This is a genomic window from Peribacillus sp. NPDC094092 (assembly GCF_050279365.1).
Taxonomy (GTDB): Bacteria; Bacillota; Bacilli; order Bacillales; family DSM-1321; genus Peribacillus.
Map to the genome: position 1 here is coordinate 57672 of NZ_JBNNUC010000006.1, position 115343 is coordinate 173014.

General features: G+C 40.0%; 105 protein-coding genes, 2 pseudogenes, 1 riboswitch and 1 other annotated feature. Of the genes and pseudogenes, 34 read left to right on the forward strand and 73 right to left on the reverse strand.

Annotated elements, in window-relative coordinates:
• Positions 1–90: 90 nt before the first annotated feature.
• The gene (brnQ, locus tag ACQKNS_RS22740; protein ID WP_427645725.1) at positions 91–1434 is read left to right on the forward strand and encodes a branched-chain amino acid transport system II carrier protein; all 1344 of its coding nucleotides are present in this window, start codon (positions 91–93) and stop codon (positions 1432–1434) included.
• A gap of 142 nt (positions 1435–1576) precedes the next feature.
• Here the strand turns inward: brnQ (ACQKNS_RS22740) and bla are convergent, their stop codons facing one another.
• On the reverse strand, positions 1577–2509 hold the full coding sequence (gene bla / locus ACQKNS_RS22745; protein WP_427645532.1) for a class A beta-lactamase: 933 nt from the start codon (positions 2507–2509) through the stop codon (positions 1577–1579).
• A gap of 313 nt (positions 2510–2822) precedes the next feature.
• Here bla and ACQKNS_RS22750 point away from each other — a divergent pair, with 313 nt between their 5' ends.
• Together ACQKNS_RS22750 and blaI are read left to right on the forward strand one after the other, a co-directional pair.
• Positions 2823–4634, forward strand: coding sequence for a BlaR1 family beta-lactam sensor/signal transducer (locus ACQKNS_RS22750; protein ID WP_427645533.1), 1812 nt, complete (start codon positions 2823–2825; stop codon positions 4632–4634).
• Positions 4615–4995 (forward strand): penicillinase repressor BlaI, encoded by a 381-nt coding sequence (blaI, locus tag ACQKNS_RS22755; RefSeq protein WP_427645534.1) that lies wholly within the window; start codon positions 4615–4617, stop codon positions 4993–4995. Before ACQKNS_RS22750 ends, blaI begins: the two co-directional genes overlap by 20 nt.
• On the opposite strand, the gene ACQKNS_RS22760 is transcribed toward blaI, so the two are convergent.
• The 3 genes and pseudogenes from ACQKNS_RS22760 to ACQKNS_RS22770 all read right to left on the reverse strand — a co-directional run.
• Positions 4972–5244, reverse strand: coding sequence for a YesK family protein (locus tag ACQKNS_RS22760; RefSeq protein ID WP_427645726.1), 273 nt, complete (start codon positions 5242–5244; stop codon positions 4972–4974). The genes blaI and ACQKNS_RS22760 overlap by 24 nt on opposite strands.
• Before the next feature lie 191 nt (positions 5245–5435).
• A complete protein-coding gene (locus tag ACQKNS_RS22765) occupies positions 5436–6272 on the reverse strand; it encodes an alpha/beta fold hydrolase (protein ID WP_427645535.1) in 837 nt (278 codons plus the stop codon).
• Positions 6273–6420: 148 nt separating this feature from the next.
• A pseudogene (locus ACQKNS_RS22770) lies at positions 6421–6522 on the reverse strand (NADPH-dependent FMN reductase); the annotation flags it as partial.
• 468 nt (positions 6523–6990) lie between these two features.
• Between ACQKNS_RS22770 and ACQKNS_RS22775 the strand changes: the two are divergent.
• Together ACQKNS_RS22775 and yyaC are read left to right on the forward strand one after the other, a co-directional pair.
• A complete protein-coding gene (locus ACQKNS_RS22775; RefSeq protein WP_427645536.1) occupies positions 6991–7149 on the forward strand; it encodes a hypothetical protein in 159 nt (52 codons plus the stop codon).
• A 190-nt stretch (positions 7150–7339) separates the two neighbouring features.
• Complete coding sequence (yyaC, locus tag ACQKNS_RS22780; RefSeq protein WP_427645537.1) at positions 7340–7873, forward strand: spore protease YyaC; 534 nt, start codon at positions 7340–7342, stop codon at positions 7871–7873.
• 89 nt (positions 7874–7962) lie between these two features.
• On the opposite strand, the gene ACQKNS_RS22785 is transcribed toward yyaC, so the two are convergent.
• Together ACQKNS_RS22785 and ACQKNS_RS22790 are read right to left on the reverse strand one after the other, a co-directional pair.
• Entirely contained in the window at positions 7963–9273 is a 1311-nt protein-coding gene (locus ACQKNS_RS22785) for a CitMHS family transporter (protein WP_427645727.1), read from the reverse strand.
• A gap of 248 nt (positions 9274–9521) precedes the next feature.
• The gene (locus ACQKNS_RS22790) at positions 9522–10385 is read right to left on the reverse strand and encodes a LysR family transcriptional regulator (protein ID WP_427645538.1); all 864 of its coding nucleotides are present in this window, start codon (positions 10383–10385) and stop codon (positions 9522–9524) included.
• Positions 10386–10532: 147 nt separating this feature from the next.
• On the opposite strand from ACQKNS_RS22790, the gene ACQKNS_RS22795 reads away from it, so the two are divergent.
• Together ACQKNS_RS22795 and ACQKNS_RS22800 are read left to right on the forward strand one after the other, a co-directional pair.
• Positions 10533–11660: a 2-methylaconitate cis-trans isomerase PrpF family protein gene (locus tag ACQKNS_RS22795; RefSeq protein ID WP_427645539.1), complete on the forward strand. Its 1128-nt coding sequence runs from the start codon at positions 10533–10535 to the stop codon at positions 11658–11660.
• A 58-nt stretch (positions 11661–11718) separates the two neighbouring features.
• Entirely contained in the window at positions 11719–11865 is a 147-nt protein-coding gene (locus tag ACQKNS_RS22800) for a hypothetical protein (RefSeq protein WP_427645540.1), read from the forward strand.
• Positions 11866–12196: 331 nt separating this feature from the next.
• Here ACQKNS_RS22800 and tcuA read toward each other — a convergent pair whose 3' ends face one another.
• On the reverse strand, positions 12197–13708 hold the full coding sequence (tcuA, locus tag ACQKNS_RS22805; RefSeq protein WP_427645541.1) for an FAD-dependent tricarballylate dehydrogenase TcuA: 1512 nt from the start codon (positions 13706–13708) through the stop codon (positions 12197–12199).
• A 263-nt stretch (positions 13709–13971) separates the two neighbouring features.
• Here tcuA and ACQKNS_RS22810 point away from each other — a divergent pair, with 263 nt between their 5' ends.
• The 4 genes from ACQKNS_RS22810 to ACQKNS_RS22825 all read left to right on the forward strand — a co-directional run bounded on the left by ACQKNS_RS22810 (position 13972) and on the right by ACQKNS_RS22825 (position 19411).
• The gene (locus ACQKNS_RS22810; protein WP_427645542.1) at positions 13972–14853 is read left to right on the forward strand and encodes a LysR family transcriptional regulator; all 882 of its coding nucleotides are present in this window, start codon (positions 13972–13974) and stop codon (positions 14851–14853) included.
• Between the two features lie 26 nt (positions 14854–14879).
• A complete protein-coding gene (locus tag ACQKNS_RS22815; protein ID WP_427645543.1) occupies positions 14880–16007 on the forward strand; it encodes an AbrB family transcriptional regulator in 1128 nt (375 codons plus the stop codon).
• A gap of 340 nt (positions 16008–16347) precedes the next feature.
• Positions 16348–17670 (forward strand): CitMHS family transporter, encoded by a 1323-nt coding sequence (locus ACQKNS_RS22820; protein ID WP_427645545.1) that lies wholly within the window; start codon positions 16348–16350, stop codon positions 17668–17670.
• A gap of 523 nt (positions 17671–18193) precedes the next feature.
• Entirely contained in the window at positions 18194–19411 is a 1218-nt protein-coding gene (locus tag ACQKNS_RS22825) for a Ger(x)C family spore germination protein (RefSeq protein ID WP_427645546.1), read from the forward strand.
• A gap of 312 nt (positions 19412–19723) precedes the next feature.
• Here the strand turns inward: ACQKNS_RS22825 and ACQKNS_RS22830 are convergent, their stop codons facing one another.
• The 6 genes from ACQKNS_RS22830 to ACQKNS_RS22855 all read right to left on the reverse strand — a co-directional run bounded on the left by ACQKNS_RS22830 (position 19724) and on the right by ACQKNS_RS22855 (position 26264).
• Positions 19724–20929, reverse strand: a complete 1206-nt coding sequence (locus tag ACQKNS_RS22830; protein ID WP_427645547.1) for an MFS transporter — start codon at positions 20927–20929, stop codon at positions 19724–19726.
• A gap of 551 nt (positions 20930–21480) precedes the next feature.
• Positions 21481–22038 (reverse strand): DinB family protein, encoded by a 558-nt coding sequence (locus ACQKNS_RS22835; RefSeq protein WP_427645548.1) that lies wholly within the window; start codon positions 22036–22038, stop codon positions 21481–21483.
• A 260-nt stretch (positions 22039–22298) separates the two neighbouring features.
• On the reverse strand, positions 22299–22985 hold the full coding sequence (locus ACQKNS_RS22840) for a hypothetical protein (RefSeq protein WP_427645549.1): 687 nt from the start codon (positions 22983–22985) through the stop codon (positions 22299–22301).
• 37 nt (positions 22986–23022) lie between these two features.
• Positions 23023–23883: a transporter substrate-binding domain-containing protein gene (locus ACQKNS_RS22845; RefSeq protein WP_427645550.1), complete on the reverse strand. Its 861-nt coding sequence runs from the start codon at positions 23881–23883 to the stop codon at positions 23023–23025.
• A 154-nt stretch (positions 23884–24037) separates the two neighbouring features.
• Entirely contained in the window at positions 24038–24871 is an 834-nt protein-coding gene (locus tag ACQKNS_RS22850; RefSeq protein ID WP_427645551.1) for an SAM-dependent methyltransferase, read from the reverse strand.
• A gap of 301 nt (positions 24872–25172) precedes the next feature.
• Complete coding sequence (locus tag ACQKNS_RS22855; RefSeq protein WP_427645552.1) at positions 25173–26264, reverse strand: GerAB/ArcD/ProY family transporter; 1092 nt, start codon at positions 26262–26264, stop codon at positions 25173–25175.
• A 381-nt stretch (positions 26265–26645) separates the two neighbouring features.
• Here ACQKNS_RS22855 and ACQKNS_RS22860 point away from each other — a divergent pair, with 381 nt between their 5' ends.
• Positions 26646–27008, forward strand: coding sequence for a hypothetical protein (locus ACQKNS_RS22860; protein ID WP_427645554.1), 363 nt, complete (start codon positions 26646–26648; stop codon positions 27006–27008).
• A gap of 143 nt (positions 27009–27151) precedes the next feature.
• Here ACQKNS_RS22860 and ACQKNS_RS22865 read toward each other — a convergent pair whose 3' ends face one another.
• Entirely contained in the window at positions 27152–27325 is a 174-nt protein-coding gene (locus ACQKNS_RS22865; protein ID WP_427645555.1) for a hypothetical protein, read from the reverse strand.
• 146 nt (positions 27326–27471) lie between these two features.
• On the reverse strand, positions 27472–27912 hold the full coding sequence (locus tag ACQKNS_RS22870) for a cell wall hydrolase (protein ID WP_427645556.1): 441 nt from the start codon (positions 27910–27912) through the stop codon (positions 27472–27474).
• A gap of 412 nt (positions 27913–28324) precedes the next feature.
• Here ACQKNS_RS22870 and ACQKNS_RS22875 point away from each other — a divergent pair, with 412 nt between their 5' ends.
• Positions 28325–29506, forward strand: a complete 1182-nt coding sequence (locus ACQKNS_RS22875) for a YhgE/Pip domain-containing protein (protein ID WP_427645557.1) — start codon at positions 28325–28327, stop codon at positions 29504–29506.
• Positions 29507–29552: 46 nt separating this feature from the next.
• Positions 29553–30083, forward strand: coding sequence for a PadR family transcriptional regulator (locus ACQKNS_RS22880; RefSeq protein ID WP_427645558.1), 531 nt, complete (start codon positions 29553–29555; stop codon positions 30081–30083).
• Between the two features lie 589 nt (positions 30084–30672).
• Here the strand turns inward: ACQKNS_RS22880 and ACQKNS_RS22885 are convergent.
• The 6 genes from ACQKNS_RS22885 to ACQKNS_RS22910 all read right to left on the reverse strand — a co-directional run bounded on the left by ACQKNS_RS22885 (position 30673) and on the right by ACQKNS_RS22910 (position 38203).
• Positions 30673–31251, reverse strand: coding sequence for a TetR/AcrR family transcriptional regulator (locus ACQKNS_RS22885; RefSeq protein WP_427645559.1), 579 nt, complete (start codon positions 31249–31251; stop codon positions 30673–30675).
• 102 nt (positions 31252–31353) lie between these two features.
• Positions 31354–32997 (reverse strand): amidohydrolase, encoded by a 1644-nt coding sequence (locus tag ACQKNS_RS22890; RefSeq protein WP_427645561.1) that lies wholly within the window; start codon positions 32995–32997, stop codon positions 31354–31356.
• 43 nt (positions 32998–33040) lie between these two features.
• Entirely contained in the window at positions 33041–34408 is a 1368-nt protein-coding gene (locus tag ACQKNS_RS22895) for an APC family permease (RefSeq protein ID WP_427645562.1), read from the reverse strand.
• 55 nt (positions 34409–34463) lie between these two features.
• A complete protein-coding gene (gene speB / locus ACQKNS_RS22900; RefSeq protein WP_427645564.1) occupies positions 34464–35405 on the reverse strand; it encodes an agmatinase in 942 nt (313 codons plus the stop codon).
• Positions 35406–35897: 492 nt separating this feature from the next.
• On the reverse strand, positions 35898–36998 hold the full coding sequence (locus tag ACQKNS_RS22905) for a GerAB/ArcD/ProY family transporter (protein ID WP_427645566.1): 1101 nt from the start codon (positions 36996–36998) through the stop codon (positions 35898–35900).
• A 311-nt stretch (positions 36999–37309) separates the two neighbouring features.
• The gene (locus ACQKNS_RS22910) at positions 37310–38203 is read right to left on the reverse strand and encodes a DMT family transporter (RefSeq protein ID WP_427645568.1); all 894 of its coding nucleotides are present in this window, start codon (positions 38201–38203) and stop codon (positions 37310–37312) included.
• A 924-nt stretch (positions 38204–39127) separates the two neighbouring features.
• Here ACQKNS_RS22910 and brnQ (ACQKNS_RS22915) point away from each other — a divergent pair.
• Positions 39128–40468: a branched-chain amino acid transport system II carrier protein gene (brnQ, locus tag ACQKNS_RS22915; RefSeq protein ID WP_427645570.1), complete on the forward strand. Its 1341-nt coding sequence runs from the start codon at positions 39128–39130 to the stop codon at positions 40466–40468.
• Positions 40469–40599: 131 nt separating this feature from the next.
• Here the strand turns inward: brnQ (ACQKNS_RS22915) and ACQKNS_RS22920 are convergent, their stop codons facing one another.
• From ACQKNS_RS22920 to ACQKNS_RS22950, 7 genes are all read right to left on the reverse strand, one after another.
• Positions 40600–41121, reverse strand: coding sequence for a DinB family protein (locus tag ACQKNS_RS22920; protein WP_427645572.1), 522 nt, complete (start codon positions 41119–41121; stop codon positions 40600–40602).
• Between the two features lie 164 nt (positions 41122–41285).
• A complete protein-coding gene (locus ACQKNS_RS22925; RefSeq protein WP_427645574.1) occupies positions 41286–41432 on the reverse strand; it encodes a hypothetical protein in 147 nt (48 codons plus the stop codon).
• 292 nt (positions 41433–41724) lie between these two features.
• The gene (gene sdaAA / locus ACQKNS_RS22930; protein ID WP_427645576.1) at positions 41725–42600 is read right to left on the reverse strand and encodes an L-serine ammonia-lyase, iron-sulfur-dependent, subunit alpha; all 876 of its coding nucleotides are present in this window, start codon (positions 42598–42600) and stop codon (positions 41725–41727) included.
• Between the two features lie 40 nt (positions 42601–42640).
• Positions 42641–43303, reverse strand: a complete 663-nt coding sequence (gene sdaAB, locus ACQKNS_RS22935) for an L-serine ammonia-lyase, iron-sulfur-dependent subunit beta (RefSeq protein ID WP_427645578.1) — start codon at positions 43301–43303, stop codon at positions 42641–42643.
• Positions 43304–43605: 302 nt separating this feature from the next.
• Complete coding sequence (locus ACQKNS_RS22940) at positions 43606–47937, reverse strand: endonuclease (protein WP_427645580.1); 4332 nt, start codon at positions 47935–47937, stop codon at positions 43606–43608.
• Between the two features lie 53 nt (positions 47938–47990).
• A complete protein-coding gene (locus ACQKNS_RS22945; RefSeq protein ID WP_427645582.1) occupies positions 47991–50801 on the reverse strand; it encodes a bifunctional metallophosphatase/5'-nucleotidase in 2811 nt (936 codons plus the stop codon).
• 901 nt (positions 50802–51702) lie between these two features.
• Positions 51703–52257: a helix-turn-helix domain-containing protein gene (locus ACQKNS_RS22950; protein WP_076370242.1), complete on the reverse strand. Its 555-nt coding sequence runs from the start codon at positions 52255–52257 to the stop codon at positions 51703–51705.
• 103 nt (positions 52258–52360) lie between these two features.
• On the opposite strand from ACQKNS_RS22950, the gene ACQKNS_RS22955 reads away from it, so the two are divergent.
• On the forward strand, positions 52361–52945 hold the full coding sequence (locus tag ACQKNS_RS22955; RefSeq protein ID WP_427645583.1) for a LysE family transporter: 585 nt from the start codon (positions 52361–52363) through the stop codon (positions 52943–52945).
• Positions 52946–53005: 60 nt separating this feature from the next.
• On the opposite strand, the gene ACQKNS_RS22960 is transcribed toward ACQKNS_RS22955, so the two are convergent.
• The 3 genes from ACQKNS_RS22960 to ACQKNS_RS22970 form a co-directional block, all read right to left on the reverse strand.
• A complete protein-coding gene (locus ACQKNS_RS22960; protein WP_427645584.1) occupies positions 53006–53467 on the reverse strand; it encodes a PhzF family phenazine biosynthesis protein in 462 nt (153 codons plus the stop codon).
• Positions 53415–53792: a PhzF family phenazine biosynthesis protein gene (locus tag ACQKNS_RS22965; RefSeq protein WP_427645585.1), complete on the reverse strand. Its 378-nt coding sequence runs from the start codon at positions 53790–53792 to the stop codon at positions 53415–53417. The genes ACQKNS_RS22960 and ACQKNS_RS22965 overlap by 53 nt, the downstream gene beginning before the upstream one ends.
• A gap of 268 nt (positions 53793–54060) precedes the next feature.
• On the reverse strand, positions 54061–55473 hold the full coding sequence (locus tag ACQKNS_RS22970) for a LysM peptidoglycan-binding domain-containing protein (protein ID WP_427645728.1): 1413 nt from the start codon (positions 55471–55473) through the stop codon (positions 54061–54063).
• Between the two features lie 931 nt (positions 55474–56404).
• On the opposite strand from ACQKNS_RS22970, the gene ACQKNS_RS22975 reads away from it, so the two are divergent.
• Complete coding sequence (locus ACQKNS_RS22975) at positions 56405–57154, forward strand: sulfite exporter TauE/SafE family protein (RefSeq protein WP_427645587.1); 750 nt, start codon at positions 56405–56407, stop codon at positions 57152–57154.
• An 81-nt stretch (positions 57155–57235) separates the two neighbouring features.
• Here the strand turns inward: ACQKNS_RS22975 and ACQKNS_RS22980 are convergent, their stop codons facing one another.
• A complete protein-coding gene (locus tag ACQKNS_RS22980; RefSeq protein ID WP_427645588.1) occupies positions 57236–58840 on the reverse strand; it encodes an ABC transporter permease in 1605 nt (534 codons plus the stop codon).
• Positions 58840–59757: an ATP-binding cassette domain-containing protein gene (locus tag ACQKNS_RS22985; protein WP_427645590.1), complete on the reverse strand. Its 918-nt coding sequence runs from the start codon at positions 59755–59757 to the stop codon at positions 58840–58842. The genes ACQKNS_RS22980 and ACQKNS_RS22985 overlap by 1 nt, the downstream gene beginning before the upstream one ends.
• Positions 59758–59923: 166 nt before the next feature.
• Here ACQKNS_RS22985 and ACQKNS_RS22990 point away from each other — a divergent pair, with 166 nt between their 5' ends.
• Positions 59924–60511: a TetR/AcrR family transcriptional regulator gene (locus ACQKNS_RS22990; protein ID WP_427645592.1), complete on the forward strand. Its 588-nt coding sequence runs from the start codon at positions 59924–59926 to the stop codon at positions 60509–60511.
• A 62-nt stretch (positions 60512–60573) separates the two neighbouring features.
• On the opposite strand, the gene ACQKNS_RS22995 is transcribed toward ACQKNS_RS22990, so the two are convergent.
• The 5 genes from ACQKNS_RS22995 to ACQKNS_RS23015 form a co-directional block, all read right to left on the reverse strand.
• Positions 60574–61272 (reverse strand): GntR family transcriptional regulator, encoded by a 699-nt coding sequence (locus ACQKNS_RS22995; protein ID WP_427645594.1) that lies wholly within the window; start codon positions 61270–61272, stop codon positions 60574–60576.
• An 885-nt stretch (positions 61273–62157) separates the two neighbouring features.
• Positions 62158–63624: an aminoacyl-histidine dipeptidase gene (locus ACQKNS_RS23000; protein ID WP_427645596.1), complete on the reverse strand. Its 1467-nt coding sequence runs from the start codon at positions 63622–63624 to the stop codon at positions 62158–62160.
• 41 nt (positions 63625–63665) lie between these two features.
• Positions 63666–64274, reverse strand: a complete 609-nt coding sequence (locus tag ACQKNS_RS23005; protein ID WP_427645598.1) for a VanZ family protein — start codon at positions 64272–64274, stop codon at positions 63666–63668.
• A gap of 186 nt (positions 64275–64460) precedes the next feature.
• Complete coding sequence (locus ACQKNS_RS23010; RefSeq protein ID WP_427645600.1) at positions 64461–65477, reverse strand: ABC transporter permease; 1017 nt, start codon at positions 65475–65477, stop codon at positions 64461–64463.
• Complete coding sequence (locus tag ACQKNS_RS23015) at positions 65474–66199, reverse strand: ABC transporter ATP-binding protein (RefSeq protein ID WP_427645602.1); 726 nt, start codon at positions 66197–66199, stop codon at positions 65474–65476. Before ACQKNS_RS23015 ends, ACQKNS_RS23010 begins: the two co-directional genes overlap by 4 nt.
• Before the next feature lie 118 nt (positions 66200–66317).
• Between ACQKNS_RS23015 and ACQKNS_RS23020 the strand changes: the two genes are divergently transcribed.
• The gene (locus tag ACQKNS_RS23020) at positions 66318–66917 is read left to right on the forward strand and encodes a TetR/AcrR family transcriptional regulator C-terminal domain-containing protein (RefSeq protein WP_427645604.1); all 600 of its coding nucleotides are present in this window, start codon (positions 66318–66320) and stop codon (positions 66915–66917) included.
• A gap of 180 nt (positions 66918–67097) precedes the next feature.
• Here ACQKNS_RS23020 and ACQKNS_RS23025 read toward each other — a convergent pair whose 3' ends face one another.
• Positions 67098–67289 carry a hypothetical protein gene (locus tag ACQKNS_RS23025; RefSeq protein ID WP_076370632.1) on the reverse strand — a complete coding sequence of 64 codons (192 nt, stop codon included), beginning with the start codon at positions 67287–67289 and terminating at the stop codon, positions 67098–67100.
• Positions 67290–67619: 330 nt separating this feature from the next.
• Positions 67620–67762: riboswitch (cyclic di-AMP (ydaO/yuaA leader) on the forward strand.
• 174 nt (positions 67763–67936) lie between these two features.
• Between ACQKNS_RS23025 and ACQKNS_RS23030 the strand changes: the two genes are divergently transcribed.
• On the forward strand, positions 67937–69268 hold the full coding sequence (locus ACQKNS_RS23030) for a TrkH family potassium uptake protein (protein WP_427645606.1): 1332 nt from the start codon (positions 67937–67939) through the stop codon (positions 69266–69268).
• Positions 69269–69291: 23 nt separating this feature from the next.
• Positions 69292–69948 carry a potassium channel family protein gene (locus ACQKNS_RS23035; protein ID WP_427645608.1) on the forward strand — a complete coding sequence of 219 codons (657 nt, stop codon included), beginning with the start codon at positions 69292–69294 and terminating at the stop codon, positions 69946–69948.
• A gap of 141 nt (positions 69949–70089) precedes the next feature.
• Here the strand turns inward: ACQKNS_RS23035 and ACQKNS_RS23040 are convergent, their stop codons facing one another.
• The 3 genes from ACQKNS_RS23040 to ACQKNS_RS23050 form a co-directional block, all read right to left on the reverse strand.
• A complete protein-coding gene (locus ACQKNS_RS23040) occupies positions 70090–70923 on the reverse strand; it encodes an STAS domain-containing protein (RefSeq protein ID WP_427645609.1) in 834 nt (277 codons plus the stop codon).
• Between the two features lie 385 nt (positions 70924–71308).
• Positions 71309–72013 (reverse strand): class I SAM-dependent methyltransferase, encoded by a 705-nt coding sequence (locus tag ACQKNS_RS23045; RefSeq protein ID WP_427645611.1) that lies wholly within the window; start codon positions 72011–72013, stop codon positions 71309–71311.
• Between the two features lie 63 nt (positions 72014–72076).
• Entirely contained in the window at positions 72077–72697 is a 621-nt protein-coding gene (locus tag ACQKNS_RS23050) for a class I SAM-dependent methyltransferase (protein WP_427645612.1), read from the reverse strand.
• Between the two features lie 244 nt (positions 72698–72941).
• Here ACQKNS_RS23050 and ACQKNS_RS23055 point away from each other — a divergent pair, with 244 nt between their 5' ends.
• From ACQKNS_RS23055 to ACQKNS_RS23065, 3 genes are read left to right on the forward strand one after another with little or no spacing between them, the layout of a single operon-like run.
• Entirely contained in the window at positions 72942–73220 is a 279-nt protein-coding gene (locus ACQKNS_RS23055; protein WP_427645729.1) for a PadR family transcriptional regulator, read from the forward strand.
• Positions 73221–73236: 16 nt separating this feature from the next.
• Complete coding sequence (locus ACQKNS_RS23060; protein ID WP_427645614.1) at positions 73237–73803, forward strand: pentapeptide repeat-containing protein; 567 nt, start codon at positions 73237–73239, stop codon at positions 73801–73803.
• The gene (locus ACQKNS_RS23065) at positions 73752–73958 is read left to right on the forward strand and encodes a pentapeptide repeat-containing protein (RefSeq protein ID WP_427645730.1); all 207 of its coding nucleotides are present in this window, start codon (positions 73752–73754) and stop codon (positions 73956–73958) included. Before ACQKNS_RS23060 ends, ACQKNS_RS23065 begins: the two co-directional genes overlap by 52 nt.
• A 147-nt stretch (positions 73959–74105) precedes the next feature.
• Here the strand turns inward: ACQKNS_RS23065 and ACQKNS_RS23070 are convergent, their stop codons facing one another.
• On the reverse strand, positions 74106–74996 hold the full coding sequence (locus ACQKNS_RS23070) for a PhzF family phenazine biosynthesis protein (protein WP_427645616.1): 891 nt from the start codon (positions 74994–74996) through the stop codon (positions 74106–74108).
• A 148-nt stretch (positions 74997–75144) separates the two neighbouring features.
• Positions 75145–75372, forward strand: a binding site (T-box leader).
• 64 nt (positions 75373–75436) lie between these two features.
• Between ACQKNS_RS23070 and ACQKNS_RS23075 the strand changes: the two genes are divergently transcribed.
• Positions 75437–76261, forward strand: coding sequence for a hypothetical protein (locus ACQKNS_RS23075; RefSeq protein ID WP_427645731.1), 825 nt, complete (start codon positions 75437–75439; stop codon positions 76259–76261).
• A gap of 122 nt (positions 76262–76383) precedes the next feature.
• On the opposite strand, the gene galE is transcribed toward ACQKNS_RS23075, so the two are convergent.
• The 6 genes from galE to ACQKNS_RS23105 all read right to left on the reverse strand — a co-directional run bounded on the left by galE (position 76384) and on the right by ACQKNS_RS23105 (position 85015).
• Complete coding sequence (galE, locus tag ACQKNS_RS23080; RefSeq protein WP_427645617.1) at positions 76384–77355, reverse strand: UDP-glucose 4-epimerase GalE; 972 nt, start codon at positions 77353–77355, stop codon at positions 76384–76386.
• Between the two features lie 104 nt (positions 77356–77459).
• Complete coding sequence (locus tag ACQKNS_RS23085) at positions 77460–81062, reverse strand: CDP-glycerol glycerophosphotransferase family protein (protein WP_427645619.1); 3603 nt, start codon at positions 81060–81062, stop codon at positions 77460–77462.
• A 156-nt stretch (positions 81063–81218) separates the two neighbouring features.
• Positions 81219–82106: a UTP--glucose-1-phosphate uridylyltransferase GalU gene (gene galU, locus ACQKNS_RS23090; RefSeq protein ID WP_427645620.1), complete on the reverse strand. Its 888-nt coding sequence runs from the start codon at positions 82104–82106 to the stop codon at positions 81219–81221.
• Positions 82107–82497: 391 nt separating this feature from the next.
• Positions 82498–83139 (reverse strand): NAD(P)-dependent oxidoreductase, encoded by a 642-nt coding sequence (locus ACQKNS_RS23095; RefSeq protein WP_427645621.1) that lies wholly within the window; start codon positions 83137–83139, stop codon positions 82498–82500.
• Positions 83140–83912: 773 nt separating this feature from the next.
• On the reverse strand, positions 83913–84323 hold the full coding sequence (locus ACQKNS_RS23100; protein WP_427645622.1) for a disulfide oxidoreductase: 411 nt from the start codon (positions 84321–84323) through the stop codon (positions 83913–83915).
• Between the two features lie 2 nt (positions 84324–84325).
• Complete coding sequence (locus ACQKNS_RS23105; protein WP_427645623.1) at positions 84326–85015, reverse strand: DsbA family protein; 690 nt, start codon at positions 85013–85015, stop codon at positions 84326–84328.
• Positions 85016–85329: 314 nt separating this feature from the next.
• Between ACQKNS_RS23105 and ACQKNS_RS23110 the strand changes: the two genes are divergently transcribed.
• The gene (locus ACQKNS_RS23110; RefSeq protein ID WP_260285165.1) at positions 85330–85764 is read left to right on the forward strand and encodes an Rrf2 family transcriptional regulator; all 435 of its coding nucleotides are present in this window, start codon (positions 85330–85332) and stop codon (positions 85762–85764) included.
• Positions 85765–85799: 35 nt separating this feature from the next.
• Here the strand turns inward: ACQKNS_RS23110 and ACQKNS_RS23115 are convergent, their stop codons facing one another.
• On the reverse strand, positions 85800–88889 hold the full coding sequence (locus ACQKNS_RS23115) for an SH3 domain-containing protein (RefSeq protein ID WP_427645624.1): 3090 nt from the start codon (positions 88887–88889) through the stop codon (positions 85800–85802).
• A gap of 588 nt (positions 88890–89477) precedes the next feature.
• Between ACQKNS_RS23115 and ACQKNS_RS23120 the strand changes: the two genes are divergently transcribed.
• The 4 genes from ACQKNS_RS23120 to ACQKNS_RS23135 all read left to right on the forward strand — a co-directional run bounded on the left by ACQKNS_RS23120 (position 89478) and on the right by ACQKNS_RS23135 (position 91490).
• Positions 89478–90083: a protein kinase family protein gene (locus ACQKNS_RS23120; RefSeq protein ID WP_427645625.1), complete on the forward strand. Its 606-nt coding sequence runs from the start codon at positions 89478–89480 to the stop codon at positions 90081–90083.
• 34 nt (positions 90084–90117) lie between these two features.
• A complete protein-coding gene (locus tag ACQKNS_RS23125; protein ID WP_427645626.1) occupies positions 90118–90561 on the forward strand; it encodes a DUF6376 family protein in 444 nt (147 codons plus the stop codon).
• A gap of 125 nt (positions 90562–90686) precedes the next feature.
• A complete protein-coding gene (locus ACQKNS_RS23130) occupies positions 90687–91115 on the forward strand; it encodes an SRPBCC family protein (protein ID WP_427645627.1) in 429 nt (142 codons plus the stop codon).
• Entirely contained in the window at positions 91116–91490 is a 375-nt protein-coding gene (locus tag ACQKNS_RS23135; protein ID WP_427645628.1) for an ArsR/SmtB family transcription factor, read from the forward strand.
• 42 nt (positions 91491–91532) lie between these two features.
• On the opposite strand, the gene ACQKNS_RS23140 is transcribed toward ACQKNS_RS23135, so the two are convergent.
• From ACQKNS_RS23140 to ACQKNS_RS23180, 9 genes and pseudogenes are all read right to left on the reverse strand, one after another.
• Complete coding sequence (locus tag ACQKNS_RS23140; RefSeq protein WP_427645732.1) at positions 91533–94382, reverse strand: YhgE/Pip family protein; 2850 nt, start codon at positions 94380–94382, stop codon at positions 91533–91535.
• A 2-nt stretch (positions 94383–94384) separates the two neighbouring features.
• Positions 94385–94891: an RrF2 family transcriptional regulator gene (locus ACQKNS_RS23145; RefSeq protein ID WP_076370178.1), complete on the reverse strand. Its 507-nt coding sequence runs from the start codon at positions 94889–94891 to the stop codon at positions 94385–94387.
• Positions 94892–95065: 174 nt separating this feature from the next.
• Positions 95066–95380, reverse strand: a complete 315-nt coding sequence (locus ACQKNS_RS23150) for a thioredoxin family protein (RefSeq protein WP_427645629.1) — start codon at positions 95378–95380, stop codon at positions 95066–95068.
• 180 nt (positions 95381–95560) lie between these two features.
• Positions 95561–96418, reverse strand: coding sequence for an alpha/beta fold hydrolase (locus ACQKNS_RS23155; protein ID WP_427645630.1), 858 nt, complete (start codon positions 96416–96418; stop codon positions 95561–95563).
• A 36-nt stretch (positions 96419–96454) separates the two neighbouring features.
• Positions 96455–97930, reverse strand: a complete 1476-nt coding sequence (locus ACQKNS_RS23160; protein ID WP_427645631.1) for a sodium:solute symporter family protein — start codon at positions 97928–97930, stop codon at positions 96455–96457.
• Entirely contained in the window at positions 97927–98127 is a 201-nt protein-coding gene (locus ACQKNS_RS23165; RefSeq protein ID WP_063595989.1) for a DUF3311 domain-containing protein, read from the reverse strand. Before ACQKNS_RS23165 ends, ACQKNS_RS23160 begins: the two co-directional genes overlap by 4 nt.
• Positions 98128–98732: 605 nt before the next feature.
• Positions 98733–98849, reverse strand: a pseudogene (locus ACQKNS_RS23170) (VOC family protein); the annotation flags it as partial.
• 105 nt (positions 98850–98954) lie between these two features.
• Positions 98955–99641, reverse strand: coding sequence for a VOC family protein (locus tag ACQKNS_RS23175; RefSeq protein WP_427645632.1), 687 nt, complete (start codon positions 99639–99641; stop codon positions 98955–98957).
• A gap of 143 nt (positions 99642–99784) precedes the next feature.
• The gene (locus tag ACQKNS_RS23180) at positions 99785–100432 is read right to left on the reverse strand and encodes a pentapeptide repeat-containing protein (protein WP_427645633.1); all 648 of its coding nucleotides are present in this window, start codon (positions 100430–100432) and stop codon (positions 99785–99787) included.
• A 499-nt stretch (positions 100433–100931) separates the two neighbouring features.
• Here ACQKNS_RS23180 and ACQKNS_RS23185 point away from each other — a divergent pair, with 499 nt between their 5' ends.
• From ACQKNS_RS23185 to ACQKNS_RS23195, 3 genes are all read left to right on the forward strand, one after another.
• Positions 100932–101582 (forward strand): DUF6944 family repetitive protein, encoded by a 651-nt coding sequence (locus ACQKNS_RS23185; protein WP_427645634.1) that lies wholly within the window; start codon positions 100932–100934, stop codon positions 101580–101582.
• 581 nt (positions 101583–102163) lie between these two features.
• Positions 102164–102592 (forward strand): MarR family winged helix-turn-helix transcriptional regulator, encoded by a 429-nt coding sequence (locus tag ACQKNS_RS23190; RefSeq protein ID WP_427645635.1) that lies wholly within the window; start codon positions 102164–102166, stop codon positions 102590–102592.
• Positions 102593–102604: 12 nt separating this feature from the next.
• Positions 102605–103804, forward strand: coding sequence for an MFS transporter (locus ACQKNS_RS23195; protein WP_427645636.1), 1200 nt, complete (start codon positions 102605–102607; stop codon positions 103802–103804).
• A 56-nt stretch (positions 103805–103860) separates the two neighbouring features.
• On the opposite strand, the gene ACQKNS_RS23200 is transcribed toward ACQKNS_RS23195, so the two are convergent.
• The 11 genes from ACQKNS_RS23200 to modA all read right to left on the reverse strand — a co-directional run bounded on the left by ACQKNS_RS23200 (position 103861) and on the right by modA (position 111428).
• The gene (locus ACQKNS_RS23200) at positions 103861–105069 is read right to left on the reverse strand and encodes a hypothetical protein (RefSeq protein ID WP_427645637.1); all 1209 of its coding nucleotides are present in this window, start codon (positions 105067–105069) and stop codon (positions 103861–103863) included.
• Positions 105070–105096: 27 nt separating this feature from the next.
• Entirely contained in the window at positions 105097–105927 is an 831-nt protein-coding gene (locus ACQKNS_RS23205; protein ID WP_427645638.1) for a hypothetical protein, read from the reverse strand.
• Positions 105924–106610: an ABC transporter ATP-binding protein gene (locus ACQKNS_RS23210; RefSeq protein WP_427645639.1), complete on the reverse strand. Its 687-nt coding sequence runs from the start codon at positions 106608–106610 to the stop codon at positions 105924–105926. The genes ACQKNS_RS23205 and ACQKNS_RS23210 overlap by 4 nt, the downstream gene beginning before the upstream one ends.
• Complete coding sequence (locus tag ACQKNS_RS23215; RefSeq protein ID WP_076370154.1) at positions 106607–106987, reverse strand: GntR family transcriptional regulator; 381 nt, start codon at positions 106985–106987, stop codon at positions 106607–106609. Before ACQKNS_RS23215 ends, ACQKNS_RS23210 begins: the two co-directional genes overlap by 4 nt.
• 184 nt (positions 106988–107171) lie before the next feature.
• Positions 107172–107927: an AAA family ATPase gene (locus tag ACQKNS_RS23220; RefSeq protein ID WP_427645640.1), complete on the reverse strand. Its 756-nt coding sequence runs from the start codon at positions 107925–107927 to the stop codon at positions 107172–107174.
• A gap of 128 nt (positions 107928–108055) precedes the next feature.
• Positions 108056–108322, reverse strand: a complete 267-nt coding sequence (locus ACQKNS_RS23225) for a YdbC family protein (protein ID WP_427645641.1) — start codon at positions 108320–108322, stop codon at positions 108056–108058.
• Positions 108303–108842 (reverse strand): GrpB family protein, encoded by a 540-nt coding sequence (locus ACQKNS_RS23230; RefSeq protein WP_427645642.1) that lies wholly within the window; start codon positions 108840–108842, stop codon positions 108303–108305. Before ACQKNS_RS23230 ends, ACQKNS_RS23225 begins: the two co-directional genes overlap by 20 nt.
• Complete coding sequence (locus ACQKNS_RS23235; RefSeq protein ID WP_427645643.1) at positions 108814–109383, reverse strand: GrpB family protein; 570 nt, start codon at positions 109381–109383, stop codon at positions 108814–108816. The genes ACQKNS_RS23230 and ACQKNS_RS23235 overlap by 29 nt, the downstream gene beginning before the upstream one ends.
• A gap of 40 nt (positions 109384–109423) precedes the next feature.
• Positions 109424–109924, reverse strand: coding sequence for a hypothetical protein (locus tag ACQKNS_RS23240; RefSeq protein ID WP_427645644.1), 501 nt, complete (start codon positions 109922–109924; stop codon positions 109424–109426).
• The gene (locus ACQKNS_RS23245; protein WP_427645645.1) at positions 109921–110292 is read right to left on the reverse strand and encodes a hypothetical protein; all 372 of its coding nucleotides are present in this window, start codon (positions 110290–110292) and stop codon (positions 109921–109923) included. Before ACQKNS_RS23245 ends, ACQKNS_RS23240 begins: the two co-directional genes overlap by 4 nt.
• A gap of 332 nt (positions 110293–110624) precedes the next feature.
• Entirely contained in the window at positions 110625–111428 is an 804-nt protein-coding gene (gene modA / locus ACQKNS_RS23250) for a molybdate ABC transporter substrate-binding protein (RefSeq protein ID WP_427645646.1), read from the reverse strand.
• 148 nt (positions 111429–111576) lie between these two features.
• Between modA and ACQKNS_RS23255 the strand changes: the two genes are divergently transcribed.
• Positions 111577–112503 carry a substrate-binding domain-containing protein gene (locus ACQKNS_RS23255; RefSeq protein WP_427645647.1) on the forward strand — a complete coding sequence of 309 codons (927 nt, stop codon included), beginning with the start codon at positions 111577–111579 and terminating at the stop codon, positions 112501–112503.
• Between the two features lie 178 nt (positions 112504–112681).
• Here the strand turns inward: ACQKNS_RS23255 and ACQKNS_RS23260 are convergent, their stop codons facing one another.
• From ACQKNS_RS23260 to ACQKNS_RS23270, 3 genes are all read right to left on the reverse strand, one after another.
• Positions 112682–113848: an MGDG synthase family glycosyltransferase gene (locus tag ACQKNS_RS23260; RefSeq protein WP_427645648.1), complete on the reverse strand. Its 1167-nt coding sequence runs from the start codon at positions 113846–113848 to the stop codon at positions 112682–112684.
• Between the two features lie 128 nt (positions 113849–113976).
• On the reverse strand, positions 113977–114576 hold the full coding sequence (locus ACQKNS_RS23265) for a DedA family protein (protein ID WP_427645649.1): 600 nt from the start codon (positions 114574–114576) through the stop codon (positions 113977–113979).
• A 17-nt stretch (positions 114577–114593) separates the two neighbouring features.
• The gene (locus ACQKNS_RS23270; RefSeq protein ID WP_427645733.1) at positions 114594–115292 is read right to left on the reverse strand and encodes a polysaccharide deacetylase family protein; all 699 of its coding nucleotides are present in this window, start codon (positions 115290–115292) and stop codon (positions 114594–114596) included.
• Between the last annotated feature and the right edge of the window lie 51 nt (positions 115293–115343).

Here is a 115343-nt window from a genome sequence, read left to right on the forward strand (position 1 = left end):
GTCATAATACAAATTAATGTATTAAATTTACGATCATTTTTTTTGAAAATTATTTCTTTTTGGAAAAGTAAAAGTCATGGAGGTTTTAATTTGGCTACTAGAGTACCATTTTCATTTATATTGGTTATTGGTTTAATGTTATTTGCACTATTTTTTGGGGCAGGAAATTTAATTTTCCCACCAATGCTTGGTCAATCAGCAGGCATGAATATCTGGCCAGCAAATGCAGGGTTTTTAATAACAGGAGTTGGCTTACCGTTACTTGGTGTGTTAGCACTCGGTTTTTCAGGGAAAGATGATTTACAGTCGTTGGCTAACCGGGTACATCCTTTATTTGGTATTGTATTCACAACCATCCTTTATCTCGCCATTGGTCCTTTATTTGCTTTGCCTAGATCAGGAAACGTTTCTTTTGAAATCGGTGTAAAACCTTTTTTGTCCGACAATTCAGGTCCTGTACCTTTACTTATTTTCACCATCATCTTTTTTAGCATTACGTGCCTTTTTTCGATCAATCCCGCGAAAGTTGTCGGAATTGTCGGGAAAATATTAACACCAATCAAGATTACGTTCATTGGTATCCTAGTTGTAGTTGCTTTTAATCATCCAATCGGGGATTTTCAAGCGCCCATTAAGAATTATTCAGTTCAACCATTTTTTAATGGGTTTAGAGAAGGCTATTTAACAATGGATACGCTTGCATCTTTTGTTTTTGGCATCATCATCATTAATGCCATTAAAGAAAAAGGTGCTAAAACCAAAAAACAAATTATGGTTGTTTGTGCAAAAGCAACTGGAATTGCTGCCTTTTTCCTGGCAACCATGTATTCAGCTCTTTCTTATATGGGTGCTTCAAGTGTAGAAAAACTTGGACACCTGGAGAATGGAGGCACTATCTTGGCAAAAGTCTCGGATTATTATTTTGGAGCTTATGGCGGGATATTATTAGGATTAATGATTACAGTAGCTTGTTTAACAACAAGTGTCGGACTTGTTACATCTTGTTCTTCATTCTTCCATAAATTGTTTCCAAAGGTACCTTACAAAACGATTGCTATTAGTCTATCTATTTTTAGTGCAATAGTTGCCAATATTGGCCTAACACAGTTAATTGCTGTTTCCATCCCTCTCTTAACGGCTATTTATCCATTAGCCATTGTATTAATTTTCTTGACATTCTTTCATTCTTTTTTTAAAGGGAAAACTGAAGTGTATCAAGGAAGCTTACTTTTAACCTTTATAATTAGTTTATTTGATGGATTAAATCGAGCCGGTATCCACTTTTCTTCCATTAATAATTTTTTTAATGAAATCCTTCCTATGTACGATGTCGGACTAGGCTGGATTATTCCAGCAATTGTTGGAGGATTTATAGGGTTTAGCAGTAGCATACTACGAGGGAAATTCGGTCTTAATCCCCCAACTAGCAGTTAAGAAACTATTAAAAAAGGTCAACCAGTGATTTTTTACGGGTTGACCTTTTTTAATTGAATGTCGAGTCCTGGAGCCCTTTTAGCCCACCTGGTCCCTCTTAAAAACAGGCTGCTTAACGTCACTTTTTTAGTACAATCATTTTCTATTTATTTTTGTTTTTAAGGGCCTTCATTACTTCTTTTGTTGCCTCAGCAATAAGCTCGTCATTATAATCAGCATCTTTTTTATCACGGCTTGAAAGTACAGCAAGAACAATTGGGTCCCCTTTTGATGGCCAAATGATCGCTATGTCATTTCGCGTACCATATGATCCTGCTCCTGTCTTATCAGCCACTGCCCAACCTTTCGGCACTCCAGCACGAATTAACGCATCTCCAGTAGTATTTCTCTTCATCCAATCTATTAAAAGTTCTCGTTTCTCGGTTGGAAGTGCATCTCCCAATGTAAAGGCCTGAAGACTAGTGGCAAGTGCTCTTGGAGTACTCGTATCATGAGTTTCACCAGGATTAACTTCATTTAAATCTGGCTCAAATCGCTCCGGGTTGGTAACATTATCCCCGATTTCCTCCAGTGCCTTTTTAAATCCAGCCGGTCCCCCAAGCTGTTTAAGGATAAGGTTTCCAGCAGTATTGTCACTGTATCGAAGAGAAGCATCAGAAAGCTCCTTAAGAGTCATCCCCGTATCAACATGCTTTTCTGTAATCGGATTATAATTAACAAGATCCTCACGTGTATAGGTAATTCTTTGATTGAGTTCATCTAGTGATTTCTGTTGTAAAAGTGCTCCTACAGCTAGAGCCTTATGAGTAGATGTATAAGCAAAACGCTCATCAGGATGATAGGTGACTGTTTGGTTTGTACCAGTATCCAACGCAAAGACACCAAGTTTAGCATCAAATTTTTCTTCAAGTTTGGCAAAATCATGATTTTTGGCAGTTTCTTGTTTTTTAGGTTTAGTTAATTCAGCATTAACATTATTGTTTGAACAACCTAAAAGCGTTGCACATGAAAGAAATAGAACAGGCACAATTTTTCTGATTGCGGAAGTACTAAAAATGTTGCTCAATGATTTCATTTACATTCAACCTCTTTCTTAAAATATTTATTATGTATTCTCCTTGGATGGCAGCCGGATCTTTACCTCTAGCACCCTATCTTTTGTTCATGATGTAAACCTCCTGATTATTTGATTAGACTCTTATGTACGAGTTGAAAAAACCAAGGAGTTTTTACAGATTACATTTGTAGTCTTATTACATCTGTAGTACAGTATTACATATGTAATCAAAGAAAGTCAATTTTTTATTTTTTCACCCTCAAGCCACTATAAATTTGCTATATACCTGTTTTTTAAAATTTAAAAGTCAAGAGAGGTGGTATTGAAGGACATGTTTTTAACTCATTTTATAATCGGTCTATTGGTGTCTTCATTTTCCGTTGCTGTTATTCTACTTATACGAAAATGGTTTGGAGGGCAATTAACAGCAAAATGGCACTATCATTTGTGGATGTTTCTTTTTATGGCTTTAGCACTTCCATTCATTCCTACTGATTTATATGATTTTAGTACCCTCTTTAACGGTGGGGATCCCTATCAGACTAATGCACCCAGCTCTAATATGAAAATGACTGGAACTGATATGACACAAAGCCTGCAACTAATACAAGACTTTTCTGTATCGGTCAATCGGCCCGACCTGTCCTTATTCAATATTGGAGTGATGGGTTTATGGATATCAGGGATGCTTTTATTTACCTTTACTATGGTTCGTGGATGGCTCACACTTAGAAGGATAAGGAATCATTCTTCTCCGTTTTCCAATCAAGAAGTTCTCGAGCTTTTCGAAGAATGCAAAAAAAGACTACAGATCAAAAAATCAATAAAGATTGTCATTTCGAAAAAAGTCCAATCTCCAATGATATTCGGACTTTTTCAAACATATATCGTCTTACCTTCCCAGCATGAAAACTGGCTTAGCTTGAAAAATTACGAGTATATCTTTCTTCATGAACTGAGTCACTATAAAAACAAAGATTTGCTGACAAATTACGTGATATTGTTCTATCAAATCATTTATTGGTTTAATCCTCTTGTCTGGCTTGCTTTTAGAGAAATGAGATTGGATCGGGAAATCGCATGTGATACATCTGTTTTACAGTTACTAGATGATCATTCATTTAGAGAATATGGAAATACAATCATTAATTTTTTGGATCTTTCAAAACGGTCAAGTACGCTACAGACCGTGACACATTTAAATGGTTCGAAACTTCAAATCAAAAAACGAATTGAACGAATTTCTGCCTATAAACATTCCACAAAGAAATCATTAAGAAAAAGCGTCTTTATTTATGTGCTGGCCAGTATGGTTTTGACAATCCAATTACCTTTCGTTTCCGCATTTGCGACGGAAAACGACCGATACTATTTTAAAAATGATGGAGTGGTTTTTGAGGATTTACATCCATTCTTTAAAGGGTATGAAGGAAGCTTTGTTTTATATGATCATGACGCACAGCAATATCGCATTTATAATGAAGAGAAAAGTACGTTGCGGGTATCGCCTGATTCCACATATAAAATCTATAGTTCCTTATTTGCACTGGAATCAAATGTGATATCACCCGAAGAATCCACCCTTTCCTGGGATGGGACGGAGCAACCCTATGACGCTTGGAATATGGATCAGGATGTCTCATCCGCTTTACAAAATTCCGTAAACTGGTATTTTCAAGAATTGGATCACAGAACAGGATTTGAAACAATACAATCCAATCTACAAGCGATAAACTATGGAAATACTGATGTATCTGGGGGATTGGGAGAATTCTGGCTCGAATCCTCATTGAAAATTTCTCCAGTCGAGCAAGTCCAATTGCTGCAAGCCTTTTATTACAATCAATTGGGATATAAGGAAAGGCATATCCAAGCTGTGAAGGAAGCCCTGATCTTAGAAAAGAATGAGGAAGCGCGTCTATCAGGAAAAACAGGTACAGGAACAGTGAATGGAAAAAACATCAATGGTTGGTTCATCGGGTATGTAGAGACGAAGGCCAATACTTATTTCTTTGCTACCAATATCCAAAATGAAGATGATTCATCTGGAAGCAAGGCCGGAGAAATTACTTTATCAATTTTAAAAGATTTAGGAATCTATAAAGAAGATGGTGGGGAGAAAAATGGAGAAAAACATTCCTAGCATATCAGAATCAGAATGGGAAATCATGAACGTGCTTTGGGATAAAGCCCCTCAAACAGCAAATGACATCATAGTTTCCTTACAAGAGAGTACCCATTGGAAGCCGAAAACCATACGCACTCTTCTCGATCGATTGGTTCAAAAAGATGTAGTGGGTGTCAATAAAACTCAAAGAGTTTACACCTTTTACCCGCTCTATACACAGGAAGAGTGCCAGCGTGCCGAGACCGAATCATTTCTCAAACGTATCTATGGAGGTACCCTGAAATCCATGCTTGTCCAATTCATTCAGGAAGATTCCCTATCTGATGATGATATCAATGAACTACGCTTTATTTTAAATAAAAAACCTAAAAAGTAATACTATCAAAAAAGCGATTTGGCATTTTTCCAAATCGCTTTTTTCGACCGAAATAGCTCCCAATGCTAAATAAACAAAACCAAATATGGAAACAGCCATACCTTCAAAACCTCCTACAACTAAAAGGCCAGATATAAAATTAATCATGCCTAAAAAGATGAAAATAAGTGACAAGCAATGGCTATTCTTTTTTTGTTCTTTGTAAGGGCTATTCCAAAAGTAACTAGAAGAATAAAGGTTATCAAGCAGCTAGTATAAAAAGAGAATATAATGTCCATTACATCACCTCTTTAGAAATAAAATTAGGTTATTTAAATACCAATATTATTGATATTTATGACACAGTACGAAGACGCCAACCTGCCCGTGAGTTCATTAAGCAAAAAGGCTGCCAAATGGCAGCCTTCGATCAGTTTGCAGCAATTTAAGGTCATTTGTAATCAGCCCTTTAAAAATGCTAGCAGTGCTTCATTAAATTCTTTGGCATGTGTTGCATTGAAGCCATGTGGACCACCCTTTATTAAAGTTACCTTAGAACCAGGAATTGCTTCATGTGTCAGCTTCCCACTATATTCATATGGAACAATTGCATCAGAATCACTATGAAGAACAAGGGTAGGTATATTGAACTTGGCTAAATCCCCTCTGAAATCCGTTTTGCTGAAAGCAGAAATACATTCTAGTGTCCCTTTAGGCGATGCGCCCGCTGCAATATCCCTATTGTAAAGTCGGAATGGTTCACTGACTAAGTCAGTTCGATCTCCAGCAGCAAAAAAACCTTTCGTAAACTCATCAAGAAATGCTAGGCGATCCTTTTTCACTCCATTTTCTAACCCTTGTATGGCTGCATCATCAAATGCTCCCTCAGGATGTTCTGCTGACTTGTAAAGAAATGGTGGTACAGCACCTGCAAATACAGCCTTCTCTACTCTATCTGTTCCATAAGTTCCGATATAGCGGGCAACTTCTCCACCCCCCATTGAAAATCCGACCAGTGTCACACTTTGGATATCCAAATGCTCTAGTAACAGATGTAAATCAGTAGCGAATGTATCATAATCGTAACCGTTCCATGGTTGAGAAGATTTCCCGAACCCTCGACGGTCATAAGTTATGACTCTGTATCCAGCCTCAACGAGAGCAGGAACTTGATATTCCCAAGATCGACCACTTAATGGCCAACCGTGAATTAATACTACCGGCTTCCCTGTACCATGGTCCTCATAATATAGTTCAATCGGTGTTTGATTTTCGGTTCCTACGTTAATTTTCCCCATTTTTCTACCTCCAAAAAATATTCCGATATATATCCCATACTCCAATAATACGGATGAATTCCGCAGCCTATTTATTCACGTTTTTTGTCGCAGACTCCAAGCATGAAATCCTATTGTTCCGATGATTCATTTCCTTTTTGTAACAATGAAATTGAGCGGAATCATCCATGACTGTCAATGATTCAGCAATGATACGATTATAAGAATTATTGCATAAACTGCCACAAATAAGGCCAATGGTTTTGGTCATATCCCCTCCTTGTTTGTAATACCTATTCATGATACTATACTTTATCAAGCGTGGGAATAGATTCCAATAATGGAATAATAAGATTAAACGAAGATAAGGTTACATTTCGAAAAGCCTTGAATTCAATAGAGTCCAAGGCTTTTTGTGTATGGGTTCCTTTAATATAATGTCTGGATGAAAAGAATTGAATAAAAGGATAGACAACTAAAGTAAGACAAAGGGTTGCAAATCAAGATATATCCCTTACGTCTTTTTGAACTTTACATTCAAATCCCCAAGAAGCAGTATGTTAGTCAGGACCACAACCATTCCTATAACACCTCTTCATCCTGGATAGTTCCAGGGTGAAGTCATTCCTTGTTGAACTATCCTGCCCCATTAGTATTAAAATCCGCTCAAATCTCGGGATATACTGAGTGCCATTTGTGAATAATAAGAGTGTTAAACAATGGATTAAGGAGGACTTGCATGCTACAGGATCACCAAGCTAAAAAGAATTCGGGTTCAATTATGAAACCAGGATTTTCAGGAACTGATGCACAAAAAGTAAAACAGGAAATTCAAAAAGATGTAAGCGAAGGACAAGGTGCAATGACCTCCCGAGAAGCAGGATCAATGCGGGATTAAAAAACCACTCTGAGTGGTTTTTTATTTTTTCTGCTTTAGATTTCAGAGTGTTGCATACTAATGATTAAAACAGAAAACTATCATTCTCGACATATGCTTATATTTACATGCATGATATCTTTTTTGTTCGTATAATAGAATAAAGGGAATTAAAAGAGTTTAATTTACAAGAAGAGGAGCAATTTGTTCTGTGGAACCAAAAGGCGAAGAAATAAACAGCTTAGCATTAAAAGTCAGAGAGATTATTCAATCTTCAGGATGTCAAAATGAAGATGTAATTTTTCTGTGCATTGGTTCAGACCGATCAGTTGGGGATTCATTAGGCCCTTTAGTCGGGACAATGCTTAAAGAGCTTACGGTGCCCTATCGTGTTTACGGTACTTTGGAAAATCCCGTTCATGCATTTAATTTAAAAGACACGTTGAAAGAAATAAAAAAACAATTCAAAAAGCCTCTTATTTTTAGTGTGGATGCTTGCTTAGGGGATCAAAACCAGGTTGGTTATGTTTTCTTGAAGGAAGGGCCGCTTGTCCCAGGGAAAGCTTTAAAAAAAGTATTGCCGGAAGTGGGAGATTATCATATTACAGGAATGGTCAATTATATAGATCCGCTGCCAACGATGCAATTTTTAAATGATACTCGTCTATACACGGTTATGAACCTTGCGAAAACAATCGTAACAATAATTACTCAAGCTGCCGGCGAGGATCCTGGTACTTACTAAAAGAATGGGCAGTGCCAAAACCACTATCAATAATTGGTTCTGGCACTGCCCTATTTCATTTAAATCCGAAGAATTCATTAGATAATATTTTAAACAATAGCCCCTGTCAAGATAGCAACAATGATTAGGACTAATGAACATATTAGAGCCCATTTAAATGCATACCGCTGCAGTTCCCCGATATCTCTCTTTACCATCCCTACTAATAATAGAGTCGAAGCCACGAGTGGACTTAAGAAATGTACTGGCTGTCCCAGTACGGAAGCCCTGGCAATTTCTAAAGGGCTCACACCATAAGCTGCTCCTGCTTCGGCAAGAATTGGCAAAACGCCAAAGTAATAAGCATCATTGGATAAAACGAACGTAAATGGCATGCTGGTGAGCGCAACGACCATCGGAAAAAAAGAGCCTAAAGAATCCGGAATGATGGCCACTAATGAATTTGCAATGGCGTCGACCATTTTCGTACCGGAAAAAATCCCTGTGAAAATACCTGCCGCAAATACTAAAGTCACAACCGTTATGGCGTTTCCTACATGTGACACGATTCGCTCTTTTTGCTGTTCTAGATTAGGATAATTAATGACGGAAGCAAGCACAAAACCGATTAGAAACAATACCGGTACCGGTACTAAGCCCATTACGAGCACGATCATGACTGTGAGCGTTAACAAAAGATTGACCCATATTAATTTAGGGCGCTTTAAATCGTATTGTATGGCGGAAGCTACCGCTGCTTCAGCATAAGCTCCTTTCATTTCAGGTGCAGCTTTGATATGAACAACACCTAGCCTTTTACGCTCTTTTTTCCCAAGTACATAAGCGGTAAAAAGAATGGCTGCTATTCCTGCGAATAGTGTTGGGATAATCGGGACAAAGAATTCATTCGCATCCAGACCTAAGGATGCTATTGCTCTTGTTGCAGGTCCTCCCCAAGGAGTCATACCACTCATGATACTGACAGCCAGCATAGAAATGGTTGCCAGTATCAGTGGATTCATGCCCAGACGTAAGTAAAGCGGCAGCATAGCGGAAATCGTAATCATATGTGTTGTGGTACCATCTCCATCTAAGGCAACGGTCATTGCAATTACTGCTGTTCCTATCGCTATTTTAACCGGATCCCCTTTTACGATTTTTAACATAGTTTTAATAAGTGGATCAAATAATCCAGCGTCAATCAGTACTCCGAAAAACAAAATAGCAAACAGTAGCAAAGCTGCTGAAGGTGCGACAACCTTTATCCCTTCGAGCATCATATCTCCGAGCTCTGGACCAAATCCGCCAATCAATGCAAATAAAATTGGAATGACTACAAGGGAAGCAACAGGTGATAACCATTTTGACATGATTAAATAAGTAAAAACGACAATCATAGAAATTCCAAGTAACGTAAGAATATGTATCTCCTCCTTCGAAAGAAACCGCTTACAAAACGGATAAGTAGTTTGAATAATCGAAAAATATTATATAATACTTTTAGTTACCCTGCTGCTAAGTTTTCTACTTTTAGAATAGTTCATATCATTAAATAAGTGAAATACATATTTTTTGAGCTTTTATGAAAAAAAAACTTATAATCCAGCTAATTTATAAAGACATCTAAAAGGCACAATGAAATTCTCAATAATTTCATTGTGCTTTTATGCTAAAGGTTGGAGTTTTTATTCAAAAAATCAATAAAGTTTTTTACAGCAGAGAGTTTTAATGAGTCCTGGTTAAACATTAACCATGTATTTCTTAATACAGGCTCCCCATTTTTGTAGGATAACCCGTATGTATGCAAGTTATCTGAAGGCTGCAGGCATATTTCCGGCAAAATAGAAACACCAAGATCGTTTTTTACCATTTCTTTGCATGTCTCCTGCCTATCTGTTTCCATAGTTACAAATGGTGGCTCCGGGAATCTATCATGCCACCAGCCATTTATTAAGTTTTTTAAAGAACTGTCTGTTTTATAATTTATGAATGGAAGTTGTGGCAAATCATCTAAGTCTACCTCTTTTTTAGAGATTAAACAAAGCCTTTCTTTATGCAGGAGCGATTTGATTCCATACCATTCATAGTTGCCACGCAGAATGCCTAATTGAACAGTAGAGGAATTTAGGAGATTCATGATTTCTGTACTCCAGCCTGTATTCACATTAAATTGTACATGAGGATATTTGGTCGAAAACTTTTTCAATATTTCTGGTAGTTTATATTGGGCAAAGTTGCTGGAAACACCAATCCTTAACGTTCCCCTTACCTCATTTTTCATATTCAGCATATAATCCTTCGTTTTTTGCAACTTTTTCACCATTTCTTCCGCGTAACCTGCTAAATGTATCCCTTCGGAAGTAAACTCAATTCCTCCTTTTATTTTGAAAAATAGGTCCGTCCCAAACTCTTTTTCTAAATTTTTAAGCCGATACGTCAACGCGGGCTGCGATATATATAAACGCTCTGCGGCACGGCTAATGTTTTTTTCTTCATATAATATCCTTATTGCAATCCAATCTTTTTCGTCCACCTAACCATCTCCCCCTTTTTGATTATAAGTTTTATTATTGTTTTTATTAAAAAAATATGTATTTTACTTATGAATTAACTTATCATACTATATTTTCAAAGGAATCGGTAGTGCTATAAATATTGGTTAAGAAAAGGTGGTTATACAATGAAAGTACCAGTAGTTGTAATGCGCGGCGGGACAAGTAAAGGCGTTTTCCTAAATTTTGAACATATGCCTTCGAATCGCTCACATTGGGAAGGATTCTTACTTGACGTGATGGGGAGCCCGGATCGGAGACAGATTGATGGCATTGGTGGAGCGAATTCATTGACAAGTAAAGCAGCGATTATCAAAAAATCGGATTCACCCGAATTCGATGTAGAATATACTTTTGCACAGATCAGCATTGATAATCAAATGGTTGATTTTAAAGGGAATTGTGGAAATATTTCATCTGCTGTAGGACCTTACGCAATTGAGCAAGGCTTAGTCCCTGCTCAAGAACCTGTTACAACGGTGAGAATTTTTAACGTGAATACACAAAAATTGATTATTGCAGAAGTAGAGGTTGAAAATGGACATGTAAAATCAGAAGGGAACTGCTCAATTCCAGGCGTTCCTGGTAAAGGATCACCCATTTATCTTTCATTTACCCGTGCAGAAGGAGCAGTTACAGGAAAACTTTTTCCGACAGGAAATCCGATTGACATGATTAAATCCAAGGATCGGCTGATTCAAGTTTCGATTATTGATGTTGCCAATCCACTCGTTTTTGTAAGGGCACAAGATATTGGTCTCAGCGGAAGCGAATTACCCACTGATTATTCACCGGAAAAATTAAGTGAACTTGAGGAAATCCGCTCAATTGCAGCCGAAATGTGTCAATTTTCCTCAAGGAAATCAGCAACTGTCAAATCTCCTGCTGTGCCTAAATTGACCCTAATTGCTCCTCCCATGGATTACGTCGATCTAAGCGGATCGGAAAGGAAAGCGTCAGAAATGGATTTGATGATCCGAATGATGTCGATGCAAAAGCCCCATCAAGCGCTTGCTATTACAGGAGCCATCTGTGCAACTGCAGGAGCTTACTTACAGGAAACGATTTTATCTGAGATGGTGAACATTAAACACGAAATTTTTCGATTAGCCCACCCGGCGGGGATAATGGAAACAAAGGTTGATTTCCTTGCAGGACACATACGCGCTATTAAAGTAGTACGCACAGCAAGAATCATTTTAGAGGGATACGTGTACACCAAAAATAATTACGAGCTTTCCTATCAATTAGCTTGATTTGAATTCATTTGCCATTTACAGCAAAAAAATTCATTAGTTAGGAGGGGCTTTTCAAATGTGGGTCATCACTGTCTTTTTAAAAGAGAATATTAAAATATTTGAATTTGACACAGAAAAAGAAGCAAAAGAACTATTCAAAAATATTAAAGGCAATAAAATCCTTTCTGAAATTATTTATTTCAATGATCCTTGTTTTGTGTAAGTGAGTTTTCAATAGAACCCAGACTCCACTGTATTGCCCTTCAACTTTGAAAACGGGTAACACTTGATAACTCAGCACTTACTTCATGCGTGATCCTTTCTAAGCAGATGCTAAAAGGGATACAATCGCAACATCTAAAAAGCTGCTATGGATAATACATTTCTACGTTTGACCTTTATATGATGAGTTTTAATCAAGGGATTAACAACTTTACTTTTGAAGTGCCAAACAGCCAAGAACTTTTTTAAGCCTTGGCTGTTTTTCATTCTTCTGTTTCATGTATTGCTTTTTTGGACACATTCTTATCTAATTAACTATTCTAGGAAAAGACTCAGTGATTATTGATAGTTTCCTCTTTTTCTAGCGCATAGTGGGCTGCGGATGAACCAGCTAATTTTCCAAAGACTGCTCCAGACATTAAACCGGATCCGCCAGGATAGTTTTCATAAAAAATCCCCCCAACCATTTCACCAGCAGCAAAGAGACCTTTTATCGGTTGTTCTTCTTTGTCTAATACATGACCCGATGCATCTACATGTAAACCACCGAACGAGAAGGTGATTCCGCACGTTACAGGGAAAGCATAAAATGGACCCTGCTCAATTCGAAGTGCCCAGTTGGATTTAGGAGGGGTAATTCCTTTCGTTCCTTTGCCATCTTTCTCTGCGGGTCTATATTCGCCATCTTGTACGGCACTGTTATACTCTTCGATCGTTTTAAGAAATTGTGTTTGATTGACCGGCAGTAAACTAGCCAACTCTCCAAGCGTATTTGCTTTATAAATAGTAGCTTCTTCAAGATCATATTCTTTACGCAGCATTGGTCGTACCTGTGCATCATAAATTTGATATGCCACATGTCCAGGCTGTTTTAATATCTCACGGCCGTATTTGGCATAGGTGTAATTTCGCAAATCTGCTCCTTCATCAACAAACCGTTTCCCTTCATTATTAAGCATGACGCTGTACGGATAAGAATGCTTTTTAAAAATATCTCCCGGCTTCGTGAAGTCCCCTACTTTTGGCGCATTATAATCTGTCCCAATAGAATGACATCCAGACCACTGCCCAAATTTTTGAGCCCCCACTGCCATAGCCATGGAAATGCCGTCCCCTGTGTTGAACTCGGTTCCGCGAACAATAGCCGCTTCCCATTCTTCACCAATATTTTCACTTCTCATTTTCTTATTGGCTTCAAAGCCGCCACAAGCTAAAATCACGCTTGAAGTCTGAACTGTTACCCTTGTATGTTCCATCTCAACAACCACACCGGTTATTCTATTATTCTCCGATACAAGCTCCACGGCACGGGAATCATACCAAATGTCGATGCCAATTTCTTCTGTCCGCGCGAAAAGCTGTCTCATTAAGCCGACGCCTTTATCTTCTGTTTTGATAGGCAGTCCGCCCCAGAAATGACGCTTGCTATCTTGTACGAAGGATTGATTTTCATAATTTAATTCGAATTTAATTCCATGTTTACGCATCCAAACAATTGTTTCATACGATTGTGAAACCAACTGCTTGGCTAATTCAGGATTACTTTGTCCACCTGTTACTCGCATTAAATCATTGTAATAATCGGATTCCGTGTATTCAGGCATTACAATTAGCTCGTATTCTTCATCTGTTAATTCTGGTATTATATTTCTGATTGCATCTAAATTATTGTATGCAACACGAATGGCCCCATCCGTGAAGAAAGAGTTCCCTCCACGCTTTTCCACTGGTCCCCGTTCTAACACAAGAACTCTAGCGCCGCCCTCTTTTGCTGAGATTGCGGCACATAAAGCTGCGTTCCCTGCCCCTACTACAACTACATCATACTTTTGTGTATTTGGCATTTTTACCCCTCCTGTTAAGTAATGATAACTCTTGTAAAAATAATAAGTGAAAAACAAAAATAAAAAAAATATTGTTTTTTTATTCATTGACATAAAAATAGTTTATGAATAAATCCTAAAAATCTTATTGAGATTGTTGATTAACATAAAAAAAGATAGATTTTTTTCATGGATTAGTTGTATTATTCTTTTAGAAATCAAATAAATTATCGTTATTTATATTTATCCATAATTTTTTTTTATGGTTAAAGGAGGAAAATTTTATGGATGAAAAAGACTGGCTTATATTAATTACACTTTATGAAGAAAGAAATATAACAAAGGCAGCACAACGACTATTTATTTCACAGCCAGCTTTATCCTATCGTATAAAACAGCTGGAAAAAGAATTCAAAACTAATTTAATCTCTAGAGGGAAAAGAGGAGTTGAGTTTACAGTTGAAGGGGAATACCTTGTTCAATATTCAAAAAATATGCTCAAAGAATTAGAAGCTGCAAAAGAACATATTTTAAATTTGGATAAAAAAGTAAAAGGCACTTTACGATTGGGTGTATCTGGCTTATTCGCCCGATATAAACTACCGGCATTATTAAAAGAATTTCTAGCACTATATCCAGATATTGAAATTAGTATGAAAACTGGATGGAGTTCTGAAATCCATCAAATGCTCCAAAAAGAAGAGGCACACCTCGGAATAGTTAGAGGACCTTACAAATGGCAGGAAAATAAAGTGTTATTTCAAGAAGAAAGGATCTGTATTGCCTCCAGTAAAAAAATTGAATTAAATGAACTTCCTTTTCTTCCTAGAGTGAATTATCAGACAGACCAATCGTTAAGAACTACTATTGAAAACTGGTGGCAGGAAACATTTACGTTACCACCTAAGATTTCAATGGAGGTAGATCGGATTGAAACATGTAAAGAACTGGTTCTTAATGGTTTAGGATATGCTATTTTACCGGAAATCTGTATTAAGAATGATGAACCACTTTATACTTTCCCTATTGTCTTAAACGATAATAGCTATTTACTTAGAGAAACTTGGATTTTTTATCGGGATGTTACGATGGAATTGGCTCAAGTTAAAGCATTTATTGATTTTCTTAATGATTCTAAACAAAGGAAACAAGACGAAACGAAATAAAATGAATACAAAGGAAGAGAATTAATATGAAAAAGTGGGAGTTAAATAAAGCAAGCAAGACAATCCAATTTTCAGTTGCAATTGTAACTGCTTTTATTGGAGGCGGCCTTTTTTCTCTTATGAGGTTGCCCATCCCTTGGCTTTTAGGTCCAATGGCAGCCCTATTAATTGCATCACGTTTCAAAAACATTAAATTGATTTGGCCCGTGTCGATAAGAAATACAGGATTGATTATTGTAGGTTACTCCATTGGCATCTCCTTTACCAAGAGCTCACTTTCTGACATGATCAGTCACCTTCCCTCAATGTTGATCCTGACAGCCCTAATTGTCCTTGTGTGTGTATGTTCGGCTTTTGTTTTATCGAAATGTTCAGGCATTGATTATCCTACCTCCTTAACAAGTAGTATTCCTGGTGGATTGTCACAAATCGTGGTTTTTGCAGAAGAAATGAAAGAGATTGATATTACGACAGTAACCTTTTTCCATGTTACAAGAGTGATAATGGTTGTTTTCTTAGTTCCCCTTTTAATTTCCAGTCCCATTTTCGCAACTAAAAATACCCATGACTATTCCGGAATAATAAAAAGCGCTATTCCAGAGTGGAATGATTTATTTCCACTTATCTTTCTGTTCGCGCTTATTTGCTTTCTCGCAGCAAGAATAGGTAAAATAATCAAATTACCAGCTCCCTACTTTTTGGGACCAGTAATCGTTTCTGCCGCAATAGGTCTTTTTGGTTTGCAGGGACCATCACTTCCACCTTCACTACTTGATATATCTCAATTTATGGTCGGCGGTTATATCGGGTTACTATTAAAGCCGGAACAACTTGATAACAAAAGGAAAACCATATTATTGGCTTTGATGAACGGGCTTATTTTGATTGGCGCAACAATGTTTTTTAGTTTTCTACTTACCCAGTATTATGATTTAGCGGCTATTACGGGCTTTTTAAGTTTAGCACCTGGTGGAATGGATCAAATGGGCATCGTTGCCCAAGAAGTCAATGCTGATGTATCTACTGTTACCAGCTATCAACTGTTTCGGATGGCTTTTATTTATATCTCAGTTCCTCCATTATTAAGATTGGTATTAAAAATAAGTTCAAGAAAAAAGGAGGGGCCCCTACTCAAGGACACTGAAAAAGTCTGATTCATAAAGAAAAGCAGGTCATCATCCACAATATTTAGATGATGACCTGCTTTTTTAATAAAAAAGTAGCATGAAATTCAAAATACCCTTCGTTATTTAATCCCTTTTCAATGGCTTTCCACCTCTCTTTTTTTAAGGATAAATTATTTTGATACCAATACAAAAAAAATTAGTATTTAACTTATTGTTATCTCTGTATTACCTTTAAAAAAGAAAAGCACATAAGCATAGTGTAAAACTATTGTTTACCAGTTAGGTTTTTCTGTGAAGTCACTAATTATTTCATAGTCATCAAGAAATCAATTGAAAGCGCATTCAAAGGTTGGGAGGGGATTTAATAATGTTTCTTACAGTTTTAGGAATTTCCATGGTTACCGTTTTTACCTATTTAATTATGTCCAAACGTTTATCACCCATTGTCGCTTTAACTCTAGTTCCGATCGTTTTTGCAGTAATTGGTGGCTTCGGAAGTAAAATTGGCACGATGATGATGGAAGGCATTAAGCTAGTCGCTCCTTCTGCTGCACTATTATTATTCGCCATATTGTTTTTTGGTATTATGATAGACACGGGCTTATTTGACCCACTTATCAAAAAGTTATTAGAGGTTGTCAAGGGAGATCCTGTCAAAATTTCGATGGGTACCACAATTCTTGCCTTACTCGTCGCCCTGGATGGAGACGGTACAACAACGTATATCATTACTGTTTCAGCTATGTATCCACTTTATAAAAGAATCGGCATGAATCCATTGGTTTTAGCCACAGTAGCCATGCTAGCTTTAAGTGTAATGAGTGGCATGACCCCATGGGGCGGACCTGCTACACGAGCAATCGCAGTATTGGGACTTGATGCAACCGAATTTTTTGTTCCACTAATTCCTACCATGATCGGCGGTGCTCTTTGGGTTATTTTCGTCGCATTTATTTTAGGAAAAAAAGAACGTAAACGACTGGGTGTAATACACATGGAAGATTTAAAAAATGAAATAGCTGCTACTGTAGAAAATGCAGCCACTGAAACATTTCCTCATATTGACATTAAACGTCCTCGCTTTTTGTGGGTTAACTTATTAATTGTGGTAGGGATTATGGTCATTCTTATTATGGGATTAGTACCTTCCCCTATTTTATTTTTGGTCGGTTTCGCTATCGCATTAATGATCAACTACCCCGATCTGGAAATGCAAAAAAGACGTATCCTAGCACATTCTGGAAACGCCTTAATTGTTGTCCTATTAGTTTTTGCGGCAGGAGTATTTGCAGGGATCTTTTCCGGCACAAAAATGGTTGATGCTATCGCTAATGGACTGGTTGCGATAATACCTGCTTCATTAGGACAGTTTTTTCCTTTCATTGTTGGCATTACAAGTATGCCATTCACTTTCGTTTTATCGAATGACGCCTATTATTTTGGAGTTCTCCCTATTCTTGCCGAAGCAGCTTCAGCTTATGGAATCAGTCCGTTAGAAATTGCTCGGGCATCTATATTGGGCCAACCCGCTCATTTAATGAGTCCACTTGTAGCATCAACCATTCTATTAGTTGGCATGGTTGATAAAGACCTTGGAGAATATCAGAAATTTGCATACAAATGGGCCATCTTAACATCGTTAATCTTAACAGTATTAGCTATAATTAGTGGCGCTATTTCTTTCATGTAAATGATAAATGTCTTTGATAACTTGTTTCGAAAAGATCTTTATCAAAATGCGAAGGCATCTAAAGTTTTATTCATTTTTCCTCTCATTATGAACTAGAATGCTATCTTGGTCTCACCATTTTTAAATAAAGATCGGTTATGTTGTTACTTCTTCAGGATAAGAAAATCCTCTTTCATTTTCTTATTGAAAGAGGATTTTTTGTAATATTAGGACAAATAAGTGACTGCCTTTTCTGTTTTGAATGGGTTTTGAAGATTACCAAAATCGTTTAATTTCACATTCAGTTCGGTTACTTCATGCATACTATTCTTCGAAACAACACATTATAAATCATGTCGATTTATTATTTTCATTCACACATGTATCCATGGTTAACCTCCGATTTTGTATATGACTGTCATGATTCCGAAAAACATCGATGACCCTTTAAAACTTGGAGATTCCGTCGGCCATGGCGCATTGTTTTTATTCGATTCACTCCAGCTAACCCCTGCTTATTATCTCATGAGTAAAAGAGGAAAGTATGAAACAATCACAAATCAATATACGGCCCCTCTTCGTTTCACTCTCCGTTCTCTTTTTCTTATCTCTTACAGGATGTTGGAGCACTCGTGAAATTGAAGAGCAAAGTTTAAGTATAGGTTTGGCATTCGATAAAAGCCAGGAGTCCAAAATTGAGAAAGAGTTAAATGAACAAAAGGAAGGCTATTATTCAAAAAAAGACCTGATTACTTCAACCTATCAATTTATCACTCCAGAAGTTGCAAGTTCAACAACGAAACAAGCCGGACCACAACAAAAGTCTTATATGAATATTTCCGAAACTGGAGATTCCGTCCATCAGATGATTCGTGAACTCTCATTAAAAGTTGAAAATCCCATAACAAGTAATCATATGAAAGTGATTGTCATAGGCGAAGATCTTGCAAAATCGTTTAAATTGGGAAATTTACTTGATCAAGTTCTTCGTGACAATGAAATTAGACCAAGCTGTCTTGTACTCATTAGTAAAGGAAAAGCAAGCGAGACACTTGAAACAAAGACAGCAGGAGAGATTCCATCGTTTCGCCTGGTTGATATTATAGAAAATGCCTATCGAACAACGAGGATTTTGCCTCCTATGCCGCAAATTAAAGTACAGAGCATGCTCCATTCAGGATCTAGTTTTCTGTTGCAAAAAGTATTATCAGTGAATGGGCAGGTCAAATTAGCAGGAGCCGCCGTGATCGATGGAAAGACCCACAAAATGACCGGTGTTTTGAATGAGGAAGAACTGGAAGGCGTAACGTGGATAACAGGCAAGGGAAAAGGCGGTGTAGTGAAAAGCTATGATAAAGTGACCGGTCAGCAGATTGTATATGAGATAGAATCCATGAAAAGCAGAATTAAACCTCGAGTTAATGGAAACAACATCTCTTTTGATGTAAACATTGAATCAGAGGGAAGGCTATCTGAGACTTGGGTGGTTCCGGGAAATACCTTTAATAGTGAATTTCTAAAAAAAGCAGAAACATCCTCTGAAAAAGAAGTGGGCCGCTTGGTGAGGAATGCAGTAGAAAAAATGCAAAAAGAATACAAAGTGGACGTTGCTGGCTTCGGAAATCAATTGAGAATTGATAATCCCGCATTATGGAAGAAGGTCAAAAAGGATTGGGACCAAACATTCAGTGAAATCCCGGTCAACTACCATGTAAAATTAACGATTAACAATTATGGAACATCAGGATCTGCAAAGGAGTGAAAACGTATCTAGAAAATAAAAATAAGATGAAATTACACGAAAAAGTAACCTTGATTGGACAATTGTCCCCCTCCAACACCTGAAGAAGGCAATATAGACACGGAGTTTTCCCCCCGTCAATTTAGGAAGTTGGACGGATTTATGGAATATATATTAAGTACGATTGAAAACAGTACGTATTAAAGCAATCTACGTCATGATTAATTTAAATTCGCAATCTAAAACATATGAAAAGGGGGTGATGCAAAGTTTTTAGGCATCGCACCCTTTAGTTCTTTATGATATTTTAACTATTGTCTTTTTAACCAGTCATTATTTTTCTTCAAAATACCCAGCCTTTGAAGGAATAAATATTGTAATGAAAAGGACAGTTGCAAGAATTGCTCCGATGAGAGAAAAAATAATACAAACAACTTGTAATGAAAACCATTCTATTGTTAACCCTAAGAGCAGTGTCAATCCAATTTGAATTATACCTTGAACCATATCTGCCATACTACCGAACCTTCCCATAATTGCTACTGGTACATTATTCTGAAAAAAGGTAGCATATCCTGCATTCGCAAATGCCATAAAGAAGCCTAAAAATACAAATGACAATGTTGCCGTTATAAAGTTAAAAGATGCATAAAACATAACATAACCCATTGATGTCAGTAACATTCCAGCACCTATAAATAACCTTAGTTGCAACTTCTTAGATACAACGGCAGCGACAGTAGCTCCTCCCAACGCACCAATACCAGTAATACTTACAATCAAGCCATAATCACCATCAGACAACACCAAGTGCTGCTTAATAAAAGTAACCTCTTGTGAATCCAGTGCAAAGCCGATTAGCATTGCACATTGAAACAATAAGTAAACGGATAGAAAGAACTTCGCCCCCTTAATAAATTCCCTGACAGCTTTCCAGTCGTTTATGAGAGTTTTCCACCGAACTGGTTCTCTTATATTATCCAAATCTTCATCAACGTCTGGAAGTAGATAGATGAAAAATGCGCAAATTATAAAAGTAATCGCATTAATTACTATGCATATTTCTGTCCCTGCATACATAATAATTACCCCTGAAATGGCTGGTCCTAATAAAAATGCACCGGAACTGGCCAAACTCATTATCGAATTAAATCGTTTTCGATTTACAGGAGGTACCAGCTTTGTTATATAAACGGATGAACTTGGACCAAAGAATGAACCGACTATATTAATCAATAAAAGGACTGTATATATCGTCCATAATGATGATATGAAAGGAATCACAAATATTAAGACACCTCTTATAATATCAATAGAAATCATTAATCTTCGTTTATTAACACGATCAATGACACTCCCAGACCACGTATTAGTGATTAATACGGCAATAGGCCTTATAATATAGAGACCCGCAACTGCTGTTGCAGAGCCAGTTAAGTTTAATATCGAAATATTAAGTGCAATTAAGTAAATCCAATTCCCTAAATATGAAACCCCTATTCCTGATATTAAAAGAATGGGATTTTTCCAACTTGTCATTTACTCACCTTTTTTCTTATAGAAATACCTTCAAATTGCATCTGAGCACATTTATAATTGGTAGAATATTACATATCACCCATGATAAATCATACCATTGGATATCAGTACAGATGCAATAAAATTTCTTATATCATTCTATATATTCAACCAATAACACCACTATTATCATTTCTTCTTCAACTATCCTGACCCGATCGTTCCATAAGAAAAAGCTGTCTTAAAGACAGCTCCGATCTTCAGCTAACGCACCCGTCAGTTCTATACGGGGTAGGTGTCAGGAAAATGCGGATTATGACGTTAAGGAAATTTCGATACTAAAAAGCCCAATTTCTCAGCATTAAAATGGAGAAATCGGGCTTTTTTCGTTACTCCATTAAAGCGCTCTTTAACGGATCAATTCTATTCGTCATTCATCAGTTTCATAATCACCCTTCGTTGTGAACTGCTTATTGGTTTAACTTGAATGGCACCCTCTCAGCTCTTTAAACTCCCTCAACTGGGGCTCCTGCTGATATTCCGACGATCATTAACTGCTTCAACAATAAAGATTACTTACTTACTTTTAAAAGAAACTGATCGATACGTTCTTTTTGCCGTAAGTGGTGCCGGAAATGCATTTCGATTAGCTGAAAATATTCTTCTGCATTTAAATATCCCATTCTCCGGTGCTGAACTTTCTGGCTGGCCGGAATGTCGGAGAGCTCTCCCTCTATCTCTTGCATTTTCTCAATGATTTGAAGCAGGCCTTCCTTTACTTCTTCTTTTCCTGTAGGATTTGGCGGTGTGAAATCCGGTGTATTTGGACCTTTTAACCTGATGGGAGGAAACGTTCCTTCTTTGAAAATCGATTCGCCTATTTCTGTTTTTTTACCATCATCGGAATTAGTGCCATTAACACATTGCTCAATGGCTTTCAAATGAAGTTGAAGGGTGCTCTTTATTAAATGATTGTACATTTGTCCTAATGACCATTCATCCTCGGAAGGCTTCCTTGTAAACTCATCTAGCGAATATTTACTTAACTCTTCAATATAGTATGTAGCCACTTGTTCGAATCGCTTCAATATCTCTTTTGTATCCAATAGATCTCCCACTTTCTTTATCATTTTCTTACTCCTTCATGTTGAGTAGTACGTCCCCATGCTAAACTAAATAACATCTTCTGACATTAACTTCGACTTACTTACAAATAATCCCTTCAATTTCATTCAAGAATATGGTCAATTGCTGAACAAAGGTCAAACAGCACTCTTCAACTAACCTGCCCCTTTAGTTCCATAAGAAAAAGCTGCCTTAAAGACAGCTCCGATCTTTAGCTAACGTACCCGTCAGTTCAATAGTAATAGCAACCTGTTGCATTCTTCTCCTAAATTTTATATTTTTTTAAAGCTTTAAATGGAGAAAGATTGACTGTTTCATCAGGTACATAACATTCTCTATCATGGTATGGCATTTCTAACGCTTCCCATTTAAAATCCTCTTCCACACATTTGATGAATAAATCATACCCTTCACCATCTGAAGGAGATAAACCCAATCTAGTCTCTTCAAATTTCAAGGCAGTATCAATCGCTTCCCTTAGTTCAATTAAAGCTGTACGATTGGCTATTAGATACGCGTTGTCATGCCACATCCGTTGTCCAAATATATGGCACATCGGCATTGGTTCATCTTCTTCATAAAAACTATCTTTATAGGCTTTGTTTAATTCAATGAGAGCATCTTCAGGTTTGCAAACGTCTAAATAAGTGTCCATTCCACTCACCCAATACCTTTGACCGCCACCCCTAAACTGCGATACAAAATCATCATATAATTCATTATTTTCCACAAACAAATATCTTCCTAACTCATCTTCTAAATCTCCAATCATATAAAAACTGTGAATTTGCTTATCATTCTTTTTATGAATGAAGTGATATAGAGTATCAGCTATTTTTTTGGTTGTAGACAATTCAAAATTATATTTCTTTGCCTTTTTTGGCTTTAATACCCCGTTTACAAACGGTGTCTCAGGAATGTAAATAGCTGTAAATAGCTTTTCATTAGACATTTTCAATCACCTCTTAAAATCTTTTTACATCTATCTTCTATTCCATCCACTTTTGGTAGAGGGCATCAAATTTTCCCTGCAGCTTCATTTCATCCATCCACATCTCCAAGTAGCTTGCATAAATGAAATCACCCCTCGGGATCATATAACCTTTTTCACTGTTTGTGAAAGGTTTGTCCGTTCGAGCCGCATACAGTTTGGGATCAGCTTTTGCATACAGCATTGCTTCTACTGTGTCAGTGATCATGACGTCATATGTACCTTCTGCTACAAGATGCGGGATATCAAGGTTGTTTTCTACAACCGTTACGTTAGCATTGCTAAGATACTGACGTACAAACTCCTCGTTTGTTCCGCCTGGATTTACGCCGATGCGTACAGAAGGCTTGTTGATATCCTCAATGGTTAGATACTTGTCTTTATCTTCCTTGCGAATCAAAGGTACCTTACCGAATGAAAGGTAACCTTGGGATACATAAGCGCTTTTTTGTCTCGCTGTATTGCGAGTCACACCGCCCACAGCGATATCGAATTTGTCCGCTTCCAGGTCTTTCATCATCGCTGGCCATGTGGTGGCGACAAATTTCACCTTCACACCAAGGTCTTTGCCGAGTTCTTTGGCAGCGTCCACGTCAAAGCCTTCATACTCATTTGTTTCCGGATTCAAATAGGTAAAAGGTTTGTAGTCGCCGGTCATTCCTACCCGAATGTATCCGCGTTCGATTATTTCATCAAGCTGGGAAGCCTCGGCTTTTTTCAAATGCCCTGGGGCCTTTTCTGATGCTGGTTCAGCCGAGACGTTTTGCGAGGAGATCAGATTGTGACCGACGTACCCTGTACCTAGCAAGGATAAGCTGATCACTCCAGCCATAAGTGTTTTTTTCCAATTTTTGAACATGTGATTTTACCTCCATTTTTTTCTATATTTCTAATTAATCTACCAATTATTAAAAATACAACAAAATAAATGAATCCCCTTCAAAAAACAAACACTTTTTATATTTCGGTTAAATTAGCGTGGCAGTTGATATGAACCACCCATGAAAAACTTATTACTTTGCACAAACAATGAAACTATTTAATGAATGCTCATTTCCATTTGAAGTGTTCATCAATTCATAATAACTGGTTATCAACGGTTGCATCATGGGAGGAGCTTTAATAAATTCTGCACGGATACTATTTGCATAACTTTTTTCCCATTGACCGTCTTGTAATGAGGTTGCATCGACTGTACATTGTTTTACCACTTCAAAATTTGCTTGCTGGAGTAGCTGGTGAATTTGAGTTTTATGAAACAAGTTTTGGATATTCCCTTCATTCTTTACGAAGTTTGAATACAATGCCAGAATGGAAACCGCACAAAAATGGGAACGTTGCGTCATGCAGGTAAAATCGAGGTCCCATTCTGCAAAACATATATGTTTTGCCAACCCACGAATTTTTTTAAAGTAATTCAATAAATCTTCCGGTTGCTTGAAGTACCATGAACAATGCGATAATACCGCCACATCAAATGGTATGGTTGATTCAAAAAAATCAAAATCCATTTCAAAATGGAAGTCAATACGTTCCCCTAATGGAGATTTCTTAATACGCTCAGTTGCTTGACCTAAAGTTAACGGCGCCCCGTAATCGGGACTAGCAATATCTATTGCGACAACACATCCGTTTTCTCCTGCTGCGTCGGCTAATGCAACGGTTGTATCCCCCTGCCCGCAGCCTATTTCTAATACACGCATTCCTTTTTGAACCCCAAATGCTCTTACTAATTCCAACCGGTGCTGCAACTGAACTTGTTGTATCAAATCATCCTCAAATAATTGATATTTCGATAAAAAAGACATTGTTTTTTCGTTTAGTTGAAATGACTTCACGTTTATCATTCACCCCACATTTATTGTGCATTGGTTCATCAACAATGAAAAAGGACCAAATAGATATCATCAAGTCCATATTAGCCAACTGCGGAAATGGTTTAGCCAAAGTTGAGATGTTCGTTATTTCCATTCAACTAACGGGTGGTTTACTAGATTGCTGAGGCGGACTCCTCAGTTCCTGTTACGATATTCTACCAATATTATACTTTAAATAGACGTTATCCAGTTATTGAACTGAACTGCCCTGTTTGCTCCATAAGAAAAAGAGCTGCCAAAGCAACTCCTGTTTACATTAGTACAATTTTGATCATAAATGGTTCCTCCGCTTTCTTATGCTTAGTACAACCAAAAGAAGAGGCAAGTATAAAACAAGGAAGGACACGCTGTATGGATTGATCAATTTATTTAATATAAATAAGGACTCGACATCGAAAAAGAATATATTGACGAGTAGTATGATCACGAATATTACCCATAAGGGATACTTTTGCTGGACGTTGAATAAGCGCTTGATTCCCCTGCTGGCAGCCCACAAAGGAATGACCATGTTGGGAATGATGACGATGGCCCACCAAGAAACAGTTATGTATTCGAACCGTTGAATAAAGGGCAATTCAATGACACTTGTCAATGAGAGTGTTGGCCAAAGGGTAAGGACCAACTGTTTCTGTGAATAAAAGACTGTCGAAACAAAATAAAGTAATAGGAGCAATAACGTAGTAGCCAAATTTCCTCCATGAGCATATTTTTGTGTGGTTTCAGCATTTTTGATGAACGGATAATACATCAACATCATTTCAAAACCAAGCATGGATAATGATGTACTTTTGGTTCCTTTCATTATTTCGCTTAACGAATGATCGAAAATAGGAAGAAAACTGGTGAAATCCGCGTATTTAAAACCATATAATGGTACAAATAAAAGCCAGTATGAAACGAATACAGTTAAAAAGGCGATACCCGTTATGGTTCGGAACCCTCCCGTAATGATGTAATAAATCAAAATCAGGAAAACCAAAGCAAATGCCCAGGAAGGTATCTCTTCAAACATCCAAACATGAATGACATTTATATAGCCGATTATGATCGTCATTCCAAGGGCGAAAAAGTACAGAATGAATAAGAAACTAAAGAAATTCCCAACCCATTTACCCCAAGCATGATTATTAGCAGAAATGATATCACCGGGAACAATACTGAAAATCTTATATATAAGCCAAATAAATATATGAACAATCAGTCCGGCTAGGAGTATGGAGATCCAGCCATCCGTCCCCGTCGCCTTAGCTAAATCTCTTTGAAAATTTAACACACCTAATCCAGTTTGCATGGAATGAAGTAAAAAAAACACATAGAATGGCGATACCTTATACTTTTCATTCACACCAGCTTGGTTCATAACGTACCCTCATTTATATCACTCGTATTTCCTATGTTAATAATCTGGCTTTAACAAGAGTAATTTATTCAAAAGGATAAACGGTAAGTACAATCCGAATAAACTAAACCCAATCTCACAAATGCTCTGGAATTCTTAGGATTTCAACAACTACAACAACGAGAAAAGGAAGGCTACCTTTCTAAAATCTTCACCCTTTTCTTCTATCTAAAAATCTTAGATGTGCTTCCGTATTTTGAAGGTCTAAAAGTTTTCAATATTTATATTAAAGAATAATAAATTGGCTTTGGCTTAATTGACGATGTTTAAAAAATGAGCCCCTAGCACAATAATATAAGCAACGTATGTCTGTCTTTATTCCACCAAAGGAGGAGGATCCATTTGAAGATCTCTTCAATATCATTCAAAGAACCTCCCGTTTCTCATGAATTTCCTCCCCTCTATGAAGATTTAGGGCTGCCCGAGGTATCTTCATTCATTCAGCAACGATTTGAATTTGCATATACCTTGGGGGAAGTGGAAAAAATCGGGCTTGGCAGCATTCGCTTCTATAAACGGCAAGGGGATTTCGAAGTGCATATATCTGATAAGCTGCCAGGAGTGGGACCAATAAAGCTTCGGAAATTAAAGGGCTTGTTATTGGAGGAAACCAAAACAGCTTTCATTGAAAATATTGAATCCGAACCAGAAGAACGGAAGGTGTACTACACCGAATTTCGTCGCCCTAGGAAAGATGCTGAATAAGTGTACTGTTCAACGAACTGGCGGCCTGTTTACGGAAGATCATTGTTCTCTTTTTGAATTTGTTCTAAAAAAAGCGTTCATAACTAACTAGCTACAGTTTTATATGAATTAAAAAAGGCTGCAGCAGCAACCTCCAAGCCGTTTTATTTATCATTATCTAAGTCTTCATCAAGGAAAGACCTTTTATCTTCTATAACTCCATACTTTTTTTCAAGAATTTGACCAATATTTGAATTGTTAATTCCCTTTCTTACTGCTTTTTCAATAACTATATAGAGAATGAATAACCCAACAACAAAAAATATAATTTCCTTCACTAAAAATCCCCCAAACAACATGTCATTATTTCCCTTTATTTTACCATTAAATCAACAATTCCTTGTGGAAGTAACCGTGTGTTGCATAAAAAAAGGAGCTGCTGATCAGCTCCTTGAAATGAAATAATAGCCCGCCACCAGACATACTAACCGATATAAACACTTTCACATGTTCCAGGTTTGGGTTCATAATAACAATGATTTTTAAATTGACCAGCAAAAGGTTGATCGTACCATGTTGGAGGGCATGGCGCATATGGATTGAAGTACCAAAGGGCATATTTCCCTGGGTGTTGTCTCCAATATTCCAAATTCTGTTTTGCTAATCTTTTTTCAGCCGTTCTCGCTCTTTGATAAAATACATTCCCTTTTTGAACAGCTTCAAAAGAATAATTTCCTCCTTGGATTTGAAAAATGACTTGTGGAATGGTTCTTAGATCTTTAAAGTCCAAACAATTTGCTTTAAGACGATTAACAATTACATTTCCAACATACAACATTCCTTGCAGTCCTTCACCTTCGGCTTCTGCTCTCATCATCCTTGCCATTAAGTCAACGTCCGAACTTCGGTAACTTACTCTTGCCATTTTTTCACCCCAAAAATATCGTATGAAAAAAAGCCTGCATTAATGCCATGGCTCATAAAATAAGAATGTTTAGCTTTTACGGCTTCCCGTTTTTAAACAAGACAAAAACTTAAGGACAGCTTAATCACAGGAAAATTGCCCCTTCGGATAGGAACGAACGGCAAGCCGTACATTTTATAGTCATTTTAGGTGGATCGGCATTGTCTCGCTGTTCTTTCAACAATTTCCCTTTTGATTCAGTTGCTCCCAACAACGAGAAGATTTTTGTTGGGAGTTTTTTTGTATACATAGAATTTTTCAATTGACTTTTTGAAAAAAATAAAATAAAATTCAAAGTACTTAATTTAAACTACTCTAATTAGAGTACTCAAAATGAAGTAATATACTTAAATCAAAAGGATGGATCCAACATATGAAATTTACTGCATTCTTAAAAACAAGAGGTGCATCAGCGGCAATCTTTATGGGGATTTTCTATGCAATTGCCATGCTCGGCATCTTCTTGCCAGGTTATACAGCCATTCCAGGAAACGTCGATAAATTACCGATCGCCATCATCAATGATGATGCAGGGGAAAATGGGGCGATGATTGCCGATCAGTTAGAAGAAAATTTACCCTTTAAAGAAATCAAGACGGATATAACGAATAAACAAGCCTTAAAAGATTTAGAGAAAAATGATTTAGCATTAGTCGTACACATCCCGAAAAACTTCTCTGCGAATATGCAAAAAGGTGAAGCGTCATCAAGCATTGACTTTACAATAAATGAGGCAGGGGCAACAGCCGTTTCTTCTACCATGAATTCTGTCGTAACTGAAATTAACAATCAGTTAAGCACACAATTCTCACAACAAACGGCCCAGGGCGTTTTGATGAACTTTAATGTACCGGAAAAGCAAGCCGCGGAATTGGCGGAAAAGATTGAGAAATCCTATGTGGGAAATGTGGTTACAATCAACGAAATACCAGATGGCATGAATAACAATATGCTGCCAATGTTCTTGACAATGGCCGGTTATGTCGGGGCGATGATCGGGGCGATGCAAATAGTGGGCGCATTTAGAGCAAGCCGCGGAAAAGCCAGTAAAACACGTTTATTCATGTATGTGCAATTGACTGCAATATTGATCGCAGTGGCTTCATCACTCATTGCTGTAGGTGTAGCCTATTTAATTGACAAGCCAAGCGGTGACCTATTCTTCGGTATAGTGGGTCAACAAATTTTAAACTATATGGTATGTTTTAATTTCACCGCGATTTTAATCTTCTTATTGGGTGAAGGCGGCATGATTTTAAACTTACCAATCTTATTAATGCAAACAATCGCAAATGGTGCCACCATCTCACGTGATATGATGCATTTACCATATGAATGGATGAGCCACATTTCCCCGATGTACTACTCGGTGCAAGCGTACTTTGCAAACCTATATGGCAGCATCAGTCCAAGTCCGTACATTTGGTCAATGGCTGCGGTTGGCATTGTTGCGATGGTCATTAACATGGCCATTGTAGCGTTTATTCAAAAACCGATGCCAGGCCAGGTTTCTGAAACAGAAGGTGAAAAGAAAGCGGCTGAAATCACAGCTTAAGTTTTGCTACAATAAGGAGATAGTACTTCTTAAAGGAGCGTAGAAAATGTCCATCCAAATTTTTATATTGAGCAAGCTGATGGAGGATAAAAACTATCCTTATAAATTAAAAAAGCAGCTTTCAGAACCCATTCCATTGGATCGCCTAGGCGGGTTAACGGAAAGTAAACTGTACTACCATTTCGAATCATTGGTAAAACAAGGTTTAGTCGAACCAGTTGAAGTGATAAAAGAAGAACATCGGCCTGATAAACAAGTATTTGCGATTACGGATAAGGGTCGCGAAGAACTTCCCAAAAAGATCTATAAATTATTTGAAAGTGCGCATGAAATCAAGGATATGATTGTTTGTTTAGCCAACATCAAATATGTGGATCGGGATAAAGTAGTAGATATATTAGAAAAAAAAGTAAAGTCCATCAAGGTTTTTTGGGAACAGCTTGGGAATTTCGAGCCAGAACCTAAAGGCAACGAGAATATTCGTGAATTTTTGGATGGCTATTTTTCGACCAGAACAGATCACACAATATATTGGTTTGAAGAGTTAATTAAAAGGATCAAGTCAAAGGAATTGTAGTTTACATTTTGCAGGCATTCCAAAACAAGATTACGTCCAGATGGCGGTACTACAACGAATGTAGAAAAATTAGCCCAATCACATAACCAAAAATAATAGATAAAGCTATGTGAAAACTTATATTCCCATAGCTTTTATTTTTCCTTAAAAAAACATGATTGGTATAAGCAAGTCAAACTGCAGACAAATTCAAATTGATTTCAGAAATCCACTCCCTTTCCGCCGACTGTCTGCCAAGCCTCCTCGACGCAAGCGTCTGTGGGGTCTCGGCTAGCCAGTTTTTTCGGCAGGAGTGTCGCAAAATTTCTTCCATCCATTAAGGATTACTGTAAAAAACCATGTAGGGTAATCTAGTACAGTTGGATTGGAACGTAAGGTACGAGACTCCTGCGGGAGAAGCGTGTCCAAGGGAGACCCCGCAGGCGCATAGGCGCCGAGGAGGCTCCCGGACCGCCCGCGGAACGCGAGTGCCTGGAGCGGAAATCAACGACACATATTTTACAACCCTTTAAAAACTGTAGACGAACTTGCTCTGTATGGGCAAGTAATGCATTCCTATTAGTTTTTAGAGTATGAATTGATGAACGTATCATCCACTTAGCCCATACCAAAAATTTTCCCATATATTCTGAATTCTAGGTTCCATTTCCTCTTTTCCATAATAAGAAAATTCCATGAAAACCCCATCAATCAAACAGAGATAGGACATGATCAAGTTCTCGATTTTCACTTGGCGTATTTCTTTTTTGTCAATTCCTTCTAAAAAGATATCATGTAAGAGTGAGGAAAATGATTGTTCAGATCTAAGGAATTTATCATTTAAAATGTGCTTCAAATGCTCCGGCGGAAAGATCATCGCTCTCTTTAAAAAAGTTGCTTTATCTTCATGGTTTTTATAATAGTTACAAGTATCAAGAAGGATGTGCTTTAACTTTTCCTCCGAAGAGAGTGTATTTATTTCTTCGACAAATTGTTCGACCTGATGTATATGCTCTTCAAGAATTTCTTCAAACAGGCACAAGAAAAGGTCATCCTTATTCTTGAAATGGTTATAGATTGAGGGTTTTTGTATACCTACCCTCTTGGCAATTTCCGATAAAGCGGTACCTTCGTATCCGTACTTAGTAAAAAGTGTCAAGGAAATGTTTTTAATTTCATTTTTTGTCATAATGAGCCCCCAAACTATCTAACGTTAGTTAATATCATTATAAACTCATTTCCTTTTTTAAACTAAACATTTGATACTCCTGTCCCCTAAAAGATAAGAGAATTAGAATATGCTGGATAAAGAAGTTTCTTCGCTTTTATACACAATTTTCCCATCGTTCATTGTAAGTTCCACTTTAGTTTCGAGCACTTCATTTTCAGGTATATCAAATAGGTTTCTGTCTAAAACCACAAGATCGGCAAGTTTTCCCGCTTCTATTGTACCTAGCTCGTGCTCTCTAAAACATCCATAGGCTGAGCCATATGTATATGCTTGCAATGCCTCTGCCAAAGTGAGCCTTTGTTCAGGATGCCATGTGCTTTTTGGATCTCCGCTGCTATCGACTCTTGTAATTGCCGTAAATATTTGGCGCATTGGATTTAATGAGATGGAGACCGGGAAATCCGTTCCTAAAGCCAAGGATGCACCTGAATTTAAAAGCGACTTCGTCAGGAAAACATTTTTTTCCCTTTCAGGACCTATTATTGAAGAATATACCGCTCTTGATGAAGCGGCCATGTGATCAGGCTGCATGGAGGCAATGACTCCTAGTTTTGAAAAACGTTCAATGTCATCCGGATCGATTACTTCAATATGCTCAATAGTATGCCTTGAATCCCTTTTTCCATTTTTACGTACAGCTTCTTCAAAAGCATCTAAAGCTAATCGAATTGCCCCATCGCCAATAGCGTGAAACCTGATTCTGAATCCAAGTTCATCTGCTTTAACAACCCGATCGATCAAAACGTCTGGATCTAGAGCTGGATGGCCACAGATATCCAATTGATCGGAGTAAGGTTTGAGGAAGTAAGCTGTATGCCCCGTGACTGTTCCATCAAGAAACTGCTTTAATCCTGAGAATCGAAGTTTCTTTGATTCATATTTATTTCTCAGTATTTGAGCCTTCTCCAAATTGCCATCCAATTCAGGAGTGATATGAAATCTGGTCGTTAATTCTCCTTGCTTGTCCAATTTCTCATAAAGGTCATAGTCCTGAATGAAGTCATCTATCGGCGCATACAAATCGTTGACAGAAGTGATTCCATATTGGGATAACAATTGTAAAAACCTTTTTAAAATCGTTTCTTTTTTATTTTTGCTTAACCGTAATGCCTCTTTTAAAACGATTTGTTGAGCATCTTCATAGAAAATCCCGGTAAGTAAACCATCTTTATCTCTTTCATACCGGCCAAAATCCGGGTCGCGTATATCCTCCGTAACACCTGCTAAATCCATGGCTTTACTGTTTACCCATGTATAATGGCCTTCAGCATGGAAAAGGACGACAGGACGATCTGGAATAACAGAGTCGAGTATTTTATAATGGGGCTCTTGTTTATCATGCCAATAACCGGCATCCCATTGCATACCTATAATCCATTCATCCTCAGAACAACCTTTAGAAAATTCCAGTACTTTTGCAGCTGCATCTTGGGCAGATCGGGCATCAAATAAATTAACACTATTTAAACTTAGTGCACTAAACATAATGTGGAGATGAAAGTCATGAAATCCTGGCATGATTAATTGATTTCCATAGTTATATACTTTTGTCGTACTTCCTATGAAAGGTTCAATCTCCGCTTTTGATCCTACACTCATGATTTTGTTACCCAATATAGCAATTGCACCAGACGTTGGCTCATGTGTAAGCCCCGTGAAAATGGCATCACTAGAAAGGACAATATCTGCTTTTTTAATAGCCATAGTCGTTACCTCTTTTCATTCAAAATAATAAAACAGCAACGGATCATTGCACTAGCTTTATATCTAACTCTTCTTTTTGCTCTTCAAAATTCAGTTCAGGAGGACGTTCCTTAAACATTTTTGTTAAGTACAATAAGTAAATGAACCCTACTGTCATCCAAGTAATTCCTAATACTAAAGAATGGATATCTAACTTTGTCATAAACAATATAGTTATCCCCATGCCCATTAAGGGAAGAAGTAAATATAAAATGATGCTTTTAGGCGATCTCTGCTTCTGTCTCACAAAATAATGGATGAGCACAGAAAGATTAACGAATGTAAAAGCAAACAAGGCTCCAAAATTAATGAAAGAAGTAGCGGTTGCAATATCCAAAAAAACAGCACTCATGGCAACACAAGCAATCATCAAGATATTGAATATGGGCGTTTGAAATTTTGGAGAAACATATCCAAAAATCCTCTTGGGCAGAACCCTATCTCTCCCCATTGCATATAAAATCCTTGCTCCGCTTCCTCCTGAAGCGATAGCAGAAGCAGTTGCGGATGTCACAACCACGGAAATAAACAAACTATTCAGTAAATTACCGCCAGTATAAATCATGATATCCACTATAGCTGTATCAGGGTTCTTAAAAGCATTAAAATTCGGGAAAATCGATTGTGCAAAATAGGTAGATGCAACAAATAATACCCCTCCAATCAATGTCGTGGCATAAATGGCCTTAGGAAGTGTTTTTTTGGGATTTTTCGTTTCTTCAGCTAATGTAGTAACCGCATCAAACCCAAGAAAACTAAAACATAGTAGCGGTACAATGGAGAGTAGATGATTAACTTTCACGTCAGGACTAAAAAAAGGATCCTTAGAAAACAACTCCCCGGTGCCTTTTCCCGCTAAAAGTCCATTTATGCAAAGCAGGATGAAAATAATGATAAAAAGAATTTGAAAGATCACCAAAAAGGCATTCACATTCGCAGCAACCTTAATCCCAAAAATATTAATGGTTGTCACTGCAATAATAAAAGAAATAATAACTGCAATGATAGGGATACCAGGGAAATAAGCATTCACCATAATCCCAAAAAGTAAAGCACTGATCATCGGACTGAAAAGATAATCCAATAAAATGACCCATCCTACCAGAAAACCAAGGTGTGAATTAATGCCTTTCTGTACAAAGGTATAAGCTGAACCGGTAGTGGGATATACCTGAACCATTTTTGCGTAACTGTATGAAGTGAATAGCATAACGATTAAAGCAATTATGTATGCCGTCGGAACCATTCCATGTGTACGATCAATAGCGATACCATATGTGCTAAAAACTGTCACAGGCGCCATAAAGGAAAGTCCAAATACAATTGCATATCTTACATTCAGTGAACGCTTAAGCTCGGGTATACCTTTCATCGCAAAGAGCTGCCTCCTTTATTAACTATTAATGGCTGTTTTTTAGGTAAAGTGATTATCCATGATCTTCTTTCGCACTTACTGCTGCAAGACTGGCAAATTCATGTACAAGTGTTGCTGCTAAAAGTGAAGTGATTTGACTTGGATCATATGAAGGCAGCACTTCAACCACATCGTATCCTACAAAGTTAAATCCAGTTAGGGAACGTATCATTTTTAGTGTTTCAAAGCTGCTAAATCCACCCGCTTCAGGCGTCCCTGTTCCCGGAGCAAAAGAAGGATCGACGAAATCAATATCAAACGTCAAGAAACATGGTGTGTTGCCAATGGTTTTTCTGATCTCTTTCAAAACATCTTCAAATCCACGATTGGCAAGTTCACCCGTTGTAATCAAACGATAACCTAAATCAGTACTTGCCTGTAAATCCCCAGAGTGGTTTAGCGTGCCTCGGATTCCTATTTGAAACACTTTATCCGACTGCAGCAAACCTTCTTCGTGTGCACGAATAAAGGGAGATCCATGCCAATATTTTTCCTCATAATATGTATCCCAAGTATCTGTATGGGAATCAAAATGAATCATGGCTACAGGGCCATATACCTTCGCCGCAGCGCGTAAACTAGCTAAAGTGACAGAATGATCTCCCCCTAATCCAATAGGTATGACTCCTTTAGACATCAATTCATGCATGGATTCCTTCATTAAATCATAACTCCGATGAATGTTATGAGGAATAACAGGGATATCGCCAATATCAATGGCATTCATTTGTTCAAAAGGATAGACCTCATGAACAGGATGATAAGGAAACAGGGTCATGGATGCCTGACGAATGGCTTGAGGAGCAAACCTGGCTCCCACCCGAAATGAAGCGGCTGTATCAAAAGGCATACCTACAATTGCCAGCTTTGCATCATGCTTTTTGGAAGGTAAACGCATAAAAGTTCCTGTTGTACAAAACTCTGGCTTTACATCTGGTGTAAGTGGATATTTCATAAGTATCATCTCCCGGTTTTAAATGAAAATCATTTCATACATACTTTAACCCACATATGGTGTAATCGCTTACAACCCATTGTTCATTCGCTTACTTTTTATTTCTAACACCCACTTTTTGCGCTTTATTAACTAACGGTAGTTAGTATTAAACCAAATATAAACATAGTTGTAAAAAAAGTCAAACTATTTTTTATTATCTATCAAATCACCTTTTAATCCTGTAAAGCCGCCCACACTGACCAGCCCCTTTAGCTCTCCATAAGAAAAGGAGCTGCAAAAGCAGCTCCCAGACTGTAGACAAACTCGAAGAAAGCAAGTTTGCCTACAGTTATTTTCTTTGAATTTGTCTAAAGTTGATTTCAGGAATCCGCTCCCGGACCGCCCGGAAAGCGCGTGCCTGGAGCGGAAATCAACGGTCGTGGTTTTATAAACCCTCATAAAATTGCGCCCTTTAATGGAATGATACCTGAACTTCTATAAGTCCAGACTTTAGTTTGGTCCATCATTTTTTTGGACCTTGGCGATTAGTAGTAATATCAATGGAAGCAGAAACCCGAATGTCAGAGCATAAAAAGGCCAGATTTCTGAAATGAATTTACTATAATGGACGATATTAGGTGTCATAATCAATGTAAAGGAAATCAAAAGGATACCAAATGGAAAAACAAGGGGACGATAATCCTGCAATTTTAGCGTTTGTGCCAGGCTTAAAACGGTCACATAAAAAAACATACTAAATCTAATAAAAATCGTGATGAACCATATTACGGCCAGTAGTGCTTCCAGCCGCGTCATGAAATCACCGATATTTATTTTCTTGGCCAACATATAGATCGGATAATTTTGTCTTGCTGTTGACTCCGCACCAAGTACAAGAATGGCTAACATGGTTATAACGATCAAAACGCTTCCAGCCAGCAATTGACCGACAAAAAGGCTTTTTCTTATTTTGTCTTGTTGACTCACGAATGGGAGAATCATCAGAATCGCTACCGGTTCAATAAACGGAAAAACAATAAATGGTATAGATCCCCGTATAACCTGCTTCAAGCCTCCCTCGCCTACTGGTTGCAGATTTTGAAATTTAATCTCAGGAAGGAGAAGAATGATTAATATGGATATAAGCAATACAACAAAGGGGAAAAATATTTCCGCGCTTCGGGCCAAAGGTTCCAAACCAAGACGTGCGGCCATGAGGACGACACTCATAAAAAGAATCATGATCACTTGAACTGGAGTATCAGGCATAATATGACTTATCATAAAATCCCCAATTTCACTCAGGTAAGTCGCTGTGGTTATAAAAAAGTAGCTAATAAATAGAAGAGAAACTGCCATTCCCAGCCACTTACCCAAAATTTTCTGGCTGTATTCCACTAATGTTGAATCAGGATACCTTTTCCTTAAAGCGTCATATAAAAAAACAACCAGTAACGGTGCTATTGTCACGCCAATGATACCCGAAACCCAACCATCTTGTTCAGCTTCAGTAGTGACGATGGAGGGTAACACTAAAATAGAATCACCAAGCGTATATAATATCACTAATATCATTAGTTGACGGCTTCCGATTTTCCCCTTCTCGAGCATTTGCATAAGTTCCTTTCACGACAAAGCGGTAAGTTATATACAAAAGGTAAAAACATAGAAATGTTTTTTCTTCTAGCTGGCGCACCGAGCCCATTTATGATTTCCATAACCATTATTGACAGAAGAAGAATATACAAACCCTGTTGATTATAAGTTTTTTTGCCAATAAGCCTCACTCGGCAGTTTGGAAAAGCAGAAATATAATGGGTTTTATAAAAACATTGCCCGATTGTTTAGGTAGAATCATACATCCTTTTTCTTTTTACTATAATAAAAGGCAGTGAGGGATTGCCCCTCACTGCCCCGTTTCTTTATTTTGTTAAAATCTTCGTGTGTCGTTTCCGAAAATTAATTGAATTACTTTCACTAATAAAAGTTGAACCTAATAGGAGAATGCCGCCTATGATTTGAACAAATGTCATTTTTTCTTGTAAGATTACAGCAGAAATCAGTATAGCCACAAAAGGATCTACATAGCTTAGCATAGCAATACTTTGTCCCTTTAACTTTAGCATGCCAGAAAAAAATAACCAAAAGCCAATACCAGTGTTAAGAACTCCTAAGAGTATTATAAAAGGAATGGAAGATCTTGATACTTCCAAGATACCAAATCCCTCAGTGAATAATATATAGGGAAAGAGCAGTAAAGCTGTTGTTCCAAGTTGAATGATTGTAATCTCCAACATGCCCATGTTTCGAATAAATTTATTTAATAACATTAAGGCTGCGTAAAATGCCGCTGCCACTAACCCGAAAAGGATTCCTAGTAGATCATCTTTACCAGAGGCGCTAATGCCATTTCCAATAATCAATAACATACCTAATATCGCTACACCAATACAAACAACTTTTTTAATTGGTAAAAGCTCCTTAAGGACAAATGGTGAGAGAACCAAGACAAACACTGGTGCAAAATAATAACCAAGTGTTGCATTAGCAAGTGTTGTATGATCGTAGGATTGATAAAGAAAAATCCAATTCCCTCCCAATGCAATCGCAGAAAGAAAAAGGGGGGAAGCATTAGCCTTCACTAATTTCCATGGAATGGATTTCTTCATGATGAAAAATACAAACACTAAAAATAGACAACCAATTGAACTGCTTAGAAAAGCTGTTTCGCTCGAAGATAAATCAATGTATTTTACAACCAAACCCATTGTACCGAAAATAATCATTGATAATATAAACTGAATTTTAGATTTCATCGTCTACTCCTTCGAATCTGCGAAACAGCTTATATATTTCGCAGATTCTTAATCTGTTTTATATATAAGCGTATATAAAGGAGTAAACGGTGGTGGTGGTGATGTCGAAACGGGCTTTGTAATGTATGGATTCATAAATGATATTGGCATAATAAGCCTCCTAATTATTCAAATGTAAGAATTATTAATAATTATACATTACACTCTTATTTTTTGAATGGGATTTGTTTAAGGTTAGATTTTCTTTTTTCTCCAAAATTAAAGCAGCTACACAGTCCAATTAAACGATGCACTTGAACTAACCTGATTTCTTGTATCCCTAGCTACCGGGCATTCAATAGCATTTCTGCCCCCTTACTCCACGAGATCTGGGATTTGATTGATCAATTTCCCTGTTTCTTTTTCCTTCAAAATATTTCAATGCCGATAGAACGATGATTGCCATTAATGCAATGTCAGATAACCAAAATAAGTCCACATTTGTGGAATACATAACCACACTTATGATTAGCCCGGATAAGAAAATTAGTAAGAACACATATTTTTTTACTTTTTAAAGAACAATCCCACTATTTTTTCAAATCCCATGATAAAACACCGCACTAAATTTCCCTGTTTGTTAAATAGAATCCCCCACTGTCACTGCACCGTGTCTTCATTCAATGTCCGCACCCTCATTTTCCGTTTACATTTCATTTGTTCAAAAATGAATTTCATGAGTATGGCCAGGCTTTGAATGTTCAAAATAAGGTAAGGGCGGATCACTGATCATCAGGGTAAATAATAAAAAACGAAAAATATATTGAAATATCAATTTTATTTAGTTATAATACGATACGGTCTTAGTTTAAGCTTGTACTTAATTTTTAGAAAATTTAATAATTTTCTAAAATAGCAAATTTTGGTTTTTTCGGAGGGTTTATTTTGTCTAATAAGGTTCCATCATCATTTATAGTTGTGATTGGTTTCATGTTATTTGCCCTTTTCTTCGGGGCAGGGAATTTAATTTTCCCGCCAATGCTTGGTCAATCAGCAGGTACGAATATCTGGTCGGCTAATGCAGGGTTTTTGGTCACAGGAGTGGGATTACCGTTACTAGGTGTGCTGGCACTCGGTTTTTCTGGAAAAGATGACTTACAATCATTAGCGAGCCGCGTCCATCCAGTCTTTGGTATTGTATTCACAACCGTTCTTTATTTAGCCATTGGTCCATTATTCGCAATGCCTAGAACAGGAAACGTTTCTTTTGAGATCGGTGTAAAACCTTTTTTACCTGAAGATTCAGGTCCATTGCCTTTACTTATTTTCACCATCATCTTTTTTACGATTTCGTGCCTTCTTTCGCTCAATCCTGCGAAAATTGTCGAAATTGTGGGGAAAGTTTTGACACCCATCAAGTTGACATTCATAGGAATCCTTGTCGTAGTGGCTTTCGTCAATCCAATTGGAGATTTTCAAGCACCTGCCGAGCACTATATGGTTCAGCCATTTTTCAATGGGTTCAGAGAAGGTTATCTAACGATGGATACTCTTGCATCTTTTGTATTTGGCATCATCATCATTAATGCCATCAAAGAAAAAGGTGCTAAAACAAAAAAACAAATAATGATCGTTTGTGGAAAAGCGACTGCGATTGCGGCCGTTATCCTTGCTACCATTTATACAGCTCTCTCTTATATGGGTGCTTCAAGCGTTGGAGAACTTGGACGCTTGGATAATGGAGGCAGTGTCTTGGCAAAAGTCTCGGATTATTACTTTGGAGCATATGGCGGGCTATTATTAGGATTAATGATCACAGTTGCTTGCATAACGACAAGCGTGGGACTCATTACATCTTGCTCGACATACTTCCATAAGCTATTTCCAAATCTGCCTTACAAAACAATTGCCATAAGTTTATCCGTATTCAGTGCAATAATTGCCAATATTGGACTAACCCAATTAATTGCCATTTCAGTACCTGTTATGACAGCCATTTATCCATTGGCGATTGTTTTGATCTTCTTAACATTTCTTCATTCCTTATTTAAAGGAAGGCCTGAAGTTTATCAAGGCAGCTTATTTTTAACATTCATCGTCAGTTTATTCGATGGATTAAGTGGAGCAGGTGTACACATATCATTCATCAATGATTTCTTCACTACAATCCTTCCTATGTATGAGGCAGGACTCGGATGGATCATCCCAGCCATTGTCGGTGGATTCATTGGGTATGCAAGCAGCGTCTTAAAGTCTAAATTCGGTCATAATCACCAAATAGACTAAATGATATAAATCAGTGCCAGGAATTTTTGACTGTAGGCAAATTCGAGGAAAAGCGAGTTTGCCTACAGTTTTTTTATTTGAATATGAAAAAAGCTGCCATTAAGGGCAGCTCCCACTATAGATTTAACTTCTCATTCATTCCTTAATTTGTTCAGCAATTGAAAAATCTGACCCCTGTGATGCGCTTCATGTTCAATCAAATGGTAAACGACCCATTCAGGTGTGACGTCATATTGTTCAAGTACCCTTGGTTTACGCCAATCCGTTAAGTCCATTGTCCGAAAGTTTGACAGAAATACTTCACGTACTTTATTGAGGCGGTAGAAATGTTCTTCTAATGTTTGTCCTGCAATGTGGCTTAGGGAGTCATCTTCAGCACGGCATCCAAATGGAAACAATGCGCGTATTTCCGAATCCCATTCCGCCACAAGGACCTCCTCGTATAACCAATCCGCCTCTATTAGCGCTATGTGGTATAACAGCGAGCCAATCGTTTGTCTTTCATCGATTTTCAAATCGAGTACATTTTGGCTGATTCCAGTCAATTCCGAAATGAGCGTACGGCGAACATCTTCTAAACACCATAACCACCGCCCAATTTCCTCTTCATATCCCGGTAATGCAGATACCAGTAATGCTCTTCTCTTCACCATGATTCTCCTCCTCTTCATGAACGTACATTCTATTTAAAGGTGTTGTTTCCTTCTTTTAAATGGAAAAATCACCTTTTAGAGCAGGACAAAAAGGGCAATCTTTTAAATCGCCCTTTTTGTCCTGCTTGTTTCGTTTATGTCATCGATATCGTAGTAGATCGAAATTAACTCCCCAAAAAGAGATTGGCTTTCATCTCCTCTGTTATACGCCTGCTTTGTAGATAATCCTGTTCCCGTTCCTGTTCAACCATCATGCGTTGCTCCAGTTTTTGAGCATATTGTGCATAGCCGATTCCATGAGCCTGAAACATCGCTTTTTCCATTGCCGACGTGTACGTTAATTCGAGAAAATTAATGAAGAATCAATCCTTCCCATAGTAAATTTCGTACTCATCTTATCATGGTTATTGATAACTCACAAAGTTGCTACGGCTCCATATTCACTGATAATTCAGATTTTTCAACTGTTGTTTCTATCTCCGTGTACATAAACGCCAAATCCCTCCATCTTCCTCTAATTTCCTTTTCCCATGTACAAAATGAGCAGGTTGAAGACAAATTAAAAGCCCCATTAACAAAAATGTTGTTAATGGGACTGAATGTTTATTTATATGAACCGAAAATTTCCTTTGCCAATCTACGCCCTGTAGGAGTCGCAGCCAGCCCGCCCTCCGCCGTTTCGCGAAGTGCAACCGGCATGGTCAATCCTATTTTATACATGGCATCGATAACTTCGTCACATGGAATGCGGCTCGTAATGCCTGCAAGTGCCATATCAGCAGCCGTTATCGCGTTGGAAGCACCCATTGCGTTACGTTTCACGCAAGGAACTTCGACCAATCCAGCCACAGGATCACAAACCAGTCCAAGCATATTTTTCAATGTGATCGCCATCGCTTCTGCGGCTTGGCTTGGTGTACCGCCAGCCATTTCAACTATCGCAGCTGCGGCCATGCCACTTGCCGATCCCACTTCCGCTTGGCAGCCACCAGCCGCTCCGGAAATGGAAGCGTTATTTGCCACCACGAAACCGAAGGCAGCGGAAGTGAAAAGAAATTCAATCATCTCCGCTCGGCTCGGGTTTAATTTTTCTTTCACGGCAAATAATGTACCGGGAACAACACCTGCCGAACCTGCAGTCGGTGTGGCACAAATCATACCCATTGCTGCGTTCACTTCGTTCGTCGCAACAGCTTTACTGACGGCATCCAACAATAAATCGCCTGCGAGCGCCTTGCCCGACTTGATATAATTTTGCAAAAGAACGGCATCTCCGCCCGTTAGGCCTGTAACGGATTGCACACCTTTCAAGCCTCTTTCCACCGCTTGTTCCATCACTATCAAATTCCTGTCCATCTTTTCAATGATCTGTTCTCTCGACAGGCCTGAGATCTCCATTTCTTGTAAAATCATGATTTCCGCGATTTTTACATTTTTACTTTCAGCAAGTTCAACCAACTCTGCTACATTTCGGAACATGTTTTTACCTCCATATCTATGCCAACACTTTCAATGATTATCATTCAACCATCCTTATGACTTGCGACACGTTTTCCAATCCTTCGATTTCCTTCATGACATCTCCCTTGATTTTCTGATCGACTTCAATCACCATGAGGGCCATCTGACCTTTTTCTTTCCGTGAAACTTCCATATGTCCAATGTTAATTTCATGATTCGCCAATACTGTCGAAACGGAAGATATGATTCCAAATACATCGTTATGCACGACTAAAATGGCCGGGTTTTCACCCGACAATTTAAGCTTGAACGTATTCAATTCCGTTATTTCTATCGTTCCGCCGCCAATCGAAATCCCGACAAGTTCCAATTCTTTATCTTCGTCGAACAGTCTGATCTTGACTGTATTAGGATGATCCATCACAGTATCCTCGATTGTAAAGGAAACTTCCATGCCTGCTTCTTCCGCTATCGTCAATGAGGCAGGGATTCGTTCATCATCCGTATCGAAATCCAATATCCCGCCTACGACAGCGACATCCGTACCGTGTCCCCTGTATGTTTTTGCAAAAGAGCCATATAAAGAAATGATGGCTTTCTTCGGTTGCTTTCCGAATAATGTCCTTGCTACTCTGCCAATTCTGGCAGCTCCTGCTGTATGTGAGCTTGAAGGTCCAATCATGACGGGACCGATTATATCGAATGCAGATCTGTATTTCATCGTGTTATGCCCCATTTCTGGCAATATATTTTTTAACCGTCTTTTAAGGGTGAATGAAGATCAAAAAGCGGCATAATTACTATATTAAAATATTTTTATCATTCCTGCAATGAAAACCCTTTCATTGCATACCCCATATTAACATATATTACATAACATACCTACCAAAAAATCTTTATTATTTAACGCGAAATCAATATTTGATTTTTCAGTATATTAAGATAATTAACATTCGATCATTAAATTTGTAGAAAAGCATGAAAAAAGCAGCCATCAGGCTGCTTTCCCTTCTATCTCCGATTTTAACTTGCCTTTTTCTCATCGTTGGATTTAGCGGCACCCCAAATTTCGGATGCCCATTCAGGATGGTCGATGAATGCATTGCGGTTATTTTGCCAGTCATGAATGACATCATTGCGATGGCTCTCGAAATTATCGACTGGATCGAGTTCATTCCATTTCAAAAGTGTCGACAGCTTTCCATGAAGCGGCTTTGGATACGTATTGACTGTATCGGATAATTCAAGGTCCAACTCGCCGTCACCTTCATATCGGACGGCCATGTAAAATAACATCCTTGCTATATCGCCTTTAACATGATCTGGCGGTTCCCATGAATCTGAATCAAACTTACATTCACATCCACTATATGTTTGACCGCCCTCGTCGAAATCAAGGTGGCCCCTTTTACCATTCACTGTTACATCAGCGGGACGAAGGTGATGAAGGTCTGTCCCCGGACCTTTGCTTGTCCCAAAGTCACCGTGGGACTTTGCCCAAACATGTTCACGATTCCATTGTCCGGTATTGCCCCCATTCGCGTTCTTCGAGATGGATTTTCCAGAGTAAAGCAAGATGACATTCTGTTTGTTCACCGGGTCTTCGTCCGTTTCTTTAAGGGCATTCCACACTTGGTCATAAGATAACATCGTATGCCCCTTAATGATCGAGTGCAGGACCGCTTTCAATTCCGTTCCCGTTTTTCCTGCCGCGGCTTCGTAATAAGCTTCAAGCGGCTTATCATCCGATACGGTCAACGTGAAACGGGCAACCGCTTCCGATTGCTGGTCCTCGGCCTTGACTGCGACAAGGTATGTTCCAGCTTCATTTGCAGGAATGGTTAATGTCTGGCCCGTGACCGTACCGATCGTGGCTGAAAAGGTAAGTTCATCTCCATCTGGATCTGAAAAGTGCTCACTCAAATCGATGGTGACCTTGGAACCAGCTTTCACTTCAAGATTTTCCAGGTTTTTCGTTACGACCGGCGCATGATTTTCTTTGGGGTCGAAAGGGGAAGCAATCGCTTCCCCTTTCGAATCGACAAACTTGATATTCGATGGGTCGACACCTTCAGTTACCGACCACTTCTGAACGTTTTCAGCGCCCCTGATTTCTTTTACATTGGCGTTATCAATGATGACTTCCTTCACCGCCATGCCTCCAAAATCGATGATTGCGCCATCCTTATCCGGTTTTATCGTCACAGCAGCATTCTTCAGCCCAAGGCCTTTGAGTACTGCATATGAACCTTTTAACCAGATACCTTCTTCGATGTTGGATGTTTCGTCAAGATCGATCAATACACTAGGTGAAGCAATCGTAAGTCTTTTTGTTTTTACGTTTGTTAAATGATACGTTTTTTCTGGAGCAGGAGTTTCAACTCCGCCTGATCCAGATAAAGAGGTTGAAATCAGTACAGGGTCATGATCGCTAGCCCTTCCATGAGCTTCCATGAAGGATGAGTTAATATGGACAATATCGACTTTTGTCGCCTCGGCCATATTATTCGATACAAGGATATGGTCCAGTACTTGTGAATTGCCTTGATATGTGTAAGAATAGCGTTTTTCGAAAGGGACTTTCTCGATCATATTGGTTAGATCCTTGCCCTTTAATGTTTTAAGCGGAGCTGAAAATTCAAAATCATTAAAGTCTCCAAGCAAGACGATATTCGCTTTGGCATCCTGTGACTTGATATCGCTGACAAACCGATTGACGATGGAGGCAATCTGAAGTCTTTGCGTTTCGCTTGAAAGGACAGGAGGCTGGTTTTTGCCGAATAAAGGCTGGTCACCGCCCTTGGAATTAAAATGATTGGCCACCACCACTACGCTCTCGCCTTTAAATTCGAATTGAGCGGCTAAAGGCTTCCTGCTTGAAGTGAAGGCAGGGTCTGTAGGCTCGATTCGGCCAGGGTTCAAGGTAAGTTTTCCATCTTTGAAGGCCACGGACTGTGTTGCCGTTCCTTTCGTTCCTTCTGTCAATTTGACACGGTCGACATTATATAAAAAGCCTACGCGGATATTCCCGCCGGGTGCCCCGCCATCAAGTTTATCTTCGGGAGCGATATCGATGTATTGATATTGCGGCCCGCCCAGCTCTTTTATTTTGTCGGTTAACTTCTTGGCACTTTGAGAGGAATCCGTTGTCCCGCTATCCGCTGCCCCATCATTATCTTGCATTTCCGTTACGCCGATGATATCGGGTTGTTTAAGATTGGTAATGATGGATGTTGCGATCGTTTCGACTTTAGAATTAGCTGTTTGAGTGGAAAAATTCTCGATATTATAGGAAGCGATCGATAGCTTATCAGCATCCTTCTCCAAGGATGTCACTTCCCGGGCTGTTCCGCCATCCTTTAACGCAGGCAGCTGGGCTTTATCCGTCACTACCCTATAATTGCTATATCCATAGCTGATGATACCCGTGACAGAGCCATCAAAGAAATCACCCGTTTTCGCTGCAAATGATTCATCATTTATATCCAAGGTAATTCTTTCAGGATTGAAATCCGTTTCCGTTATTTTGACGCCCCCAACTGCAGTCGTCGTTTCCATATTCCCTGGAATGACGACCAATTCACCATAGTCTTGGGGAGCGACCACTTTCGGGTTATATACTTGCACGAGCATTCCTTCCAGACTCTCGTAGAAATCAATGCCGTCTTCGCTCGGATTAAAATCTGTCAATCTATCATCATCGATGTTCTCTGAAGGCGGAATGACATCTTTTCCGATGATGATCGGTTCTGGCAACACTGCAGTGCCAAGCTTTTCAATCGTCGTATTGGTCAATTCAGTTGTTGGCAAATCTGTCGTTTTCATTTCAGCATATCCTTCGATATACCACTCGGCGACTTTACCTGCCACTTTGACATGATCTCCCGCTTTCAGACCATGTGCTTTGTTGTACACAAGTATTCCCTCGGAAGTCGTTAAGTCCTTATCCGGGTTGGGATCTTGCATGTAAAAGTTATTCGCATCTTTTACATAAGTGACGACACCTTCCACACCTGAGACGAGTTGAGTTTCATATGATGAAAAATGATTCATCCCCTGAATGTCACGAATCTTCACTTCAGTGGTTTTGTTAACCGTATAGGCAAATGTGAAAACCTCCGATGTCTTGTCGTTGACAGCGATTGCCTTGATGACAGTATCTTTCGTTAAAATGATCGGTTCCGTGTACAGGGCACTTGAAGACGTCGGTGCCAATCCATCAAGCGTATAATGGATTTTCGCTCCTTCCCAGCCCGATTCAAGTGATACTTTTGTATTTTCACTAACCGTACCAGGGAAAATATCCGTGTAAACGGCCGGTTTGTTCACCAGTTCGTAATCTTCCATGCCACGCGGCTTCAACTGATACGTGTCATTGAACCTCGATCCGATTCCGGTTACGGAAATGACATCCCCTACTTTAAAGTTCCTCACGAAATCTTCATAACTCGAACCGGTCCGGTTATCATGGCGAACGATAACAGATTTCCCTTCAGTATCTTCCGCCTTGAATTCGAATGTTCCGTATGTTCCCGATGCCGCCAATTCTGTTATGGTCGCTTTTTCAATGGTGACCAGCTCACCTTGTGTTTCCTCATTGACCCCAGATGCATCAATCTTTTGGATTGCTGGAAGTTCATTCCCGGAAGAAACCACTTCAAGGGATGTTGGCTGGATTTGCAATTCCTTATTATAAGCGGATACTTTTCCGATTAAAGTAACCTTATCCCCTTGCTTTACATCCGCAGGCCACGAAGAACCATAAACATACAGTCCAGCCGTTTGATCTTGGATATAAAAGCCTTTTCCTCCCCAATAACCAAGTCCCGTGGTGACCACGCCATCGACCTGCACGACATCTTCGGTATTCATGCGCGCCTCGGCAATGGAGTCCAGAACCTTCACATCAGGCTGTTCAGGAGTTGTTCCTCCATCAGTGATGATCGTGTAATCCGTTGCGGATTTCAGGCCAGGTACTGAAAAGTACTTTTCCAGCTTCCCTGTAATCGTCACCTGTGCTTTAAGTAATTCCGGATGTTCGACCAAATTCAAAGCCGTTCGGATATTTCCGGCTGGAAGCTGGACAGGCATGATTTTCTTAACATCTTTTTCATCCGGACTATCCGCAATACCTATGTTCGTACTTTCAGTAAAAGGCGATGTTTGCTGATAGCTTGTACCGCTTTTGGCTGTACCGACGATATATCCCTTCACCGTCGCCGTTCCGCTGTTATTATTAATCGCTTCCATTACCGATATTGTACCTTCCGCTTTTGCAGCGGCTGCATTTGGCAAAACCGTTGAAAGCACGATCAGCACGGCAAAGAAAAGCTTGCTTATCCCGTTCTTCTTCAAGATCTCAACCCCTCCAACTTTTTTTCACAGACAAGGAATCATTTGAATGCCGCTTAAAAAATGGTTTCGCCATTCACCGTGACACCGCTCATGCTCACGGTCTTACCGTTAAGTCCCGATAAATCCAAATTACCCTCGACTGTAACCTGTGAAAAAGTAAAGTTATCCGGAGGTGTTCCTGTTAATGTAAGATTCCCTTTAACGACTGCATTTTCCAATGAAGCAATATCCGTGATGTCCACAACTACATGACCTTCATGTGTTTTTGGGGCATCAGCCGTTCCGCCAAAGTCTTTGGCCAATACGACAGTCGGGTCCGTATTGCTTCCGGCAACATCTTTGATACGTCCTTCGATGCTTGGTTCGACAGTTTTCAGCCCGCTTACATAATCCCGTAAATTCTCCCAATCAGCGAGTCCGATATCCGTCACCCTTCCTTCTTCATAAGCCTTCTTGAAAACGGTGAATCCATCTCCGCCCTTGGCTGTAAAAGCATTGGTCGCCACGACATATTCCTTCGCCGCATCCAATTCGGAATAAGTTCCATCTTGTCCAAGGACTTCAACCTTTGTGACACGATCGCCTGCTTCCCTCGAACTGTCGTAGCTGAATTTCATTCCTGAAACATGCAGGAAGCCGCCATTTTCCTTAGGGGCCAGGCTTACACTATGCTCTAATGCTTCATTGATTTCCGCACCGGTGAGCTTCATCGTCGCCAACGTATTCCCAAACGGTAAAACGGTAAGGATTTCCCCTAAAGTGATCTCACCTTGATCGATGCCAGCACGGATGCCCCCGCCATTTTGGAAGGCAATGACCGTATCCTTATTGAATTCTTTCGCTTTACTCAGCATTCCATCCGTAATTAAATTGCCCAGTTCCGTTTCATTTTTACGAACACTCGGCTTCGTTTCATCTCCTGCATCTCGCGGTGTTTCCAAGGCTTTCACAGCTGTTGCACCAGTCTTCGTTTCCTTCAGCTCCTGAATCTTAGAGGAGTATGTTTCAAGTACTTTTGCCGCTTCGGCATCATCCTGTTTTTCAGAAAGCTTAATCAGCTTACCGGCTTGTCCGACAATCTTGCCCTGCTTATCGAATTCCACATCGATCGTGCCTAAATAGTCGCTATATTGATACCCTTGAACGATGACAGTTGGCTCTTTCGTTTTCCCTTTATCATCTTTATCGACAACGACGGGGGCGTCCAACTGCGTATGGCTATGTCCGCCCACGATCACGTCGATGCCCTTGACCTTGGCAGCCAATGTTAAATCATTGTCATATGCCGCATTGTCATCGTAACCGATATGGGATACGGCAACGATCTTATTGACTCCCATGCCTTTGAATGCCTTGACCGCTTTTTCGGCTTCTTCAAGGTAGTTTTCGAATTCTATACTTCCAGGACTTGAAATATCTTTCGTCTCTTCAGTTGTAAGCCCGAAGAACCCTACCTTTTGGCCATCCACTTCTTTTACGATCCCGTTGTATATCTTCCCTTGCTCTGGCTTACTTGAAATCAAGTCCGAGAATAGTCCCTTGAACTTATCATCTTTGGAAAAGTCCACGTTCGAGCTGACAAATGGGAACTTTGCCCCTTTAATGAAGTCAGCCAAAGCTTGATGCCCTTCGGCGCTTGATCCCAAATCAAACTCATGATTCCCGAACGTCATGACGTCATATTTCATTAAATTCATGAAGCGAAGATCGGCTTGTCCTTTGAATTCATTAAAATAGAGAGTTCCCGAGAATACGTCACCAGCATCCACCAAAAGAGCTTGCGGTTTACTCTTACGCACTTCCTTAACAGCCGTCACCCTTTTTGCCACGTTGTCCAAGTGGGCATGCGTATCATTCGTATGCATCAAGGAAAGGGTGATTGCCTTCGCAGGATTTTTCAAGGCTTCTTCTGCTGCAGCGACTTTCTTATCCGCCAATGCCATTTTCGCCAGGAATTCCTTTCGGTCCGACTCCTTGATTCCATTTAAATGAATGGCTGCTTTCGCCTTTTTAGCCGCGTTTATCTGTTCTTTCGTTTTAAGTTCCCCATTGGCAAGAGCTACATAGGCATTGACCCGTTTTGCCACTTCTTTTTTCTTTTCAGCATATACAGCATCATCATACTTGCCTTTCACTTCTTTAACATAGGCGTGTATGGCTTTACCGAGCTTGGATGTTTTGCTGACTTTTTTCAACTGCGAAGAAACGGTGTGCATCCGCTTGTCCGCGGTCTTCAAATCACCCTTCTTCACCCAGTAATCCGCTTTTTCATAGTAGTACGGAACTTTCAGGTCACCGTTCAAAGCTGTTTTGGTCGATTTAGTGAATTTATCGTATAGGAGCTTTTCGATTTTCGCACCATAAACGGTATCTTTAATATTTTTATCTGCCTTTTTCACGGCTTTATCCAGTGCCTCGTATTGGTTCCTGATATCAATTGATTTCTTGGCAACGATTGCATTCGTAAGGGTGCCAATCGATTTGCCATGTGCAGCTTTTGCTTTCTCTGCCGCTTTATATCCTTTTACATAACCTTCTGAACGAGTGATGTACTTATCATAAGCTTCGATTTCTTTATATTTGGCATCTTTTTCTTTTTTGCTTAGCATTGATTTTTTAATGGTAGAGTTGATGTCTTTTTTTGCTTGTTTTGCAGATTTGATTTGTTTTTCAACAGTGGACACCGAAGCGAGTTTAGAAGTGTAGAAATAGGTATCGAATGGTTTTTTGATGGCGGCCTTGGCCGTTTTGATTTTACTATTCAGGCTAGTGGCAGCATCAGAAGGTGCCGGTGCTACCGCTACGATCGTTGTCGCAGCCATTATGGTAGCTGATGCAATTTTTACGATTTTCTTTTTCCCCATTATAGTTAATCCCCCCATAAGTTATATACTGACATAACTTTCTGCTAACTTCCCCATGGAATTTACACACTTTTCCAAAAATTGAGTCGTGACAAATTTACTTATTATACACAAATCCACCCTACTTTTTTCCTCTAAAGATCCGTGTATCTCCTATATTACAACAAAATAATCCAATTTTAAAACAAATTTACAATACAACACGCAATATTAACAGAATATTATCATTATATTCACCCCAAAATACCCATTATCCGGTAGATGATATACATATAAAATGATTAAGTGATAAAATAGTACCATTTACCTCATGACCACTCATGGTCTTTATACCTAAATTAACCAAAAACAACAAAGAAAGAGATTTAACTCTCTCAGACTGTAGACAAATTCGAAGGAAAAGCCAGTTTGCCTACAGTTTTTTTAATGAACGTTCCAGCTGATTTCAAAAATCCGCTCCCTTTCCGCCGACTGGCTGCCAAGCCTCCTCGACTCAAGCGTCTGTGGGGTCTCGGCTAGCCAGTTTTTCGGCAGGAGTGTCGCAAATTTCTTCCATCCAATGAGGATTATAGTAAAAAAACATTAAGGATATTCTAGTCTTGTTTTAAAATCATGGTCGGGTTGAGAGCATTTTGAACCTCCTTTATTATCTAGTTTAGACAAAAGGAGTTCTATCTTTTAAAACAAATTTGATTGAAACGGAAGGCGCGAGACTCCTGCGGGAAAAGCGAGTGCCTGGAGTGGAAATCAATGTAATTTTGCACACCCTCAAAAAAAACAAAAAAAGAGCATCAGTTACGATGCCCTTGTTAAAAATCACACGTCAATGCTTGAGGAAGTGCCTTGCCGATACACAAAGTATGCCTGATTGAATAGAGGATCAACCTTACTAAACAGGCTTTTAGGTTGGATAATATAGGATCATGCTTAATCGAGTCATTGTTTCCCCTGAATTATGGTAGGCATGCGGTCTGTCAGCCTTGAATCTGATAGAATCACCATTCCTTACTGTATATTCTTCGTTATTTACACGCACAGTCAGTTCCCCTTCAAAAACAGTTATGTACTCTTCCGTTCCTTCCCTATGCGAATCGGAACTTAGGAATCCACCTTTTTCTATCTCGACTGAATATACTTCAAAGCGCTTCTCATCTTCAAAGGGGAAGTGGGGATAAACTCGATATTTGCCGTTATCTTCTGATAAAGATTGAATTTCACTTTTTAAAACGATTTTTGTATCCGGCTGCGGGCTATTTATTAATGAAGAAAATGAAATCTTCAACCCATTGGCTATTTTCCAAATGGTTGTGATCGTAGGGCTCGATCCTCCCCTTTCTATTTGTCCGATCATCGTTTTACTTACCCCGGTTAATTCTGCAACCTTTTCAAGACTTAATTTCTTACTTTCCCTGATCGCTTTTAAATTGTTAGCAATAATAAAATTTATTTCTTCCATAAAAATGCTCCTTATTTACAATATAACGTCGGCATTGTACAATAAAAAGGAAGTCGTTATAATGTCACTTTTGGTCATTATAGCATACAAAGGAGAGTCAACCATGCATTTACTATCTTTTTTGCTATTTGTTTTCGTTACAAGTTTCACTCCAGGTCCAAATAACATCATGGCAATGTTATTTGCGAACAAGTACGGGTTAAAAAAGACGATTAAATTTTGTTTCGGGGTGGGTGCCGGTTTTTTCGTAATCATGTTATTGTGCAGTTATTTTAATGTTTTACTTGAAAATTTCATACCGAAAATTGAATTCATCATGACTATCCTAGGTGCAATCTATATGCTATATCTGGCCATGAAAATCATTTCAAGTTCCAATAAAGCTAAGGACGATAATGATGACAGGAACAACAGTTTTCTAGCGGGCATGCTTTTACAATTCATAAATCCAAAAGGCATTCTTTATGGCATCACGGCAATATCGACCTTCATCCTGCCTTATCACTCTTCAAATTTCAGCTTACTATTCTTTTCATTATTTCTGGCTTTTGTCGGTTTTATGAGTACGTTCTGTTGGAGTATGTTCGGTTCGGTTTTTCAAACGTTTTTATCAAAATATAGAAGTCAGTTTAATGTGGTCATGGCTTTGTTATTAGTGTATAGTGCCATTTCGATTCTTGTACATTAAAAGGGTAACGGGTGCGATCCTTGATTAAGAAGGATTGCCCCATGACTTCCTCCCCCTGCATTAAATGTTTAAGCTCCCTTCGAATATTGTGACAGCATGGCCGGAAAGTTTAACTGTGTCTTCCATTACTTCAACCTTCAATCGTCCTCCTCTTTCCGATGCCTGATAGGCTATAAAAATACTTTTGTCCAGCTTTCTTTTCCAATATGGTCCCAGGCAACAATGGGCCGAGCCCGTTACATGATCTTCGTCAAGACCTTGGGCAGGGGAAAAGAAACGTGAAACGAAATCATATTCACCGCTATCCGATCGACTCGTTACAATGACACCACGAATCGGCAATTGGGCAATGGAATCTATATCCGGCTTTATATTCCTTACAATTTCCTCTGATTGTACTTCGACTAGATAATCCCATTTGTTTTGTCCAACATACGCAGGCACAACACTTAAAGCTTTTATCAGTAATTCAGGGACAGCAGTCTCCCGCTCGATTAATGATGGGAACTCCAATTGCACCATTCCATGAACGAATCTTGCAGTGAGAAGCCCGCTTTTCGTCTGATAGACTATCGGCCGATCCCTTTGGCACGTATCCTTTCCCCCACAAAAAGAAAGCGCTTGCCAGCGTCCCATGTCCACAAATCGGGATTTCAATGGAAGGTGTGAACCAACGCAGATGCCATTCAGCTTTATGAAGGTGAATGAACGCAGTGACCGGCATATTAATCTCTTTAGCCATTCGCTGCATCCACTCGCTGTCACTTCCCCCGGTAAGAAAACAGACAGCTGCAGGGTTTCCTTTAAAAGGTTGATCTGTAAACGTATTAATGATGGTTAATTCCATTAAATGTTCCTCCGGTAAGTAATATTCTAGTCTCCTAATTCCACAATGAGGAGCCCTTTTCCTTTTTTGAATGACCATTCCCTTGTTTATTAAAGAGTTCTCATTAAAATGAAAGCGAGGCGTCCTCGATTAAGGCCGTTTATCGACTCAGATTCCAAACGATTTTTAACGTTGTTATTAAATCGAAATCACTAAAATGGACAGCTTTATAAAAAAGCTGCCCATCACTATATCAATGATGTGATCCACCTTGCGGTAACAAAACACCCTATAGTTTCCGTACAATAAATGTATCCCCAAGCAGTTCCCAATTCTGGGGAAAAGGATAACCAAGTACCCAATAACTGAGACCCCTTGACTTGTAAATCTTCACCAGGTCGAATTTTGCTTTAGCACTGCGTGCGTCCTCAAACCAAACTTCATGTGTGCGTCCCTGATTATCTTTGTATCTATAATAAGGTGATTGGGCTGTCTCGTCATATTTTATTTCCGCATTATATTGGACGGCGCGTCTGATGGCTTCCTGCATGTCGAAAGTCTCTGCTTCCTGCCCCTCTTCATGAGGAATAAGCCAGTCCCGTGCATAAATTTGAAATCCTATGAAGATTTTATTTGTTGGTATCACCGTTACGGCATAGTCAAGGACACGCTTTATTTCATTAATGGGGGAGATTGCCTGCGGCGGCCCTTTTCGGTAACCCCATTCATATGTCATCAGCACCACGAAGTCGAGCAGCCGTCCGTGAACTGGATAATCATGTGCCTCAACCAATGCTCCCTTTTGATTGCCGCTAGTCTTTGGGGCAAGGGAGGATGACACAAAGTAGCCCTCAGGATGCAATCGATCCACTGCTCTTTGGAGAAAGCGATTATAGAACTCACGGTCCTCTGGTGCTACACTTTCAAAATCGATATTCAATCCACGATACCCTTTATCTTTCATCGTTTTTATGACGTTGGTTAATAATGTTTCCACTAAATTCAAATCCGAAAGTATCGTATGTGCAAGCTGAGTTCCCGCTTCCGTCGCGGAAAAATTCGTTATGCACATCATGGGTATGACGCCAGTCGACTGTGCCGCCCGTATCGTCGGGGTGTCATCTATGGCCTCTAAGCTGCCATCTTTCCTCATTCTATAACCAAATGGACTTACGTAAGTCAAATGGTGGGCTACTTCACGTACCTGCTCCGCACCGGCTTGCCCGTAAACGTTTGTAAAACCATTTACTTCGATGATCGGCTTTGGTTTCTGGGGAATCCTTATGATCCGTCCGATATGGATATTGGACGGATCTGTAATCCGATTCATCTGCATAATGGCCTGAACTGTCGTTCCATAACGTCTTGCTATATCATAAAGGGTATCCCGTTCCCTTACGGTATGATAGATAACCGGGATGGTTAGTCTCTGCCCTGGATAGATGGCGGAAGGATTTGTGATGCGATTCGATTGCATGATTTCCTGTACCGTAATTCCAAACTGATTTGCGATATTATTTAGAGTATCCCCTTGCTGAACCCTGTACTGAAGATAAGGTTCAGGAATCAAAAGAGCTAGGCCAATCACCAGCTTATCTGGATTTTCAAGGCCATTGATCCGAACAATCCGGTTGATACTGACACCATACTGCTGGGAAATTCCCCACAAAGAATCCCCCCTATTCACCACATGGATTTTCACATGCACTGCCCCGCTTTCCTTCAAAATATTCCCTTCATTTTATTCCCCAGATAGCCCTAATATGTTTTTTGCGTTCAACATTCCAGTATTCTTAGTTTTTTCGCTCGTATTGCGTATCATTTTTGTTTCCCAATGTGAGCCCGGATTCTTTATGTGAGAAAAACAGAGAATGATTACGGTAGAGGAAAAAAGGTAAACAAATCCCAAAGACAGGGACATTGCCTAAACCGTACATATAACGTTGACCGTGTAGAAGCTGAATACAATCTATCAGTACGACAAAAAGATGTTACATGCAAAGCTGGTGATCATTGAAGGGGAAATTGAGAGGTAGGCGTAGCAAACCATGCGAAATACAAGGGAAGACCTCAAACTTTTATCTTCCTATCTTTCATGCTTAATTTATTTTGGAATCTTAATAGACCTCTATTACAATGAGTTATTTTTACTTAAAATTAAAATAGAAGAAAAATAAATGAATAATTTTTGATTATATAATAGTTTTCAAACTGACATCATGATAACAGCCGTTTTCCTTCTTATTGTCATTGTTCAATCCGTCCAATTCGCAGGAAATTATCTATCTGCCAAACTTGATAAAAGGTGAACGCAATCATAGCCTTTCCTGGTTCGGATCCAATGAAAGGCTATGGCTTTTTCTTTAAATTAAAAGTGCTTCCCTAAAAAGCATGGCCAGTAACAAACTAAATCAACAACTCGAGATATACGCCCGCTTTCGAGCCTCATTTTCGACTCCTAAGCAATAAAAACCAAGGGTGTGTACCTCTCCATTGAAGCGCACGTCTAATACGCGGAAAAGAGCAATATATCCCTGAAATAACCTGTTTTAAAACAAGGTTCCACCAAACTAAAATCCAATTGGTATGGTATAATTAGAGAAGGTTGAATTTTCTCTTCAGGAGGTTACATAATGACGATCACCAGCATCCTATTGGTGGTAGGTGCAGTCTTTATCGGCGCCTTGATGCGGACGATGTTCGGGTTCGGTGAAGCGATTGTCAGCATGCCCCTGCTTGCCTTACTTCACATTCCGCTTAATACTTCGGTTTCCCTGATTGGGCTGGCAGGTCTTACCGTTGCCTCACTGACCGTCGTTAGCGGATGGCGTCATATCGAACGTCCGGTTTTAATCAGGCTCGCGCTTGCAACACTCATCGGCATACCAGCCGGCCTCGCTTTGCTCCATTACGCACCTTCGATGATCATTACTTCTGCACTCGGTGTTTTTTTGATGGCATATGGGGGATACTCCCTTCTTAAGCAAAAACTTTTCCAGGCTGTGGATAAACCGTTACTCACCTCGAAAGGCTGGGTATTTCCGTTCGGTTTTGCGTCTGGAGTCCTTGGCAGCGCATATAACTTTAACGGAGTGCCGGTCGTCGTCTATGGAACTTTAAGAAGATGGAGTCCGGATCGATTCCGCGGAACATTGCAAGCCCATTTTCTTATATCCGGAATCCTTGTCGTGACAGGGCATGCGCTAGGCGGACTTTGGACAGCCGATTCATTAATTCTCTACGTTTATTCCATTCCAGCCATATTACTGGCGACAGGTCTCGGTATCTTCATGAATAAGCGAATTCCTGCGAAGAAATTCGAAAGCTATTTATTCTTTATCATCATTGCGCTAGGTGCACTATTATTGCTGCCCCATGGCTGAATGCCAATAAAAGCCTGATTTCTCATTGAAACATCGAGAAATCAGGCTTTTTGCAGGATTAATAGAATCATAGTTGAACCGTCAACCCCGGATATCCCGTTTGTTATATCCGATAAAGCCAACAGCAAGTAATACCATGGCCATGATGGTAAGTATGGATCCTTTGATGAAGTCCATATCTTCAACAGGAATTTTCGGAATATGGCCAAATGGTGTTAGTTTACCCATCCAGTCCGGGAATTGAATCATTCCGCCTAAATAAACGACTAAGATTGAGTATGTCAAGTAAAGCCAAGTCAAGCCAGATAATTTCGGTGCAAAGCCAATAAACAGAACAGCGAGACCAATCATGATCCACATCGCAGGCAGGTAGACCATTGCCGCGGTATATAAAGTGCCGAAAGCAATCCCTTCATCCATCACCGAATTCCCGACTGCCCAAAGACCGATTGCAGCAAGCGTAATCATGAGAAAACCGGCCATGGCAGAGATGATAAGATAGCTGCCCATAAGCCTTGTACGTGATACAGCGCAGCTCAGTAAATGTTCAGTATGATTCTTTTTTTCTTCCCCTTTAAGCTTTAACATCGCCATTAAAGGCGGAATGGTGCAAATCATGGAGATGACTGACATCAACATCGTCAAAAATTGCTCTGTCAGCGAATAGCCTTCAACGGGCGTCAATAGTTCGGCCATCATTTCATTTTTTGCAAAAAAGGATTCCAAATCACCTAAAACGGAACCGTAAGATGCTCCCAAAATGAACATCCCTGCTGCCCACGCAATTAACCCTGTACGCTGAAGCCTAAGCGCAAGGCCAAGCGGACTTTTTAAAAACGCTGAAGCATATTTCCTGCCTGGCTTAGCCGGTATGAATCCAGCTTCCAAATCTCGGATGGCATTCAAATATAGAGCTAGGACAACCAAGGTGATTGCAGCACCGATCGTTAAAATGATTGGCCACCAATAATTATTCACATATACTTCTGAACCTAAAACCAACCCCAATGGAGAGAACCAGGAAAGGGTTTCATTGCTAACGTCCCCAATCGCCCGAATAAGATAGGAGAGAAGCAATACAGTGATGGAATAACCAATCGTACCTCGCGCACTCTCCGTAAGCTGGGCAAATAATGCCGTTATCGCCGAAAAGAAAATACCTGTTGCCCCTAAAACTGCTCCATACATAAGGGATCCTTCCAAATCCATGCTTTCAATTCCCAGAGCATACAATCCGAAACCCGTTATTATCGCGATCAATGCATTCGTTCCGAACGATACGGAAATGGTTGCAAATAAATTAGCCAACCGGCCAGCCGGCAAAGAACGGATCATTTCGATGCGGCCGTCCTCTTCATCTGCGCGTGTATGGCGCGTAACAAGTAATATACTCATTATCCCCACGGCCATAGCGGTTAAGAGTAACATTTGATGCGCCATCATCGCTCCGTTTGTATAGTCATCCAGCCCGTAGCCTTTCCCCACCATCGCTGTCATTGCAGGATTCCTCATCGTTTCTGCAATGGTTTGCCTTTCTAGCCCAGTCGGATACAGATCGGTGAATGCCATTGCAATCATAAATGAAAGGACAGATAGGGAAATGATCCAAACAGGGATCCGAATCCGATCTTGCCGTATGATGAACCTTGAGAGCCTTCCTGTATTATGATAGGACTGGTTCGCCATTATAACGCACCTCCCGCCCCATTATCAGAATTCTTCCTTTCGCCTTCATAATGGCTCATGAATAAATCCTCCAATGCAGGCGGCGCGCTTTCCAATTTCACAATTCCAAACTGGCTTATATACTTCATGACATTATCCAATTCATTTGTATCCACTTGGAAGGAAAATGCTTGATCCTTCTTCACGATATCCCGGACACCGATTACATTCCCTAAAGCAGGAATAGGTTGCTTCGTTTCGACAAGCAAGCTTGTTCTCGTTAAATGACGCAACTCATCCAATGTTCCTGTTTCAATTATTTGTCCTTGCCGAATGATGCCCACTTTATCGCATAATCTTTCCACTTCAGAAAGAATGTGACTGGAAAGTAATATGCTTTTTCCTTTATTTTTCGCATCCATCACACATTCCTGGAAAACTCTTTCCATCAATGGATCTAAACCTGATGTTGGTTCATCCAATATATAAAGGTCGGCATCAGATGAGAAAGCAGCAATCAAAGCAACCTTTTGCCGATTCCCTTTTGAATATGTCCCGCATTTCTTGGAAGGATCCAAATCGAACATTTTTATAAGTTCTTCACGTCTGCTTTTATTGTTTGCCCCGCGTAATTCAACAAATAGGTCAATAACTTCCCCGCCAGTTAAGTTCGGCCATAGGTTCACATCTCCTGGAACATACGCGATCCGCTTGTGAATTTCAACGGCATCTTTCCATGCATCCATGCCAAAAATCTTTGCTTCCCCATCCGTCGCTTTTAAAATCCCGAGCAACACACGGATCGTTGTTGATTTTCCAGCACCATTAGGACCGATGAATCCAAACACCTCACCTTTATTCACTTCAATGTTCACCCCATTTAACGCGGTAAACTTTCCAAACTTTTTCGTTAAATCCGTTGTTTTCAAAACTGACATTCCTCATCCACCTCTTCCTCATTGGCTTAAATACGAAAGAAATTATGAAATATTTTAAATGATTTAGTACATAATATACAAAATAACAATTCCTGACAATAGTTTATGAACTTATTTTATTGTTCTATTACATATTTTTAATTAAACTAAAGTTGAGGTGAAATAAATGGACGGATTTCAACGCCGCAGGGAGCAAAAAAAACTGAATATACTAGAGGCTGCCTTAGCTTTATTCATGGAGTATGGTGTCCAAAAGATTTCTATTGGGGAAATAGCCAAAAAAGCAAATGTATCTCAAGTAACGATATATAATTACTTCGAAAGTAAACATAACTTGATTCATGAGGTTTTTATTCATTATACAAATAAGGCCTTGAATGAATTTGAACAAATACTTGCCAGCAACATTGCTTTCCCTGAAAAAATAAAGCGGCTCATGTTCACGAAGAACGAAACTGCGAAACACATTCATGAAGATTTTTATCAATATTTAATGAGGGAATATACTTCCGGGGTCAATTATATGGAGAAAATATATACAGAAAAGGCCCTGCCACGCTTTATTGATCTGTTTAACCAAGGGAAGGAACAAGGGTATGTTGATCCAAATTTATCAAATGAAGCGATTTTATTTTATATAAAAGCGTTGAATGAATATATCCAACGGGAAGAGGTTTATCGAAGCATCCTGCCTTTGACTGAAGATATTATGAAGATTTTGTTTTATGGGATAGTGGGGAAAAACGAGAAATGAACCATAACAGCGGAATTAAAAAAAAACGGTGTGAATCGATAACTCCAATTCACACCACCTTTTTAAGTCAATGTTAACAGTTTGGCTGAAGTATAATTATACTTCTCGATTGATAAATCAAAAACGGCTCCCGCTTTTAAAAAGACCGTACTTTCCACTATTAAGGTCGGATCTCCTGGCTGCAAGTCCAAAAGCTTGGCATCATCATCATTTAGTTTTTCACACGAAATGATTTTATCTGCAAACCCGATATTCAACTTCAAATCCTCGACAATATATTCATAAATGGAACCATTTGCGATTTCTTTATTTATGATGGGGATGATGTCTTTATTGAAAAAGGACTCTTCTATTACAATGGGTTCACCATTTAAGTATCTAACCCGTTTGAGGTTATAGATTTTGGTGTTCACCTGGCATTTCATTTGTTTGGCCAATTTTTCATCAGCTTCTATTAATTCTAACTTCAATACTTTACTTTTCATTTCATCATTCGGAAACACTTTGGTTAAGCCATTCATATCCCTCATCGAAATGCAGCCCGGTCTGGTAAATTCCCTTAGGAATATGCCGCTTCCTTGCACTTGATAAATATAACCCTGCTCAACCAATATATTGATCGCTTTTCTAATGGTATTCCTGCTGACATCGAACCTCTTCATCAACTCTTCTTCAGTAGGCAACTTCGTATTTAATGTATATTTTCCTTCTACTATTTCTTTCTCCATTTGTTCTACGACCATTCTATACTTTACACCCATATTTCCATTTACCTTCCTCTATACATAATGATTAGAACAATACTCTAGACTGAATGATAGGTTTTCTTTACAATAGTTTATTTTATTACGATTGTAAAGAAACCTCTGTTTCTTTCAGACTATAGACAAGTTAGGAGAAAAGCCAGTTTTCATTTAACGTTTCAGTGATTTCAGAAATTCGCTACCTTTCCGCCGACTGTCTGCCAAGCCGCATCAAAGCGAGCCATGTGTGGTCCCGGTAGCCAGTTATTCGGCAGGAGTGTCGCGTATTTCTTCAATCCAATCAGGATTACAGGAAAAAAACATCAAGGATAATCTAGTCTTGTTTTTAGACAAATTCGAAGAATCGCGTTTGCCTGCAGTTTTTTTCAAGAAAACATTCCAGGATGATTTCAGAAATCCGCTCCCTTTCCGCCGACTGTCTGCCAAGCCTCCTCGGCGCGAACGCCTGTGGGGTCTCGGCTAGCCAGTTATTCGGCAGGAGTGTCGCATATTTCTTCCATCCAATCAGGATTACAGGAAAAAAACATCAAGGATAATCTAGTCTAAAACTTGGTTTGGAATAGACCAGCCTGCAGTTTTTATTAAACGTCTCAGTTGATTGGAACGTAAGGTACGAGACTCCTGCGGGAAAAGCGTGGCCAAGGGAGACCCCGCAGGCGACGCCGAGGAGGCTCCCGGACCGCCCGCGGAAAGCGAGTACCTGGAGTGGAAATCAACGATCAGATTCACTAAACCTCAAAAACATTCCAATTGATTTCCAGAAACCCGCCCCCTTTCCGCCTACTGTCTCCCCTAAAAAAAAGAGACATCCTATCGATTAACGATAGGACGTCTCCAAATCTATTGAATATCACTTTGCAGTTGCCCAGACATGCAGTTATTTTATAAATCCTTCATCCTCTTTAATGTGTAAACAAAGTATTCCCAGTTGTTCATGGTCGAAGGGATGCTTAAGTGTTCTTCAGGTGTATGTACGGAAAACATATCCGGTCCGATCGAAACAGTATCCAACCCTGGTATCTTATCGATGAATACCCCACATTCGATCCCTGCATGCACAGCGATGATTTCAATATTTTCATGATATTTTTCTTTGTAGGTCTCTTCAAATAATTTCTTGAGTTTCGAATCAGGATTATAGGGCCACTCTGGATAATCCGCGTCAACCAATAGCTCGCACCCAAGCAAGCCGGCAATCGCCTTCGCTTGCGTGACCATATGATATTTGATGCTTTTGACCGAACTCCTGATTTCACTTTCGAATACCATTTCCGCTTCATTTGTTGTAACGACCCCTAGATTCGTCGAACTTTCCACTAATCCTTCTATTCCCATGCTCATTCCTTGAACGCCATGCGGGATTACCAGTAAGGAGGTAATGGCCTTTGTCACTGTCTCTTTGGAAAAAACGTTTGAAGAAACCGTTTCGATCTTTTCAAACTTGATCGATACCTCAGGGTCGGAAGATTGCAGTTCATTTTTAAACGTATTTTCCCATTGCTGGAGCCTCTCCGTTATCTTTTGAACATCTTCTGCATGAATCAGTACTGTTGCCTCTGCTTCACGAGGAATTGCATTCCCTTTCAGGCCCCCGTTCATTTGCTGTATGCAGCAAGGGAAGTCTGTCGTTAATTCATGTAATACTCTGCCCAAAAGTTTATTGGAGTTCCCTCTTTCCTTATGGATGGACATACCGGAATGTCCGCCCTTCAACCCTTTAATCCTGATATTATAAGATACAGCATCACTACTAGAAGCCGATTCCCATACGATTGGCAAGATCTGCCGAACGCGTATTCCTCCTGCAGAGCTGACCAGCAGCTTTCCATCTTCCTCCGAATCGATATTGATCATCATTTTCCCCTTGAAGTGAGCTGGATCCACGGCAAGTGCACCGTTCATTGTCGTTTCTTCTTCAGTCGTTATGACTACTTCCAGAGAGGGGTGCGGAATATCATTTGCGTCCAATAATGCCAATGCATACGCAACAGCAATTCCATTATCCGCCCCCAGTGTTGTATCCGTCGCATACAACATGTCTCCCACAATCCTTAATTGAAGCGGATCTTTCTCGAAATCATGAAGCGTACCCTTGTTCTTTTCGCAAACCATATCCATATGCCCCTGGATAATGACGGCAGGTGCATTTTCAAATCCAATTGTGGCAGGCTTTTTGATGATGACATTCAGTGCTTCATCCTGGATCACCTCCAGGTTCCTATCCTTGGCGAAGTGAACCAGATAGTCACTGATCGCTTTTTCATTAGACGATCCTCTCGGGATTTTGGAAATTGCTGCAAAATAATGAAACACTGGATGGCTCGATAATTCTTCTAACGTGCTATACATGAAAAAAACATCCTTTCATTTAAAAATATTTGGACTGCCTCTCATCCCTTTACTTTACCAGACCGAAACACTGCCACCCTCGAGAACAATGGATACAGAACGTACCCCAGATAAACACCCATCATATTCAGGATAAGGTCATCGACATCCAAACTTCCGCGCCGAAAAACAAACTGACAGATTTCGATCCCCGAAATCGATAGTAATGGATAAAAAAATTTCCTTTTAGCGGAGGGCTCTTTCCCTTCCCTGGATAACAAATACAGCCCGAATGGAATGAACAGCCCCACATTGGCGCTAAGGTTATAAAATGACACAAGCCCGTTCATATCGTTCGATAAATATGAAAGAATCGTACTAAAAGGAATCAAATTATACGAATATACCTGCCCTTCCGGTCGAAAGAACAGCAAAACCAATAATGATAAACTGTAGCCAAACCATACTGCCTGCCACAAAAGACGAGGAATTCGGACCGTTTCACCTCGAAGTAAAAGAGCTGCAAACGAAACGAAAAAAAGAATACAAAACCAGACAACGATGATTACCAAAGGATTCAAATATAACCGGAGCTGAAGGAAAAAAGGCAAACCGCACAAAAACAATGCTTGCGACAGCAAAAGGGAAAGCATGACCGTTTTTGGAGACATATAACTCCCCCTTCTATTTCTTACCAGATCATTGCATATGCTTATATCCTAGGACAACTTTAGGAACCCGTCAATAAGCTCCAGTAACCTGTCGGGAGAAAACCAGCGAGTCGGCCTTCTTCCGGTAAAACAAAAAAGCAGGCTCCCCATGTTCCGGGAATCCTGCTTTTTTGTTTTATGATCCATTCATAGGGCACGGTACCTTTTTAAACTAATAATATTAATCGTGATAAAAACGGCCGCAAATGCAAGGAGAATGAGGAGATCCAGTAATACCTCATTGAATGTGAACCCTTTGTACATAATGCCGTTCATCGCATCCGAGGCGTAATAGAGAGGCATGATCTTGCCGATTTTTTGCAGCCATTCTGACATGCCATCCAATGGGAAAATCCCTGTAAAGAAGACTTGCGGCACGATGACCAGCGGAATGAATTGCACCATTTGGAATTCAGATGTCGCGAAACTCGATAGTAATGTACCAAGCGATAATGCAACGAGCGCCACCAGTATATTCGTCAGTAAAACAAGCCAAATGGAGCCAACAAGGACGATATCCAATACATTGACAGCATATAGGACGACAATTATGGTTTGAAAGAGAGCAAATAAGCCATATCCGATCACATAGCCCGCTACGATTTCGTATCTTTTAATCGGGGTGGCAAGCAGCCGTTCCAATGTACCACTTGTACGCTCTTTCAAAAGCGCGATCCCCGCTATTAAAAATACAAAGAAGAAAACGAAAAAGCTGACGAGCATCGGACTGAAAGTATCAAAACTCTTTGTGTCGGCATCCCCGTATACATATTGCTCCTCCATTGAAGGAGTGTTTTTTCCATTCCCTTGCAAAGCATGCATCATTTGCATTTGAACGGCCTTTGCACGTGATGGTTCGTCGTTCAATAGTGTCAGGTTTTTTTTGCCATTTTCAACATGCAGCCAGCCATCCGAATCAGTCTCAATCATTTTTTCCTGTGAGAATTCCTCAGCAGCCGTTACTTGAAAATCCGCTTGTTTCAATGCGTTGACCATGGTCTCATCACTGCCTGTCACAACGAGTTTCAACTCACTTGCTTCTGTATCGAAAATAAAATACATGAGCGTCAAAATGAGCAATGGAGCCAGGAAAAATAAAGCGAGTGTCCTTCGGTCCCTGCGCAACTGCTGGGTAATTCGTGTAACTAGAGAGGCCATTCTCATTTTAGGCCACCTCCAATCCTTAAAAAAACATCATCAAGCGTATCCGCGGCAAATTGTGTTTTTAAAGCTGCGGGGGTTCCTGCTGCGATGATTTCACCTTCACGCAGCATCGCCAGTTTATCGCATCGTTCCGCTTCATCCATCACATGCGTCGTGATGATGATCGTCTTATGATCTTCATTACTTAAACGCTCAAGTTCCTGCCAAATCGATTGTTTCAGCAAAGGGTCTATTCCCACTGTCGGTTCATCCAAAATGAGAATCGCCGGATTTTGGATGAGTGCAACCGCCAGTGACAGACGGCGTTTCATTCCCCCGGAATAATGCGCAACCCGAACATTCAAATCATTCGTCAACTGTACGATTTCAGCTGCATATTGAATCCGTTCACTTCGTTCCTTTTTCGAAAAATGGTATAGCTTCGCAAAAAATTCGAGATTTTCAGCTCCCGTCAGTTCTGTATATAAAGCATCGGCCTGTGCCATATAGCCGACATCCATTAACAGTGCTTCATTTGGCACTTCATGATCCAGAACCGTGACTTTCCCCGCATCGGGCTTAATCAATCCGACAATCATTTTAATCAAGGTCGTCTTTCCGCATCCGGATGGACCCAGCAAGCCAAAAATTCCGCTTTTTTCAATATTCAGGCTCAATGGCTGAATGACCTTTTTCTGATGAAAACCTTTGGCAATTCCTTCAATGGAAATCGCGTTTTTCAATGTACACACATCCTCCCTCTTTAATTAACACGGTGTTGAGTGTATCATCATTCTAAGGTAGGATTTGGTCTAATACAATCAACACATTTGGAAAAATGTTCAGTGAAGGAGACATTCCATGGCATCGATTCATGAGGATATGGTACAAAAGACGAAGATGCAGATACAACATCATTTCATTGCACTCGTTGAAGCAGAGGGGTTCTCACATGTATCAGTGAAGAAAATTGCAGAGCGCGCCAACATCAATCGGGGCACATTCTATTTGCATTACACAGATAAATATGAATTGATGGATCACTTACAGCAGGAATTGTTAAATGAACTTCAAACTCGCATTACTGCCATATTGCCGAAAGAGGCTTTCATGGCTCTTCATCAACAGCAGCTTTACCCGCCATTCGTAGCGATTTTTCAATTCATCAGTGAACATGCCCACGCTTTGAGGGCCATTCTAGGCGATCAGGGCGATCCTTCTTTTGCCAAAAAAATAAAGCGCGTATTCGGTGAAGTACTGTTGGAGCGTTTGATCAGCCAGCATCCAGCAGCTGAAAATGAAGCGTTCCGCATGTATATGCACGCCTTCCTGACATCGGCGATTTTAGGGGTGATACAGGAGTGGCTGGAGAATTGTGAAGAGCAAACGGCGGAAGAAATGGCGAAAATCCATTTCCAAATCTTGAACTTCATCAGCCAATTGCGCACATTCTTACAATGAACCGGATTACTCTTGGCCTCGGCTCCTATATTACCCACGGATTTCCATAGCAAAAAAACTCATTTTAAATAAATGAGTTTAAAAGCAAAACAAGATATGGATTTTTCGCTCAGCGTTCCCGGATAGAACACAGGGATTTCATAATTGAATACCGCTAATGATGTAGGGAATTTAGTTGATTTACCTTAGGGAAAACAATTTTAAAAACGGATTCTTTTTCTTATCCGTTATCCTTAACTCATCCATGATGATTTGATCCTCATGATCGGCTATCCATTTCCTTAGTGCATCTTTATCCTGGCATTGTGTTAAATATGTCTGGCCACCCTTGCCTGTAGCATTAATAACATATCTGTTGAACGTTTTCTCCATAATTGCCCGCCTTTTTAGTAAAATGTCTTGAATCTTTAAATACGAATGCAATGCTTTTTCCTTTATCATTTACAAAAGAAATATAATATATATATTACAATTTTTGATTGGCAATAGCGTGTTCTGCTTGAAAGTATTGAATAAAGTACATCGGTGCCGGCTATCATAATCGTTTAATCGAACCTATCATAATGTGCTAACTAATATTTGTCAATACGTTTTTAAAATGTAAATGAAACGTAAATTTTCAGTCTTGTTAAAGACATATTTTTTTACGATTTAGGGGTTTACAACTGCTAAATGATGGGAGTAGAATACGTTTATCAATTTAATGCATTTCGGCCTAAACTCAAGGGAATTGAGTACGGAGGACCCAATCAATTGGGGTTAATTCTGCATTGCAGAAGGGATGAGATCAGCTCTTTCGCCATCCTACCCGTCAGCTAACTTCGTCGGCTAAAGCGAAGGAGGTCTTAAGACCGCCTATTTCGGGAGTTTTTTTGCACGCTTTTTGTGGCAAAATAACTGTTCGTTGTTTTCGCTGGTCTTTTTATTATGCCTTTAAAAAGATTCTGAAAGCAGATTGATGATTAAAATACAGTACAGTTTCACACAATTATTTTATAGGTAGGGATGATCATTTGAGAATGACAAAAAATTTATTGGATCCGCCAAAAATACTTGTACTAGGCTTTGCCATCCTGATACTTATTGGGGCCTATTTATTAACCCTGCCGATTTCCACTGAAAATGGCAATGGTCTTTCTTTTCTGGATGCTTTATTCACCTCGACTTCCGCTACATGTGTAACTGGACTGGTCGTAGTGGATACAGGAACGACCTTTACCACTTTTGGTGAGTTGGTCATCTTAACACTGATTCAGGTAGGCGGTTTAGGGTTCATGTCATTTGCGACATTTTTCTTTTTCCTTTTAGGCAAAAAGATTTCTTTAAAAGGCAGGTTACTCTTGCAGGAATCCTTAAATAATCTATCCATGGCAGGTGTAGTCAGGTTAGTGAAACGGCTTTTAATTTTCACGGCCATCATTGAAGGCATGGGTGCCCTTATTCTATCGATTCGCTTTTCTTTTGACATGCCGATCGGCAAAGCAATCTATTACGGGGTTTTTCATTCCATATCGAATTTCAATAATGCGGGCTTTGATTTAATGGGGGAATTCAAGAGTTTGACCCCTTATGTATCGGACCCTTTCGTAACCCTTACGGTCGTCTTCCTCATCACGTTTGGCGGAATAGGTTTTATCGTGATGAATGAACTATACGAATACCGTGATACCCATCGTTTATCCATACATACGAAGGTTGTTCTGACGACTAGCTTGGCACTTACGATTGCCGGCGCAATTTTAATCTTTTTATTCGAGTTCGGCAATGCCAAGACATTACAGCCTTTATCTTTCATGGGTAAAATGCTGTCATCATTATTTCAATCGGTATCACCAAGGACGGCAGGCTCCAATACGCTGAATATCCCTGATTTAACTCAGCCTACATTACTGCTCATCATTTTCTTGATGTTCGTCGGAGCTTCACCCGGATCGACTGGCGGCGGGATTAAAACGACTACATTGGCAACGCTTGTCGGAACAGTTTGGTCACAGATTAAAGGAAAGGGTGATGTGGTATTATTCCGGCACCGCATCGTGAGTGAAACGATCTATAAAGCATTGTCCGTTACATTCATTGGCGTATTCATGGTTTCATTCATCTCCATCCTGCTGACCATCACTGAAAGCGGAACTGACTTCTTGATGATTTTATTTGAAGCCACTTCAGCATTCGCCACCGTGGGACTCTCAATGGGTTTGACCCCCGAATTATCACCGGTTGGCCGGATGCTCATCATTTTCACGATGTTTGCTGGCCGTGTGGGTCCTTTGACTTTGGCCTTTGCCATCGCCATGAGGCGCAAACCAGATCCGTTCCGACGTCCAAAAGGGAAAATCATGATTGGTTAAACATAAATGAAGGAGTGTAAAAGATGGGAAAACGACAATATGCCGTGATCGGTCTAGGCAGATTCGGGACCAGTGTGGCCCATAGATTATATACGGCCGGCCAAGAAGTATTGGGTATTGATGTCAACGAGGAAAGAGTCGAGAATGCGGAACTGAGCGTTACCCATGCGATCATGGCGGATACGACTGAAGAAGAGGCATTGAAATCAATCGGAATCCGTAATTTCGATTGTGTCATCGTAGCCATCGGAAATGACATGCAATCGAGCATTTTAACTACCTTGCTTTTAAAAGAACTTGGAGTCGATAAGGTCATTGCCAAAGCACTTAATAAAAATCACGGTCAGGTGCTCACTAAAGTCGGGGCCGACTGGGTCATCTATCCTGAGAGGGATATGGGGGAGCGGGTCGCGAATCAACTCCTGTCCCCTAACATGCTGAACTATATAGAACTCTCTAAAGAATACAATATCGAGGAAATTATCCTCCCCATGAGCATGAAGGGAAAAAGCCTCAGAGAGCTTGATCTACGGGCAAGATATAATATCAGCGTCATTGCCATCGTGAGTAATGGAGAAATCATCATAGCACCCTCACCGGATCAGGATATCCATGAAAATGATATACTTTTAGTGGTTGGCAATAAAGAAGATCTAGCCGTCTTTGCCAATATTGAATAATCCTACAGGTTCAGGCTCTTGCTTTATGAGGCCGGTACCCATTTTGTATGCAGCATCACTTATACATGCGAGAAGACCGCCATATGGAGGTCTTCTCGATGAAGTTTATAACGAGCATCCCATGCCCTGGATATGTATGTATTATTTTATCGTACTGATTGCTTGGGCAAGAGTGGACTTTATCGTCACTTTATCAAAAGGAAGTTGAAGCTTAACGGCAGTCATGGCTATTTCCGGCCGAAGTCCTGAAAGGATTGTTTGAATACCGATCAAATGTAAGGATTCAATCAATTGCGATAGCTGGTGAGCGGATGCACCATCAATTGCATGAACGCCCGATAGGTCAATGAAAAGCCTTGTGACATTTTTTTCAGCGCATTTTTGCAATGTGTTTTCAAGCAAGGACATGCCCCTCGCCGTGTCAATATCGCCTATCAAGGGAAGCAGCGCCATGTTATCTTTAAGGGAAATGATGGGTGTGCTCAATTCATCGATCGTTGCCTGCTGGGCTTTCATGATTTTATTGGCATATCTATGATTCGCTTCAGTAAACCTCTCCATCACTTCACTGAACACCTTAACCACTATCCGGTACCAGGAATTTATTTCACGCTGCGTATATTGATCTCCATGCAATTCCGCGAACTGGTCAATATAATCAAGGTATTGATCTTGCGTTCGAAAAAACTCCCTCAATATAAAATAGATAGGTGTATTTAAATGCTGCTCATCCTGACCGATATCTTCAATCCAATCACAAAGCCCATTAAAGAATTCCCTCTCCTCTGTCACGAAGATCTGAAAGAAACGTAAATGGAATTCATGATTTTGCTGCTTGAGCTTTTTAATCACTTTGGGATCGGATGAGCTATAGACACCCGCCTTATCGCTTTTATTCAATGTTGCGTACCAATCCTCAGTCAATTGTGCTGCCACACCCAATAAAAAGGAATATAATTCTTTATTTCTATGCATAAACTCCTCCTATTTAGTTTTTTATAAAGAGCAGTCGGTAACCCCAACGCTGAGATCAGCATTGGCAGGTTATTGAAATATCATCGATTTAAGCAACGGAGATAACTTCTTCCATACTTAGGATCTTTTGCCCCGATGCCCACGGTTCCTTCTTTCCATATACCTTCCCAGCTGTTTTTGAAACCATGCAACCACTGTTTTTCAAAAAAAAATCAGCAAGAACCTACATCTAATATTCTCGTAAATCTTCGTTCGTCCATTATTATAGTTTACCAGTTCTATATCCCATTAACAAATCCTCCCTTTTCTTCATAACAAAAAAGGACCTGCTCCCAGATCCCTTGTTTAAAACCATTGCATCACCAATTTGCCTATCTTATGAGAATTATCTTTTCATAAATAAGGCCGTCCATAAACCTTGCACCCCAAACGTTTCATCCGATTTTTCCATTTTCCTCATTTTACGTATTTCCACCACTTCAAATTCCTTGAAGATCATTCTGAGTTTTTCTTCTGTAAAACCTAATCCGCCTTTAAGGCTCCTTTGCCTATATACTTCCCAATCTGAAAGATCTGCACCACCCAATATGCCGCCTTCGACAAAACAAGTAATCGAATACAAGCCCTTAGGCCTTAGCGCCTTTTTCACCATCTCCAAATAATTGATCCTTCGATGTGGAGCAATATGGTGAAAACAACCTGAATCATACACGAAGTCATATTGCCCTTTCTCCATATCCAAATCAAATATATTCCTTTGAATGAAGTTCACGTGCACTTTCTTTTCTGCCGCTCGTTCTTTTCCCCAGTCCAGTGCTGCCTTCGAGAGATCCACCGCATCAACGGAACATCCCCTTTGAGCAAGGTAAATGGCATTTCTCCCTGGTCCGCACCCAAGCTCAAGAACCCTTCCTGGCCCAATTAACCCGCCATCAAAATATGTAACCAAATTCTCATCAGGGAAATTTTCGAAAAAGGGGACCCCCTTTTCACGGTCTTCATAAAAATCATTCCAGAATGCAGTTGGTTCACGCAATAACGAGTCCAGCATATTCAATAGATCTTCATAGGTTGTAATCGTCTCCGACACTACCATCACCTCTTCCCATTGTATCCCACTATACAATCAATATGGTCCCTCATCCACCTTCTATCAAATCCGTTTACTGATGATTATCTTCCTATACATCCCATTCAGCATGATCGGTCGATCTTCTTCAATTTTCATATTCTTATCATGTCTACTGAACAAGTCTTCAAACCGCAAGCCAATATCCGTTCCTAAAAATCTAATGATGGGCCGCAGAAGCTTTTTGGGTAGTGAAGGCACTTCATCTTTAGAAATAAACTTATCGAATAGCATGATGTTCCCCTCGCCTTTTAAAACCCTGATCATCTCCCGAAGGCATTCATTGGCATCAGGTACGACGGAAAGAATCAAACTTCCCACTATATAGTCAAACGATTCATTATCGAATTCCATATGCTGTGCATCCATCTCAATGAAATGTATCGATGTATTTTCATATTTCTCCATCGCCTTTTTTAGCATATCGGCTGACAGGTCTATCGCCGTTATCTCCAGGTCAAGGTTCATGATCAACTCCAAATCGGCCCCTGTACCTACGCCCACAAACAGAACCTTTGCATGATCATGAAAATGCATCTCTTCAAATATTCTTTTCCTGGCATCTAAAAAGTGATGTGAATTGAAGATTTTGTCATAAACCGGCGACCAAACCTTATAAATCACTTTATTCCACGAATTATTCAACACCTCAACCCCCTTACTTACCTTTTCTATAAAGCATTAAAAATCCCTTTCAAGCGGATATTATATCTGGCTAAATAATCGATTAATCCCCTGCGGCACACATGCAGACAATATAGCTGCGCAATTCATTTTAAACACATTACCTTGACTGTCATAGTACTTTAATATAAGATATACCAAAGGAGGTGAGGATTTGGTTCAACGACAACTATCCTCTGACTTGCTTCGCGGACATGTAGATACGATGATTCTAAAACTCCTGCAAAGTGGCGATAAATATGGTTATGAAATCAGCAAACTGATATATACGGATTCGGATGAGCAATATGAAATCAAGGAAGCGACGATGTATTCCAGCTTAAAACGACTGGAAAAGGACGGATGCATCATCTCTTATTGGGGAGATGCCACACAAGGCGGGAGAAGGAAATATTACAAGATCACCCCGATCGGGGAAGACACATATATCCAAAATAAAAATGACTGGGAGCTGGCCAAGCGAATACTTGAGCGCCTCTTGTAAGAAAGGAAGATGAAATGTGATTGAAAAACTGAATGCACATGTTCATAACATTTTTGCCCCGTACAAAAATGCAAAAACAGCAAAGGAATTGGAAGAAGAACTGCTGCAAAACTTACTGGAAAAATACAACGACCATAGAATGAATGGTTCCAGTGAGCAGGAAGCGTATAAGCTGACTGTGGATTCGATTGGGGAAGTATCAGAGCTCATGGAATCACTCAATCTGCAATACAATGTGCTTGAGCAGGCGATAAGCATGGACTATTCCCGGCAACGCTTATTGGATTCCGACTTCCGCTCGGTTTCGGTGCATGATGGGAAATTCAATTCCTGCGATTTAAGCCGTTCTGATTTCAGCCATTCCGACCTGACGAACAGCACATTTAAAAGCACTAACTTAAATAATTGCATCTTTGAAAACGCCAATTTAACCAGTACCTTATTTAAAAGTGCGAATTTAAAAGGAGTAACTTTCAAGAATTGCCTATATAATAAAACCCCCATTTTAAAGGCTGTAATTTATCAGGTCTTATTTTTGATAAGGAAACATTCAAACAAACCATTTTCGAGGGATCTTCATTGAAAAAGGCATCATTTCGCGATGCCACACTCATCAATGTTCAATTTCGGATGTCCGATTTAAAGAAAATCGAATTTACTGGGGCTTCGATGGATAAACTTACTTACAACTTTTTACATGGAGCCAAGGTTGATCTTAGCGGCGTGACCATCATCTAAAGGCGGGTTTGACTTTCGACAGCGATTGTAAGTATCCAACACAATCATTGGCGTGACCTATTTCTGACAATAAAAACCCTGTGCTAAGACATGGAACGTCTTAGCACAGGGTTTTTATATGCTGCCCCTCCTCCTCTGCATGAACCTTTAGACCTCCACTTCAAATTCTTTAACGTAGACAGCATTCCCGGTGATTTCAATATCGTATGTGTCATGGATCTTGGTAGCAGTGACGTGAACTTTCCCATCCTTCCCGATTTCATGCCCCTGTTCGATTAACAGGTGCACCTCTTCTTCGAGATCATCCTTTATGTATTTTGCATAATAAGCCCCCATTACACCTGAAGCCGTTCCCGTGACAGGGTCTTCAAGCGTCCCTGAAAACGGAGAGGAAAAATGCCGCGCATGCATATGGGCATCACGATCATACGTATCCAGGCAAAAGGGATGAACAGAAGCTCTTGGCATTTCCTTTAATAATTGCGGAAACAGTTTATTGTTCGCCTTCATCCTTTTGAATGAATCGCGTTCTTTTACCGGAACCAGTAAAGTCCATAATCCTGTACTTCCATATACAATAGGTAATTCATTTTCCAGATCCTCTATATCAAGGCCCAGGGAACTGGCCAAGCCATCCTTATCCCCGCTAAACGCTTCAAACTGAGGAGCGGCCTGCTTCATCGTAATGTATACCTCTTGATCCGCGGTCGTATGGATCTTGATTGGCAATATTCCCGCTCCTGTTTCAATCATCAGCTCATCTTTATCCAATAATCCCCTGGTCCTTAGTGCATGGATGGTAGCCATTGTCGCGTGACCGCAAAGATTCATTTCATGTCCTGGTGTGAAATAACGGATTCTAAGATCCGCAATATCGGACTCCATGGGAAAAGAGGTCTCATTGAACCCTACCTTCAGCGCTATATCCTGCATTTCCTTTTCCGTCAGTCCACCGGCATCTAAAACGACACCTGCCGGATTTCCTTTATTCGGTATACTACTGAACGCATCGTAATGAAAAACCCTTACCATTTTCAAATCTAACATCTCCTATTAAATGAATGGCGCTTCTCTTGAATAGTAATTCTATATCTCCATCAAAATCCCTTTTTCGTCCTATGCTCAGTGAAAAGACCATTGATTTTATTTTCTGACTATTGTAAAATTACTCAAATTCATCTAATCATAAAATTCCATGAAGGGAAGAAGTACGTTATCGTTTCTGTTCCAAAGAGAGCTGGTGCTTTGCTGAAAGCCAGTGTCCAGAATATAACCGAAAATCATCCCCGAGAAGTAAAGCCGAACCTTCAGTAAGCTTTACCGGTCCCCCCGTTATATGGGACAACATATTATTGTGCGTTTGTAAGCATTTTTTAACAAGAGTGGTACTGCGAGTTCAAATCTCGTCTCTTAATGAGACGGGATTTTTAGTTTTGATCATACTCTATGAAAATAACGGGAAAGCAGGTGCAGGAATCATGCAGACACTATTATTCGTAACAGATTTATACTATGAAGCTAAAGGGAGAAATTATTATGAGGAGGATTTGTTCCTTACCTCGGAGCTTAGAGAAGATTTTCAGCTAGTACTTTGCCATCCTGAAGACATTGAAACGTTTGAAAAGGATTTTGACCTGATCGTATTCCGAAATGCAGGACCAGTAGCGAATTTTAAAGATAAGTATCTAGCTTTCCGTAACAGAGTGGCTTCCGGTTATTTGAAAACGTACAATTCATTTGTTGGAAGAGCTGATATGAACGGAAAGGAATACTTAATTGAACTGACGAATGCTCAATTCCCTGTCATTCCGACCATCGATACACTTGAATCCTTAAATAAACTGCCTGATGTGGAAACATATATAGTCAAACCGAAGGATGGCGCGGATTCCATCGGTTTGGAATTTGCCAAGAAAGAAGAACTGGGAGATAAAATGGATTCAGAATCAAAGAACACATTGGTGCAGCCATTTATCGACTTTGAGTATGAAGTCTCTTTTTATTTTATCGATACGGAATTTCAGTATGCCCTTTATGCGCCTGACAAAAAGAAAAGATGGGAATTAAAAGAATATGTACCTACTGAAGCAGACCTGGCCTTTGCTAAACGATTTATTGAATGGAACAATCTTGATTGGGGAATCCAACGCGTTGATGCCTGCCGGAATGAACAAGGTGAACTTTTATTAGTGGAACTGGAAGATTTAAACCCCTATCTTTCCCTGTTGGAATTAACCGATGAAACACGTCAGAATTTTGTAAAAGCCTTGAAAAAATCCTTACAAAAAGCACTGGAAGCTTAGAATGAAGTTTGAAGTTCAATAACTGACTATTTAACCTTTTTTCAATTAAAAAAACTGCAGGCAAACTCGATTTTCTTCGAGCTTGCCTGCTGTCTGAAACGACTTTTAATCTATCCGGACCTTTATTTCAATTGAGATTCATGCCATTTCCACGCACTTTCAATGATTTCTTCCAAATCTATCGATGCTTTCCATCCAAGTTCTTCATATATCTTATTAGCGGAAGCAACAAGACGGGCCGGATCTCCAGGGCGACGGTCTGCATACTCGATGGTCGGTTTCACACCCGTGACTTTTTCACAAGTGTCGATTACATCCTTAACCGAAAATCCTTTTCCATTCCCAAGATTGTAGGTGGCCGTTTCCTTCTTCCCGGATAATAGGGCTTGAAGCGCGATTATATGGGCTTGAGCTAAATCCGTTACATGGATATAATCACGGATGCAAGTGCCGTCTTCTGTGTCATAGTCCGTACCAAACACGGAAATCTTCTCACGTTGACCTAATAAATGCTGTAAAATTATCGGAATCAAGTGTGTTTCCGGGTCATGGCTTTCACCGATTTCTGCCGATGCATGTGCTCCAGCCGCATTAAAGTAACGCAAGACGACATAATGAAGTCCATATGCTTTTGCGAAGTCTCCTAATATCTGCTCTACCATCAATTTCGATCGGCCATATGGATTAATCGGATTGGTTGGCTGATCCTCATCAATCATGTCAACATTCGGTATCCCGTAAGTAGCTGCCGTTGATGAAAAAATGAAATTCTTAACATCATGCTTGAGCATGGTATTCAACAATGTAAGAGTTGCACCTACATTATTTTCATAGTATTTATAAGGATCTTGGACAGACTCCCCAACCAAGCTATTTGCAGCAAAGTGCATAACAGCTTTAATCGGATACTTAAGGAATATATCATTCAAGACCGCTTCGTCGCCTAAATTCCCCTCCACCAAGATGGCCTTCGAATCGACCAGCGAACGAAAACCGGTTGAGAGATTATCCAGAATGACGACCTCTTCAGTATTCACTAACTCTTTTACAAGATGACTTCCAATATATCCTGCACCGCCAACGACCAAAATCATATAGAATTTCCCCTTTTTACTTTAAGCTTAAATGAATTCTTGCCAATTTTCTCAACCTATATATACCATTAGTGTGAGGACTAATTATAAGATCCTCCCTCATTTTATAAGCATTTATTGAAGGTTTCCATGGCCAATCCATTATATTGGGTGTAATCAAACTTCGCTAGTTTAGGTTTATCATTACTAACCATGGTAGATAAGCCCTTTTCCAGTCCATCTATGCTATTTTCGACAAGTAAACCATATTTACCGTTTTCCAAAACGGTTCGGTTAGCCACTATATCAGTAGCCATGATTTTCATTCCTAAAGTCATTGCCTCCAATAATACCATAGGCTGCCCTTCATAATGTGAAGAAAGAACGAAGCAATCACATTTTTCCATGAACGAAAATGGATTTTCAAGCTGGCCCAAAAGATGAATGGAATGATTTAAGTCCAGCTCATCAATAATTGCCTGCAAATCTTCCTTTAAAGGTCCTTGTCCTAAAATATACAGTTTACTATTTTTATGTTTTTCATGAAAGCCTGCGAATGCACGAATCAAATTATCTTGACCTTTTTCAGGTGATAATCTTCCCATATTGACAAAGGTAAAATCATTTTTATCAGGATATGGAACGAATTGATTGTTCACTTCCAATCCATGGACCTCTTGTACGCTTAACGCCTGTTTATCGATCCAGCCTATAGATATCCCGTCCAATAATAGATGGGCATAAGTGCCAAGTTGGGTAACCGCTTCTTTATCGAATTCCACGATCCTGCCATTGAAGCTTGCCCCATTTTCCAAGACCATGGCATCTTGCAGCCCATAAGGCTTATCCCAAATATTATAATCGCCTAAGTTAATTTCGGCAGTGCCGCGCACTTCCCGTTCTTTTAACAGGATTGGCTCTTCTATGACTTCGAATGCCCCCGTATTTAACCAGCCAATTTTCTTATTATCGATTTCGAAAAGGTAATAGCCGCCTTTGTTGGTTCTGTTATACTTTATGATTCTGACGATTTGTCCTTCAAAATCGATTGCCTTGCTCACTCTCTTGGCCTTGTAGTTCGGATAAGCCTTCGTCCAAATCGTATGGTCTTCCGGATTAGTTATTTTTCCGTACTTCTGATTACCCGTATTTATTTCCTTCAGCGTCCTATTCTCGATCTTATCAATGAATTTTTTATGGTTTTTATAGTTTCTGGATATTATATACTTTCTTTTCATCATGATTTGCAGCTTGTCATTTAAGCTCATGTCTTCATTGATTGTACAATGTTCCAGCATGGATAAAGCCGAATTATCTATCCAGCCTATTATTTTATCTTTTACAGATATCCTGCTGTAAATCGAATGCTGGGTTTTTGCTTCCTTATCGACTTTTACAATGACCCCCTTAAAATCATGACTGCCAGAAATCTTGTACGTGCCTTCAACCTTATACGGCAACGACCATATATAGTTCGATCGAGGTCTTACTAACCTTGCAATCTTATCCACTTCTTTTTCATAAATGATGCTGTCCGGCAACAGTTCCACGGCTTCTTCACTAATCCAGCCAATGATTTGATTGTTATGGCTGAATTTGTAAAAAATGTTCTGATCGGCATAAGCCTTTCTCGAAATCACGATTTCGGCACCTTCGAATCGTTCTCCCAGCGGAAATTGGGTCGCATTCGAAATTCCCGGAAGGGTATTCCAAACATGATTTTCCTTCACATCCCTTAATATCGCCCGAGCCTTGCAGTTTTCCGTGATCAATGCCCTTTCATCATTTTCGCTAACATCAGGTTCATTGGGCTCGATTTGAAGGATTTTATCCGGGTTGATCGAATTCATCACATAATCAAATTTATCGTAGTCTGCATACTCCAATAGATTCTTACGGTTCAATTCCATCGTTCCCTCGGAAACACTCACCAGTTTATCAAATCGATTGTACACCGAAAAAATCCCTCTTAGATTAATACGGTGAGGTCTCTTTCCATTAATGATTCGCTCACTATCAGAAAGCAAATCATTATGCATATAACAAACTTTCTTTTTTGCATCTGCCGCAAGCAGATATTTAGCCCAATAATGGCTATAACCGCTAAAATCGATCACATAGTCAAACTTCGTTTTACCGAATAAACGTGCATGCTCCCTAATATAGGCATTCTCCGGGTAAAGCTTCTTCCCTAAGAACCCTCTTTCCCCTCTGTTATGGATGAATTTATCTTTATAGACTTCCAAAATCTTATACACAGGCAAGCCAGGTTTGAATAGAAAACGCACATTCTTATTAACCTTGCCCATATTTTTCAAAACCTCGTGCGAGTGAGGAGTGGCAGTAAAACAGCTGACATCATATTTATCGTAATCAATATTATTCATTAAGTTAAGGAAAGAGGATGTAATTCCGTTATCCCTCAATCCACCTGGATAAATTAATATTTTTTCCTTTACGGAATCAAGGCCGGTAATTGTGTTCAGTTGTTTCGTAGACTTATTGAAAATATTATTGACTATTCGCTCTGTTACTTTTCCATCCTCATGATTCGTGAATTTTTCCTGCATTTTTTTATATTTATCGGAATATCTCAATTTCACATTTTTAATATCTTTTATGGCCAGTGCCAATTCTTTTGAGTTAAAAAGCATCGGTCCCGGGAGTTCGTCATTTTGGAGATATTGTCCCCTTTGCACAGCATAAACGTCCGTATCCCACGTGTAGAACAGAATGGGCTTATCCGTAACAAGATAATCAAAGAAAATGCTGGAATAGTCCGTGATAAGTAAATCGACTGCAGCAAGCAATTCATTTGTATCCACATGGTCAGGTATTAGTCGATCCTTGATTTCCGAATGCTTGGCAGCTTCTTTATATAGAAATGGATGCACCTTAATGAATAGGTTATACCGTTCACCGATTTGGCTTTGTAAATCATTTATATCTGCAATGATTTGAAGGAGATCGTTATCTACTTTGGCCAGATTCGTCCCCTTCCAAGTCGGGGCATATAAAATATTTTCCTTGGCATCGCTGATTTTCAAACCAAGAGTTCTTAGATAATCCATAAACTCCCCCGGATTCGTGTTCAGCGTCAAGTCGATCCTCGGATATCCTTCTTCTATAATTTCACCTTTATACAATCCATTTAACTTATAGCTATGTGTAAATATGTTGGTAGTATGGGCATTAGGACTCAAAATGAAATCCGCACTTAAAAAGTTCCTAACGACGTTTTGAGAGACTGAAGGGTTACCGGGTATATCAAAGCCCATATTCTTAAGGGGCGTTCCATGCCAGGTATTGATGTAAATTTGATCACTTTTAGGGATGAAGAAAGATTGAAATGTGGAGTTATTGATTAAATACTCACTTGTTGCCAACCATTTTAGATATTCCTTTGAATTACGTCGAACAAATTGAACATTCGGCATATCTTTATACTTCGCCATTACACTTGAGAGGGCACCGAAATCCTGGATGGACCAAATATGCATAAAATCTTGATAATCTTGATTTTCCAGCATATATTTAAACATCGAGTATGGACTGTCAGTCATACTGTTTCCATCACGACTCTCATATAGAATCGTGTTTTTTTGCACGCTTAATTTCTCATAATACTTTGCATATCTATTAACACGCTGATGGTTTTCCTTCATTAGGAAATTGGCGATAGGCTGTTTAAGGAAATCGACTTTTCTTTTCATTACCTTCTTATTCACTAAATAGGCATCCCCTTTTATCGATTTATATTCACCATTCAAAATTATGTTTACCGTTCATGAACCCAAAATAACAACTATGAATGATCAATAGTTGGAGATTTTTTAAAAAGACTACTCTATTAAATTAAACGTTTATGAATGGGCAGTAAAAGTTCATTTTTCCACTGCCTTGTGCAGTTCGAGGATATTTTCCATTACTTTTATGATATCGTCCCTTAAATCAGGACGTTGCAGGGCAAATTCAATGGTCGTTTTCACAAAACCATCAACAACACCGACATCAAAGCGTTTTCCTTCAAAATCGTAAGCGAAGACTTTTTGGATTTCATTCAGTTTTTGGATGGCATCCGTTAACTGGATTTCACCGCCGGCCCCTGTTTCCTGTTTGGCAAGGAAATCGAATATTTCAGGAGTCAGGATGTATCTTCCCATGATGGCTAAATTGGATGGTGCCGTTCCTTGTTTTGGTTTTTCGACGAAACGGTTCACTTCGTATCTTCTGCCTTCTTGCGTAAGCGGGTCAATGATGCCGTATCTATGTGTTTCGTTCTCATTTACCGGCTGCACTCCAATGATGGACGAACCTGTAGCATCATATTCATTGATTAATTGACGTAGGGAGGGCACATCGCTTTCCACGATATCATCGCCTAAAAGGACGGCAAAAGGTTCATCACCAATAAAATTACGTGCACACCAAACAGCATGTCCGAGGCCTCTCGGTTCCTTTTGCCTAATGTAGTGGATATTGGCTAAATGGGATGGGTATTGCACCTTCTCCAATAATTCGAATTTCTCTTTATCCCTCAAATTATTTTCTAGTTCGTAAGCATGATCAAAATGATCTTCTATCGCGCGTTTATTCTTTCCTGTGACAATGATTATATCTTCGATTCCCGCTTTCACGGCTTCTTCTATAATATATTGAATAGTTGGTTTATCGACTATTGGCAGCATTTCTTTAGGCATTGCCTTCGTTGCGGGCAAAAATCTAGTTCCCAATCCCGCTGCAGGAATAATGGCCTTTTTAACTTTTTTCATACTTTGTACTCCTTCACGTTAGGATAAATCTACAAAAAACACCATTTTTTTCTGAATCATCCTTTTCATAGTAACATAGACTCGTTTTTTGTAAATATATTAACAGAAAAAATACCCTTCTTTTGTAAATGAATCCATAATTTTAAACTTCCATCCATGCAATATCCCGCTTTCTACTTGAAAAAAATAAGGCCATTCCCCGATATTTCAGGAAAAGGCCTCATTTTTTTTTCACTATATCGCTAATAGGTCTAAAGACCTGAATAATTAGCTCTAATCATCATTTCAATCGATTTTAACAAGTCGTCTGCATCCGAATCTATTGCGACAACAGATCTGCCATTTCAACGTAAAAAAATGGACGCCACCACTAGGAGCGACGCCCACTAAATTATTCAGCTTCAGCAACAACGGTGAAGCGTTGATTGATATGCTTTGGAATTTCAATCTCATCAAGTACTGCAAGGGCGAAATCGGCATAACTTACATAGCTTTCACCCTTTGAGTTTACAAGTAGGTTGTCTTTACCCAATGTATAACTGCCCGTTCTATTTCCTTGCGGATCAAAGAACGCGGAAGGACTGATGAACGTCCATTGTATGCCAGTGGCATTTTGTAGATCGCCAAGGTTCTTGGATTGATTATAGGCTGTTGCAAAGTACTCTTTCGGGAACTCAGGCGTATCCAATACGCGGATCGTTTTTGCCTCGTCAACGAAAAGGCTTCCAGCTCCGCCAACAACGATCAATTTAGTTTGAGGAGCACCTTTCATAGCCTCAATCAAGATTTTTCCTGCCTCGACATGCAGATGTTCATTCCCTGGAGCAGCGCCAAATGCATTCACTACCACATCGAATCCTTTAATATCTTCAGCATTCAGATCGAACACGTCTCTTTCCAGAACGGAAGCTCCTTGAATTTGGACTTTACCCTCATCCCTGACAATGGCCGTAACATCATGTCCCCTAGTCAATGCTTCCTTTAAAATCAGACTTCCTGCTTTACCGCTCGCACCAATAATACCGATTTTCATGTTAAATTCCTCCTATATATTGTTTTTAAAACTTTAATTGTAACTTAATTACTTACATGTAATAATATAAGTTACATGTTGCCGTTTTGTCAACTTTATTATTTAGAGGAGTTCGGAGATATATTCGAGTTTCGTCGATATCTTGCGTTTTTCGGAGATATATCCTGGTTTTTCGTCGATATATTGCATTTTTCGAAGATATATCACGGTTTTTCGTCGATATCTTGCTATTTTCGGAGATATATCCTGATATTCCGCCAATATATTACTGGATTCGGAAATTTATCACGGTTTCTCGTCGATATATTGCTATTTTCGGAGATATATCAGGGTTTTTCGTCGATATATTGCATTTTTCGAAGATATATCACGGTTTTTCGTCGATATCTTGCTATTTTCGGTGATATATCCTGATATTCCGCCAATATATTGCTGGATTCGGAAATTTATCACGGTTTCTCGTCGAGATTTTGCATTTTTTCGGAGATTTATCCTGGTTTTTCGTCGATATCTTGCATAGTCCGGAGATTTATTACGGTTTCTCGACGATATATTGCAGATTTCGGAGATATATTCGCTTTTTTCGTCGATATCTTGCTGGGTCCGGAGATTTATCCTGGTTTCTCGACGATATATTGCCGGTTCCGGAGATTTATCCGCTTTTTTCGTCGATGTATGGCTATTTCCTGAGAAATATTCTGGCTTTTCGTCGAGATATGGCAATTTTCGAAGATATATAAAAAGCACCATTCCTTATAGAATGGTGCGCTTAATTATAAGCTGGTTTTCTTTTTCATTAGCAGTCCCATGCAGATAGTGATGAGAGTAAACGCGATAAAGGCCAAAAACGGGATCGTGATGAATCCTAGCCAATTGATATATTCCCCTGAGCAGGGAACACCGCTTTGACACATTTCGAAATGCTTTAGTGCTGGGATTTTTTGCAGACCATAGTGATATCCTGACACCAACATGCCCAAAATCGATAATGGGAGGATGTATCGGTAAATTTTCAGGTCTTGCTCATAAAAGGCACGGCCCAATAAAAGAACGAGCGGGTACATCAAGATCCTTTGATACCAACAAAAGGTACAGGGTACATAATGGAGAATCTCACTAAAGTAGAGACTTCCGGCTGTGGCGATGATCGATAGGATCCAAGAAAATAATAGTGGCTTGTTCATCACTATTTCTCCTTCGCTGCATCATCAACCATTTTCTCTAAATCATCAATTGTATTTCCTTCGAACTTCTTCCCATTGACGAACAAGGAAGGAGTTCCGGAAACGCCCAATTCGTCGGCCAAGTCCATATCTTTGTTCCATTGATCCTCTGAATTCCCGGCTTTAAAGGAGGATACGACCTTTTTCACATCTTTGTCATTTGCAATTTCTTTCAATGTTTCTTCCAAGAATTTGTCCGTAAATACATCTTCCTTTTCATATTTCAGGTCTTCTGGCTGCTTATCGTACAGAAGCTCATGGAATTTCCAAAAGGTATCGTTTCCTAATTCCTGATAAACACTTTCCGCAAATTTAGCGGATCTGGTTGAATCGACGTTAATGAACGAATAATTCATGAAATAAAATTGCGCTTTTCCTGTATCAATCAATTCACTTTGTATAGAAGGAAAGAATTGTTCTTCGAATGTCTTACATACTGGACATTTATAATCACCAAATTCGACTATTTGGACAGGGGCTGATTTTTCACCCAAATAAGGCTGTGATTTATAATCGATTTCATTAACGGCTGTATCTTCGTCCTTCCCCTTTGCCAAGAATATAAAGCCAATAATGATAACAGCAATTAACCCTATTATCCAAAACGTGAATGCTGAAGATTGTTTTTGATTACCCTTTTTTTTATTAGCCATCATATACCTCCATCACTTGTAGTTGTGTCGATATTCCTTCTCCAGCCATAGCGGCCGTTTTCAGTTCCCCCCTTCCTGTTGCTTTCACCTGTAACTGATTCATTTACACGTTATAATATAAGTTTCACCATGCTGGTTTGTCAATTACACATACTTTTTATTTTTGCCTTTGCAGAAACGGCGTTACTTGACAAGGATACGGTTAATGGATAAATATTATTCTTGCAGGCCATTATAACTTGTAACCACTTGAATTACATGTTAAATAATTTATACTATATAAGAATAGAGATTTTAAAGGAGAGAAAAAAGAGATGTCCATCAGTACCCGCTTTTCCGTAGGAATCCATATATTATCTCTTTTAGAAATAAACAAAGAAGGCGTTAACACTTCTGATTTTATTGCAAAAAGTGTGAACACCAACCCAGCCTTAATCAGAAAAATCACTGGCATGCTGAAGAATGCGGGTTTAGTGAACGTTCGTCCGGGTATCGCCGGAGCAACATTGGCCAAGGAATTATCGGATATCACTTTGCTTGATGTTTATCAGGCTGTCAACGTTGCCTCCGATAAAGAATTATTTGGAATCCATGAAAATCCTAATCCAGCATGCACTGTTGGAAGAAATATACAAAACACAATAGAACCCATCTTTTCAGTTGCGGAACTTGCCTTGGAAAAGGCATTGGGAGTGGTAACGATTGAGGATGTCGTTAGGGGTATTCTGGAAAAGGATAAAACGAAATAGTAAAAAAACACATGAGTGACTCATGTGTTTTTTTGTTATTTATATTTGGGAACTTCAATCGTCAGTTTATAGGAATCTAGTAAACTATACAAATTATAAATCTGTTTCACTTGTTTTGTTGCCCAGCCAATATCAGTCGCATACTGGTGTGAAGCATATCCATATTTCTCTGCGGCTGTTGGATTCCATCTCATTTTGTAAAGCGTATCCTGTCCAGCAGAGATATATCCTTTGGCAATGAATTCTGCACCGCCTATGATCGCCGCCTCAGGGGTGAACCAGCCTGCATTATAGGCGTACTGAGCGCCGCTGCTTAGCGCCGTTCCGTCAAATGCTCCCACTCCATACATATTATAGACCGTTTTCCCGTTAACCTTTACGCCAGTCGCTAACGGGGAAGTGCCATTCCCGGTCTCCAGCAAAGCATGTGAAATCAGGTAGATTTCATTGACCCCATATTTCTCCCCTGCAGCAGTGAAGGTTGCAGCTTGGCCTTGTAGAATCCCTTTACCTGAAAGGATTCTATTATTCACTTCTGAAACGTCCATGTTGGTGACTTGAGAGAGCTTGACGAATTGGAATGATTTGACTGGATCATCCACAAAATTATTCGGGTTAAGATTATATTCTATATCTTCCGGACTGGCATTTACCCATGTCTTGTTATAGTCCACCTCATACCAATAGTATCCGTCAGAGCCCTTTACTTTTGATTGAATATTCAATGATTGATTATTGCTGACAGGACCGACTACCCAATAATTAGATCCGGCTCCGCCCCTGACTCGCCATCCGGTTCCTTTAACCGTACCTTTTGTAGAATTGATTAAAATCAAACCATCTTCGCGAATGTAGGTTTTATAATTTTTATCCGTTTGACCATTTACAGCCATTTGAATTTCAACCATCTTTTCCATCGTAAGATTATACTCTTTATCAATCCTGATTATCGATTCATTCGAACTTCCTGGACCTTCCGGTGCTTTGACCGTTAAATATTGCGTACTGACATATCCCGTTTTTCCATTGGCCGTGACTCTTGACCAGCCATTGGATTCTGAATACACCGTTACGGCCGTATTGTTTACAAGCTTGGCTATAATTGATGCGGAAGTAGATGCTTGTGACCGCATATTCAGACTGGAGCCCTCATTCACATTCACATATTTAACTAACGTGTTTTCTTCTCCGTCCGGATTCAGCCCCGGTAAAGAACCAGGCTTCGTTGCTGATAGATATTGCGTACTGACATAACCTTCTCCGCCATACGCTTTAACTTTTGACCAGCCATTTGATTCCGAGATGACTTCTACCTCAACACCCCTTGCCAATTTCACAATGACGGAAGCACTTTCTGACGGCTTATTCCGCATATTCAGTGAACCCGTGCTGACATTTACATATTTCGTCGTCGTTTTTTCAGGTATGGATGGTTTGGAGTCCATTTCAGGCTTTGTCGTTGAGAGAAGGTCAGTGCTGACATACCCATCCTTCCCATTGGCCTTGATTTTCGCCCACCCATTGGATTCCGAATAGACCGTCACTTTCGTTCCTTTTGACAGCTTTGCGACTATATTCGCACTTTCCGACCCGCTTTTTCTCATATTGAGCATTCCAGAACTTACGTTTACATATTTCGTCGTCGTTTTTTCAGGCGTTACGGCCGTTGATCCCGTTCCTGGTTTTGTTGTCGATAGATATTTGGCACTGACATGGCCGTCTTTTCCATTGGCTTTGACTTTGGCCCAGCCTTTGGATTCGGAATAGACCGTCACTTTCGTTCCTTTTGACAGCTTTGCGACTATGTTCGCACTTTCTGACCCGCTTTTTCTCATATTGAGCGTTCCAGAACTTACGTTTACATATTTCGTCGCCGTTTTTTCAGGCGTTACGGCCGTTGATCCCGTTCCTGGTTTTGCCGTCGATAAATATTTGATGCTGACATACCCGTCTTTTCCATTGGCCTTGATTTTCGCCCAGCCATTGGATTCCGAATACACCGTCACTTTCGTTCCTTTTGAAAGGATGGCGACTATACTTGCTGAGGCATTTCCACTTTTTCGCATATTGAGGGAACCCGTGACATATTTCGTCGTCGTTTTTGCAGGCGTGGCTGACATTGCTCCCGATCCTGGCTTTGAAGCAGACAGATATTTGGCGCTTACATATCCTTCCTTTCCATTGGCTTTGACTTTCGCCCAGCCATTAGCTTCCGAATAGACCGTCACTTTCGTTCCTTTCGAAAGGATGGCGACAACGTTTGCGGTAGCTTTTCCACTTTTTCGCATATTGAGGGAGCCCATGCTCACATTCACATATTTCGTTGCCGTTTTAACCGTTGCCCCAGCTTTGGTTACCGTTCCTGGCTTCGTTGCCGATAGATACTTCGCACTTACATATCCTTCCTTTCCATTGGCTTTGACTTTCGCCCAGCCCTTGGACTCCGAATACACCGTCACCTGTGTGCCTCTTGTCAGCTTTGAGACTATGCTGGCACTTTCTATCCCGCTTTTCCGCATATTAAGTGAACCTGTGCTCACATTCACATATTTTGTTGTCGTTTTAACTGTTGCCGCAGCTTTTTTTACCGCTTCAGGCCTCGTTGCCGATAGATACTTCGTACTTACATATCCTTCTTTTCCATTGGCTTTGACTTTCGCCCAACCTTTGGATTCCGAATACACCGTTACCTGTGTGCCCCTTGTCAGCTTCGCGACCATTCCGGCACTTTCACTGCCGCTTTTTCGCATATTCAGTGAACCTGTGCTCACATTCACATATTTTGTTGTCGTTTTAATGGTTACGGCAGTTTTCGTTAAAGTCCCTGGCTTTGTTGCCGATAAATACTTGGTACTGACATATCCATCTTTTCCATTGGCTTTGATCTTCGCCCAGCCTCTGGATTCCGAATACACCGTTACCATTGTGCCATTTGCCAGTTTTGCAACTATGCTTGCATCCTCCGTCCCGTTTTTTCTCATATTGAGCGAACCGGAACTTACTTGTACAAACATGACCTCTATATTGGCCTGTTCCGCATGTAGTGGAGCTGCAGATATTTTTTCTTCGAAAGCAACTGTAGACAACACTGCAAAACAGAAAGTTGGTATAATTAATTTCTTCATCTTATTCTCCCTACTAAAGAATTATATTTTTAACATTTATTTAAATATCGGTTAAAATCAGTATAATAATATAGGTATATTTGCTCATTCGTTTAAAACATATCATATTCCTTTAGATCTATAGGGAGATAAAGGAGATTGTAATATAATAGTAAAATAAAAGACATTTAAGTAATAATATAGAAATATATGCAACGAAAGGCATCCGGAAGGCAAATGATGAATATAAAGTATATTGATATAATTACTGACCACTCAAATTAATGCTTTTGAGACGAGCATCTTTCTGCATTTACTGAATATACATAAAGAGTGAGCACACGATCCTCATATTTGACGGATCGAGGCAATAGCCTATATAATTACTGTATATAACTTATAAGAATCCTTCTGTTAAGGGGAGTAGCTATACAATGAAGTCGTCAGTACAGGATTGAATCCTCGGCTTTATTGGCAACTGATTTTAGTTGTTTGCAAGACCTTGCCGATTATTTGGTGAGGTCTTTTAATTTTTAAAAGACGGTATGACCAATAATCGGTCATACCGTCTTTTTTGATTCGAAAAATTGCACAATAGAGGTGAAAAGTATGCAGAACTATAATGAATTAGCTCAAAGCGTTAAGATTTCCGATGATAAAAAGCATATATTGCTTAATGCCGACCCATCTTTATCGCTTATCGGAAAAGGCCGAAGCGCATATGTATTCAAAATACATTCCACCAATAAGGCACTAAAAGTGTTTTTCCCGGATCATACTCACACAGCTAAAGTTGAAGCTGAAATATACAAAACCGTCCAATCCATTGAATACTATCCAACCCTATATGATGCGGGGGAAAATTACCTGGTTATAGATCACATTGAAGGCAACACTCTTTTTGAATGTTTAACATTGGGAATCCCGATAACGGAAGAAAACATTGCGGAGATAGACCATGCCCTGCAATTGGCAAGGAAAGAGGGATTGAACCCTTCGGATATCCATTTACGAAATATCTTCATCACTTCCGAAAAAAAGGTGAAGATCATTGACGTTGCAAGGTTTAAGCAGGTGAAATCCTGCAATCAGTGGCATGACTTGAAAAGTGCATTTCATCTTTTCTATTCGAAGTCATTTTTTCCGAAAAAGATCCCCAGCTTCATACTGAATTCCATTGCAGCGATTTATAAAAAGAGATTTCTGCCCATCTGATCCTTACCATAAAAAAATCACATTGGAGGCTTATATGAAAAAAATAATGACCATTGCTCTACTGTCCATCCTTACTCTAAGCGGATGCTCAGCTTTAGAAGAAGTCAATTCATCATTGGAGTATGCAGACAATGCGACGGAGTATGTGAATACCGTTAAGGAATTTGCCAATGAGGTGCCTGCATTGTCACAGGACGCCGTCACGAATGCCGAAGCAAGAACAAATCTTGAAAAAGAACTGGAATTGATGAAAACGGAGATTGAAGAATTCAATGCAACGGAACCCCCACAAATCGCTGAAGGCATCCATGAGAAAATCGTCAGCTCGAATCAACAGCTTTCGGATGGAATTGAATTATATCTGAATAATATTGAAAATGGCCAATTTGATCCTAAGGCATTGGAAGATTCAGAGATAATGAAATCGATCGATAATATAACAGGATTGGCAAAACAAATTGAAGATTTGGGTAATTAAGCATCCTGCAATGAATAAAATGGAATCACTTGAAACAAATTATTGACATGAAACCAAAAGGTTTTATATAATCAACAAAGCAAAACCAATTGGTTTCATATTTTCACTTAAAAAGGAGAATCAGTATGGAAAATCAACATACACTACAGGATATCAAGAAGACGGTTATTCTTGAAGCCCCCATCCAACAAGTTTGGGATACAGTTTCGACTGCAGAGGGCATCGCTTCATGGTTCATGCCAAATGATTTTCAACCGAAAGTGGGACATGAGTTCCATGTGCAATCACCTTTTGGTCCATCTCCTTGTAAGGTAACGGAGTTAGATGCTCCTCATCGTCTTTCATTCAGTTGGGATACGGACGGTTGGTCCATTTCCTTCATTTTAAAAGAACTAGACGGCAAAACGGAGTTCACCCTTATTCATGGTGGTTGGAAAGAGCCGGAAACGATTCTTCCGAAACCGAATGAAAAAAGCTCAGTGATTCGCGATAGAATGGATCAAGGCTGGGAACAGATCGTTCATGCAAAACTTAAAAAGGTTGTTGAGGGCTAAGTGTCTGCAACAGAAAAGCATGATGTATTTCAGGCTATCGCCGACCCAACCCGCCGAAAGGTCCTGCAATTGCTTGCAGAAGGGGATTTACCCATTTCAAAAATCACTTCTCACTTTTCCATGAGCCGTACAGCTATTGCCAAGCATCTTCATATCCTTTCTGAAGCTGAATTGGTCAGCGGCCGGAAGGTAGGCAGAGAGAAACGCTTTCGGCTTCAGCCAGAACCTTTAGCGGAATTGAAACAGTGGCTTTCTTTTTACGATCAATTCTGGGATAACAAATTATCCATCCTTAAACACGTGATTGAAAATTCAGGCGAAAATGGATTGAAAGTCATCGATAAAGAAAAGGACACGGATGAACCATCATCATGAAGAAAACCCCCGGTGCATTGCACCGGGGGTTTTTTCATTCGTTTATGCATCCATCTCCACATTATGCGCTTTGCGCTTCCTGATGACCATCGTTAACAATAGTAGTAGATTGAAGACAATGATGCATCCAGTAAGGAACACTATACTCGTTGTCAATGCATCAGCTCCAAGGCTCGTACTCATCGCCTGACGGAAGCCCATGACAGAGTATGTCATCGGAATGAACGGGTGAACATGACTGAAGAAGTTATTGGTCAGTTCCACAGGGAACATCCCTCCGCTTGCACCTAGCTGTAATACAAGGAATATCATCGCTAATAAACGACCCGGGTTTCCAAATCCTACGGTCAAGAAGGTGACGATGAACATGAAAGTAAGGGAAGTCAGTATGGAAACCCCAATGAATTGCCCCATGTTCTCGACCTGTAAATCCATTCCCCAAATCATGATCGCATCCAACACCAATGCTGAAAGCGTCGCTTGGATAAACAGGACCGTAAATTTACTGAACCACCATGCCACTCCTGAAGTAGGTCTTGTGGAAGGCAGGCCTGTCGGGAATCCCATATTGAAAGCAATGGCCCCTACAAATAAGCCAAGAGACAATACATAAGGAGCCAGTGCATGGCCATAATTCGGCACGTCACTGCTTTTTTGTTCCTTAACTTGTGTCGGTTCCGCAATCATGCTGTAATTATCATCGGTTGTTTTGTTTTCACTTATTTCTTCTGCTCCATCACCGAGTTTTTCCGAAAGCTCGACCGTTCCATCTTTAAGTGAGGATATGCCATCACCCAATTTACCGGAACCTTCAGCAAGTGCCGAGGAACCTTCATTGATCTTTCCTGCCCCATCGGCAAGCTGGATGACTCCATTGCTTAAAGTAGGCAGATTGCTTGCCAATTGTTCAGTGCCCTCAACAAGTGCTGATGAGCCATCGTTCAAGGCAGCTGAGTTGGCATTCAGTTCATTGGCCCCACTAGCAAGTTTGCCTGCCCCTTCGCCAACTTGGTTAACACCAAACACATACTTCTCAAGACCATCCCCAAAGGAGGTTGACCCTGCTTGAAGTTGTGAAACTCCATCAACCAACTGACCAGATCCCTCAGTTAGTTTTGATAGACCATTATTCAACGAGGAACCGCCTTGTGCTAACTGGTTGATCCCCTTCACTAATTCCGGTGTCCGTTCATTTAAACTTTGTGTTGCCGCCGTTAATTGATTGCTGCCTTCAACAGCCTCATTCAAGCCGCCATTTAATTGGGCTGCACCAGGAATCAATTGTTCTTCAAGTGCGTTCCTTATTGCCGTATATCCGTTTAACGCTGAAACAGCGTTTGGATTGACTTTATTCACCGCATTATTTAAATTGGCCACTTGTTCTGGAAGCTGGCCTAATCCATTCAATACTGGCATTACTTTATCCTTTAATTGCGTTGATAAGCCGGATACACTTGCAGCAAGAGTCGATGCGATTTGTTTTTGTGCTTCCGCCTGTTTTTGAGTTTCATTTTGAATGACCCCGATTAATTCGGATTGTTGTTCACTGGTCATGCTTTTGAATGCTTCCGTGTTTTGAACGGCATTGATCGTGCTCTGACCATTATTCGCAATGGTTGATTGAAGTTCCGTTAAGGCCGCTTGGCTGTTATTGAGGTCTTGGGTAATGCCAGATACGGTACCGGAAGCGCTGCTCCCTGCTGGAACCGCTTCTTGCAATTGATTGACACCGCTTTGAATGCTTGTCAGTCCTTGCTTAAGCTGACTCAGCTGTTCTTCGGCGGGCAATTGGCCATCCATTTTTTTCAGGCCGTCATTTAACGCTTGGCTTCCTTCTGCCAGTTTATTGATTCCCTCATTTAAACTTTGCTGGCCTGCTGCCAATTTTGGAATTCCAGTCGATTGGTCCGTCAGCTGGCTTGCATTTTGTGATAATTGATTCAACCCATCATTCAAATTCGCACTGCCTGTTTGCGCTTGTGCCAATCCCGTATTTAAAGTTTGCGCTCCTGGAACCACTTTAGCCAGTCCAGTCGAAAGTTGGGATGAACCTTGTATAAGTGCATCACTATTATTAGTTAACTCCCCTGTGCCTGATGCGAGTTCGTCCGCACCCTTCTGCAACTGGCCGACACCTGAGGTATATTGTGAAATTCCCTTATTTAATTCCGACGCGCCACTTTCAAGCTTGTTGGCTCCTTCCAAAAACTCGCCGACGCCGACTTGAAGTTTATTCGCACCATCTTCAAAAGTTAATGTGCTGGAAGCTAATTTATTCAGATTTTCCGTCACTTCTTTGTTTCCATCTTGCAGTTTTTTTGCCCCGTCATCCAGTTTTGATGCCCCATCTGCCGCATCATTGAATCCATCCCCGATTTCATCCAGCTGGGAGAAAATCGCTTCCGCATATTCTTTTGTGACACTTTCGGCAATTTCCGTTCTCAAATTATTCGTTGCCTGTTTTCCGACCGTTTCAGAAACGAAACTGCGTCCAGGATTCACGTCATACGTCAAATTCATTTTTTTTGGCTTATCATCCATGACGGTTGCAGCATTTTTCGAAAAGTCCTCCGGAATGGTAACGACCATATAATATGTACCATCGTCAAATCCTTTTTTCGCTGCTTTTTCCGTTACGAAATGCCATTCTAAATCATCATTGTCCTTTAATTGCTCGATTAGCTCATTACCTACTGTTAAGGTTTTACCCCCATACTCCGCCTTCACATCCTTATTCACGACTGCAACAGGCAATTTGCCTGTATTTCCGTATGGATTCCAGGCGGAACTGAGAAATAATCCCCCATAAATAATCGGGACGAACAGTAAAACGATCGCGACACCGACCAGTTTTCGATTTGTAAGGAAAAGCTTCCATTCTTGTTTAAGCATGTTCACTTCTTTTCACCTTTCTTTTCACGCAGTACATCACTCAATGACGTTGAATTCCAATTAAGAGTCGGTATGTCCGTGGTGCCAAAGCTTTCTTTCAGCAAATCTGCCACTGTTTGGCTGGAAAAGAACTCTATCAAAAGTTGATCCGCCCGGGAAAACATCCGACGAAGGACGTCCATCCCCTTCTCTGCATACTCTCCATCTTTAAACGCTTTTTCTATAAGCCCTGTATCCGGAAACATCGAAATGGGGCCTTCCATCGCCTCAATAATTTCAAGGTTTTTAATCTTATCTACACTTTTGGCAAGAGTAAGGCCGCCATTATTGCCAGGAACGGAAGTGATTATCTGCTTAACGACCAGTTTCCTTATGATTTTTTTCAAATAAGAAGGAGACACCTCCAATCGCCTGCTGATCTCATTGGACGAAAGCGGTACATTTTTATCCTGGGTGGAGAGGATAACAATGATGCATATAGCTTGCTCGACCCCTTTTGTTAATTGCAAATCAGTTCACCTCTTTCTATATGTATATGGATGTTTGATATCCATAATGGATATTCGGTATCTATAATTAAAACCCGATTCTTCTTAGAAATCAAGTTTTTTCTAGCAAAAATTCCTAAAAAAAATGAACCCCTCATGACAGCATAATAAGGGGTTCACCTTTCAAGTTTTTTATTATAGGTCGTTTAGAAATTCATTGACCGCTTCTGGCGTTTTAGCATTAGCACTGTGCAGATGTGCAACCTTTTCCCCATTCTTAAATACTAATAGTGATGGAATTCCCATTACCGTTTGCTCGTCTGAAATCTCAGGGAACTCGTCACGATCGATTGTAAACCACTGTTTGTCTTGATGTTCTTGCGTGATCTCATCGATGAACATGTCTAAACGTTTGCAGTCTGGACACCATGTAGTCGTAAAAATTCCAACCGTCAATCCTTCTTGGGTGATTTGTTCACGGTATTCTTGTTCAGTTTTGATATTTTTCATGTTTTTCTCCTCCGGGCTTTTATACTTCAATCCATGAATGAATGTACTCAAGGATTAATATATAATTAATTCCTTCACAGTACAAACGGTTTATCCTGGACATTCTAACTCTTGCCCGGTTCATGTACCTTTTCTATGCTTTGGGCAAAGCCGCATTTTCTTGGAATCCTAATCTCTCGCTTACAAAAGAGGATATCCTCGAAATGAACTCCTATTTTCATCAATGAAGATATAATGACAGCTTTTTTCAAAAATGATCAATTCACTGTCAGGAATTCTTTCAGCGATGAGAATGGATGCCTCTACAGGAGTGATCCAATCATGACGGCCCCCTGCCACTAATGTTGGACACGGTATTTGATCCAGTTGGTCCACGATGTCAAATGTTTTCAAAAACTTGGCCCCTTCATTGGCCGCTTCCCAATTAAAATTCGATTTCTTCTTTCGGATCATCTCTTTTTTCGCTTCCGTTCTTACTTTTCCCCTTGATGAGTAAAAATAGAGCGGTTCCATGACCATATTGAATTCAGCCATATGCTGTTTTTCCATAGCCCCCGCAAATAGAAGGTTTGCCATCCTTTTTTGATCAGCCGTCCCGGTTTCCTCTATTTTCACCAACGCCTCTTCCCCGAAAACATGGCTTGGCGATGTTGCGATCAGGAGCAGGGCAGCCACACTGTCCGGATAGCAAATGGCGTACTTTTGTGCAACCATCCCCCCATAAGAATGTCCCAATACAATAACTTTTTCCAACCCTAAATAATTTCTGATCGCCTCTAGATCCTCCACATTATTCTCCAGGTTATATGTCGATCGCGGACCGCGCTCAGACCTTCCACAACCTCGCTGATCCATGTAAATCAACTGCATCGATGCCGAAAGCGGCGTAAGGAATGACTTAAATCCAATATGCTCGCCACCAGGTCCTCCATGAATGACGAAACAGACCGGCTTCTTTCTCCATGAATTCCCTTCAGGCACCAATTCCGCCCCTTCCACATCAAAATATATTTTTGTGCCGTTAACCTTTGCGAACATCCTGCCCCCCCCCCCCCTTTTTCATTACAAAAATAATCAAGCAGCCTCCCATTCACTTTTATTGTCTTTGGAAAACTTCTTTGCAATAAGGCTTACTCCAATCATTACAATCACATTTATGAGGAGCGCGACCAGACCAATGTTCAAATCTTTAATGGCTTGCGGCAATGCCGGGAAAAGCGTCCCAATTGTAGCGCTTGTTATGGTTGTATACCCAACAGTGGCTAAACCGGCAATGATGCCCGCTGACGCACCCTCTTTCGTCACGAAGTTATTTTGCAGGAGACTGGCGATGAAAGATGGGAATAATTGAGTCACCATGCTGTATCCCATCAATAAAAGGGCCACGATCGTATTTCCTCCAGTCAAAGTAAAATACACGGCAATGAGAGCAAGAACAGGTACGAGCAACTTGGCAATCGTCGTGATTTGTTTATCCGAGGCGGAAGGAGAAAAATGCTGATATACGTTTTTGGCAAGCAGCGTCGCTGAACTCATTAAAATCATCGAGCCAGGAACAAGGGCCGTCAATAGTCCCGCTGCCCCGATGACCCCCACGAACCAAGGATCGAAGGTATTGATCGAAAGCTTCAAAAGCGCAAGATCCATATCCGGCCCCTGCAGGCCAGGAACTTTAATGATGGCGGCATAGCCGACAAAGATCGCACCGACGGATAATGCTCCGTAAAGCGGAAGGATGAACGCATTTTTACGGAATGTCTTGGCACTTTTAGCTGTATAGGCAGAACCGAATGTTTGCGGCCACATATAGAAACCTAACGTCGTCAAGATGATCGTGGATATAAACCAAGAAGCACTCATCCCCATATCCGGCAGTGTCAGGAAATCAGGCTTCACGGCATTGACTGCTTCGAACATCGGCTGGATTCCGCCAAAATAATGAAGCGGAATGTAAATCCCTAAAAATAAAGCGACCAACGCGATCATGATGTCTTTGAGAACAGCTGTCCAAACCGACCCATGGATACCTGAAATCATCACATAAGCCGTAACTGAAACAGCTCCGATCCAGACGGCAACCGTCGGGGAAATCGAACCATAGGAAGTAGTCGAAACGATGATTCCCAGGCCCTTTAATTGCAGCACCAAAAAAGGTACAAGGGCCAAAACACCGACGATTGAAACAAGTACCCCCAATAACGGACTTTTGTACTTTTTAACATAAAAGTCTGCTTGTGAAATGAGCTTATGTTCATTTCCGTAGCTCCAAATGGCAGGATAAATCCAATAAGAAAACAGGTAGCCCAATGCTGCGAACGCAGTTCCGTACAAAGCCGGACCGCCTATCCCATATGCCCACCCGCTGGAGCCCAGGAAAGTGGAGGTGGAATAAATCTCTCCCGCCAGTAAAATCATGATGATGAAAGGGCCGAACCCGCGTCCGCCGACCGTCCACTGTTCAAGGTCCATGTCCTTGCCTCTTCTTGCCCTAATCCCTAAATAAAGTGACAGCAACAGGAAACTGAAAATAATGATGATCGCAATATTCATTTCTCTTCCCTCTCTTTATTCTTGGGATCTAGCATATAAATGATAAAAACGACTAAAGCGGTAAAGATCAGCCACGAAAAGTTCCAGAAAAAGAATAGCGGCATGCCAAGGATGTACGGTTCGATACTATTAGCCCAAAAAGGCCCGCCAAGTATGGCGATTACAGGAATTAAAGAAAGAAAATAAATGGGTTTCATGTGATTCTCCTTGTCTAATGAAATGAACTAAATGTGGTAACTCGAAAGATGGATCCTCTTTTATTCATCACCTGGCGAAGCGCGGAGCCGTCGCAGTTCATAATCCCCCTTTCTGAGTCGTCAATATGTGATATTGCTTTTAATCTAGCAATCCTCATGCCAATATTGAAATTTTCTGAAATAAACAGAGTGAATGGGGTATATATCAAGGAGGGTAAAACTTATAATCGAGGATAAATCAACGTGCCGTTGATGGGGAATCCTTAGTAATGAGTAAAAAAAATTTTACAAGTAAAAATTTTTTTCATCCCTTATAGGGAACATGAGTCACTACAGTTTTTTTATATACGTTCCAAGTGATTTCAGAAATCCGCCCCTTTCCGCCAACCGTCTGCGACTGTTGGCGTCCAAGGGAGACCCCACAGTTGCAAAGGCACCGAGAAGGCTCGAAACGAGTAACTGGAGTGGAAATCATGCAGTACAACCAGGCCTTGTTTAAAAATCATGGTTCGCACCTTTTTGCTGTCCACGGCTAATGGTCCGATGTCCACTTCCGAATCCTCTTTGGTCAGCAAACTGAAAAAAGCCACTATCCAGTGGCTTTTTCACATCATTCCTATTGGGAGAGTAAGCTGCCGGGAAACACCAAACTTATCTGATAACCAGCCGAACTTCTTACTAAAGGAATAATCACCCAATGGCATCAGCTCTTGTCCGCCATCTTAGTAATAAAATTAAATGGTGGTTTGGAGATTCATCAATGGCAGGCATCCCTGCTTCTGCGTTAGCTTTCATGATTGAATCGGTCGAATGAATATAAACCTGCATCATTCCAATTTTTTTAATTCCATAACTCCTTTGCCATCCATTGAAATATCCAATTGCTGATTTATGACTATCGAAAGCGGAAAGATTTCCGACTCTTTTTTCGAAAAGATCCACCGCCGTTTCCTTGGACCTAAAAGTAAAAACGAACCTGCTTCATGTTCCCCCATGAAATTCAATCCATCTTCACTTATCGCTTCACCATGCCTTACAGGTACACCATTACTGATCAACTGGTTCCCCAAAGCCCTGACTTCATCTGTCGTAATGTTTATTTCACTGATGCACAGGACGTTTTGAGCTGAAAAATACTTAGCCTCGGATTCGGGTGATACAGAATATCTTGATATGAACTCGACAATGTTGCCTGAAGGGTCTAAAAAATAAAAAGCATGTGCATCAGAATAGCTGAAATAAACTTCGTCATCACCATCTTCTCTAGTCAATTCCACTTTTGATTTCGCCCATGCTTTTGCCGAATTAAATAAATTGGTCGGTATGTTCAGGGCAAAATGGTAAAACGGCTTTTCATTGTGATGATATTTTTTGATTTCAAGCACACTTTCCCCTGCCTTCATTTCAAAAACATCATCTGTTTGCGATAGTAACTCAAATCCTAACAGATTAACATAAAAATCCCGCATTTCATCCCATGCATGACTATACAAAGTGACCTTATTGATAATCAACGTTCATTCCCCCTTCCTCCTAACAAATATTGTAAAGTAATCCTGTATTTGTGCAAACATTCCGTACTTACTGCTACACCAATTAGCGACAACTCAAAAAAGGACCATCAAATTCGGTGGTCCTTCGTTTCATCTTAAAAGGTTCACTCTTTAATTTTCAGGCCCAGCATGGCTGCAAATACTATCGCTTGGTCCGGGGAAACTTCGCATCCCTTTAAATCTTCCATGGATACGGTAAGCCTATGAAATGTAGAACTGCTAATATCAATTCCTTTGAGCGGTGTCCGGGAAAAGTTCACTTCATTTAATCTACATGTATCGAACTTCACTTTGTTGAATTTACACTCATAAAAATCGGCACTTTCCAATGAGCAATGATCAAACTTCACTTGCTTTAAGCTGGAATAACCAAAAGCACTTAAATTCAAGTTGCAATTTTCGAAGTAGACATTCCCTAAACTTGCGTCAGACAGATTAATGCCTAATAGTTTGGACTCTTTGAATTCCACCCGATGAATCGAGCCGCCCATGAAATCGGCATTCGTCAAATCGCAATGATCGAAAATGACATCCGTCAGCTCGATATTCCTGAATGATACATCGCTGAATGTCACATTTTTAAAAACTACCTGTGAAAATACGATTTTGTCCATCTTTTCTCTATCAATCGTACTATTGGTTATCATACATGAATCCAGATAAGGTTCATCTTGATAATATATTTCCTGAAAGTTCGCTTGAGTTAAGTCTTGAGGGATCTTTGGCTGTTCAATTCTGATTTTGCCTGACATCTTATCACCTTTTCACTTTATTTCTTCAATCACTGGATAACTTTACATGCATCACACTTCTTTACCGGAAACGGTATGATTTAAAGGTCTGAACCGATATGGGTCCACCGATGGTAATATACTAACCGTAAGCTATATTTCAGTGAAGTTCAATCTAAGAATTTCGCGAAAATGACTATTATTTTTCGTTATTTTGTGTCAACCTCCATCAACATTTTGCATAAAAAAGCTGCCATATCGGCAGCCGTGTAACTTTAAACTTCAATATGTAATCATGGTGGCATCCGGAAATTTTAGAGCGTTGCGCCTATTATGGCAATCAATCCGCCTATCATAAAAAATGCTGTAATTCCATATCCATAATTTCGCTGCCTTCATACCAGGTGCTATTTGCAATAAATGGGTAAAAGTCAATCCAATATCCCGGTTAAAGCAATATGTAAACAAACACTGTTTCCTGAATAATATAATCTAACCACTTTTAAGGAGCGTTTGAGATATGATCACTCATGGAGAAGACCTCCTTATTTCAGGAGCATGGTTACTTGGCATCAGTACACTTGTAGGAGCAATCGGGCAAACCCAGCAAACTTTAACAAGCACCAACCTCGGAAAAGATCTTGTCCTCAAAGGGAATGGCATTGAAGCCGTTGGAAATTCGCTGCAGGCAATCGGCCGTTCGAAAATGCTGAACCCGGAAAATGAAAGGGTAGAAACCTATTTCATTTTCGGTGCTTGGCTTGAGGCTATTGGCAATGCCGCAAATGTAGTTGGAATAGATATGCAGTTGAGTGGTTCAGTGGAGGAAGGCACTAGAACGGACGCAATCGGCAGTGGAATCCAGGGCCTAGGTGCCGCTTTTGAAGCATTCGGGGCATCACTGACGGAGGAGACCCTTTCACGCTCTTATGAAATCAAGGGAAATGGCCTCATTGCAGCCGGTTCTTTTTTGGAATCGATTGGAAATATTTTTATTTTAAATGAAAAACAACGAATGGGAGAACAAATTCTTTTACTGGGCAGCTGGACCCAAGTTTTCGGTGCATTCATATTGATCGATGCCTTTTCACTTGGCCCAGAACCAGAACAACCTGAGAAAGGTAGAGGTGGACATAACGGCCAATATAGCTATGCCAACTATTCTGTGTGAAGATTAAGGGGCACGAGCTCGACCTACATCCGATCTCCGAAATATAGAAGATACCGGCAAATGAATGCTTGTCGGCATAAAGGGCGGACCTCCTCAGTCCCTTAACTTTTGGGAATCACATCAACCTGATGACTGGAAGTCCCAGACCCACTCGCCCCCTAGTTAAGAAACCTAGTTTCAAGCTTGTAATACAATGTAAATCTCAGCCAATCTCCAACTCTCCCCGCTTCCCCTCTCTTGAGTGGTACAGAGCCTATCTCGTCCAAAAGCTTCCCCCCAATTAATGGTCCTCTTTAAATTTGAAACAAATAGCTCAATATGCTGAAGAAATCCCTTTGAAACCTTTCATCTTCCCCTTATGATCGCTTTTTGGAGCGTCTTACTCGTGAGTTTGGCGTTTACTCGTAAGTTTATGCCTATTACTCGTGAGTTTCGGCGTTTTACTCGTGAGTTTGGAGTTACTGATGGCGGTTTGGTTCTTTTAAACACTTCAAATCCGAGTGGACAGAATGGATTTATTTTGTTATTATAGTTACCGAGGGTAACAATTACTCAAGGTAACTATATGTTATGTATAAGGGGTGTTTCAGATAGAGATTTACCAAAAGTTCTTTCAGCAATTTTTACTGCTGTACCGTCCGTTTGAAAATAATCTTAATATCCAGCTAGGTAAGCATGATCTGCACAGGGCACAATGGTCTATTTTACATTTCTTATTCAATTATGATTCGGCAACGCTTGTAGAGCTTGCCAATTATCAAAGTGTGGAGAAACCAACGATCACGAGGACCATTGCCCGCTTGGAAGAACTGGGGTATGTCGAGCATGTGCCAAGCAAAGATAAACGTGAGAAAAGGATGCGGCTTACGGAGCTTGGCAAAAAGATCTACAGCGAAGTCCGCGTGACAATCGATCGATACGAACAGGATATCTTGGAGGGAATCACTGAGGAGGAACAACTTGCCGCCATACGTATCATGGGCGAAATAAGAAATAACATTATAAAGTAGGGAGATAATAACATGGATCAATCCAGAGCCAGACTGTGGACGAAGGATTTTGTCATCGTTTCGTCCATCAATTTTTTCATAACATTAATCTTTTATTTACTGATGGTCACACTTGCCATCTATGCTGTTAATGAATTGGATGCTTCTACAAGCGAAGCCGGACTCATATCGGGTATTTTCATTATCGGGACGTTAATCGGACGTCTGTTCATTGGCCGTTTCATTGATTCAATCGGCCGCAAGAAAACATTATTCATAGGTTTGATCTTTTTCACTTTGACAACAATTCTATATTTTGTGGACCTTGGAATTGGCTTCCTTCTCGTTAACCGTCTGATCCATGGGATGGCGATGGGAATGGCAAGTACTGCGACAGGAACGATTGTCGCCCAGATCATCCCGGCAACTCGAAAGGGAGAAGGCATCGGTTATTACAGCATGAGCGCGACACTTGCGACGGCTATCGGTCCTTTCATCGGCCTGTATATGGCTCAACATACAAGCTTCCAAGTGATTTTCAGTTTCTGCCTGGCTTTAGGGGTGGTTTCTTTAATTACTGCATTTTTCCTATATGTCCCGGCATTGAAAGTGACGGCAAAAGTTACGGAAAGCAAAGGATTCAAGCTTTCCAATTTCATTGAGCCTAAGGCGCTTCCCATTTCAATCATTACTCTATTATTGGCATTCTGTTATTCCAGTGTCCTTTCTTTCATCAGTTTCTATGCGATCGAAATCAACCTGGTCAATACAGCAAGCTTCTTCTTTGTCGTTTACGCAGTAGCCGTATTGTTATCACGTCCTTTCTCAGGACCGTTAATGGACCGCAAAGGATCGAACTTCATTATGTATCCGGCGTTCATGCTTTTCGGGATCGGCTTGCTGCTTTTAAGTATCACAACCAATAGTTTCACTTTACTTGGAGCTGGTTTCCTCATCGGCCTTGGATTCGGTAATATGCAATCAAGCTCGCAGGCGATTGCCGTCAAACTGACACCGCCTCACCGAATGGGGATGGCAACGTCCACCTTCTTTATCATGCTTGATGCAGGACTTGGATTCGGCCCTTATATTCTGGGATTCATCATTCCTGTAACAGGTTACAGCACACTTTATGTCATCTTGGGCGTTTTGGTCATCGCAACCTCCGTCCTTTACTACTTCTTGCATGGCAAGAAGGAACGTGCAGCCAGAACGAACTTGGCTTCCATTTAAGTGAAAAAGGGATATCCCATTGGGATATCCCTTTTTCACTTAAAGTTAGAAGGTCCTTATTTGATTTCCAAGTCATCGATAAAAAGTCCAAAACTTTCGCTGTTCTTTTTATTGTTGACTGTTTCACCTTTATATAAAGTCTTTCCAGTCTTTAAATCTGCAATCAGAAGTTTGGCAGGCTTGCTTGATTTGCCCTCTTGATTCATTTCGTTTAACAGGAAATACACACGGCCGTTTTTAAAGGCAGCGGTATTTTGTTCTTCCTTATTGGCAGCTATGTCAAGCTCCGTATCATTCGTTAACGTTTGACTGCTGAGGTCAAACGTTTTAATGCGATATTTACCTGACTTCATTTCAACTGCATAAAGGTTTTTCCCGTCTGCATATCCTGATCTTGCCATGTCAAGGTTAAGCGATCCTTTTTTAACCGTTTCTAATTTTTCCGTTTCATAATTGTAAGATAACAGCTTGCTTTCTTTTAGTTTTTCCTCAAAGGGACCCTCCTCATGATTCACTCCTTTAATTAATGAAATTAAAACCATGTTGTTTGGCCGGGAGGGAGCAACATCAATTGGCATCTCAAAATCAACTTGATTAGGGTAAGTAAAGGTTTCAGATAAAAGGGTTTTATCGTTCAAGACTTTTTTATTAGCTAAATCGATCGTATACAGATGAACTTCTTTCGTTTGCTTCTCATCGTTTGAATTCACATCAATCATCGTTAACACCTGTAGTTTTGAATGGACCAGCTGCACATCCCTGACATCAACATTCATGATTCTCTCTTGATCGGGAAGCTCAATTTGGAAAGAAGTTTCTTCTTCGTCTTTCTTCTCCAGTAAACCGATATCAAACTCCGCTTCCATCTTGCCGTTATTCGCAAATTCGCTATTCACCCGAACATAAGCGAGAAAATCATCGTCTTCATATAAAGAACTAATGGAATCCTTGCCACGCATAAACGAACGATGTTCTTTTATCAATCTTTCAATTTGATGATCTTGTCTTCCAGTTAAGCTCTCCAAGTAAGAACTTTCACTGGCATATGTGGTTGTATTGGATTCAAATCTTAATGGTTCGTAAAAATTCCCATTTTGAAGTGTAGCATTCATGATCACCGGATCAAGCTCTTTATCACTGCCTTCCAGTGTCTTGAACGTATACCTTGGAAGGCTGGAAGCGGAGGAAGCTACTTTGACATAATAGGTCCCGATGCTTAAGATGACAACCATTCCAATAATGATGCTGCATATATAACGTTTCACCTTGTTCACTCTCCTTTAATTTTTATGCTATACGGTAACACGGTTTTTCAATAACCAAGAACCAAGCCAAACCGATGATCCTGTCACGATGATTCCTAATGCAAGCAGCAGGCCAAATAATTCATTAGAGTAAAAATAGAAATCCCCAAACTCCATTACGAAAACTGGAGATAAAAACAAGACAACAGCGATTCCGCAATACACCAAGCCCAAAATGAAACCTTTTATACGGAAACTTCTTTCAAACATGATCGCCGTGAATAATATCGACATGATCATAAGGCCGATGCCATAGGAAAGCAGGAATTGCGTGAAGGTACTCGGGATGATCAATGACAAAATCGGAATGATTTTCGTGATGGTGGAAATTGACATTTCATTCAAGAGCGCTTGTGGCACATTCGAATTAAATAGGGCATTTTCCATTGGTAAAATGATGATCTGGAAAGCAATCAACCCTAATACCATCAGGAAGATGGCCGTAGCCTTTGAAAGGTAGATCGATAATCTGGATGTCGGTAACATCAATAGACGATAAATGAACGTATTCTTTCCAAACCAATCACGATACCAAATAAGGAACATGTAAAAAATAAGGGCAACCGCACTTAGCGCAATCGGTCCTACAAACAAGAGGGTATGCGCGATATGGCTAAAATCAAGGCTTCCATAATTCGCAATATAAGCGGCTTCGGATAGTCTTTCTTCCGCCATGATATCCCTGGCATCATTTAGAAGACTCTTCGTTACGAAGATCACTCCTGCAAATTGCGAAACCAAAGTGATCAACAATAAGCTAATATAGATTTTACTGAATCGATTGATTTCAAAATTCACTAGTTTTATATAACGCATCATGATTGATACACCTCTCTCATTACATCGACTACCGATTTTCCTTCCTCTTCCCGCATTTCTTCTGTATTGAACTCTTTAAGTACTGTACCGTTATCCAATAAAATTACCTTGTCGATTAAATGTTCAATATCACCGATTTCATGGGTCGTGATGATGACTCCCCTATCTTCGATAAGGTGGCTCGCAAAGACATCGGCAATTTGCTCGCGGCTAAACATATCGATTCCCGAAAATGGTTCGTCCATCAGCACATAATCCACGTCAAGGGACAGACCAAGCATCAGGTTGAGCTTGGCTGTATTCCCTTTTGACAATTCCGATATGCGATTTTCCTCTTTAAGCTTGAAAAACCCCATCAGTTGGTTCGCTCTTTCCGGATTCCAGGACGTATAGAAATCCGACATGAAAACCATGGCCTGTTTAATGGTCATTTGCGGAAGCATGGTCGGTGCGTCCGGAATGAAGGTGATTTTTTCATAACTATCCTTTGTCATCTTTTGATCATCGATCAGGATTTCACCTTTATATGGCGTCAATCCCATGATCGCTTTGAGTGTAGTCGTTTTACCGACACCATTTATCCCGATCAGGCAAGTGACTTCCCCTTTATTGGCTGTAAATGAAACACTCTCCAAGATCTTTTTCCGGCCATAATTCTTGGAGATCTTTTTTACTTCTATCATTTTTCTTCCTCCTCCCTTATTTCTTCCGAGTATTTTTCTTTAACCACACGAAGCAGCTCATCAACTGGTACATTAATCGGACGAATCGCATCGACAAACGTATCGACGGCTGCCAAAATCAATTCCTGCCTCACAGCCTGTAAAATCGTTTCATTCGTCGTGATTTGACTGGGGAAATTTCGTTCAGTATGAATCAAGCCCTGTTCCTCCATTTCTTTATACGCTTTTTGAGCAGTATTAGGATTTATGTTCAGTGTAGCCGCCAGTTCTCTTCGGGAGGGAATTTCCTGGCCAGCCACGAATTTGCCTATGGCTATTTGTTCTTTAAAATGCCTAACGACTTGCAGATATACCGGTTCCCGGGTATTTACGTTCATTAAAACCACCCCCTATTTATTTAAAGAAGCATAGAGTCTTATGTGTATGTACTAAGTGGTTCATACACCTTATAGATGTACTATACCCGTAATACACTTAAACTGTCAATAATGAATTTCAACAAAATGAAAAACCCGAATGCGCAGTGCAGCCGGGGTTTTTTTTAAAGGAAATGCTCCAATCTCATTCGAATAGATGATGCAGCAGCCGATCTTTATCTTCAAAAAACTGTTTCATTAGCAAATAGTGATTGGACTCCTCTAGAGTCACCTCACTCATTCCCTCATCTGAAATTTGGAGGATTTTTGCATCCGGGTAGGCCATGATGATCGGGGAATGGGTGGAAATGATGAATTGGGAACCTTGTTGAACAAGTTCATTTATCCTGGCCAGCATCGATATTTGTCTCAATGGCGACAAAGCAGCTTCAGGCTCATCGAGGATATACAATCCATTGCCTTGAAATCGTTCTACAAAAGCTGAAAAGAACGATTCCCCATGAGATTGCTGGTGAAGTGATTTTCCACCGAAGGAATCGATGATTTTCGACCCGAACGATGCCTCCCTGTCCAATTCCTCTATATTCGTAGCTAAATTATAAAAGGTTTCCGCCCTAAAGAAAAAATGATCCTTCGGTTTGTACACACCTTTTTTCAAACGGAGGTATTCGTCCAAATTGGAATGTGAATCATAATTGGAAAAATTGAAATTCAACGTTCCGCCTTCCGGGTTGAAACCATACGCAATCGCAATGCCTTCAAGCAAGGTGGACTTCCCCATTCCATTTTCCCCGATAACATAGGTAACACTGGGATGAAAAGCCACTTCTTGAAGGTGCTTGATAACCGGCAGGTCAAGAGGGAAATGATCAAACGAAGATATTCGGTCCCTATTCAGGTAGAGACCCCTGATGTACTGTGAATCATAATCTAGTTTCATTTGTCATCACCTTCTGTAGAATAATATTTGGAGCGCTGAAATGTCCATCATTCCGAAATTGATGGATGATAATATTTGTTTCTAAATGACAGCCCACTTTGGATGCAATTCAAATAAACTTTCCATATTCACTCGACAGAAATATTCGTATATGTACTTCCTTGGTCACTCTTCCCGAATATTTCATCGTGCAGTTGCTGCATGAAACTTCGATAGGATTGGGAATCTTTCCAAACGGAGAGAATGCCTGCTTTATACGGTTCATTTCTATTCCACCCTCCGATTTGCCCCATGAAACCAGCACAATGACGCAATTCCCCCCATCCCACTTGTGCTTTTGAGAATGAAAGCTTGTTTTCCTCATCCACTTGGCATTTAATCCACTTCATTGCCATGATGATCGCCACGCTTCACCCAATGTTTCGCTTTTTCATCAACCTTTTTGATAAAATCATTCTTGCCGTTTACATATCCGTTGATATCATCTGGGCATTCCGCTGCCAAGCGCTGCTTCAGCTTGCTATACTTTTGTGCTTCCTCAGGGTGTGCCCGCAAATAATCCCGAAAAGCGAGGTGTCTGGTTATTTCTTCATGTCCTTTTTGAAATATATGAATATGGTGCGTCCTCTCATCCCCGCCTTTACAAAAGAAACGCCTTCCAGGGATTCCGTTCTCCCCCCTGGCATCATACTCTATCTCTTCCATCTCTTTATTGAAATCCGCGACACATTCCACATCTTTAACCACTGCCAACATATCTATAACTGGCTTGGCATGGATGGCTGGGATGGCTGTACTGCCGATATGGTATAACTTTATCAATTCAGGCCCGAAAATATCCTGTAGTTTTTCGCATTCATCATGAAATAGTTTGGACCATTCTTTCTTATATGGTACGACCTCGACCTTTCTCATGAAAGCCTCCTTTTAGACGTTCCTTTATGTCGCTTTCTTCATTCGCTTTTTTAATGGCATTTAATATAAATGGCGCTTTCGCTTTCGTGTACCCCACTATATTCGCAGGATGCTTTTGGGCTAAGGACAATTTCAATTCCTGATATTGTCTTCGTACGTCAGGATGGCTCCTTAGGTAGTCCCTGAATGAAAGTTGATTCTTCCACTGTTCACTTCCGTATTTATAGATATGCAAATGGTGTGTTCCCGCTCTCCATTGACCTTTTCTAAAAAAACGCCTTTCGGGAAATTCCTTATGCAGGACAAATTCATATCCAATCGATTTCAAGGGTTCCATGAATATGTCAGCTTCATCTAAATGTTGGACGCCAGCCATGATGTCCAAAATTGGTTTTGCCCCCAAGCCTTTGACGGACGTACTTCCAATATGCTCAACACAAAGGGAATCGTTCTTTAAAACCTCCACTATCCTCGCTTTTTCCTGTTGAAATTCCCTAACCCAATCAGGATTATAATCCTCAATTTTCACTTCTTTTCCCATATAATCACTCAACTTTTCATATAAAAGATATTGTCAGCCCTCATTTTTCATCGCGTGACCATTCGACGATATGATCTTGCGCGCTCGGCTCATGATAGGTTCCGACATACACTTTTTCTTTTCCCGTTATTTTATTCGTTCGGATGACTGTATATCTTCCTTTATCATAATTTTTGGTAAGATAATATTTCCGGAATGAAAACCCTTTTTCCGGGCCGGTTAATTTTTCTTTAAATGTATAATCTTGCGGCTTTTTCAAGCTCTCTTTCACTACACTTTTTATATTCAGCGGAGTGTCCTCAAGCTTAACATCACTCCGGAAATCAACGTTCCTGATCTCCTCTTTCCCTGATGGCACGGATGCGATTTCGATCGTATCTTGGGTTTGTTCCGAGAATGTTTTTGTGACACTGTATGAATAAAGGATATTCATGGAACGTATATGATCTTTCATATTGCCAGCAAATTCAGGCATGGTAAAATTCAATAAAAAGGTGATCGATATACATACTATTAATAAGGTAAGTGAAATTTTCTTCATATTTCCTCTTTCTCAACTATGTATTCTTGTAATTCAACTTGTTCATTTTCCTTTGGAAGGATCCCAAATTTAGCGATTAATAGAATGGCAAGAAAACTGAAACAGCAAAAACTAGTATGATCACTTGTAATAAATGAAGCCGGTATAATTCGGGATGCCAATAATGAATTCAAAATATAAGAAAAAAGAAAACCTAAATAAGATAGGCAAATCAGATAGTTTCCAATCAGTATCCGCTTGTAATGTGCATACTCCGATTTATTTCCCTTCCTGATACTGACACATTGTCTAAATTGCCTGATGAGACCATATGTGAAACCAATAATTAACATGACTACAATGAGAAAATCAATTATTGCTTCCTCCACTTTCTACTCCTCCTTGGTAAATTTGCTCTACTAAACTTGTAAAATATTACATCAAATTCATCATATACCATTTGTGATTAAATGATAAATATTTCCTGATTATATTGGAGTTGTATCATGAAAATTTCTGTAAAAGTTGTATGATCATTATTTATGGTTCTATGTTGAAGATCGAATCATTCCCGCGTAGATCGAATGATCCACTCATGCCGTAAGATGAATACAACTATGTTCTTAATTCTTACGTTTAAAGTGGGGATAGGTTTCAATATAAAGGAAAATATTCCTAATACCACTTAATCCATACAAAAAAAAGACCACCAGATTGGTGGTTATTTCAAATCTTTAAATCCGTATTTTTCAAAAATTTTCATGGAAGCTTCCGTTTGGAGATAGTCATAGAATAGCTTGGCTTCCTTGGCATGATCCTGGTCATTGATCATTCCGACGGGATATATGATCGGATCGTGTAAATCTGCCTCGGCCGTCGCGATGATTTCAACTTTTGATGAATTGAGCGCATCCGTTTTATAGACGAGGCCAGCGTCCACGTTCCCCGTTTCCACATATGTAAGCACCTGCCGGACATCCTTGGCATATACCAATCGATCTTCAACCTCTTTAAAGAGGTTCATGATTTCCAACGTTTGTTTCGCATACTGCCCTGCCGGTACAGACTCTGGAGTGCCAATCGAAATTTTGGCGGCCTTAGTGAGGTCTTCCAGTGATCGGATTCCCTTCTTGGAATCCATTGGCACCACCAGCACCAGATCATTGCCGACTAAATCGATCCCATTTTTCTCTTCAATAAGATCTTCCTCTACTAATTTATCAAATTTATCTTCTGCAGCTGAGAAAAACAGGTCAACAGGCGCCCCTTGGGATATCTGCTGCTGAAGCGCTCCTGAGGAACCAAAGTTATAATGAACTTTCACATTTGCATGCTCTTTTTCAAACGACTTCTTTATGTCATTTAAGGAATCTTGCAAACTTGCTGCTGCCGAAATCGTCAATTCCACTTTCTCGTCAGCTTGTTGCGGCTGCTTTTCTGCACTTTTTCCTTCATCACTTGAACACCCTGCCCCCACTATCGTAAGCATCATTAGTGAAAAAATCATAAGGGATATTTTTTTCAAAGTCCCTCCTCCTTCCATACTAGTTATAATTAGTTATATCTAATTATAACTAGTATAAGACGTGTAAAAGGTTTTAATCAATGCCCTTTTTACCGTGAATTTACTTTTTTAAGGACTCTAAGATACAATAAAGAACGGAGGGATGCACATGTCAAAAGAGCTTTCCTATACGATCGAGGAAGTGGCACAGCTTTTAAAGGTATCTAAATTGACCATTTATGATCTTGTTAAAAAAGGGGAATTCCCAGTATTCCGTGTCGGAAGGCAGATGAGAATGGATGCAAAAGACTTGGAGTCGTATATTAATAACCATAAGTCCAGTACATCCCCAGTTCCAGTTGCCGAACCCCATGGAAACGAAGTGAAGGATTCCCTTAGCCTTGTCATTAGCGGGCAAGACATGGTGTTGGATATACTTGGGCAGCACATTCAGAAGCACTCCGGCTATAAAACATTACGATCTAACACAGGAAGTCTAAGCGGTCTTATATCCATGTACAATGGGGGCTCCGACATCGTTAGTTTGCATATGTTTGATGGAGATACTGGGGAATATAATCTTCCTTATATAAAAAAGATTTTGGTCGGTTATCCTTATATTTTACTTAATCTTGTTTCAAGGAAAGCTGGTTTGTATGTTAAAAAGGGAAATCCCTTTGGCCTCAAAAATTGGACTGATTTAAAACATAAAGACTTGGCCATCATCAATCGGGAAAGAGGATCGGGAGCACGAATTCTTCTTGATGAGCAGCTAAGGATTCACAGAATATCTTCTCAAGACCTTAAGGGATATGCAAACGAAGAGACCAACCACTTAAGTGTGGCTTCAGCGGTTTCTGCTGGGAAAGCGGATGTGGGTGTGGGAATTGAAAAAGCTGCAAAAATCGTTGGAGTTGACTTTGTCCCATTGATTACGGAACGTTATGACCTTGTTATTTTAAAATCTCCGAAAAACGAAGAGCTCATAAACGTTGTTAAGCGGATTTTATCATCGAAGCCATTTCAAGCTGAAATCAAAGCTTTAGGCGATTATGATATTTCTCAGACCGGCTCTATCATATACGAGACATATTAAACAGGAAGGCTACTGATTCAGCAGCCTTCCTGTTACGTATGCATCAAGCCGTGGTCAATGGCTTCAAATGGTTCCAATTGAAGCCACCTCCGCTTTGAATGCCTTTTTTCGGGTTCTTCTGTTCATATATGCAATGCCAAAAAGAAGACTAGCTTTCTTTCGGGGAGCACAATACATCTCAGCTATATAGGAGTTTGGGCTGTCGGGCTAGATAGGAAGGCGTACCATTTTGATTAAGGTTAAGGATCAATTTCATGACCTCCACTATTCCCTCGGGTTTCTCCAACTCTATTTCCTTATGATAGGATTCTATGGATGTGCTCCACTTTTTCATCTTTTTCTGATCCTTCAATATACTCAGCAATTGTTTTTCAAACGGCGTTTTCTGATTAAGTTTAAATACAAGTCCTTGTTGTTTTAAATACTGCAGATTAATTTCCTCCTGCCCCGGAAGTCTGGAGTGAACAAAAATGGGAAGCCTTTTTCGCAATGCTTCGCTAATCGTGACACCGCCGGGTTTCGTCACGATTGCGTCAACTTCTTCATAAAGCCTATTCATTTCAGTCCTTGATGAGATATAAGGCAATGGTTTGATATGGGGTAAGTTCCATGTTTCGATTTCTTCATACAGCTTGTTGTTATTTCCGCAAAGAACTAAATAATCAAAGTCGGTTGAAATCTTTAACTCATCACCTAAGTTCAAAATCCCCCCCAGACCGCTATTTCCTCCGGATATCAAGATTTTGGGCCGTTCTGTGTTTTTTTGTGCAGAAGCATTTTTAGTGATTTCCTCGTGCACGGGAATGCCAGTGACCATCATCGTTTGTTTTGGTATTTGACGCTTGCTCAGCAGCTTTTCTTTCACTTCTTGGCTAGGAAGAAAGTGGGCATCTATCCCTTCGCTTCCCCACACATTATTAATGAAGAAGTCCGTGTATACGTTTATTACCGGTGTGCTGCACTTCCCTTTCATCTTTAGCTGACTCAAAAGATAGGAAGGGAAACCGTGTGTGCACACAATTAAATCAGGCTGTTCCTCTGCTATCAATTGTTCCAGCTTATTCATGAATAATTGCTGATACCATTTAAATATCCGTTCCTTTGGCGAGTGTACATAAAATAGGTTCTTATAGGCTAGATTATAGGTTTCCGGCGCATAACGGATCCATGTTAGATAACTGCTTGCGATGATTTTTTCTAGAGAAGAATTGGTATAACTGATTAGATCGATTTTTTTATAAGTAATCCCATTTGAATGCTTTTTTAACATATCCATTAATGCCTCTGCAACTTGATGGTGCCCCGATTGCATTTGAAAGAGAGGTAAAAACAAAACCTTCTTCATATGTGTCATCTCCTAAGAAATCATTCTAAAAATATGAAAAATATAGCTCATGATACCTTCCTCTATAACTATCGTTGAAAAATCCTTTAATCAATTTCATTTCCAACGGTTTATAAAAAGGAGCCGACTCAACTTTTGGACATTTGTTTTCTCTTTTTCATGTATTTGATAGTAACATATAGTGCAAAAATAACTAAAAATACAATACCTAAATATGGAACATATTTGGGATTAACATTAAAAGCATCCCCCACATAATAACCGGCCACTATAAAAGGAACGGTCCAGAGTATGGTGCCTAATAGGGAAAATAGGAAGTATTTCCGAAAGGGTATGGATGAGATCCCTGCAAAATATGGACTAATTTGTCTTATTCCCGGAATATAAAATCCCAATACCAATGTTTTTTGGGCATTATCCGTATAGTTTTTCTTTGCTTTCTCCCAGCGCTCACTCGTAATTCCAATGTATCTTCCATATTTATTTATAAATGGATACCCCACATATTTTCCGCATGTATAAGCTGCAAGCATTCCGATAAAGGCGCCGAGAATTGCACACAGCATGGCCAAACCCAGTGAGAGCTTACCTTGGACAGCCAACACCCCGATCAGGAATAGAAGTGATTCCTCTGGAGCAGGCACCCCCACAATGCCGAAGAATAAAAAAAGAAAAATGATCAGGTATCCATATGAATCAATAAAATGTAAAAGCGTATCTATATTCATAATACCCCCAGAATTCGTTATAAGTCTTTTAAAGTAATGAAGCGTGTCCTTTTTTCCTTACTCTCCTGCAGGTAAATTTTTAACATTTCAATCATATGGCCTGGTGCCTCTTTATCCGCCCCCAATGTTTCACCACAGTCATGAAGCAACAGGATGGAACCTTCCGTCGAAGTGCTTCGCAGTTGATCAAGCAGGGTATTTTTGCAATTTTCGGCCTTCCAATCACCGAAGATGCCGGACCACATTATCACTCTATATTTCTTACTGAATAATGGGGTGAATAGATTAAAATGGCCCCATGGCGGTCTATAAAAAACAACCTTTTCATTCGTAACTTCATTTATCGCCTTTTCAGTCATTTCCAACTGTTTCCGTAGATGGATTGGTGTCAGCACCCAGCTTGAAACATGATGAAAATGATGGATACCGATAGTATGTCCCTCTTCATGCATTCTTTTAATAATCTCAGGATTGTTTTTCACTTTGCTGCCAACAACAAAAAATGTGGCCTTTATCTCATACTCTTTTAAAAGATCAAGCAATTTGATTGTATATTCAGGGTTTGGGCCATCATCGAAAGTTAGCGCAATCCCATGATTCGAATGGATTTTCTTTATTATTCCCAAACTGCAAACACGAATAACCACCGTTGGGATAATCGTATAAAAGATTAATAGCAATAATAAAATAATAAAACTAATCAGCCATATATGCATCACACAAAACTATCCTCTCATTATTGATATTACCAATACTGATCCTTTCCC

Coding starts and splice junctions, on each gene's coding strand:
- ACQKNS_RS23235 (WP_427645643.1), bottom strand. CDS start 109,383: ATGGGAAAAGAAGTGAAAATTGAGGATTATAATCCTGATTGGGTTAGG.
- ACQKNS_RS22960 (WP_427645584.1), bottom strand. CDS start 53,467: ATGGTGCAATTGGAGTTCCCATCATTAATCGAGCGGGAGACTGCTGTC.
- ACQKNS_RS22965 (WP_427645585.1), bottom strand. CDS start 53,792: ATGGAATTAACCATCATTAATACGTTTACAGATCAACCTTTTAAAGGA.
- ACQKNS_RS23030 (WP_427645606.1), top strand. CDS start 67,937: ATGACAAAAAATTTATTGGATCCGCCAAAAATACTTGTACTAGGCTTT.
- ACQKNS_RS22845 (WP_427645550.1), bottom strand. CDS start 23,883: ATGTTCAAAAATTGGAAAAAAACACTTATGGCTGGAGTGATCAGCTTA.
- ACQKNS_RS23095 (WP_427645621.1), bottom strand. CDS start 83,139: ATGAAAATCGGTATTATTGGTGCGAGCGGTAAAGCAGGAAGTCTGATT.
- ACQKNS_RS23240 (WP_427645644.1), bottom strand. CDS start 109,924: ATGAAGAAAATTTCACTTACCTTATTAATAGTATGTATATCGATCACC.
- speB (WP_427645564.1), bottom strand. CDS start 35,405: ATGAAATATCCACTTACACCAGATGTAAAGCCAGAGTTTTGTACAACA.
- ACQKNS_RS23255 (WP_427645647.1), top strand. CDS start 111,577: ATGTCAAAAGAGCTTTCCTATACGATCGAGGAAGTGGCACAGCTTTTA.
- ACQKNS_RS23195 (WP_427645636.1), top strand. CDS start 102,605: ATGGATCAATCCAGAGCCAGACTGTGGACGAAGGATTTTGTCATCGTT.
- ACQKNS_RS22775 (WP_427645536.1), top strand. CDS start 6,991: ATGCTACAGGATCACCAAGCTAAAAAGAATTCGGGTTCAATTATGAAA.
- ACQKNS_RS23020 (WP_427645604.1), top strand. CDS start 66,318: ATGGCATCGATTCATGAGGATATGGTACAAAAGACGAAGATGCAGATA.
- ACQKNS_RS23160 (WP_427645631.1), bottom strand. CDS start 97,930: ATGAATATTGCGATCATCATTATTTTCAGTTTCCTGTTGCTGTCACTT.
- ACQKNS_RS22890 (WP_427645561.1), bottom strand. CDS start 32,997: ATGGCTATTAAAAAAGCAGATATTGTCCTTTCTAGTGATGCCATTTTC.
- ACQKNS_RS23110 (WP_260285165.1), top strand. CDS start 85,330: ATGTCCATCAGTACCCGCTTTTCCGTAGGAATCCATATATTATCTCTT.
- ACQKNS_RS22920 (WP_427645572.1), bottom strand. CDS start 41,121: ATGGTGAAGAGAAGAGCATTACTGGTATCTGCATTACCGGGATATGAA.
- ACQKNS_RS23225 (WP_427645641.1), bottom strand. CDS start 108,322: ATGGCAATGAAGTGGATTAAATGCCAAGTGGATGAGGAAAACAAGCTT.
- ACQKNS_RS22985 (WP_427645590.1), bottom strand. CDS start 59,757: ATGTCAGTTTTGAAAACAACGGATTTAACGAAAAAGTTTGGAAAGTTT.
- ACQKNS_RS23205 (WP_427645638.1), bottom strand. CDS start 105,927: ATGATGCGTTATATAAAACTAGTGAATTTTGAAATCAATCGATTCAGT.
- ACQKNS_RS22875 (WP_427645557.1), top strand. CDS start 28,325: ATGAAATTTACTGCATTCTTAAAAACAAGAGGTGCATCAGCGGCAATC.
- ACQKNS_RS22955 (WP_427645583.1), top strand. CDS start 52,361: ATGCATTTACTATCTTTTTTGCTATTTGTTTTCGTTACAAGTTTCACT.
- ACQKNS_RS22810 (WP_427645542.1), top strand. CDS start 13,972: ATGGATGAAAAAGACTGGCTTATATTAATTACACTTTATGAAGAAAGA.
- ACQKNS_RS22820 (WP_427645545.1), top strand. CDS start 16,348: ATGTTTCTTACAGTTTTAGGAATTTCCATGGTTACCGTTTTTACCTAT.
- ACQKNS_RS23140 (WP_427645732.1), bottom strand. CDS start 94,382: ATGCTTAAACAAGAATGGAAGCTTTTCCTTACAAATCGAAAACTGGTC.
- blaI (WP_427645534.1), top strand. CDS start 4,615: ATGGAGAAAAACATTCCTAGCATATCAGAATCAGAATGGGAAATCATG.
- ACQKNS_RS22925 (WP_427645574.1), bottom strand. CDS start 41,432: ATGTTTCAGGCTCATGGAATCGGCTATGCACAATATGCTCAAAAACTG.
- ACQKNS_RS23035 (WP_427645608.1), top strand. CDS start 69,292: ATGGGAAAACGACAATATGCCGTGATCGGTCTAGGCAGATTCGGGACC.
- ACQKNS_RS23180 (WP_427645633.1), bottom strand. CDS start 100,432: ATGTCAGGCAAAATCAGAATTGAACAGCCAAAGATCCCTCAAGACTTA.
- ACQKNS_RS22850 (WP_427645551.1), bottom strand. CDS start 24,871: ATGATAAACGTGAAGTCATTTCAACTAAACGAAAAAACAATGTCTTTT.
- ACQKNS_RS22765 (WP_427645535.1), bottom strand. CDS start 6,272: ATGGGGAAAATTAACGTAGGAACCGAAAATCAAACACCGATTGAACTA.
- ACQKNS_RS23075 (WP_427645731.1), top strand. CDS start 75,437: ATGCAGACACTATTATTCGTAACAGATTTATACTATGAAGCTAAAGGG.
- ACQKNS_RS22880 (WP_427645558.1), top strand. CDS start 29,553: ATGTCCATCCAAATTTTTATATTGAGCAAGCTGATGGAGGATAAAAAC.
- ACQKNS_RS23155 (WP_427645630.1), bottom strand. CDS start 96,418: ATGTTCGCAAAGGTTAACGGCACAAAAATATATTTTGATGTGGAAGGG.
- ACQKNS_RS23000 (WP_427645596.1), bottom strand. CDS start 63,624: ATGTATAGCACGTTAGAAGAATTATCGAGCCATCCAGTGTTTCATTAT.
- ACQKNS_RS22835 (WP_427645548.1), bottom strand. CDS start 22,038: ATGATAAAGAAAGTGGGAGATCTATTGGATACAAAAGAGATATTGAAG.
- ACQKNS_RS23185 (WP_427645634.1), top strand. CDS start 100,932: ATGATCACTCATGGAGAAGACCTCCTTATTTCAGGAGCATGGTTACTT.
- ACQKNS_RS22825 (WP_427645546.1), top strand. CDS start 18,194: ATGAAACAATCACAAATCAATATACGGCCCCTCTTCGTTTCACTCTCC.
- ACQKNS_RS23215 (WP_076370154.1), bottom strand. CDS start 106,987: ATGAACGTAAATACCCGGGAACCGGTATATCTGCAAGTCGTTAGGCAT.
- ACQKNS_RS23055 (WP_427645729.1), top strand. CDS start 72,942: ATGATTCTAAAACTCCTGCAAAGTGGCGATAAATATGGTTATGAAATC.
- ACQKNS_RS23260 (WP_427645648.1), bottom strand. CDS start 113,848: ATGAAGAAGGTTTTGTTTTTACCTCTCTTTCAAATGCAATCGGGGCAC.
- sdaAA (WP_427645576.1), bottom strand. CDS start 42,600: ATGTTCCGAAATGTAGCAGAGTTGGTTGAACTTGCTGAAAGTAAAAAT.
- tcuA (WP_427645541.1), bottom strand. CDS start 13,708: ATGCCAAATACACAAAAGTATGATGTAGTTGTAGTAGGGGCAGGGAAC.
- ACQKNS_RS23100 (WP_427645622.1), bottom strand. CDS start 84,323: ATGAACAAGCCACTATTATTTTCTTGGATCCTATCGATCATCGCCACA.
- ACQKNS_RS22830 (WP_427645547.1), bottom strand. CDS start 20,929: ATGACAAGTTGGAAAAATCCCATTCTTTTAATATCAGGAATAGGGGTT.
- ACQKNS_RS22800 (WP_427645540.1), top strand. CDS start 11,719: ATGTGGGTCATCACTGTCTTTTTAAAAGAGAATATTAAAATATTTGAA.
- ACQKNS_RS22910 (WP_427645568.1), bottom strand. CDS start 38,203: ATGAAATCTAAAATTCAGTTTATATTATCAATGATTATTTTCGGTACA.
- galE (WP_427645617.1), bottom strand. CDS start 77,355: ATGATTTTGGTCGTTGGCGGTGCAGGATATATTGGAAGTCATCTTGTA.
- ACQKNS_RS22950 (WP_076370242.1), bottom strand. CDS start 52,257: ATGGAAGAAATAAATTTTATTATTGCTAACAATTTAAAAGCGATCAGG.
- ACQKNS_RS23025 (WP_076370632.1), bottom strand. CDS start 67,289: ATGGAGAAAACGTTCAACAGATATGTTATTAATGCTACAGGCAAGGGT.
- ACQKNS_RS22855 (WP_427645552.1), bottom strand. CDS start 26,264: ATGAACCAAGCTGGTGTGAATGAAAAGTATAAGGTATCGCCATTCTAT.
- ACQKNS_RS23270 (WP_427645733.1), bottom strand. CDS start 115,292: ATGCATATATGGCTGATTAGTTTTATTATTTTATTATTGCTATTAATC.
- ACQKNS_RS23220 (WP_427645640.1), bottom strand. CDS start 107,927: ATGAAACTAGATTATGATTCACAGTACATCAGGGGTCTCTACCTGAAT.
- ACQKNS_RS22870 (WP_427645556.1), bottom strand. CDS start 27,912: ATGGCAAGAGTAAGTTACCGAAGTTCGGACGTTGACTTAATGGCAAGG.
- ACQKNS_RS22895 (WP_427645562.1), bottom strand. CDS start 34,408: ATGAAAGGTATACCCGAGCTTAAGCGTTCACTGAATGTAAGATATGCA.
- ACQKNS_RS22975 (WP_427645587.1), top strand. CDS start 56,405: ATGACGATCACCAGCATCCTATTGGTGGTAGGTGCAGTCTTTATCGGC.
- ACQKNS_RS23010 (WP_427645600.1), bottom strand. CDS start 65,477: ATGAGAATGGCCTCTCTAGTTACACGAATTACCCAGCAGTTGCGCAGG.
- ACQKNS_RS23265 (WP_427645649.1), bottom strand. CDS start 114,576: ATGAATATAGATACGCTTTTACATTTTATTGATTCATATGGATACCTG.
- ACQKNS_RS22815 (WP_427645543.1), top strand. CDS start 14,880: ATGAAAAAGTGGGAGTTAAATAAAGCAAGCAAGACAATCCAATTTTCA.
- ACQKNS_RS23120 (WP_427645625.1), top strand. CDS start 89,478: ATGCAGAACTATAATGAATTAGCTCAAAGCGTTAAGATTTCCGATGAT.
- ACQKNS_RS23115 (WP_427645624.1), bottom strand. CDS start 88,889: ATGAAGAAATTAATTATACCAACTTTCTGTTTTGCAGTGTTGTCTACA.
- ACQKNS_RS23150 (WP_427645629.1), bottom strand. CDS start 95,380: ATGAAAAATATCAAAACTGAACAAGAATACCGTGAACAAATCACCCAA.
- ACQKNS_RS23125 (WP_427645626.1), top strand. CDS start 90,118: ATGAAAAAAATAATGACCATTGCTCTACTGTCCATCCTTACTCTAAGC.
- ACQKNS_RS23005 (WP_427645598.1), bottom strand. CDS start 64,274: ATGTCTCCAAAAACGGTCATGCTTTCCCTTTTGCTGTCGCAAGCATTG.
- ACQKNS_RS22885 (WP_427645559.1), bottom strand. CDS start 31,251: ATGACAAAAAATGAAATTAAAAACATTTCCTTGACACTTTTTACTAAG.
- ACQKNS_RS23130 (WP_427645627.1), top strand. CDS start 90,687: ATGGAAAATCAACATACACTACAGGATATCAAGAAGACGGTTATTCTT.
- ACQKNS_RS23165 (WP_063595989.1), bottom strand. CDS start 98,127: ATGAAACCCATTTATTTTCTTTCTTTAATTCCTGTAATCGCCATACTT.
- galU (WP_427645620.1), bottom strand. CDS start 82,106: ATGAAAAAAGTTAAAAAGGCCATTATTCCTGCAGCGGGATTGGGAACT.
- bla (WP_427645532.1), bottom strand. CDS start 2,509: ATGAAATCATTGAGCAACATTTTTAGTACTTCCGCAATCAGAAAAATT.
- ACQKNS_RS23230 (WP_427645642.1), bottom strand. CDS start 108,842: ATGAGAAAGGTCGAGGTCGTACCATATAAGAAAGAATGGTCCAAACTA.
- ACQKNS_RS23210 (WP_427645639.1), bottom strand. CDS start 106,610: ATGATAGAAGTAAAAAAGATCTCCAAGAATTATGGCCGGAAAAAGATC.
- ACQKNS_RS22795 (WP_427645539.1), top strand. CDS start 10,533: ATGAAAGTACCAGTAGTTGTAATGCGCGGCGGGACAAGTAAAGGCGTT.
- ACQKNS_RS22995 (WP_427645594.1), bottom strand. CDS start 61,272: ATGGGTGTAAAGTATAGAATGGTCGTAGAACAAATGGAGAAAGAAATA.
- ACQKNS_RS23040 (WP_427645609.1), bottom strand. CDS start 70,923: ATGCATAGAAATAAAGAATTATATTCCTTTTTATTGGGTGTGGCAGCA.
- ACQKNS_RS23105 (WP_427645623.1), bottom strand. CDS start 85,015: ATGGCTAATAAAAAAAAGGGTAATCAAAAACAATCTTCAGCATTCACG.
- ACQKNS_RS22840 (WP_427645549.1), bottom strand. CDS start 22,985: ATGTCTAATGAAAAGCTATTTACAGCTATTTACATTCCTGAGACACCG.
- sdaAB (WP_427645578.1), bottom strand. CDS start 43,303: ATGAAATACAGATCTGCATTCGATATAATCGGTCCCGTCATGATTGGA.
- ACQKNS_RS22980 (WP_427645588.1), bottom strand. CDS start 58,840: ATGGCGAACCAGTCCTATCATAATACAGGAAGGCTCTCAAGGTTCATC.
- ACQKNS_RS22750 (WP_427645533.1), top strand. CDS start 2,823: ATGTTTTTAACTCATTTTATAATCGGTCTATTGGTGTCTTCATTTTCC.
- ACQKNS_RS22945 (WP_427645582.1), bottom strand. CDS start 50,801: ATGGGGAAAAAGAAAATCGTAAAAATTGCATCAGCTACCATAATGGCT.
- ACQKNS_RS22990 (WP_427645592.1), top strand. CDS start 59,924: ATGGACGGATTTCAACGCCGCAGGGAGCAAAAAAAACTGAATATACTA.
- ACQKNS_RS22905 (WP_427645566.1), bottom strand. CDS start 36,998: ATGCTCGAGAAGGGGAAAATCGGAAGCCGTCAACTAATGATATTAGTG.